At 59.2% G+C, this 115,343-nt stretch carries 102 protein-coding genes, 2 other RNA genes, 3 pseudogenes and 1 other annotated feature (2 of these 108 only partly in view); of the genes and pseudogenes, 73 read left to right on the top strand and 34 right to left on the bottom strand.

The features are described from left to right. The 3 genes in view from fdhF to PQR27_RS16110 are tightly spaced (at most 14 nt apart) and all read right to left on the bottom strand, a layout consistent with a single transcriptional unit that may run on beyond the window. A protein-coding gene (fdhF, locus tag PQR27_RS16120; RefSeq protein WP_408524581.1) for a formate dehydrogenase subunit alpha crosses the window boundary here: on the bottom strand, positions 1 to 1,922 show its 5' portion. 1,087 nt of this gene lie to the left of the window's left edge; 1,922 of the gene's 3,009 nt are visible here — the first part of the coding sequence; the start codon lies at positions 1,920 to 1,922; its stop codon lies off the left edge, out of view. Positions 1,923 to 1,936: 14 nt separating this feature from the next. Further along, positions 1,937 to 3,508, bottom strand: coding sequence for a formate dehydrogenase beta subunit (locus PQR27_RS16115; RefSeq protein ID WP_408524580.1), 1,572 nt, complete (start codon positions 3,506 to 3,508; stop codon positions 1,937 to 1,939). Beyond that, the gene (locus PQR27_RS16110) at positions 3,505 to 3,990 is read right to left on the bottom strand and encodes an NAD(P)H-dependent oxidoreductase subunit E (RefSeq protein WP_408524579.1); all 486 of its coding nucleotides are present in this window, start codon (positions 3,988 to 3,990) and stop codon (positions 3,505 to 3,507) included. Before PQR27_RS16110 ends, PQR27_RS16115 begins: the two co-directional genes overlap by 4 nt. Positions 3,991 to 4,123: 133 nt before the next feature. On the opposite strand from PQR27_RS16110, the gene PQR27_RS16105 reads away from it, so the two are divergent. Beyond that, on the top strand, positions 4,124 to 5,203 hold the full coding sequence (locus tag PQR27_RS16105; protein WP_408524578.1) for a substrate-binding domain-containing protein: 1,080 nt from the start codon (positions 4,124 to 4,126) through the stop codon (positions 5,201 to 5,203). Positions 5,204 to 5,312: 109 nt separating this feature from the next. Further along, entirely contained in the window at positions 5,313 to 5,579 is a 267-nt protein-coding gene (locus PQR27_RS16100) for a hypothetical protein (protein ID WP_408524577.1), read from the top strand. A 72-nt stretch (positions 5,580 to 5,651) separates the two neighbouring features. On the opposite strand, the gene PQR27_RS16095 is transcribed toward PQR27_RS16100, so the two are convergent. Next, complete coding sequence (locus PQR27_RS16095) at positions 5,652 to 6,032, bottom strand: COG4315 family predicted lipoprotein (protein ID WP_408524576.1); 381 nt, start codon at positions 6,030 to 6,032, stop codon at positions 5,652 to 5,654. A gap of 836 nt (positions 6,033 to 6,868) precedes the next feature. On the opposite strand from PQR27_RS16095, the gene PQR27_RS16090 reads away from it, so the two are divergent. From PQR27_RS16090 to PQR27_RS16075, 4 genes and pseudogenes are all read left to right on the top strand, one after another. After that, positions 6,869 to 7,822 (top strand): lysophospholipid acyltransferase family protein, encoded by a 954-nt coding sequence (locus PQR27_RS16090; protein ID WP_408524575.1) that lies wholly within the window; start codon positions 6,869 to 6,871, stop codon positions 7,820 to 7,822. A 111-nt stretch (positions 7,823 to 7,933) separates the two neighbouring features. Beyond that, complete coding sequence (locus PQR27_RS16085; RefSeq protein ID WP_408524574.1) at positions 7,934 to 9,127, top strand: HlyD family secretion protein; 1,194 nt, start codon at positions 7,934 to 7,936, stop codon at positions 9,125 to 9,127. 2 nt (positions 9,128 to 9,129) lie between these two features. Then, positions 9,130 to 11,233, top strand: a pseudogene (locus PQR27_RS16080) (peptidase domain-containing ABC transporter). Further along, entirely contained in the window at positions 11,226 to 12,590 is a 1,365-nt protein-coding gene (locus PQR27_RS16075; protein WP_408524573.1) for a TolC family outer membrane protein, read from the top strand. The pseudogene PQR27_RS16080 and the gene PQR27_RS16075 overlap by 8 nt, the downstream one beginning before the upstream one ends. A gap of 245 nt (positions 12,591 to 12,835) precedes the next feature. Here PQR27_RS16075 and ssrA (PQR27_RS16070) read toward each other — a convergent pair. Together ssrA (PQR27_RS16070) and relB are read right to left on the bottom strand one after the other, a co-directional pair. Next, positions 12,836 to 13,125: a transfer-messenger RNA gene (gene ssrA, locus PQR27_RS16070) on the bottom strand. Positions 13,126 to 13,479: 354 nt separating this feature from the next. Then, positions 13,480 to 13,830 (bottom strand): type II toxin-antitoxin system RelB family anti-toxin, encoded by a 351-nt coding sequence (gene relB / locus PQR27_RS16065; RefSeq protein ID WP_408524572.1) that lies wholly within the window; start codon positions 13,828 to 13,830, stop codon positions 13,480 to 13,482. A 238-nt stretch (positions 13,831 to 14,068) separates the two neighbouring features. Here relB and PQR27_RS16060 point away from each other — a divergent pair, with 238 nt between their 5' ends. The 7 genes and pseudogenes from PQR27_RS16060 to PQR27_RS16030 all read left to right on the top strand — a co-directional run. Then, positions 14,069 to 14,410 carry a hypothetical protein gene (locus PQR27_RS16060; RefSeq protein ID WP_408524571.1) on the top strand — a complete coding sequence of 114 codons (342 nt, stop codon included), beginning with the start codon at positions 14,069 to 14,071 and terminating at the stop codon, positions 14,408 to 14,410. A gap of 52 nt (positions 14,411 to 14,462) precedes the next feature. Continuing rightward, a complete protein-coding gene (locus PQR27_RS16055) occupies positions 14,463 to 14,969 on the top strand; it encodes a hypothetical protein (protein WP_408524570.1) in 507 nt (168 codons plus the stop codon). A 70-nt stretch (positions 14,970 to 15,039) separates the two neighbouring features. Further along, on the top strand, positions 15,040 to 15,735 hold the full coding sequence (locus PQR27_RS16050) for a hypothetical protein (protein ID WP_408524569.1): 696 nt from the start codon (positions 15,040 to 15,042) through the stop codon (positions 15,733 to 15,735). 19 nt (positions 15,736 to 15,754) lie between these two features. Further along, complete coding sequence (locus PQR27_RS16045) at positions 15,755 to 16,144, top strand: hypothetical protein (RefSeq protein WP_408524568.1); 390 nt, start codon at positions 15,755 to 15,757, stop codon at positions 16,142 to 16,144. Positions 16,145 to 16,200: 56 nt separating this feature from the next. Further along, on the top strand, positions 16,201 to 16,464 hold the full coding sequence (locus PQR27_RS16040; protein WP_408524567.1) for a helix-turn-helix domain-containing protein: 264 nt from the start codon (positions 16,201 to 16,203) through the stop codon (positions 16,462 to 16,464). Between the two features lie 266 nt (positions 16,465 to 16,730). Further along, a complete protein-coding gene (locus tag PQR27_RS16035) occupies positions 16,731 to 17,156 on the top strand; it encodes a putative phosphothreonine lyase domain-containing protein (RefSeq protein ID WP_408524566.1) in 426 nt (141 codons plus the stop codon). 55 nt (positions 17,157 to 17,211) lie between these two features. After that, positions 17,212 to 17,625: pseudogene (locus PQR27_RS16030) on the top strand (SIR2 family NAD-dependent protein deacylase); the annotation flags it as partial. Between the two features lie 92 nt (positions 17,626 to 17,717). On the opposite strand, the gene PQR27_RS16025 reads toward PQR27_RS16030, so the two are convergent. Continuing rightward, positions 17,718 to 19,067 (bottom strand): hypothetical protein, encoded by a 1,350-nt coding sequence (locus tag PQR27_RS16025; RefSeq protein WP_408524565.1) that lies wholly within the window; start codon positions 19,065 to 19,067, stop codon positions 17,718 to 17,720. Positions 19,068 to 19,094: 27 nt separating this feature from the next. Further along, on the bottom strand, positions 19,095 to 19,829 hold the full coding sequence (locus PQR27_RS16020) for a TetR/AcrR family transcriptional regulator (protein ID WP_408524564.1): 735 nt from the start codon (positions 19,827 to 19,829) through the stop codon (positions 19,095 to 19,097). A gap of 417 nt (positions 19,830 to 20,246) precedes the next feature. Between PQR27_RS16020 and PQR27_RS16015 the strand changes: the two genes are divergently transcribed. The 5 genes from PQR27_RS16015 to PQR27_RS15995 all read left to right on the top strand — a co-directional run bounded on the left by PQR27_RS16015 (position 20,247) and on the right by PQR27_RS15995 (position 26,912). Beyond that, a complete protein-coding gene (locus tag PQR27_RS16015) occupies positions 20,247 to 21,062 on the top strand; it encodes a hypothetical protein (RefSeq protein WP_408524563.1) in 816 nt (271 codons plus the stop codon). Between the two features lie 61 nt (positions 21,063 to 21,123). Further along, entirely contained in the window at positions 21,124 to 22,098 is a 975-nt protein-coding gene (locus PQR27_RS16010; protein ID WP_408524562.1) for a SphA family protein, read from the top strand. Between the two features lie 153 nt (positions 22,099 to 22,251). Beyond that, the gene (locus PQR27_RS16005; protein ID WP_408524561.1) at positions 22,252 to 23,709 is read left to right on the top strand and encodes a DUF1254 domain-containing protein; all 1,458 of its coding nucleotides are present in this window, start codon (positions 22,252 to 22,254) and stop codon (positions 23,707 to 23,709) included. Positions 23,710 to 23,807: 98 nt separating this feature from the next. Then, a complete protein-coding gene (locus PQR27_RS16000; protein ID WP_408524560.1) occupies positions 23,808 to 25,322 on the top strand; it encodes a DUF1254 domain-containing protein in 1,515 nt (504 codons plus the stop codon). Positions 25,323 to 26,171: 849 nt separating this feature from the next. After that, entirely contained in the window at positions 26,172 to 26,912 is a 741-nt protein-coding gene (locus PQR27_RS15995) for an SIR2 family NAD-dependent protein deacylase (RefSeq protein WP_408525505.1), read from the top strand. Positions 26,913 to 26,993: 81 nt separating this feature from the next. Here the strand turns inward: PQR27_RS15995 and PQR27_RS15990 are convergent, their stop codons facing one another. From PQR27_RS15990 to PQR27_RS15980, 3 genes are read right to left on the bottom strand one after another with little or no spacing between them, the layout of a single operon-like run. Continuing rightward, positions 26,994 to 28,841 carry a hypothetical protein gene (locus PQR27_RS15990; protein WP_408524559.1) on the bottom strand — a complete coding sequence of 616 codons (1,848 nt, stop codon included), beginning with the start codon at positions 28,839 to 28,841 and terminating at the stop codon, positions 26,994 to 26,996. Between the two features lie 2 nt (positions 28,842 to 28,843). After that, positions 28,844 to 29,359: an ABC-three component system middle component 2 gene (locus PQR27_RS15985; protein WP_165987959.1), complete on the bottom strand. Its 516-nt coding sequence runs from the start codon at positions 29,357 to 29,359 to the stop codon at positions 28,844 to 28,846. Next, positions 29,356 to 30,222 carry an ABC-three component system protein gene (locus PQR27_RS15980; RefSeq protein ID WP_408524558.1) on the bottom strand — a complete coding sequence of 289 codons (867 nt, stop codon included), beginning with the start codon at positions 30,220 to 30,222 and terminating at the stop codon, positions 29,356 to 29,358. The genes PQR27_RS15985 and PQR27_RS15980 overlap by 4 nt, the downstream gene beginning before the upstream one ends. A 632-nt stretch (positions 30,223 to 30,854) precedes the next feature. Between PQR27_RS15980 and chrA the strand changes: the two genes are divergently transcribed. Further along, on the top strand, positions 30,855 to 32,198 hold the full coding sequence (gene chrA, locus PQR27_RS15975) for a chromate efflux transporter (RefSeq protein WP_408525504.1): 1,344 nt from the start codon (positions 30,855 to 30,857) through the stop codon (positions 32,196 to 32,198). 83 nt (positions 32,199 to 32,281) lie between these two features. Here the strand turns inward: chrA and PQR27_RS15970 are convergent, their stop codons facing one another. After that, the gene (locus PQR27_RS15970) at positions 32,282 to 32,770 is read right to left on the bottom strand and encodes a DMT family transporter (protein ID WP_459251657.1); all 489 of its coding nucleotides are present in this window, start codon (positions 32,768 to 32,770) and stop codon (positions 32,282 to 32,284) included. Between the two features lie 27 nt (positions 32,771 to 32,797). On the opposite strand from PQR27_RS15970, the gene PQR27_RS15965 reads away from it, so the two are divergent. Genes PQR27_RS15965 through arsN2 form a run of 7 tightly spaced genes read left to right on the top strand, consistent with a single transcriptional unit; the run spans position 32,798 to position 37,620 of the window. Beyond that, positions 32,798 to 33,130, top strand: a complete 333-nt coding sequence (locus PQR27_RS15965; protein WP_408524557.1) for an ArsR/SmtB family transcription factor — start codon at positions 32,798 to 32,800, stop codon at positions 33,128 to 33,130. After that, positions 33,127 to 33,636 carry an ArsI/CadI family heavy metal resistance metalloenzyme gene (locus PQR27_RS15960; protein ID WP_408524556.1) on the top strand — a complete coding sequence of 170 codons (510 nt, stop codon included), beginning with the start codon at positions 33,127 to 33,129 and terminating at the stop codon, positions 33,634 to 33,636. Before PQR27_RS15965 ends, PQR27_RS15960 begins: the two co-directional genes overlap by 4 nt. Beyond that, complete coding sequence (gene arsB, locus PQR27_RS15955; protein WP_408524555.1) at positions 33,623 to 34,693, top strand: ACR3 family arsenite efflux transporter; 1,071 nt, start codon at positions 33,623 to 33,625, stop codon at positions 34,691 to 34,693. Before PQR27_RS15960 ends, arsB begins: the two co-directional genes overlap by 14 nt. A gap of 12 nt (positions 34,694 to 34,705) precedes the next feature. Beyond that, positions 34,706 to 35,128, top strand: coding sequence for an arsenate reductase (glutaredoxin) (gene arsC, locus PQR27_RS15950; RefSeq protein ID WP_408524554.1), 423 nt, complete (start codon positions 34,706 to 34,708; stop codon positions 35,126 to 35,128). Beyond that, positions 35,128 to 35,892 carry an arsenical resistance protein ArsH gene (gene arsH, locus PQR27_RS15945; protein ID WP_408524553.1) on the top strand — a complete coding sequence of 255 codons (765 nt, stop codon included), beginning with the start codon at positions 35,128 to 35,130 and terminating at the stop codon, positions 35,890 to 35,892. Before arsC ends, arsH begins: the two co-directional genes overlap by 1 nt. Further along, a complete protein-coding gene (locus tag PQR27_RS15940) occupies positions 35,843 to 37,135 on the top strand; it encodes an MFS transporter (RefSeq protein ID WP_408524552.1) in 1,293 nt (430 codons plus the stop codon). The genes arsH and PQR27_RS15940 overlap by 50 nt, the downstream gene beginning before the upstream one ends. Positions 37,136 to 37,137: 2 nt before the next feature. Next, positions 37,138 to 37,620: an arsenic resistance N-acetyltransferase ArsN2 gene (gene arsN2, locus PQR27_RS15935; RefSeq protein WP_408524551.1), complete on the top strand. Its 483-nt coding sequence runs from the start codon at positions 37,138 to 37,140 to the stop codon at positions 37,618 to 37,620. Here the strand turns inward: arsN2 and PQR27_RS15930 are convergent. Beyond that, positions 37,617 to 37,835 (bottom strand): hypothetical protein, encoded by a 219-nt coding sequence (locus PQR27_RS15930; RefSeq protein ID WP_408524550.1) that lies wholly within the window; start codon positions 37,833 to 37,835, stop codon positions 37,617 to 37,619. The two genes, arsN2 and PQR27_RS15930, sit on opposite strands and share 4 nt — an antisense overlap. Positions 37,836 to 38,286: 451 nt before the next feature. Between PQR27_RS15930 and PQR27_RS15925 the strand changes: the two genes are divergently transcribed. Continuing rightward, positions 38,287 to 40,044 (top strand): retron Ec67 family RNA-directed DNA polymerase/endonuclease, encoded by a 1,758-nt coding sequence (locus tag PQR27_RS15925; RefSeq protein ID WP_408524549.1) that lies wholly within the window; start codon positions 38,287 to 38,289, stop codon positions 40,042 to 40,044. Between the two features lie 466 nt (positions 40,045 to 40,510). Here PQR27_RS15925 and PQR27_RS15920 read toward each other — a convergent pair whose 3' ends face one another. The 3 genes from PQR27_RS15920 to PQR27_RS15910 all read right to left on the bottom strand — a co-directional run bounded on the left by PQR27_RS15920 (position 40,511) and on the right by PQR27_RS15910 (position 43,982). Further along, on the bottom strand, positions 40,511 to 40,960 hold the full coding sequence (locus tag PQR27_RS15920) for a hypothetical protein (RefSeq protein WP_408524548.1): 450 nt from the start codon (positions 40,958 to 40,960) through the stop codon (positions 40,511 to 40,513). A gap of 2 nt (positions 40,961 to 40,962) precedes the next feature. Beyond that, positions 40,963 to 41,778, bottom strand: coding sequence for a hypothetical protein (locus PQR27_RS15915; protein WP_408524547.1), 816 nt, complete (start codon positions 41,776 to 41,778; stop codon positions 40,963 to 40,965). 653 nt (positions 41,779 to 42,431) lie between these two features. Continuing rightward, the gene (locus tag PQR27_RS15910) at positions 42,432 to 43,982 is read right to left on the bottom strand and encodes a hypothetical protein (protein WP_408524546.1); all 1,551 of its coding nucleotides are present in this window, start codon (positions 43,980 to 43,982) and stop codon (positions 42,432 to 42,434) included. Between the two features lie 263 nt (positions 43,983 to 44,245). Here PQR27_RS15910 and PQR27_RS15905 point away from each other — a divergent pair, with 263 nt between their 5' ends. Next, the gene (locus tag PQR27_RS15905) at positions 44,246 to 45,829 is read left to right on the top strand and encodes a hypothetical protein (RefSeq protein ID WP_408524545.1); all 1,584 of its coding nucleotides are present in this window, start codon (positions 44,246 to 44,248) and stop codon (positions 45,827 to 45,829) included. Positions 45,830 to 45,863: 34 nt separating this feature from the next. Here PQR27_RS15905 and PQR27_RS15900 read toward each other — a convergent pair. After that, a pseudogene (locus PQR27_RS15900) lies at positions 45,864 to 46,763 on the bottom strand (OB-fold nucleic acid binding domain-containing protein); the annotation flags it as partial. Between the two features lie 396 nt (positions 46,764 to 47,159). On the opposite strand from PQR27_RS15900, the gene PQR27_RS15895 reads away from it, so the two are divergent. Together PQR27_RS15895 and PQR27_RS15890 are read left to right on the top strand one after the other, a co-directional pair. Beyond that, positions 47,160 to 47,768: a hypothetical protein gene (locus PQR27_RS15895; RefSeq protein ID WP_408524544.1), complete on the top strand. Its 609-nt coding sequence runs from the start codon at positions 47,160 to 47,162 to the stop codon at positions 47,766 to 47,768. Between the two features lie 461 nt (positions 47,769 to 48,229). Further along, positions 48,230 to 49,672 carry an SAVED domain-containing protein gene (locus tag PQR27_RS15890; protein WP_408524543.1) on the top strand — a complete coding sequence of 481 codons (1,443 nt, stop codon included), beginning with the start codon at positions 48,230 to 48,232 and terminating at the stop codon, positions 49,670 to 49,672. A 55-nt stretch (positions 49,673 to 49,727) separates the two neighbouring features. Here the strand turns inward: PQR27_RS15890 and PQR27_RS15885 are convergent. Further along, a protein-coding gene (locus PQR27_RS15885) for an IS3 family transposase (protein ID WP_408242455.1) occupies positions 49,728 to 50,962 on the bottom strand; the annotation gives its coding sequence in 2 pieces (ribosomal slippage) (positions 49,728 to 50,674 and positions 50,674 to 50,962; 1,236 coding nt in all). Continuing rightward, positions 50,568 to 50,684 (bottom strand) — a sequence feature (AL1L pseudoknot). It overlaps the preceding gene by 117 nt. A gap of 110 nt (positions 50,963 to 51,072) precedes the next feature. Between PQR27_RS15885 and PQR27_RS15880 the strand changes: the two genes are divergently transcribed. The 5 genes from PQR27_RS15880 (at position 51,073) to PQR27_RS15860 (ending at position 55,770) form a co-directional block, all read left to right on the top strand. Beyond that, the gene (locus tag PQR27_RS15880; protein WP_408524542.1) at positions 51,073 to 52,341 is read left to right on the top strand and encodes a nucleotidyltransferase domain-containing protein; all 1,269 of its coding nucleotides are present in this window, start codon (positions 51,073 to 51,075) and stop codon (positions 52,339 to 52,341) included. A gap of 11 nt (positions 52,342 to 52,352) precedes the next feature. Next, entirely contained in the window at positions 52,353 to 54,044 is a 1,692-nt protein-coding gene (locus tag PQR27_RS15875) for a HesA/MoeB/ThiF family protein (RefSeq protein WP_408524541.1), read from the top strand. Further along, the gene (locus PQR27_RS15870; protein ID WP_408524540.1) at positions 54,041 to 54,565 is read left to right on the top strand and encodes a Mov34/MPN/PAD-1 family protein; all 525 of its coding nucleotides are present in this window, start codon (positions 54,041 to 54,043) and stop codon (positions 54,563 to 54,565) included. The genes PQR27_RS15875 and PQR27_RS15870 overlap by 4 nt, the downstream gene beginning before the upstream one ends. Positions 54,566 to 54,579: 14 nt before the next feature. Continuing rightward, the gene (locus tag PQR27_RS15865; RefSeq protein WP_408524539.1) at positions 54,580 to 55,137 is read left to right on the top strand and encodes a 3'-5' exonuclease; all 558 of its coding nucleotides are present in this window, start codon (positions 54,580 to 54,582) and stop codon (positions 55,135 to 55,137) included. Positions 55,138 to 55,233: 96 nt separating this feature from the next. Beyond that, entirely contained in the window at positions 55,234 to 55,770 is a 537-nt protein-coding gene (locus PQR27_RS15860; RefSeq protein WP_408524538.1) for a hypothetical protein, read from the top strand. 28 nt (positions 55,771 to 55,798) lie between these two features. On the opposite strand, the gene PQR27_RS15855 is transcribed toward PQR27_RS15860, so the two are convergent. The 4 genes from PQR27_RS15855 to PQR27_RS15840 all read right to left on the bottom strand — a co-directional run bounded on the left by PQR27_RS15855 (position 55,799) and on the right by PQR27_RS15840 (position 59,149). Beyond that, positions 55,799 to 56,167 (bottom strand): helix-turn-helix domain-containing protein, encoded by a 369-nt coding sequence (locus PQR27_RS15855; RefSeq protein WP_408524537.1) that lies wholly within the window; start codon positions 56,165 to 56,167, stop codon positions 55,799 to 55,801. Between the two features lie 137 nt (positions 56,168 to 56,304). Beyond that, positions 56,305 to 57,153, bottom strand: coding sequence for a hypothetical protein (locus tag PQR27_RS15850; protein WP_408524536.1), 849 nt, complete (start codon positions 57,151 to 57,153; stop codon positions 56,305 to 56,307). A gap of 201 nt (positions 57,154 to 57,354) precedes the next feature. Continuing rightward, the gene (locus PQR27_RS15845; RefSeq protein WP_408524535.1) at positions 57,355 to 58,335 is read right to left on the bottom strand and encodes a toll/interleukin-1 receptor domain-containing protein; all 981 of its coding nucleotides are present in this window, start codon (positions 58,333 to 58,335) and stop codon (positions 57,355 to 57,357) included. A 127-nt stretch (positions 58,336 to 58,462) separates the two neighbouring features. Then, positions 58,463 to 59,149 carry an ImmA/IrrE family metallo-endopeptidase gene (locus PQR27_RS15840; RefSeq protein ID WP_408524534.1) on the bottom strand — a complete coding sequence of 229 codons (687 nt, stop codon included), beginning with the start codon at positions 59,147 to 59,149 and terminating at the stop codon, positions 58,463 to 58,465. Positions 59,150 to 59,620: 471 nt separating this feature from the next. On the opposite strand from PQR27_RS15840, the gene PQR27_RS15835 reads away from it, so the two are divergent. From PQR27_RS15835 to gmtX, 5 genes are all read left to right on the top strand, one after another. Then, entirely contained in the window at positions 59,621 to 62,914 is a 3,294-nt protein-coding gene (locus PQR27_RS15835) for a DEAD/DEAH box helicase (RefSeq protein ID WP_408524533.1), read from the top strand. Positions 62,915 to 63,486: 572 nt separating this feature from the next. After that, positions 63,487 to 63,783, top strand: coding sequence for a hypothetical protein (locus PQR27_RS15830; RefSeq protein ID WP_408524532.1), 297 nt, complete (start codon positions 63,487 to 63,489; stop codon positions 63,781 to 63,783). 680 nt (positions 63,784 to 64,463) lie between these two features. Next, positions 64,464 to 65,930, top strand: a complete 1,467-nt coding sequence (gene gmtY / locus PQR27_RS15825) for a gamma-mobile-trio recombinase GmtY (protein WP_408524531.1) — start codon at positions 64,464 to 64,466, stop codon at positions 65,928 to 65,930. Between the two features lie 6 nt (positions 65,931 to 65,936). Then, the gene (gene gmtZ / locus PQR27_RS15820) at positions 65,937 to 68,828 is read left to right on the top strand and encodes a gamma-mobile-trio integrase GmtZ (RefSeq protein WP_408524530.1); all 2,892 of its coding nucleotides are present in this window, start codon (positions 65,937 to 65,939) and stop codon (positions 68,826 to 68,828) included. After that, positions 68,825 to 69,520 carry a gamma-mobile-trio protein GmtX gene (gmtX, locus tag PQR27_RS15815; RefSeq protein WP_408524529.1) on the top strand — a complete coding sequence of 232 codons (696 nt, stop codon included), beginning with the start codon at positions 68,825 to 68,827 and terminating at the stop codon, positions 69,518 to 69,520. Before gmtZ ends, gmtX begins: the two co-directional genes overlap by 4 nt. Positions 69,521 to 69,584: 64 nt before the next feature. Here the strand turns inward: gmtX and ssrA (PQR27_RS15810) are convergent. The 4 genes from ssrA (PQR27_RS15810) to ompA form a co-directional block, all read right to left on the bottom strand. Next, positions 69,585 to 69,959: a transfer-messenger RNA gene (ssrA, locus tag PQR27_RS15810) on the bottom strand. 381 nt (positions 69,960 to 70,340) lie between these two features. Next, positions 70,341 to 71,054, bottom strand: coding sequence for an HAD family hydrolase (locus PQR27_RS15805; RefSeq protein ID WP_408524528.1), 714 nt, complete (start codon positions 71,052 to 71,054; stop codon positions 70,341 to 70,343). A 35-nt stretch (positions 71,055 to 71,089) separates the two neighbouring features. Beyond that, a complete protein-coding gene (gene ubiG / locus PQR27_RS15800; RefSeq protein ID WP_408524527.1) occupies positions 71,090 to 71,788 on the bottom strand; it encodes a bifunctional 2-polyprenyl-6-hydroxyphenol methylase/3-demethylubiquinol 3-O-methyltransferase UbiG in 699 nt (232 codons plus the stop codon). Positions 71,789 to 72,026: 238 nt separating this feature from the next. Further along, a complete protein-coding gene (gene ompA, locus PQR27_RS15795; RefSeq protein WP_408524526.1) occupies positions 72,027 to 72,674 on the bottom strand; it encodes an outer membrane protein OmpA in 648 nt (215 codons plus the stop codon). A 498-nt stretch (positions 72,675 to 73,172) separates the two neighbouring features. Here ompA and gyrA point away from each other — a divergent pair, with 498 nt between their 5' ends. From gyrA to cysM, 17 genes are all read left to right on the top strand, one after another. Then, positions 73,173 to 75,809: a DNA gyrase subunit A gene (gene gyrA / locus PQR27_RS15790; RefSeq protein WP_408524525.1), complete on the top strand. Its 2,637-nt coding sequence runs from the start codon at positions 73,173 to 73,175 to the stop codon at positions 75,807 to 75,809. 123 nt (positions 75,810 to 75,932) lie between these two features. Then, complete coding sequence (locus PQR27_RS15785; RefSeq protein ID WP_063496923.1) at positions 75,933 to 76,535, top strand: DUF2059 domain-containing protein; 603 nt, start codon at positions 75,933 to 75,935, stop codon at positions 76,533 to 76,535. Between the two features lie 261 nt (positions 76,536 to 76,796). Beyond that, complete coding sequence (gene serC / locus PQR27_RS15780; protein WP_408524524.1) at positions 76,797 to 77,879, top strand: 3-phosphoserine/phosphohydroxythreonine transaminase; 1,083 nt, start codon at positions 76,797 to 76,799, stop codon at positions 77,877 to 77,879. Between the two features lie 70 nt (positions 77,880 to 77,949). Next, on the top strand, positions 77,950 to 79,032 hold the full coding sequence (gene pheA / locus PQR27_RS15775; RefSeq protein ID WP_408524523.1) for a prephenate dehydratase: 1,083 nt from the start codon (positions 77,950 to 77,952) through the stop codon (positions 79,030 to 79,032). A gap of 99 nt (positions 79,033 to 79,131) precedes the next feature. Then, entirely contained in the window at positions 79,132 to 80,244 is a 1,113-nt protein-coding gene (gene hisC / locus PQR27_RS15770; RefSeq protein WP_408524522.1) for a histidinol-phosphate transaminase, read from the top strand. A 48-nt stretch (positions 80,245 to 80,292) separates the two neighbouring features. Next, positions 80,293 to 81,234 carry a prephenate dehydrogenase gene (locus PQR27_RS15765; protein ID WP_408524521.1) on the top strand — a complete coding sequence of 314 codons (942 nt, stop codon included), beginning with the start codon at positions 80,293 to 80,295 and terminating at the stop codon, positions 81,232 to 81,234. A 19-nt stretch (positions 81,235 to 81,253) separates the two neighbouring features. Further along, positions 81,254 to 82,558, top strand: a complete 1,305-nt coding sequence (gene aroA / locus PQR27_RS15760) for a 3-phosphoshikimate 1-carboxyvinyltransferase (protein ID WP_408524520.1) — start codon at positions 81,254 to 81,256, stop codon at positions 82,556 to 82,558. Positions 82,559 to 82,593: 35 nt separating this feature from the next. After that, the gene (gene cmk, locus PQR27_RS15755) at positions 82,594 to 83,280 is read left to right on the top strand and encodes a (d)CMP kinase (RefSeq protein ID WP_408524519.1); all 687 of its coding nucleotides are present in this window, start codon (positions 82,594 to 82,596) and stop codon (positions 83,278 to 83,280) included. 174 nt (positions 83,281 to 83,454) lie between these two features. Then, positions 83,455 to 85,188, top strand: a complete 1,734-nt coding sequence (gene rpsA / locus PQR27_RS15750) for a 30S ribosomal protein S1 (RefSeq protein ID WP_106283263.1) — start codon at positions 83,455 to 83,457, stop codon at positions 85,186 to 85,188. A 103-nt stretch (positions 85,189 to 85,291) separates the two neighbouring features. Further along, a complete protein-coding gene (locus tag PQR27_RS15745) occupies positions 85,292 to 85,618 on the top strand; it encodes an integration host factor subunit beta (protein ID WP_074300394.1) in 327 nt (108 codons plus the stop codon). Positions 85,619 to 85,933: 315 nt separating this feature from the next. Continuing rightward, positions 85,934 to 86,227, top strand: a complete 294-nt coding sequence (locus PQR27_RS15740; RefSeq protein WP_179733568.1) for a LapA family protein — start codon at positions 85,934 to 85,936, stop codon at positions 86,225 to 86,227. 71 nt (positions 86,228 to 86,298) lie between these two features. Continuing rightward, positions 86,299 to 87,474 carry a lipopolysaccharide assembly protein LapB gene (lapB, locus tag PQR27_RS15735; RefSeq protein ID WP_408524518.1) on the top strand — a complete coding sequence of 392 codons (1,176 nt, stop codon included), beginning with the start codon at positions 86,299 to 86,301 and terminating at the stop codon, positions 87,472 to 87,474. 144 nt (positions 87,475 to 87,618) lie between these two features. Then, the gene (locus PQR27_RS15730) at positions 87,619 to 89,034 is read left to right on the top strand and encodes a UDP-glucose dehydrogenase family protein (RefSeq protein ID WP_408524517.1); all 1,416 of its coding nucleotides are present in this window, start codon (positions 87,619 to 87,621) and stop codon (positions 89,032 to 89,034) included. After that, positions 88,988 to 89,995, top strand: a complete 1,008-nt coding sequence (gene rfaE1 / locus PQR27_RS15725; protein WP_408524516.1) for a D-glycero-beta-D-manno-heptose-7-phosphate kinase — start codon at positions 88,988 to 88,990, stop codon at positions 89,993 to 89,995. Before PQR27_RS15730 ends, rfaE1 begins: the two co-directional genes overlap by 47 nt. A 93-nt stretch (positions 89,996 to 90,088) precedes the next feature. Continuing rightward, complete coding sequence (gene rfaD / locus PQR27_RS15720) at positions 90,089 to 91,081, top strand: ADP-glyceromanno-heptose 6-epimerase (RefSeq protein WP_408524515.1); 993 nt, start codon at positions 90,089 to 90,091, stop codon at positions 91,079 to 91,081. A 77-nt stretch (positions 91,082 to 91,158) separates the two neighbouring features. Further along, a complete protein-coding gene (locus tag PQR27_RS15715) occupies positions 91,159 to 91,542 on the top strand; it encodes a ComEA family DNA-binding protein (RefSeq protein WP_408524514.1) in 384 nt (127 codons plus the stop codon). Positions 91,543 to 91,850: 308 nt separating this feature from the next. Then, the gene (gene cysM / locus PQR27_RS15710) at positions 91,851 to 92,753 is read left to right on the top strand and encodes a cysteine synthase CysM (protein WP_408524513.1); all 903 of its coding nucleotides are present in this window, start codon (positions 91,851 to 91,853) and stop codon (positions 92,751 to 92,753) included. Positions 92,754 to 92,850: 97 nt separating this feature from the next. Here the strand turns inward: cysM and mltB are convergent, their stop codons facing one another. Continuing rightward, a complete protein-coding gene (gene mltB / locus PQR27_RS15705) occupies positions 92,851 to 93,999 on the bottom strand; it encodes a lytic murein transglycosylase B (protein ID WP_408525503.1) in 1,149 nt (382 codons plus the stop codon). Between the two features lie 279 nt (positions 94,000 to 94,278). Here mltB and PQR27_RS15700 point away from each other — a divergent pair, with 279 nt between their 5' ends. Both PQR27_RS15700 and PQR27_RS15695 read left to right on the top strand, forming a co-directional pair. Further along, on the top strand, positions 94,279 to 95,202 hold the full coding sequence (locus PQR27_RS15700) for a histone deacetylase family protein (RefSeq protein ID WP_408524512.1): 924 nt from the start codon (positions 94,279 to 94,281) through the stop codon (positions 95,200 to 95,202). 42 nt (positions 95,203 to 95,244) lie between these two features. Continuing rightward, on the top strand, positions 95,245 to 96,045 hold the full coding sequence (locus PQR27_RS15695) for an enoyl-CoA hydratase (protein WP_408524511.1): 801 nt from the start codon (positions 95,245 to 95,247) through the stop codon (positions 96,043 to 96,045). Positions 96,046 to 96,166: 121 nt separating this feature from the next. Here PQR27_RS15695 and PQR27_RS15690 read toward each other — a convergent pair whose 3' ends face one another. After that, entirely contained in the window at positions 96,167 to 97,069 is a 903-nt protein-coding gene (locus tag PQR27_RS15690; protein ID WP_408524510.1) for an alpha/beta hydrolase, read from the bottom strand. 239 nt (positions 97,070 to 97,308) lie between these two features. Here PQR27_RS15690 and PQR27_RS15685 point away from each other — a divergent pair, with 239 nt between their 5' ends. The 6 genes from PQR27_RS15685 (at position 97,309) to PQR27_RS15660 (ending at position 103,661) form a co-directional block, all read left to right on the top strand. Then, the gene (locus tag PQR27_RS15685; protein WP_408524509.1) at positions 97,309 to 98,343 is read left to right on the top strand and encodes a methionine ABC transporter ATP-binding protein; all 1,035 of its coding nucleotides are present in this window, start codon (positions 97,309 to 97,311) and stop codon (positions 98,341 to 98,343) included. Continuing rightward, positions 98,333 to 98,986 carry a methionine ABC transporter permease gene (locus PQR27_RS15680; RefSeq protein WP_408524508.1) on the top strand — a complete coding sequence of 218 codons (654 nt, stop codon included), beginning with the start codon at positions 98,333 to 98,335 and terminating at the stop codon, positions 98,984 to 98,986. The genes PQR27_RS15685 and PQR27_RS15680 overlap by 11 nt, the downstream gene beginning before the upstream one ends. A 47-nt stretch (positions 98,987 to 99,033) precedes the next feature. Further along, positions 99,034 to 99,834: a MetQ/NlpA family ABC transporter substrate-binding protein gene (locus PQR27_RS15675; protein WP_408524507.1), complete on the top strand. Its 801-nt coding sequence runs from the start codon at positions 99,034 to 99,036 to the stop codon at positions 99,832 to 99,834. A gap of 238 nt (positions 99,835 to 100,072) precedes the next feature. After that, the gene (locus tag PQR27_RS15670) at positions 100,073 to 100,822 is read left to right on the top strand and encodes an electron transfer flavoprotein subunit beta/FixA family protein (protein WP_408524506.1); all 750 of its coding nucleotides are present in this window, start codon (positions 100,073 to 100,075) and stop codon (positions 100,820 to 100,822) included. A gap of 13 nt (positions 100,823 to 100,835) precedes the next feature. Continuing rightward, positions 100,836 to 101,771, top strand: a complete 936-nt coding sequence (locus tag PQR27_RS15665; RefSeq protein WP_408524505.1) for an electron transfer flavoprotein subunit alpha/FixB family protein — start codon at positions 100,836 to 100,838, stop codon at positions 101,769 to 101,771. 102 nt (positions 101,772 to 101,873) lie between these two features. Continuing rightward, the gene (locus PQR27_RS15660; RefSeq protein ID WP_408524504.1) at positions 101,874 to 103,661 is read left to right on the top strand and encodes an acyl-CoA dehydrogenase; all 1,788 of its coding nucleotides are present in this window, start codon (positions 101,874 to 101,876) and stop codon (positions 103,659 to 103,661) included. Positions 103,662 to 103,775: 114 nt separating this feature from the next. On the opposite strand, the gene PQR27_RS15655 is transcribed toward PQR27_RS15660, so the two are convergent. Continuing rightward, a complete protein-coding gene (locus tag PQR27_RS15655; RefSeq protein WP_408524503.1) occupies positions 103,776 to 105,062 on the bottom strand; it encodes a D-amino acid dehydrogenase in 1,287 nt (428 codons plus the stop codon). 159 nt (positions 105,063 to 105,221) lie between these two features. Between PQR27_RS15655 and PQR27_RS15650 the strand changes: the two genes are divergently transcribed. After that, positions 105,222 to 105,710: an Lrp/AsnC ligand binding domain-containing protein gene (locus tag PQR27_RS15650; RefSeq protein WP_408524502.1), complete on the top strand. Its 489-nt coding sequence runs from the start codon at positions 105,222 to 105,224 to the stop codon at positions 105,708 to 105,710. A 107-nt stretch (positions 105,711 to 105,817) separates the two neighbouring features. Next, complete coding sequence (locus PQR27_RS15645) at positions 105,818 to 106,951, top strand: PA0069 family radical SAM protein (protein WP_408524501.1); 1,134 nt, start codon at positions 105,818 to 105,820, stop codon at positions 106,949 to 106,951. Positions 106,952 to 106,966: 15 nt separating this feature from the next. Here the strand turns inward: PQR27_RS15645 and PQR27_RS15640 are convergent, their stop codons facing one another. Further along, positions 106,967 to 107,434 (bottom strand): TM2 domain-containing protein, encoded by a 468-nt coding sequence (locus PQR27_RS15640; protein ID WP_408524500.1) that lies wholly within the window; start codon positions 107,432 to 107,434, stop codon positions 106,967 to 106,969. A gap of 146 nt (positions 107,435 to 107,580) precedes the next feature. Next, positions 107,581 to 108,714: a PQQ-dependent sugar dehydrogenase gene (locus tag PQR27_RS15635; protein ID WP_408525502.1), complete on the bottom strand. Its 1,134-nt coding sequence runs from the start codon at positions 108,712 to 108,714 to the stop codon at positions 107,581 to 107,583. Positions 108,715 to 108,943: 229 nt separating this feature from the next. Here PQR27_RS15635 and rpsP point away from each other — a divergent pair, with 229 nt between their 5' ends. From rpsP to PQR27_RS15605, 6 genes are all read left to right on the top strand, one after another. Then, positions 108,944 to 109,198, top strand: coding sequence for a 30S ribosomal protein S16 (gene rpsP / locus PQR27_RS15630; RefSeq protein WP_006050280.1), 255 nt, complete (start codon positions 108,944 to 108,946; stop codon positions 109,196 to 109,198). 126 nt (positions 109,199 to 109,324) lie between these two features. Further along, positions 109,325 to 110,059, top strand: coding sequence for a ribosome maturation factor RimM (rimM, locus tag PQR27_RS15625; protein ID WP_408524499.1), 735 nt, complete (start codon positions 109,325 to 109,327; stop codon positions 110,057 to 110,059). A gap of 24 nt (positions 110,060 to 110,083) precedes the next feature. Then, positions 110,084 to 110,851: a tRNA (guanosine(37)-N1)-methyltransferase TrmD gene (gene trmD / locus PQR27_RS15620; RefSeq protein WP_408524498.1), complete on the top strand. Its 768-nt coding sequence runs from the start codon at positions 110,084 to 110,086 to the stop codon at positions 110,849 to 110,851. A 155-nt stretch (positions 110,852 to 111,006) separates the two neighbouring features. Next, a complete protein-coding gene (gene rplS / locus PQR27_RS15615; RefSeq protein ID WP_408356434.1) occupies positions 111,007 to 111,396 on the top strand; it encodes a 50S ribosomal protein L19 in 390 nt (129 codons plus the stop codon). 93 nt (positions 111,397 to 111,489) lie between these two features. Next, the gene (locus PQR27_RS15610; protein ID WP_408524497.1) at positions 111,490 to 112,212 is read left to right on the top strand and encodes a CoA pyrophosphatase; all 723 of its coding nucleotides are present in this window, start codon (positions 111,490 to 111,492) and stop codon (positions 112,210 to 112,212) included. Between the two features lie 114 nt (positions 112,213 to 112,326). Continuing rightward, a complete protein-coding gene (locus PQR27_RS15605) occupies positions 112,327 to 113,265 on the top strand; it encodes a CobD/CbiB family protein (protein ID WP_408524496.1) in 939 nt (312 codons plus the stop codon). Positions 113,266 to 113,351: 86 nt separating this feature from the next. Here the strand turns inward: PQR27_RS15605 and PQR27_RS15600 are convergent, their stop codons facing one another. The 3 genes in view from PQR27_RS15600 to PQR27_RS15590 are tightly spaced (at most 1 nt apart) and all read right to left on the bottom strand, a layout consistent with a single transcriptional unit that may run on beyond the window. Continuing rightward, positions 113,352 to 113,672 (bottom strand): putative signal transducing protein, encoded by a 321-nt coding sequence (locus PQR27_RS15600; protein WP_408524495.1) that lies wholly within the window; start codon positions 113,670 to 113,672, stop codon positions 113,352 to 113,354. Position 113,673: 1 nt separating this feature from the next. Beyond that, entirely contained in the window at positions 113,674 to 114,615 is a 942-nt protein-coding gene (gene rsgA / locus PQR27_RS15595) for a ribosome small subunit-dependent GTPase A (RefSeq protein ID WP_408524494.1), read from the bottom strand. Further along, positions 114,612 to 115,343: the 3' portion of a M48 family metallopeptidase gene (locus tag PQR27_RS15590; protein ID WP_408524493.1), read on the bottom strand. Its footprint extends 528 nt past the window's final position; 732 of the gene's 1,260 nt are visible here — the last part of the coding sequence; the start codon falls outside the window, past its right edge; it ends in the stop codon at positions 114,612 to 114,614. The genes rsgA and PQR27_RS15590 overlap by 4 nt, the downstream gene beginning before the upstream one ends.

The following is a 115,343-nucleotide window of genomic DNA, read 5'->3' as shown; positions in this document are numbered from 1 at the left end:
GGCAGTTCGTGCGGGAACGAGCCCATATCGCACGAACCCTGCACGTTGTTCTGGCCGCGCAGCGGATTCACGCCGACGCCTTCGCGACCGATGTTGCCGGTAGCCATGGCGAGGTTGGCGATGCCCATTACCATCGTCGAGCCCTGGGCGTGTTCCGTGACGCCGAGGCCGTAATAGATCGCGGCGTTGCCGCCGGTGGCATAGATGCGCGCGGCTTCGCGAACGGCTTGCGCCGGTACGCCGGTCACTTCAGCGGTGGCTTCCGGCGCATTCTCGGGCAGCGCGACGAAATCGCGCCATTGCTCGAATGCGCGCGTTTCGCAGCGCTGCGCGACGAACGCTTCGTTCAGCAGGCCTTCGGTCACGATCACATGCGCCAGCGCGTTCACGACCGCCACATTGGTGCCGGGGCGCAATTGCAGATGGTGCGACGCCTTCACGTGCGGCGTATCGACGATATCGATGCGGCGCGGGTCGACGACGATCAGCTTCGCGCCCTCGCGCACGCGACGCTTCAAACGCGAGCCGAACACCGGATGGCCGTCGGTCGGATTCGCGCCGATCACCATGATCACGTCCGCCTTGTCGACCGAGGCGAAGGTCTGCGTACCGGCCGATTCGCCGAGCGTCGCCTTCAAACCGTAACCGGTCGGCGAGTGGCACACGCGTGCGCAGGTGTCGACGTTGTTGTTGCCGAACGCCGCGCGCACGAGCTTCTGAACCAGATACGTTTCTTCGTTCGTGCAACGCGAAGAGGTAATGCCGCCGATCGAATCGCGGCCGTGCTTCGCCTGAATACGACGGAACTCCGACGCCGCGTAGTTGAGCGCTTCTTCCCAGCTTACTTCGCGCCACGGGTCGGTGATCTTCGCGCGGATCATCGGCTTGGTGATGCGGTCCTTGTGCGTGGCGTAGCCCCATGCGAAGCGGCCCTTCACGCAGGCGTGGCCTTCATTCGCCTGGCCGTTCTTGTGCGGCACCATGCGCACGACCTCGTTGCCCTTCATCTCGGCCTTGAACGAGCAGCCCACGCCGCAATAGGCGCAGGTCGTCACGACCGAATGTTCGGCCTGGCCGAGCATGATCACGGTCTTTTCCTGCAAAGTCGCGGTCGGGCAGGCCGCGACGCATGCACCGCACGACACGCATTCCGATTCCATGAACGGCTTGTTTTCGCTAGCCGCGACGCGCGATTCGAAACCGCGCCCGGCGATGGTCAGCGCGAATGTGCCCTGGGTTTCCTCGCACGCGCGCACGCAGCGATTGCAGACGATGCACTTCGACGGGTCGTACGTGAAATACGGATTCGATTCGTCTTTCTTGTCCTTCAGGTGGTTCGCGCCGTCAAACCCGTAGCGCACTTCGCGCAGGCCGGTGACGCCCGCCATGTCCTGCAATTCGCAGTCGCCATTGGCGGGACAGGTGAGACAGTCGAGCGGGTGATCGGAGATGTACAGCTCCATCACGTTGCGGCGCAGTGACTGCAGACGCTCGGTTTGCGTGCGCACTTTCATGCCGGCTTCGACCGGTGTGGTGCACGAAGCCGGATAGCCGCGTTTGCCTTCGATTTCCACGAGACACAGGCGGCACGAGCCGAACGGTTCGAGCGAATCGGTCGCGCAGAGCTTCGGCACATTCACGCCGGCTTCGGCGGCGGCGCGCATCACTGACGTGCCGGCCGGCACCGTGACCGGCTGGCCATCGATTTCGAGCGTGACGTCCACGTCTGAATGGCGTTGCGGCGTGCCGTAGTCGGTGTCGTCGAAGAACGAGCCGGTGGCGCGTTGTTGCGGCTGCAGCGCTTGCGATTTGCACGCGCAGTTGCCGGAACCACAGCCGCCCCCTAATCCCCCAAGGGGACTTCCTTCGGGGCGGGGGGCTGCCTGCGGGGCGCCGGCAGGGGAGTTGAGCATGTCGGACATGTGAGGCTCCTGGGTCAGGCCGCGGCCGCTTTGGGCGCGATATTGGGCACGTTGCCGAGACCGAAGTCTTCGGGGAAATGATCGAGCGCGGACAGCACCGGGAACGGCGTCATGCCGCCCATCGCGCACAGCGATCCGGACACCATCGTGTCGCACAGGTCGCGCAGCAACTGCACTTGCCGCACAGAGGTATCGCCGTTGCGAATCCGCCCGATCACTTCGACACCGCGCGTCGAGCCGATCCGGCACGGCGTGCATTTGCCGCACGATTCGAGCGCGCAGAAGTGCATCGCGTACTGCGCGAGTTCAGCCAGATTCGAGGTGTCGTCATGTACGACGATGCCGCCGTGGCCAACCACCGCACCGACCGCCGCGTACGCTTCGTAATCCATTGGAATGTCCCACTGGCTTTCCGGCAGATACGTGCCAAGCGGGCCGCCCACCTGCACCGCGCGCGCCGGGCGGCCACTTGCCGTGCCGTCGCCGTAGTCGTAAAGCAGTTCGCGTAGCGTGACGCCAAACGCGAGTTCGACCAGGCCACCTTGCTTGACATTGCCCGCGAGCTGGAACGGCAGCGTGCCGCGCGAGCGGCCCATGCCGAAATCTTTATAGAACGCCGCGCCGCGCGCAAAAATGATTGGGACCGTGGCCAGGGTGATGACGTTGTTGATGACGGTCGGCTGACCATACAGACCGACCAGCGCCGGCACGGGTGGCTTCGCGCGCACGATGCCGCGCTTGCCTTCCAGCGATTCGAGCAGCGCGGTTTCCTCGCCGCAGACGTAGGCGCCAGCGCCCTTCGCGACGAACAGTTCGAAGCGATGCGCGGCCGAGCCGAGCACGCTGTCGCCCAGCCAGCCGGCGGCGCGCGCGTTGGCGATCGCCGCTTCGAGCGTCGCGATCGAATGCGGATACTCGCTGCGCACGTAGATATAGCCAACCGTTGCGCCAGTCACGATGCCCGCGATAATCATCCCTTCGATCAGCACGTACGGATCGCTTTCCATCACGAGACGGTCGGAGAAGGTGCCGGAATCGCCTTCATCCGCATTACAGACGATGTATTTCTGCGCCGCTTGCGCGCCGCGCACTGTGCGCCATTTGATGCCGGCGGGAAACGCCGCGCCACCGCGGCCGCGCAGGCCCGATTCGATCAGTGCTTCACAGGCGGCGTCGCCGTCGGCTTGCAACGCATTGCGCAGGCCCTCGAGGCCGCCATGGGCGAGGTAGTCGTCGATCGACAGCGGATCGGTGATGCCAATGCGCGCGAACGTCAGACGCTGCTGCTTCTTCAGATACGGAATCTCATCGACCACGCCGACACGGCGCTCATGCTCGCCACCATCGACCAGGCCGGCATCGAACAGCGCGGCAACGTCGGCCACTTCGACGTTCGCATAACCGACCCGGCCCGCCGCCGTGACGACTTCAACCAGCGGTTCGAGCCACAGCAGCCCGCGTGAACCGTTGCGAACCAGTTCGACGGCGATGCCGCGGCGCGCGGCTTCGGTTTCGATCGCCTGTGCCACTGCATCGGCGCCGAGCGCCAGTGCCGACGAATCGCGGGGAACGTAGATGCGCGTCATGCCGTGACCTCCACGCATTTGCTGGCAGCGGCAAACAGGGCATCGAACTTCTGCGGCGTGACTTTCGCGTGCAGCGTGCCATTGAGCATCAGTGCCGGCGAGAGCGCGCATTGACCGAGGCAATACACCGATTCGAGCTCCACCGCCGCGCCATGCCGATGGTCGGCGTCAAAGCGGCAACCTGTGTGCGTCTCGATGTGTTGGGCGAGCGACTCGGTGCCCATACTGCGGCACGCCTCCGCGCGGCACAACTGCACCGTGACGGGTGCTGCCGGCTGCGTGCGGAAGTGGTGGTAGTAGGTGATGACGCCGTGGACCTCCGCACGCGACAGGTTGGTCGCGCGCGCGAGCGGCGCAACCGCGTCGGGCGGCACGTAGCCGAGTTCGTCCTGAATCGCGTGCAGGATCGCTAACAACGACATACCCGGCTGCGCGTGACGTTGCACGAGCAGGTCCGGCGCGACGGCGAGGGAATCGTCCAAGCGGGGCTCCTCCAAAGTCATATATGCACTTGTTATTCATAATACGTGCACTTATGCTTCGTTTATTCGATATGGGATAGCCGAACGATAGGCGGGTGAAACGCCTCGCGCAATAGGAAAGAATTGAACATATATGATCAGGATTGAGTGTCAGGCGCAGCTGGTTGTAAGGGGGGCGGACGGCCGCGAGGCCAGCCTGTCGGACGTCGTGCCGCTGCTTGCGCTGGTTGATGAATCCGGCAGCATCGCGCAGGCGGCGACGCTTAAGGGTTTGTCCTACCGCCACGCGTGGGGATTGCTGCGCAGCATCGAGGAGCGATTGGGTGGTCCGCTGATCGCGAAGGAGCGGGGGCGCGGTTCCGTGCTGTCCGAACTCGGGCAAGCGGTGCTGCGCGCGCAGCGGCTGTGCGGCGAGCGGCTCGACGGCAACATGCAGGCACTGGCCAGCGAGGTCGCCAGCGATCTGAACCGCTGGCTTGCGCCCGCAGCAGACGACGTGCGGATCCACGCGTCGCACGGCTATGCGGTAGCCGCGCTGGTGACGGCGCTGGTCGCGAACGAACTGCCCGTCGACATCAAGTACCGCGATAGCGCAGATGCGGTCAGCGCGCTCGCCCGCGGTGAATGCGATCTGGCTGGTTTCCATTTGCCGCTCGGCGAGTTTCGCGCGGCATGCGCGAACACGTATCGGCGCTGGCTCGATCCGCAGCGTCATGTGCTGGTGCATCTGACGCGGCGCAAGCAGGGTCTCTTTCTCGGTAAAGGCAATCCCAAGCGGATTAGCGGTCTCAGCGATCTCGCGCGCGACGACATCCGCTTCGTCAATCGTCAGCCCGGCTCGGGCACGCGCATGCTGCTCGATCTTGCGCTACGGAAAGTCGGTGTCGACCCGGATCGGGTGAACGGCTATGCATCGACGGAGCTGACACATTCGGCGATCGCGGCCTTCGTGGCGAGCGGCATGGCGGACGTGGGTTTCGGCGTCGAACCGGCGGCGCATCACTTTGGGCTCGACTTCATTCCGGTCGTCGACGAAGACTATTACTTCGCTTGCGACCGCGCGCGACTGGAGCGCATGCCGCTTGCAACGGTGATCGAATTGCTTCGCGGCGAGGCATTTCGTCACCGCGTCGAACAACTCGACGGCTACGATCCGCGCGACTGCGGCAAGCTGCTCGATCTGGATACGGGACTGGGCGATAGTGCGGCGTAAGCGGCCGTAAACATAAACGCGCCGTCGCCACTGCGGGCGGCTCCTATTTGAGCTAATCTCTAGACTTCCGCTTCCGCCTTAACCGCGCGCTGTACCGCGCTGACTCCATATGAAAGTTCTTCTTCACGCATGCATGGCCGCCGCAACGGCCGGCGCACTTCTCGCCACTGTTCCGGTTGCGTTCGCACAGAATTCGCCGGGCGTGCCGGGCGGTATTTTGCAGGATGAGTTCCGTCTTGCCGAACACCCGCAAATGCCCTTTGCCGCGTCGGCGCCCTCAGACAAGTATCAGTCCAACAAGAAATCCGCTATGCGCAAACGGGGCGACAACGGCGATCCGAACGGCTGCAATCTGCAGTGTCCTAAAGACGAGTAACGTTCCGCACGAGGGGCGCCGGCGTTGCACCGGCGCCCCCGTTTCACGGCCGAGGTTCAATCGGCCGGCGCTTCAGGGCTTGGCCGTGTGCCACATGTCCTTGAATCCGTCTCCCTTCGCATCCCCCGCCTGCTTGTCCGCTGCGTAGCGATACAGCGGATGGCCTTTGTACGCCCATTGCTGTTTGCCGTCGGCGCTGGGGATCAGCGACCAGTCGCCTGACGGTTTGTCGGTTGGGCCGGCCATGTCCGCCGGCCAGTTGCTCATGCAGCCCCCGGTGCAGGCGCTGACGCCGGGTGTGGTGTCCTTGTCGAAGGTGTAGAGCGTCATGCCGTCCGCGCTGACGAAGTGGCCGTTGTTCAGCTTGGGCGGATCGGCGAACGCGCTTTGTTGCAGCGCGGCCAGTGCGAGCGGGGCGAGGAAAAGAATCGTCTTGCGAGTCGTCTTGCGCATGATGTGGGCTCCTATGGTGACAGCGTGTTTGACAACATGTGGTTCGAGTATAGGCAGCGGCGGAAGCCGGCGCGCTACCGGTGTGCTTCCCGGCAATAAACGGATGAGCGCGGTCGAATATTCCGTGTGCGCATGGATTCTTGAGGCGGATTCGCGGGGCTTTTTTCAGATATCAGGTCTTATTTTTCTGTATGGGTGCGGCTGCGGTGATGGGGCTTATCCGGTCTCATTAAATGATTGAGAGTTTTCAGCATTGAATTCGGAAATTTCTTTTTTGGTTTGGTGAAGGAATAACGTTTTTATAATCTTCATTATCATATCGAAGCAGCTGTTGGTTGTTACTTAAAGAATTTATTAATTATCTTGCTTGGGTGAAGTTATAAATAGAATTGGCAGTTGAATGATTGAGCCGATGTGGGCGCTGGGCGGGCGCGGTAGGGATTTCGGCGAGATGCAGGAGAAAGGCGGGTGCCGATATACGCCCAATCAAAATCGGGGAATCGCGAGCAATGTTTTCTGATATAAAAGAAAATGTAAAAAAACGCAAATATGCGTATATCAATAATCTTCGATGCTATTATTTGATCACTCGATGAGTCGGGGTATCGTTCACGAGTCAATTTGTTAATCACTAAATAGGGATTTGAAATGCAAAAGATCAATCGCAATGACCTCGCTAAATCCGCAGTTGCCGGCGGCTGCTGCAAGGGTACAAGCGGCGCAGCCGCCAATACTGCGGCGCCTGTCAAGGCAGTCGCCGCGCGGGGGTAATAGCCTGCTCACCGGGGCGCGCCGTCATAGCCGCCCCGGCCTTCAACATCCACGTGGAGTGAAGCATGAGGTGGTGGGCCGCTGTATCAGTCATGCTGGCTTCGCTGCGCAATAGATTCGCGCTGGCCAGGCACAGACTGCAAGGCGGATTGATCGCCCGCATGCCGGCTTCGGTAATCGAATCATTTGCCGCCGTCGTATGGAAAGTCCACAGTCTCGTCGACGCACGTACGCGGTGGAACGGCATCTCGCGCTGCGAGATCGGCCGCGATGTGCTGAGGCTTGCGCCATTCAGCGCCATCCAGGTGTCGTCCGGCAGTTTGCGTGAAAGCCTGATCGACAAGCGGATCTATTACGGCCGTGTGTCGCGCGGACGCGAAGACTGGCCGGATCTGCAACGCGTGGCGGCAACGCTTGCCGCGAGAATCCGGCAACTGCAGGCCGCGGTGCCGGGGCGCCCCGTCATCGTGTCGCCGTTTCACTACGTGTCGCAATACGCGAACATTTATGTGGTCGACGCATTGCGGGAAATACTCGGGCTCGAATCGATCTCCGTAGTGTCCGGCGTTCCGCGCGATATGTACGGCGACGACCAGACGCTCATCCCCCGGGTGACCGTGCTCTATACCTATGGCGACGATGACCGCAACGGACTTGGACTGCGCGTCGCGAGAACGTTGAGGCGCAACGGCGTTGCGGTGTTGTTCGCCGACGTGCCGCCGTTCACGCTGCACCGCTATCCGATGGAAACGGTCGGCGTGTCGATCTTCGGACGCAATGCGCGCATTCACAACGGTGTGTTCCGGCTGGGCGCGTCGTTCAATGCGATGCTGCTGCCGTTCTATCTGCGTTTCAGGCAAGGCCGATTCAGTGCCGAACTGTTCGAGCCCTTGCCGCTCGCCGATCCCGACGCCCCGCAGCGGCTCGCCGGTTATATCGAAACAGCGGCGGTTGACAACTATCCGGACTGGCTCGTTTCAGGACACCCGTCAATGTACGCGTTCGCGCCGGTCCGCTAGACATTCTTCGCCAGCGCGGCCTGGTAGCCGTGCGGTACGACGTCGGCCCAGACGGACTGGTGCAGCGGGACTCAGACTCATACAACACCGGCACCGGGCAGCAATCACGCTATGGAACCAATCAATCTCCCCCAATTCAGGGACGTCTCATGGCGCTGGATCGCGTACGCGACTTCCGCGCTCGTGAGCGTCGCGATCGTGTTCGCGTTCGTCCATGACGTCGAACTGAAGCAGGACGTGCGCGCGGAAATCGTGTCGCCATCTGAAATCAAGATTCAGGGGCTGAGCGGCCTCGTGTCGGACATCTATGTGAACCGCTCGACGCGTGTGGCGCAAGGCGCGCCGCTGTTCCGCCTCGACCGCGACCTATCGCTGGCGAGCAACGGCCTGCAACGTAAAGCGTTCGATGAGCATGACCGCGACGAACAGATCCGCACAAGCGACGCGCAATACCTTCAGCGCCAAGCCGACCTGGCCGCGCAACTGAATGTCGCGCGGCTCGCCGCGCAAAGCCGCCGCGCGGAAATCTCCGCGCTCGACGAGCAACTGGCGCAGAACCGCGCGCTGTCCGACGAAGCCGGCCGCAAGCTCGCGCGGTTGAAGTCGGTGGCCGACTACGTCACCGCCGACCGGATCGAGCAGGCGAGCGCCGACACCCATCAGACGAAAGTCGCGCTCGCGCAAAGCGCGGCGCGCCGTCAGCAGCTCGGCGCGGATCTGGGCGCGGCGGTCGGTACGCAAACTGGCCTCGCCGCGCAGCTCAACGAACTGGACGCGCGCCACGCGCGCGAGTTGCTGGACATTCGCATGCGCTTCGAACAGACCCGCCAGGACGCGACGATCTCCGCGCCGAAGGCCGGCGTGGTGACCTATTCCGGCCTCGTGGCCGGACGCACGCTCGCGCCCAACGACGTCGCGCTCGTGATTTCGACCGGCGAGAAGGGCGTGTTGCGCGCCGCGCTGCGCATTCCGTCGCGCCGGCGCGGTTTCGTGCGCGAAGGGCAGATCGTGCGACTCAAGTTCGATGCGTTCCCGTACGCGAAATTTGGCAGCTACCCCGCGCGGATCGATTCGATTTCGCGCACCACCGTGCGCTCGGCGATGTCGCCGGCGGGCGCGTCCGAGCCGTCCCGTCCCGATGGCGATTACATGGCGTGGGCCACGCTCAGCGGCGACACGTTCAGCTTCGAGCGGCAACGCTTCGACATTCTGCCGGGCATGGCGGCGACGGCGAGCATCGTGATCGAGCGGCGCACCATCGCCGAATGGGTGCTCGCGCCGCTGTTCCGTGTGCTGCGAGGTTGACGATGCGCGCGATCTATCAGAACGAAGTCGCCGAATGCGGCTACGCCTGTCTGGCAATGGTGCTGTCGCACTTCGGCCGCGCGACCGAAGTGCGCGAGTTGCAGGCGTTCAGACCGATCTCGGCCAATGGTTTGACTTTGATGGACCTGTACGACGTCGCCGTCGAATACGGGCTGGCCGTGCAGGCCTACCGCTTCGGCCACGGCGACCTGCCGAGCGTGAAGCGCGGTTCGATCCTGCATTTCGGGGGGCGCCCATTTCGTCGTGTTCGAAAAATGCGGACGCGGCTACGTGCAGGTGATCGATCCGGCCACCGGCCGGCGCCGCATCTCGATGGACACGTTCGTCGCCAATGTGTCGGGCTACCTGCTCGAATGCGCGCCGACGCCGGCCATGCCGCGCATCCTCAACAAGTCGCGGGTGCCGGCGGCGCTCGCGCGGGTGCGCGCGCTGAATCCGCAACTGAGCGCGCAGATCGTCAAGGTGATGTTCATTGCGCTCGGCAGCCAGTTCGCGATTCTCGCGATGCCGTACCTCGGCAATCTGGTGCTCGACGACGTGGTCGCCGCCGACAATCTGAATCTGCTCAACGTGCTGGTGCTGACGTTCTCGGGCATTTTCATCGTCGGCGCGCTGAGCCATTACATCGAAACCTACCTCGTCGAACTGCTGCACGGCCTCGTGCAGATGAACATGACCGGGGGCTTGCTCGCGAAGCTGTTGAGCAACCCGATTCCGTACTTCGAGAAGCGCCACGTCGGCGATCTGTTCACGCGCGTGAAGGCGCAGGACGAGATCAGCGTGTACGCGACGCGCACCGCGATTTCGCTGGGCATCGATCTCGTCGTCGGCTTGCTCGCGCTTGCGCTGATGCTGGTGCAAAGCCCGCAACTGACCGCGATCGCGCTGCTGGTTTTCGTGCTCTACGTAGCGGTCTCGTTTGCGCTGTTCACGCGGATGCGCGACACGCACGCGCTCGTGCTCGAAGAGTCGGCGCGCTGCGACGACATGCTGATCGAGACAATTCGCGGCGCATCACTGATCAAGCTGTCGCAGGGCGAGACTCGGCGCACCGCGATCTTCATGGCGAAGTACCGCGCCTATTTCGCGGCGGTCGTGCAGAACAGCCGGCTCGGCAGCGCACGCGATGCGATCCTGAAGCTCGTCAACTACGCGGACATGATCGCGATCACGTGGTTCGCCGCGCGCCTGATGCTCGGTGGCGCAATCTCGGTCGGCGTGTTCTATTCGTTTCTGATCTACAAGTCGCTACTGTCGGAGCGCTTTGCGCGCTCGATCAATGCGGCCTTCGAGTACTTCATGCTGAGCGTGCCGGTCGCGCGGGTCGGCGACATCGTCGACGGCGAGGCGGAACGCTACACGTCGCCGGGCGATGTGCACAAGACCGTCGAAGTGCGCAACTTCGAGCGTATCGACGTGCGCGACGTCACGTTCCGCTATGGCGTGTCGGATCAGCCAGTGCTGAAGAGCGCGAACCTCGTGATCCGTAAGGGCGACAAGATCGTGATCACCGGCGCGTCGGGCAGCGGCAAGTCCACACTGTTCAAACTGCTCGCGGCGGCTGAACCGCTTCAGGAAGGCGAGATCATGCTGAACGGCATCGCGTGGCCGAACCTCACCGTCGACGAAATCCGCCGTCACGCCGTGCATATGCGGCAGGGCGACCTGATCCTGCATGGCTCGATTGCGGAGAACGTGTCGCTGTTCGCCGGCAGTGCGGACGAAGCGCGCATTCACGCATTGCTCGACGACGTCGGCCTGCTGCCCGATGTGATGCGCTTGCCGATGCGCACGCGTACGGTGATCAGCGACACGATCGCGAATATCTCCGCGGGGCAGCGGCAGCGGCTGCTGCTCGCGCGGGCGCTGTACCAGCAGCGCGAACTGTTGTTGCTCGATGAGCCGACGTCGAATCTCGATCCCGCGTCGGTGCGGCAGATCGTTGCGTTGCTGCAGCGGATCGAGCGCACTATCGTCGTGATTACGCACGACATGTCGCTCGCGGCGGCGTTCGACACGCGCTACCGGCTGGTCGACGGCGAGCTGTTGTGCGAGGCGCGCGAGGAGGCGGTCGTCGATGAATAAGCGCACCGTAGCGGGCCTGCTGATCGCGTTCGCCTGCGCCGCGCAGGCGAACAGCGCGGCGGCCGTCGACCTGCTTACCGTCGCGGAGCAGGCCACCGACCACGACGCGGACCTGGCCGCATCGCGCGCGGGCTCCCGGGCCGCGTGGCAGGCGGTACCCAAAGCCCGCGCGGCACTGTTGCCGCAGCTGTCGGGCGGCTGGGGGCGCGCGTACAACAACCTGGTGATGGAGGGCTTTCCACGCGACATCTACTGGCAGAACGGCTGGACCGTCGAACTGTTGCAACCGGTCTTCGACTGGAGCCGCTGGACGGCTTACCGACAGGCCGACCTGGTCGGCGTGCGTGGGGCGGTCGACGCGGCGCGCGCGCAGCAAGCGGCCATTTTGCAGGCGGTGCGCGCGTACTTCGACGAACTTGCCGCCGAAGACGAGCTGGCGCGTGCCAACGACTACACGGCTGCGCTCGAACAGCACATGGTGCAACTGCATCGCCGGCAGGCGGCGGGCGAGGCGACCGTGATCGACCTGCGGGAGGCCGAAGCGGCGTGCGAACAGGCGCAGTTGCAGCAGCTGGATGCACGCAGCGATTTGCAGTTGCGGCGGTTGTCGCTTGAGCAGATTACGGGGCAGCCGTTTGTGGGTCTGTCGCGGCTGTCGGAGACCGCGTCGATGCCGCGCGTGAGTCCCGACGATCCGGAAAGCTGGGTCGCGCAGGCGGAAGCCCACGATTATGTGGTGCAGTTGAAGCAGATCGACCGGCGCATTGCGCAATTCGAAGTCGAGAAGGCGCGGGCGAGGAATCTGCCGGTCGTGAATCTGACCGCGAGCCGTACGCCGGCAGGCGCCGCCTCCGGCTACTCCCGTCCGACGACGACCACGACGGCGATGCTCTCGGTGACGATTCCGATTTTCGAGGGCGGCAAGACGGACGCGATCATCGACGAAGCGCTTGCGCTTCAGGACAAGGCGCAGAACGAACTGCTCAGCGCGAACCGGCTCGCGGGCGCGACCGCGAGAGAAAGCTGGTCGCGTTTTCATGATGGCGTCACGCGCGTCGAAGCGCTGACGCGTCTCGCGCAGACTTCGCATGCCGCGCTGCTCGCGACGAAGGTGGGCTACAAGGTGGGCAGCCGGATGAGCACCGACGTGTTGCGCGCGGCGGATGCGTTTTACGCGAATCGTCGCGATCTGATCCGGGCGCGCTATACGGCGATTGTCGCGTTGCTGCAGCTCAAGGCCGCGACGGCGACGCTGGATCTCGACGAGGTCGCGCGAGTGAACGGTTTGCTGGCGGGCGCGAAAGAGGGTGGGGCTGGCGTGGCGGATCGCGAGGCCGTTGCGGTAAAAACGGATTGAAGTGTTGCGCCCGAAAGCATGCCGCCGACAAAAACCGAACGACGGTCCGCCGGTGATGACGCTTTTCAAAGCCTCGCGTCTGGTGCAGCAGGAGGCGGCGCTGGCGGCAACTCGTTGAAGCGTGCGGCTGAAGCGGGAAATCGTGGAGAATGCGCCGGTGAATGCCGGCGCTGCTGGAAACAAAAAACCCCGTTGGCCTGAAGCTAACGGGGTTTTTTATACTGCTGTCTTGCTTGCGCGGTGTTTGGTGGAGGCGGCGGGAATCGAACCCGCGTCCAGAAGCACTCTACGACCAGTTCTACATGTTTAGTTCTGTCATTTGATTTAACCATAGTGACGCGGACGAACACGCTGCACTACGGCGATTCACTAGATTTTCGACCCGGATGTCGTGACACCACCAAGGCTTAACTGACGTATATGACCTCTGTCGGTATTGCTACCGGTCTTGCGACTCTAGCCCGTCAGTGAACTAGGCAGAGGACGGCGGCCCTTAGGCTGCCAGTGCGAACGTATCGTCGTTTGAACCACCCCCATAAATAACATCCACACTTTCTGATGCCTTTGAGGTTTTGGTGTTGGTTTTTGAAGAAACTGACGTCGACATTGGCCGCGGGAGCGACGGTTTTGTAAGTTTTATATATTTATGTTTGGGCAAGCCGGCAAAGCCGGCGCGTCAGGCTCAAGTGTGTGCAACTTCGGAACCGCCCTCCGGGCGGCTGTCCACGCCCTTGTGGTGTGGTCAGCGAAGTTGTGCACACGGGGACATGACAGCACGTTTGGAGTGACCGACCTGCACCGACACGAGCAGTGACGCTCGGGCACCGCGGCTTGGGAATCGCGTGGCTGCTGTCAATCGCTTGCGAATATGTTTTCGCGAGAGCTGCTCTCACTTCTTCTGTGCACGGGCGATGGTTTCTTCAAAGCTATCAGTCAGCTCGTTCAACGTTATTCCGAGAGCGGCGCACCACTCGCGAACTTCAATTAAGTCGAGCCGACGCTGCCCGCTTTCGCATTTACTGACGAATGGTTGGTCGACGTTAAGCCTCGCGGCAAGGTCGCTCTGCAAGAGACCTGCGGACTCCCTTGCTGCCCGAAGAGTGGCAAGAAAGAGGCCGTATTGTTGTGTGTATATGGATTTTTCCACGGTTGGACCGAGCTGGCACGAGATGAACAGCTTGCAGTCCCAATCCGTATATGCCAAAATCGCATATGCGATGTTCGCATATTTCAATTTCACGTGAACACGGCTGGTTGGCGAGGAGCCTGTATCTCGCGGCGCGATTTACCAGATATGCCAGTTTTTCAAAGACCCGTGCTGGCGAGCGATGAGCTGTTAACTAACACAAACGTGGATGTTGTCAGGACGGCCGTTTCGGCCTTCCTCGGCCAGCTTTGGCTGATGGAAGGATGGCCCGCAAAGCAGCCACGTCTCAGCGCTAGCAAAGTGGCGTGCGCAAGCAATCAAGGAAATTTTGATGCCCCGTCAGCCCATTCCTGTAACCGCGGTCGAGCCTGATGTCTATATCTCGCGCTGGAGAATCTTCGAAACCGATGACGGTTTGAAGCGTCTTGTCGGCTACGACTCCGTTGACAAGGGACGCGTGAGTTCTGCTCTCGTCACGTTCGACCCAAAAACGATGCACGTGCAGTCGAGCGATGGCCTTACCTACCGGCTCCTTGGCGAGCCCGGAAGCTTTTGGGATGTCATTGACACCTGGGACATCTGGTTTCACACCATCACCCGCGGACAGGGCGGCGCCGTTAGAGATGTCACAGAATTGATGCTAGCGAAATCTGTGGGTGACGACGAGGCTTAGCGCCCACTTATCGGTTCCGTACCTGATGCAGGCCATGAGGAGTGAGAGGAAGTTGTCGCAGCAATTACAGAATGTCATCTCAAGGCTGTACAAGCCGCCAATCGATGGAACTCGTCAAGTGTTCGCACTCTCGCGAGCCGATGCAGAACGCCTACCGCCGCTATCGTCTATTGCAGTGATTTCAATCACTGCACCCGAACGGCCTCGGGCTGAACTTGATGCTTCGATGACGGTATTGCGCTTGAGTTTCGCCGACGTCGATTTCATGAATCCGGCCCTATCGCGCAGGGCTCGAGAAAAGCTAGGCCAGGCGTTCACCGACGAGCATGCTGATGCCATTCGTTCGTTTGTCGCAGCGCTGCCTGCCGAAATTGCATCGGTTGTCGTTCATTGCGAAGGCGGGTACTCCCGTTCAAGCGCGGTCGCACTTGCATTACATCGACTGTATGGCTACAGCGCAGAACTGAAGCATCTCTCACAAGCAAACCAATCTATTGTTCGTGTGATGCTGGGAACAGATTCGTCGAGAGCGCCACGGAAGGTACCGAGCGAACGATAGTACGCCAAGAGGACAGCTCCATCGACTCTGCGCCAACCAAGTTTGAGCTAAGTTAAGTAAAGGAATGACCATGCCCCGGTCTACGCGTGATACGAAGAACGACACATCGCTTGATGACGAATGGGTGCAACATCTCATCCGTCGCGCCGTGGTTGCCGCCGTCCTGTTCGACCCGAAAGCCTTTGAGACGCTGCTGCAAATTCCCGATGCAGCGCTGGGCCGTCTCTTTAAAAATCATCTCTGCCAGGTCATCTGTTTCGCCACAGTGTCCGGAATCGACCTTGCTGAACTGGAAGAGGACGAAGAGAACCTGCGTAAGCGCGCCAGACGTGCGTCGAAGCGGACACCCGAACATGAGCCATTGCCGGGGGCCAATAAATCGAACGCTGAGCGTTACCCTCTCGTCCTTCAAGGGAAAGTGCTTCGAACCGAAGACTTCTGCAAAGCGGCTGGTATCACAGAAAAAAAGCTCGCTAAGTTCGTCGATTCCGGCCGAATGTTTCGCCTCTACTTCGGTCCCGAGCCCTACTATCCGGCGTTCTTCCTCTCGCCAATGATTTTCCGCGACGACTTTAAAAAGGTCATACGTCGTGTCGGCAAAATCGACTCATGGTCGATGTTCGACTTCTTCACGACACCAATTGAGGCGCTGGACGGCGCTACGCCGCTCCAACGGCTATCAGCCGAAGATGTCGAACCGGTAGTAAAGGAAGCTGCGAACTTCGCGGAACAGTACGCTCGACTTTTTCCAGGCACGAGACCTTAGGGTCTTAAGTCTACTGGCCATGAACGAACTCCTGACCTTCGCCCTTAATAACCCCGCGCTTCTGGTCGTGCCAGCCGTCGGGTTCGTGCTCAGCTTGGTCATGCTGCACATCAAAAAGAGGTACGTGAACGAAGGGATTTTGTTCAGACGCAAGCCAGCCACGGAGCGCGACCACTGCGCTTCAAAATCAGGGGAAGAAGAGATGAACGCGGGTAACGATATTGACCTTGAGATTGCGCTTCGCACATTTCACCAGTTAGGCTTGGAAGGTGGCGATTTAGGTTATGAATACTGGCATGCAGTCGGGCAGTTGCTGAGACGAGCCGCTGGCATGCAGGAGGAGATAGAAACACTCAACGGGGAACTCGAGCAGTGTCGCGCAATGCAACGCAAGAAGCATCGAGGCTGAAGCTCGCTCGTGCATAAGCCCAAGTCATGAATGTATGCGCTCGAGTCAAGTCTCGCATGTCTGAACGCATGAAAATGCGCGAGCTCAATCGTCCCGCCTTGCGGCCAGACATTGATGGGTACATGTCCACGGCCGATGCGGCAAAGTTCCTGTTCGTCTCCCGTCCGCATGTTGTCAAGCTCCTCGACCAGGGCAAGCTCAAGCTTCACCACATAACCGGAAATAACCGTTTTGTGCGAATGGACTCGGTGCTCGCCTACCAAGCCGCCCAGCAGGCCGCGATAACGACTTACCATGCATCGGCCGCGGAAGAGGAATGAGGCGAACGCGACCATTGCAATCGTTCCCGACGCCAACGCGCTCTAGGGCATTCGACCTCGCGATTGCCCTTCGCACGTTCGACCGGTTGGGCCTAGATGACGGGGGCCTGAGATATGCCTGCTGGAACGATGTGGGACAGCTACTGAAACGTGCGGCTGACATGCAAGCGCAAATAAGGGCGCTCAGCAAGGAGTTGGAACGATGTCGCACGAGGCTCAGCAAAGCGGATTGATACGAAAGCATTGCCAGGCGCGAGGAGGTTTCAATGAAGGCAGGAATTGGTGCGGAAGAGCGACTGTTTAGGAAATCGGACAAGCCTTCTGAGGACTTGAGTTGCAACTGGCACTACAAGAAATCTCCGACCTACGACGACTTTGCCTCCGTAGCTGCAGCAGGGAAATGGTGCATCTTTGTAAGCCCCAACAAAGTGGACGAGCAATGGAGCAAGATTAGAGACGCTATCGAGAATGACCAGCTAATGTGTGCAAAGGTGTCCACCGCCCTGCGCAGCATGAGCCGCGATGGGCATGTCATCTGCGTCTACACGCGTGACTGGGCCGATATTCAGGACCTCATGCGCGCCCGCGAAGTATTGCGGTCGCTGGGCTTCCTGGATGAACTCGGCTACAAGCGTGACCTTGATACCCGGAGCGGGAAATACGGCCTAAATGAGTGGCACTTGCGCGCGTAGCCAGCCGCCGCAATCTAATTGGAGAGCGGATGTGACCCATTCGCAAGACGAAAAGCTGGAAAAAGCTGCCAACTGGCTGCGAGAAGCCGACGGACTTCTCATCACTGCTGGTGCCGGCATGGGCGTCGACTCCGGCCTTCCTGACTTTCGCGGCCGAGACGGCTTCTGGCGCGCGTATCCCGCGCTTCGCCACCACGGCCTCTCGTTCGAAGACATGGCAAACCCGGCTAGGTTTGCGGAGCATCCGAAGCTCGCGTGAGGCTTCTACGGACACCGCCTGAAGCTTTACCGTGAGACTGTCCCGCACGATGGCTTCGCGATTCTGCGTAAATGGGCAGACCGCATGCCTCGTGGCGCTTTCGTGTTCACGAGCAATGTGGACGGACAGTTTCAGAAGGCGGGGTTCTCCGAGAGCCAGGTACACGAATGCCACGGGTCGATTAACACGACTGCCGGCAGAAATTGCTGTTAGCGAACGGCGCTTCACTATGTCTCCAACCAACTGACCTTTGAGCTGGCAGCCACAGTCGTTCTCTACCGTGGCCACCAAACCCCATCCTTTCACTTGCAACCAAGTGCCTCGTAAGCAGCTGTCGTCGTGTATGAAATAGTTGGTAGATACTGCCCAATTACGGTTGATTCGTCGCCTGGCGTTTTGGTGTTTTGGATGGCATTCGGGAAGTCCGCGCTTGCGAGCAAGTTTCGCATAATCAGAAATCCGTCGTCTGTGTGACTCGCCCCATCGCCGGCGTCTGACCAGGTGATGAACCCACGCCCACATTGAGTGGTCGCATTGGATGGCTTGTCTGCAGACCTGCTCACTACAATGGTGTAGTTCCCATTGGCGTCAATCGGCACCTGTTCGTCATAGAGGCACGACGTTCCTTTTTGCGAGTAGAACTCGTTGGTACAAATCGACCAATAGCGAACCTGACCTTTCGCTATCGTCGCAACGTTGTTGAACGTTTTCGGCGCTGTAGGTAGCCGTCCCTGTAAAACAACTACCGGCCCATCGGCACGACTGAGTAGCGCGGTGACATATGCGTTGTCAAGGTTCGCGAAGAAACCCACCTGGCGCACCGGCGCGCCACCGCATTTGCCAAGGAACATGCATTGCAGACCATACTGGGTGTTGTACTGTGCCATCCAGGCTCCGGGATTGACGGCCGGAAATCCGGCGGGCTTACCGGTCTGGTCCCGCAAAGCGGAATAGGTTGCGGCGGGTATCAACGGCGATGCGACCACAGTCTGCGCTGGTGCAAGGACATTGCACGCCTGCGCACCGGTCAGAACGGTGCCGTCGGCCTGTTGTATCTGCAGGTCGGGGAGACCGACCCCGCCGGTAGCGTCAGCGCCCTTGTCGGCTACGTAGACCCGATACCACAAGGTAACTGTTTGGCCGAAATCGCTTTCCGCATACAGGGTGTTAGGGGCCGCTGAACCGGATGGTGAGGTTGGGACGATTTCGACGGTGTAGTTCCGGTTGGCACCGTATCGCGCAGCTCCTGGCACAAATGGATTCGTCGAACCAGCGTCAGGCGTTATCTGATAGTCGGTCAACGCCACGGCCGGCGAGTTGTCGGTCCGGTAACTGTTAAATGAGATATAGCGCGAGTAGGCAAATTGCCCCTTGAGGAACACCCGAGTCCCGGTCGGGACCTTGAACTGAGAAACCCAATAGGTTGCTCCAGCGTCCGGATAGGCTTCGTTGACGTCGGCTGGCGCAGTGCCAACGGGTCCTTGCCAGAAGCAACTGCTCATCGGATGCGAAATCGCGAAGCTCGAGGGGAGTGTCTGCTCAGTATTGACACCATCCCCACCACAGCCTGACAACATCGCTGTGCCAAGAAGCACCGATGTGATTAGTACAACTGATTTTACTGAAGCTATTTTAATCATTGAGATTTTCATGTATTTTCCGTCTCCCAATTCGTTATATTAGATGCCGCCCGATTTTAGCTTGCTACTGAAGCGAATGCCCCCCTCGATATAGTCGAGGAGATACCGGTCGAGCCTGTCGACACTTTTCGTTTCTAACGGCCAGTAGGCCTCAAGGCCAACGTCCACCACGACATTGAGCGCCGTATTGAAGGCGAACAACGCTTTGGCGCCAGCGGCCTCGCGCCCGTTCTCAGGGACCGCGTTATACACAAGGTTATTAACCCGCTCAGCGACGCCACGCCACTCTCGCGCTATGACTTCCTTTCCACGTGGTCCGGAACCACCAATCATTCGCGCAAGGAATTGCAAACTCGCCATTCCCTCCGGCGAACGTGCGATTCGAACTATCGGACGAACCATCGCTTCCACAACCGTACCGAGGGGCAGAGGACCGGTTGCTTCAGCCTCGGCAGCGTCAAGCAGCGCGCTCACGCCACTGAGATAGCGTTGGAGCGAAACCTCAATGGCTGTTTCGACTAACCCCCATAGGTCGCCAAAGTAGTTGTACACCGCGTTCTGACTAGACACGCCGGCCGCCTTGTTCAGAGCTCGAATCGAGACCCCCTCAATGCCGTGCCGTGCAAATAGCTGGATGGATTCCTTCACGAGTCGAGCCTTCGGACTTTCGTCAGACTCGCTGCGTTTTCCCTGCTCGATAGGTTGCGGTACAGTCATCTCAAGTTCGGTACGTTTGTACCAGTACAATCGTACCCAGATGATGATTAATTGCAACCAGGTGATTTCCCTCAAACGCGGGAATGCTTAAGCGCGCAGGCATGGGACGCTTGGTGCCGAATGCATCGCGCCGTTGCCGGTCCAACTATCCCTCGGTCTGCCGAAGCCGGGTGAGTATTTGCGTCTGACCTGCCCTCCGACATACACCGCGCGCTTCATTCGCATGCAAGAAGCACGGGATGAGCAATATCCGAAAAATTCTCCAAATTGCCGGTCCGATTGCTACACTTTGTTAAGAATTCGTAGTCCGCTCCGGACATCGTTGTTTCGTACTGCGTTTTTGTCTTCCATTGAGACGGTCACGGTCGAGCAACCTCAATCGTCGCGAGGACAATCCGCTCCTGATTTTTCCCAGTTTCTTAAGCTTGATGTCCGTTACGAAGGGTGTCTTCTGCCCTAACAAAAGGCCAGGTTATGAAGCGAGAAAAAGCGCAGAAGGATGTAGCAACTCGTCGCAAGTTAGCCTTTGTGCTGCTCATATTTTTTTCGGCGGAAGCGGCCGCGCAAAGCTCGGCGGATGATGCAAATCGAAGCAATAACCCGCTTAACCTAGCGCCTTCGTTCAACGTCCAGAACTACTACGCTCCCAGCCTTTTTGGCATCAGCGGCCATACGAATGACCTTCTGTTGCGGCCGACTATTCCAGTCGGCCCTCTGGGACCCATCGGAGTGCCGGAAATATTCCGCGCAACCGTCCCTGTAAGTACGCGGCCCTACCCGACCGGCGGATATAACACCGGCCTGGGTGATGTCAATCTATTCGACATTTTTCTGCTATCGCAATCTGACATCCAGTTCGGCGTCGGTCCGTTAATCACAGCACCCACCGCGACCGACCCTAGTCTGGGGACAGGGAAGTGGCAGGCTGGACTGGCGGCAGTTGCGGTCAGCGCTACGAAGGCCCGCCTGCTCGGCGCGCTTGTTCAATGGCAGCACTCCTTCGCCGGCCAGAGCAGCCGACCGACGACACAGTCTCTCACTGTCGAGCCCTTCGGTATTTTCAATTTGCCGGAGGGTTGGTACATCCGGTCCACGGGTATCTGGACCTTCGATTTGCAGCACGGCAGCTACTACATCCCGGTCGGCCTTGGTGCAGGTAAGGCATGGAAGAGCGGTTCAACCATCTATAACGCGTTCCTCGAGCCACAGTACTCGGTCGCTCACTCCGGCTCAGGTGTGCCACAGTTCACCATCTTTGCTGGACTCAATATAACGTTCGGGAAGCAATGAACTTCGCCGAAAACGTCAGATACCCGGTGACTATCGAACTTTCGAGTTGCGAGGAAAGGCCATGGACTGCAATGACCGCCAGGCAAACCACTACTTCTTTCGCTCGCGAGTGCTCGTGACCCTGTGCGTCGTCTCCACGGTCGGTAGCATTCCGCTCGCCGCCTCTGCTACCGAAGGCGGCATCGGTCGCCCCATTACCGGCATGCAAATCGCTCCTTACGCTGGTATCGTGCCGCCGACGGATGACTGGATTGTCTCCATTACATCGATTTATTACGAGGGCTCGCTCGGAGCAAGTAAGTCAATTCCCATCGCGGGCACGGTCACAGCGGGCCTCGACTATCACGTCTCTTACAACCTCATCAACGCAATCAAGACCTGGGGTATCACCGCGGGCGGGTGGAATTTCGCCTCTTCGTTTGGCGTTCCAGTGCAGTACACAGATGTCTCATCATTTCATGGACGTTTGCCCGACGACCACGCGACGCAGTTTGCCGACATCTTCTTTACGCCGGTGGTGGCGGGCTACCACCTGACGAAGACCGACCATGTTGCGCTCAGCGTGCAGATTTACGCTCCGACAGGCGCGTACAACACAAACAATCTTGCGAATGCCGGCCAGAACACATGGACCTTCACACCCACAGTCGCGTACACCAAGATTCTTCCAAAAGAGAACGTCGAGTTGTCATTGAACTATGGCGTGGAGTTTTACACCCCAAATAACGACACCCACTATCACAACGCGCCTGTCAGCGTACTCGACCTGATGGCGCTCAAGCGCTTTACCGGCGGCTGGGGCGTGGGCGTCATCGGTGGCTGGATTCAGCAACTTGGCGGCGACTCCGGTGGGTTGGCCGCACTCGCGGATGGTGCAGGTGGCCATGCCATCGGTATTGGCCCCGTTGTGACCTGGTCCGGCAAGGTAAGTAAGACGCCCGTGTCTGCGTCTTTGCGGTGGGTAAATGAATTTGAAGTAAGCAATCGGCCTAAGGGCAATGCTGTCCAGCTCTCGGTGAGCGCCACGTTCCAATGAAACTCCGCAAGTTGGCTTCGCGCAACGTCAGCTGTCTGGCTAGGCGCAGTGAGTTGTTAAGAGGGGAACGCCAGTACGGAGTTGGGTGCGTGATAGCCCTCTGCTCCTCAGACTGAAACTGAAAGCGTCCGAACTATATGAAAGGAGTTATTGATGCCCCGATTACCGACGTTGCCGATGCTCGCGGCAGCAACTGCGGCGGTTTTGGCCTTGTGCGGAACTGCTTCGGCGCAAACGGTGGACACGCGAATCGGCAAAATCGAATTGTTCGAAGGTGTTCCCGCCAACGCGCAGACCATCCAAAAGCTCTTTGATGAGTCGGACTTCCAGCGAGCATCACAAGCCTACGTGTGGGCGTTGCCGCTCGTTGGCTTTGCTCAATGGCAAGCCGACGCGCGCAAGGTCTTCGGCGCCAAAGACACGGATATGGTGATTTACCAATCAGTGCAGGACAAGCTCGGCATTTTGACGGCGAATGCAACGACGCCATACATTATCGGATTGCCTGACCTGTCAAAAACGGGCCCGCTTGTGATTGACTACCCAGCCGGAAACTCTGCCGGGGGCGTGGGTGACTTCTGGCAGCGTCCGCTCACCGACATGGGCGAGACCGGGCCGGATGCAGGTAAAGGCGGGAAATATTTGATAGTAGGACCTGGCCAGGATGCCCCGCACGCGAGCGGATACCGCGTGATTCAGTCGCCGACAGTTAACGTCTTCGTCGCTTTCCGTGCGCTCGACGCCGACCCGGCGAAGGCAAATTCCTTGATTCAGAAATTCCGCTTGTACTCGTACGCGGACCGTGCCTCACCGGCGCCGACCCGCTTCCTGCGACCCGACGGCCGAAAGTGGTCTCAGGTTCCGCCGCGCGGCCTCGCTTATTGGGAGAGGCTTGCTGACATTATCCAGCGTGAGCCTGTCATGGAGCGCGACCGCGTCATGATGGGCATGCTTCAGCCACTGGGCATCGAGAAAGGCAAGCCATTTGCGCCGGACGAACGTCAACGCAAGATTCTCGAAGATGGCGCAAAGATAGGTGAGCTATTTGCGCAGGCCAATGCATTCGATGGCCGCGCACCGGGGGCGCAATACCGGCCCGGCGCGCAATGGCGTTACGTCATCGCTTTCGACCCATCGCAGGAGTCGAAGTACTACACGCAAGTGGATGGGCGGGCCGACTATTTCTATCAAGCGGTCACGACATCCAAAGGCATGGTCACCCGGACACCCGGCGTCGGGCAGGCCTATCTGGCCGAATACCGTGACAAGGACGACCAGGTGCTCGATGGCAGCAAAAACTACGTTCTCCACGTGCCTGCGAATCCGCCCGCAAAACTGTTCTGGTCGCTGACGGTGTATGACACTGACCAACGTGTCCTAATCGATAACGGAAAAGGCATTGCGGACAAATCCTCGCGACAGAATTTGTTGAAGAACGAGGACGGTTCGGTGGACATATATGTTGGACCGGACGCCCCTTTCGGCAAGGAAAAAAACTGGATTCCATCTGTTCCCGGGAAGGCCTGGTTTGCCATGTTCAGACTCTACGGGCCGCTTCAGCCTTATTTTGACGCTGCATTTGAATTGCCAGACTTCGAACAACGCAAGTAATCGCCAGCAGAGACATCAGAGACATCAGAGCATCCAAGCGAGGCGCCTGGATGGCAAGCGCCAAACGTCTCGCTCCACAAGTCACATCGGGAGCTGTTATGTACAAGTATCCGAAATGCGGACGTCGATACGCGGTTGTTCTCGCTGTGCTCGGCACGTCAGCCCTTGCTGCGCCCCCCACGTACAAGATGACGACTCCCATCCCGCAAGAAATCACAACCCCTGCCCAGGTTGATACGCGGATTGGTCAACTCAACTTTGTCGACGGTGTTCCAACAACGGAGACCGCACAGAAGGTCTATGACAATCTCGATTTCACTCGTGGAGTCGAAGCATTCCTGAACGGTATTCCGGGAGCGTCGCTCGTCGCTCTGCGTACCGGGCTGCGAGAGGTTGGCGCAGTCGGCAGTACGGTTGGCGTGTTCGAGTCCCTGATGGATTCCAAGTCTCTATTCCTGACTGCGAACACCGAGACCGTGTATTTCTGGAACTGGATGGACCTGAAGAGCGGTCCGGTAGTGGTTGAAACGCCGCCGAACATCCTCGGTGTGGTCGACGATTTCTGGTTCCGCTACGTGAGCGACCTTGGTAATGCCGGTCCTGACAAGGGTAAAGGCGGCAAATTTCTATTTGTGCCACCTGGATACAAGGGGCAGTTGCCGAAGAGCGGGTACTACATCGTGAAGTCCCCGACGTTCGGCAACCTCCTCTTCGGTCGGGCGTTCATGAAGAACGGCGACCCACGCCCCGGAGTCGCGAGCCTGAAGGAGCGCCTGCGCGTGTATCCACTCTCGCAAGCCAGTTCACCTCCGCCTACGAACTTCGTCAATTTGTCTGGACGCGTCATGAACACTATTCATGCGAACGACATCAAGTTTTACGACGAGGTCAATCGAATCATTCAGGAGGAGCCGGCGGGCGCGTACGGTCCTGATATGACCGGACTGTTTGCGTCCATTGGGATGGAGAAAGGGAAGCCTTTCGCACCTGACGCAAGGATGACGAAAATTCTCACCGACGCAGTCGCCGTCGGTAACGCGACCGCGCGTGCAATCGACTTCGCCAATCGCGACAAGGCAGTGCTGATTTATCCCGACCGACATTGGACCACGCCATTTGTTGGGGGCAGCTATGAGTGGCTGAACAACGGCGCGCGAAACTTTGACGCCCGAACGATGTTCTTCTATGCAGCTACTGTCGATACGCCGGCGATGGCGGTCGCCATGCCAGGAATCGGCTCGCAGTACGCAGCGGCGAATTATGATGCAGCCGGCAAGCCATTCGACGGTGCGAACGACTATACGTTGCATGTGCCGCCCAACGTTCCAGTGAACAACTTCTGGTCGGTCGTGCTGTACGACACCCAAACGCGCTCGATGCTTCAGACAGACCAGCAGTTTCCAAGCTTATCGAGTGAAAAGGGTCTTACGAAAAATTCCGATGGCTCAGTCGACCTGTACTTCGGTCCAAAGGCGCCAGCAGGCAAGGAGAGCAACTGGGTACAGACCATTCCTGGAAAGAGCTGGCTAACGATTTTCCGGCTATATGGTCCGCTCGCACCCTGGTTCGACAAGAGTTGGAAGCTTAATGACATTGTGGAGACGGCACCCTGAAGCGTAAGCCGGCGTCTCTTGAACGAGTGAATCCGGTAGCAAATCGCCTCGCAACGGTCTCGTTCCGACGGCCTAATCGGCCGTCGCTTCCTCCACGCCTAACGGATTATCACGGAAGCGACGACCGGAAGCTCCAATGCGCTCGACGCTAGTTGATTGCAGACATCCGCATTGCGCCTGGGCAACGCACCTTCTGGCTTGTCGACACTTTCGAAGACTTCGACACGAGGTCAATAGAGCGTCACACCGGCAGCATCTCATGCTCTTGGCGCTTGTGACTGAGCGGGTTCATATCAGTCACCTCATTGCTATTCGTTTCCCGTCCACATGTGGTGAAGCTGCTCGAGCAAGGAAAACTCAAGCTTCACCACAAAACGGGGAACAACCGATACGTAATGAAGGCGTCAGTGCTGGACTATCAGGCCGACCAGCGCTGCGGCAAAAGCCTACCAAGCTTCAACCGATGACGAAGAATGAGCCGAATGCGACCAGCTCGGCCGAACGCCAGGTTAGACGGCAAACGCTCAAACGCGACTGTGCTCAAGGAGGCGTCTGCGTTTTTCAACGATGAGTGGTCGAGACACTACGGTATTCCCAGCGAACCACCGCTGGCGCCAAGGGAAACCAAGGCAACGCTATTCCCGATTCTGTTGCCTTAGGCTGTCCGTGCAGTGTGTCTTTCTCGTCGAATTTCGAGTTGTGTAATGCGCGACCAGCGCAATACACGTCAGCGCACAGGTCGCAATCTAATGGAGAGCAGCGGTGTCCGATTCGGAAGATGAAAAGCTTGAGAAAGCAGCTGGTTGGCTGCGAGAAGCCGACGGACTTCTCATCACCGCCGGCGCAGGAATGGGCGTCGACTCCGGCCTTCCTGACTTTCGCGGCCGAGACGGCTTCTGGCGCGCGTATCCCGCGCTTCGCCACCACGGCCTCTCGTTCGAAGACATGGCAAACCCTGCAAGGTTCGCGGAGCATCCGGAGCTCGCTTGGGGCTTCTACGGACACCGCCTGGAGCTCTACCGTGAGACTGTCCCGCACGACGGCTTCGCGATTCTGCGCCGGTGGGCGGACTGCATGTCTCGTGGCGCTTTCGTTTTCACAAGCAACGTGGACGGACAGTTCCAAAAAGCCGGGTTCTCCGAAGACCGAGTCCACGAATGCCATGGGTCCATTCACTCTCTTCAATGCATTGATGTCTGCGCGAACGACACGTGGTCGGCCAAGGAATTCCATCCGCTCGTGAATGGAGATACGTCCGAACTCGAAAGCCCAATGCCTCGTTGTCCGCACTGCGGCGCCTTCGCACGTCCAAATATTTTGATGTTTGCAGATTGGGCGTGGGTTGATGCGCCGTATGAGATGCAACAGAAGCGATTTGCAGCTTGGATTTGTTCCGTTTCTAGGCTGACTGTCGTTGAACTCGGCGCCGGAAAATCCCTACCCACAGTACGACGTTTCAGTGAACGATACGCATTGGGCAGGCTCATTCGGATTAATCTTAGGGAGCCCCATGTTAGCCCTTCGCATGGTGTTGGATTAGAAGGCGCGGCGGCCGCGACGCTTAAGCTGCTTGACCAAAGAGTTGGATGACGAGGGGCGCTTAAATGAAAGGCGCGTATTGGATAGCCGACCGCGCCAGCGTCAATGAGAGAGCACGGTAACTTGTTCACGTCAGGCTTTCGCCGGAACGAAACCAGCACGTTCGCCTTCAATCGCAGCCTCGCCTGCGAACCACTGATAGTGAACTTCCGCGGCGATTTCGCTTGGCGGCTCTTTGTTTTCTATCACAATGACCTGCACAGCTTTTGACGTGTTGGCAAGCGACGTCCAGAAAGCCGTCTCGATGCCCGCGTCAATTTGGCCATTTTCTCCTTTCACTGACTCTGCTTTTTTCTTTTTGTAGCTAGTCAGAGGTGAGTCGATAACAATTACGCCAGGATGCGGCCGGCCGTTGATAGCGGCGTATCTGAGCAGACCAATGGTGAAGGCCGCGTAGAGGATTGCCCGAACACCCTTGCCGTGAGACTGACGTGGCTTGCCATCCACGACGATGTCGAATGCCTTTTCATCGAATTCGACACGTGGAGTTCCTTTCCATGCCCACTCGACCAGGACAGCTTGAATCTCCGTGCAAAATTCCCCGAGCTCTTTCGGCGGGATGCCGGCCCAGGTTTGCTTCGGTGCGCCACTCTCGGCGAGGGCGGAATTAATGTCGTTTTGGAGTTTAACCAAACCTTGCCAACGTTCTCGTTCGACTCGCGTAGCCTCTCGTTCGGTGTGTCGACTTACGAGTTGCTCGAGGCGCTGCGTCGTGAACTCCAAACGTGGGGCTAAAGTGCGATTCAACTCTGTATTCAACGATTGGAGTACCGTGTCGATGGTGCTTTTTTCACCTTCGACCAAGCCTTGACGAACCTCAAGGTCGTGAATCGCCGCCGCTAAGTCGGTTCGATGCGCGTGGATTTTCGCGGCTTCGGCCACAGCTGACTCTCGGATTGGTCGAGCGGCGGAATCCGGACTGTGCGAGTGACCGGGTGCCATTATCTGGTCACAAACAGGGCAAGGGACTTCCTGAAGTGCGTCGAAATAGAAAGAGCTTTCGGAAATGAAGTCCAACCTGTCCAAATCGGAGGTGTATCGTTCGTCCAGCAGACGATACCGCGAAAGAAGTTCACGGATGCCGAGCAGCTGAGAATCAGCTTTCAGGATATTGCGAGTTGCTCCTTGCGACCGTTCCTGGAGTGCATCCCGAGAGGTAGCAAGATTCTCCAGCTCGCCGGTCAGGCTACCAAGCAACGTGTCTAGCTCTGTATCGTCGGTCGATACATTCAACTCAGCCGGCGACGCGAAGCGCTCGTTCAACGGCTGCAACATCTCGTTCACAAGTTCGAGCTTCGCCTTCAGGCGGGCTTTCACGATTTCGTTCTTTTCGCCGGCGGCCACACTTTCATCGTCAATCCCGGTCAGGATGTACGAAAGGGCGCGTTTCTGGGCTGTGTCGCCAAAGGTAGCCTTTCCTGTTACCGGAGATTGCTGGTCGATGACCGCAACTTCATCAACGAGGAACAGTGGTTCAATCGTCCGGATAGTAAAGCGCTGCGTCTCACCCTCAACATTCCTTCGAAGACGGGCTTCTTTGATGCCTGCAAATGGCAGAAGGACCGACGTTACATCTGGGCCTTTGCTCTTACCTTTTCTAGTTGGTGCTATTGACTGTCCGGAACCTGAAATGTCTGCAATCGGTACATGATATGCCGTGAGTTTGCCGCCACTGGTTGGCCGTACCAATGTGATGATTTCATCGTTTGAGTTCACGAATTCGACGGCGAGGTGAGTGTACGGCTTCGCTTCGTCGACAAGCGTCAGCTTGTCCGCTCCGAGGATGAAGTTGATGCATTCGAGGAGAAAGCTTTTCCCAGTGTCAGACTCGCCCGCGAGAACGTTGGCGCCGCTGTAGAACTGGACGACGGCGTCTTCCAGCCCAGCTCCCCGGAGCAGAATCTTTCGGATTTGAAGCATAGTCAAAGTTCCAGTAAATCAACGGCGGTGAGGCGGTCGAATTCTGTGCCCCATCGTCCCACGTTTTGCGCCATGAAGGCCTCGAGCTCTTGGTCGGTGTAACGACCAAACCGGTCGACTATCCAGTTCGCTCTCGCGCCCAACTCGTGCGCGTAGGCAGATTTCAGTAGCTTGATGAACGCGGCAGTCATATCGGTAGCCCGGTACAAGAAGCCTTGAGGGGCAAAGACAATTTCAATCAATTCCTTCGCCAGCATCTGGGTCAGCCCAGCGTGGATGACGTTGCGCTTCACGAGCAGCTCCGTGCCTCGATGGGGCATCGCCGGATGCAAGCTGGCTGGGCCATCATCCACGTCACCGGAGTGGACGAGCAGGTAGTCGTAGGATACGAGTCGCTGGAGGTCCATTGCATGACCGTGTGCCGCCTTCAGGATGAACAGCGTCCGGAACCCGTACTCTAGGGCTGAATTAAACGGGCGAACTTGAGGCGTTCGGATTGGATTGTCCGCACTGTTCATGGATTGCACCAATCGAGGCGTTCTTCGTTTGCCATCTGATGGCACATGCCTTCACGGTCTTTGCTGCTGACATGCGGCTTGAGCGGGTGTGACCCAAGTTGGATGCTCTGCGCGGCGCTTACCGTCGCCTTCAGGCGCTCAATCGGAGTTCCATTGGGCTCGGTGTATTGGTAGTACAGCCCGTCGGAGAACTCGGTCAGCAAAGTATCGAAATATGCCTGGTCTGCCATCTGGTCTCGCGCCACCTCTTTCAGGCCCTCTGCGCTGTAGAAGGTTAACCGCGAACGCTCGAACATACGGGCGTGATACGGGCTGTGCTTGAAGTCTTCGGCGCTGCCAACTTCGGTGCGAATGTCATTGCCGATGACGCGATACAGTTGTCCAATGTACTTCGCCTCGATTGCTGCAACTGTCGATGGAGGAGGGGGCGGCGGCGGCCTATTCACCAATGGAGCGCCGAACACCGTCAGGTGATATTTGGTCTGCGCATGCTCCGCAAGCAAGTCATGTGGCTGCTTGGCGGCAAAGACGCTGAAATCGAAATTCAAGATATGCGCTTTGAGCTCAGCAGAAAGCGCAATGGTCTCCTTCGAGGTTATAGCCTTCGAGTAGGAATTCCAAGTAACAATCATTTCATTCTTAAGACTTTCTGGCGCGTCGAGCAAGTCTTGGAATGGCGAGGTGACGCCTTTGTGCGTCACAAAGTAATAGCTTTCAGGTGGGGTGTAGTCGCCGATGTGCGTGTAGTACAGAACTTTCGCTATTTCGATACCCGCTTTGGACAGGCCGAGCTTTGCATCGTAGTGCTTGCATTGATAAAGCTGCCAGCGCCGTGGAGTCTTAGTTGCGGAATCGAGCCACACGATAATGTCTCGACCTTTATCCCCAGAGCCTCCCCGCGCTTGAACCTCAAACACATTAGTTTGTTTCGCGAAGTAGTCCGTAGCCCACTCGAGCGTAAATCTTTCGAATTCTGCTGCGCTAAACTGAGCGAGGCGGCCCAACGGAGAAACAGGAAGTCCAACCCCTAGTCCCAAGAGCCGAGCATTGGCGCCTGGCCATGGTGTTGGAGCCGGCAGGGTTGTCGTTCCAGTGCTCCCGCTCGGTTTGACGGTCTTTGCCACACTCGCCCCCGAAATTAAACGCTTTTTTTTGATTGTAACAAAATCTTTCAAGTAGAACGCTTCAAGGGCGGTTTTGAGTCTATGCGAAATGCAGAGCAAATAAGTGCTATTTCGGCAGATGCTTTGACAACGGGGGCAGGCAAGCGACGGAGGTGAACGGGCCTCTCAATGGTTTCGCAGTAGCTTTTTTCATTCACAGTGTGCGTCGCCAATCGCCGTGGAAACCGGTGTCGCAGTCAGCGCTCACGCGATTTACAACACCCGTCTGGAGTGACGCCGCCGATGTACCGGCATACCGTTGAATATCAAATCGCAAGTTGAAGCATTCGGAGCTTCAAGTGCAACAAGGTCAACTGGCACCAGATAACGAAATGAGCAATCAGCGCATTGAGGCCGTCGAGTCGGTAACCTTCCGCCAGGCGTTTTGGTACTGGCTCAAGCTTGGCTTTATCAGCTTCGGGGGGCCAGCCGGTCAGATAGCCATCATGCATCAGGACCTGGTCGAGCGGAAACGCTGGATTTCCGAGAAGCGATTCCTGCATGCATTGAACTATTGCATGGTGCTTCCCGGACCTGAGGCGCAGCAGCTCGCTACCTACATCGGTTGGCTAATGCACCGGACCTGGGGTGGCGTAATCGCAGGCGGCCTCTTCGTCCTGCCGTCACTTTTCATATTGATAGGGCTGTCTTGGGTCTACATGGCGTTCGGCAGTGTTCCGGCCGTCGCAGGCGTGCTTTACGGCATTAAGCCGGCGGTCACGGCCATAGTTGTCTTCGCGGCGTACAGAATTGGCTCTCGCGCATTGAAGAACGCCTGGCTGTGGTCTATTGCAACTGCGGCATTCCTCGCTATCTTCGTAGCCAATGTCCCGTTCCCTCTCATCGTCCTGGTAGCCGGCATCATTGGTCACTTCGGAGGTAAATACGCTCCGTCCAGATTCGTCGTCGGGGGCGGACACAAGTCGGGCGACAAAGGGCTTGGACCCGCACTTCTTGACGACGACACCCCCACCCCGCGGCATGCGCTCTTTACATGGAAGCGGTTCACGGTCGTGCTTGCGGTCTTCATGCTGATTTGGCTCGCCGCCATCACGGTGCTTTCGCTTATGTATGGCTGGACCGGAACGCTTACTCAAATGGCATGGTTCTTCACGAAAGCCGCTTTACTCACTTTCGGGGGCGCGTATGCCGTGTTGCCGTATGTGTACCAAGGCGCCGTCGATAACTACCACTGGCTTACCGGGTCACAAATGATAGATGGCTTGGCGCTTGGAGAGACGACACCTGGACCACTCATCATGGTCGTTTCCTTCGTCGGGTTCGTGGGTGGCTGGACCAAGGCTGTGTTCGGACCGGACGCAATCTTCGCTTCCGCTGTCGCTGCATCCGTCGTGGTGACGTTCTTTACGTTCCTGCCGTCTTTCTTGTTCATTCTCCTCGGCGGACCCTTCATCGAGACGACTCACGGCAATCTCAAATTTACTGCGCCCTTGACAGCCATCACTTCCGCCGTGGTCGGCGTCATCGTGAACCTCGCCGTATTTTTCGCGCTTCACGTGTTGTGGCCACATGGCATCCAAGGCGGATTCGAATGGCCCTCGTTGCTAATCGGTGTGGTTGCCGGGATTGCGCTGTTCCGGTTCAAGGTCGGGGTGATACCGGTCGTGCTTGCTTCCGGTGTAGTCGGACTCGCACTTAAACTGTTTGTCTACTGAGATATTTCTCACCTGAATCAGTCACCGATGCTGCCTACGCTGCGACACGTCAGACGGCATCGTCCGTTCCTGTGTCCGGCGCGTCAATGGATATGGCGGTGGTGAATATCAGGGAAATGCGCGTGCGTATGGGTAATAGGCGCGTGCTGATGCGGGTGTGTATGAGGTTCCTTCCCGTCCCACTCAAAATCGTGCGTGTATTGATGGTGCTCGTCGTGCCGGTGTCGATGGTTATGGTCCAGAACATCGTGAGTGCGGGGATGCTCATGCCGCTCACGGATATGAAGCCATATTCCTAAAGCCATGAGCACCGCAGCAATCCAGAACGACAGTGATGGCACCTCGGGCCAAAGGATTAGCGACAAGGCGACGCCGAATACCGGGGCGACAGAAAAATACGCGCCGGTTCGGGCGGTTCCGAGATTTCGCACGGCGACAACAAAGAGAACCAGGCTGACGCCGTAGCCAGCGAAGCCCATGACCATTGCAGTCGCTACCCTTACCGACCGGCACGCGTGACTACTCTCTTGAGGTCGCAGCTTTTCTCTACGTTTCGATAATACTTGAAATATGAAAATGATGCGACTATGATGTTTCTCATGGATACGAACCTCGTTGTACGCGCGCTAAGCGCCTTGGCTCATGAATCGCGGCTTGCGATTTTCCGTTCTCTTGTCGTGGCTGGTCCGGATGGACTTCCGGCCGGCGAAATCGCGCAGAAATTGGGGCTCTCGCCGTCCAGCCTGTCCTTCCACCTGAAGGACCTTTCGCACGCGGAGTTGGTTGCTGCCCGCCAAGATGGTCGTTTTATCTTTTACTCGGCCAATTTCGAGTCAATGAACGGGCTCATCGGCTTTCTTACTGAGAACTGCTGTGCTGGCGCTGACTGCTCAGTGCCGCCATCGCCGCAATGCTGTGGAGACAAACCATGAAGCGTATGCACATCCACGTTGCCGTTGAGAGCCTCGAAAAAAGCATTTCGTTCTACACCGCTATGTTCGGCGGAGCTGCACCAAACGTTCGAAAAGACGACTACTGCAAATGGGAACTAAGCGACCCAAAGGTCAACTTTGCTATCTCGCAGCGAGGAGCGAAGTTTGGCGTCGACCACCTCGGCATCCAGGTCGAGACCGACGAAGAACTTGTCGAGATGCGCGGCTCGTTCGCAAAGGCAGAATTGCCAGCATCCGACCAGGCTGCCACAACATGCTGCTACGCGAAGTCGGACAAGTCGTGGACCGTCGACCCGCAAGGCGTTGCCTGGGAAACGTTTCGCACGCTGGAAGCTGCGCCCACATATGGTCAGTCGCGAGATGACCCTGAACCTGCCGCGCAGGCTGCCTGTTGTGGCCCAGCAGGCTCAGCTGAGATGGATTCCGAAGCATGCGTGAGCGCGGTTGGCGACGGGCTGCCAAGGGAAGCAAATGAGCAGCGCTGAAAACGTTACGGCGGCCAGTCGACCTGCCGCTATTGGCTTCTTCGAACGCTACCTTACTGTGTGGGTAGCGTTGTGTATCGTCGGCGGCATAGTGCTCGGTCAGTGGTTGCCGACCGTGTTCGAATCCATGGGCCGCATGGAAGTTGCGCACGTCAACATTCCAGTTGGTGTGCTCATCTGGGTGATGATTATCCCGATGCTGGTCAAGATTGACTTCGGAGCGATGGCGCAGGTTAAAGGACACTGGCGCGGAATCGGAGTAACGCTGTTCGTGAACTGGCTTGTGAAGCCGTTTTCCATGGCACTGCTTGGTTGGATATTCGTGCGGCACGTGTTTGCGCCGTACCTACCGGCAGCGCAACTCGACAGCTACGTTGCCGGCCTGATTTTGCTGGCAGCCGCGCCGTGCACCGCAATGGTTTTCGTTTGGTCGCAGCTTTGCAAGGGTGACCCGTACTTCACGCTGTCTCAGGTCGCGCTTAACGACGCCATCATGATTGTCGCGTTCGCGCCAATCGTCGCGCTCTTGCTTGGTTTATCCGCTATCACCGTGCCTTGGGACACGCTGATTACGTCGGTCGGCCTGTACATCATCATTCCGGTCATCATTGCGCAGCTGATGCGCCGAGTATTGCTTGCCCGGGGTGAGGCTCACTTTCAGCGTGTCGTATCTGCGCTCGGCCCGTATTCAATCTGCGCTTTGCTTGGCACCTTGGTTTTGCTCTTCGCCTTTCAGGGACAGTCCATTGTCAAAGAACCGCTTGTTATCGTGATGCTCGCGGTGCCCATCCTAATCCAGGTATTTCTGAATTCTGGTCTGGCATACGTCCTGAATCGCCGGCTCGGCGTCGCTCACTGCGTGGCTGGTCCGTCGAGCCTGATTGGCGCAAGCAATTTCTTCGAACTGGCTGTCGCGACTGCCATTAGCCTGTTCGGATTCCAGTCTGGTGCCGCGCTGGCAACAGCCGTTGGCGTGCTGATTGAAGTACCAGTGATGCTGCTCGTAGTGGGCATCGTCAACCGGTCCCAGGACTGGTATGAAGCGCGCACAAACTGAGGAGGCAAAAAAATGAGCGTCACTATCTATCACAACCCTGCATGCGGCACGTCGCGCAATACGCTGGCGATGATTCGAAATGCCGGCGTTGAGCCGGAAGTCATCGAGTATCTCGAACATCCTCCGACCCGCGAACAGCTCCAGAGCTTGATTTCGTCGGCCGGATTGACGGTTCGTGAAGCCATTCGTGAGAAGGGTACGCCCTACGCAGAGCTTGGTCTGTCAGACGTAGCACTGACAGACGGCCAGTTGCTGGACGCGATGCTCGCGCACCCGATTCTAATCAATCGGCCCTTTGTGGTCACGCCACTCGGCGTTCGGATGTGCAGGCCATCCGAAGTGGTTCTCAACATTCTTCCGAGTCCGCAACAGGGCGAATTCACGAAGGAAGACGGCGAACGCGTGGCTAACGCCGACGGCCGAAGGATTCGCTGATGTCATCGAACATTCGTAACGTCACCCTGCCATTGCTAGACCCGCCGGACACAGAGAAGCTGGAGCCGCGTGCCGTCTCAACCCACGCACCTAGAATCCTGCTGCTGTATGGCTCACTGCGACCGACTTCTTACAGCCGCCTGCTGACGCTGGAGGCTGAGCGAATTCTGCAGCACCTTGGTGCTGAGACGAAAGTCTTCGACCCACGCGTCCTCCCTATCGCGGATAGTGTCCCAGCTGACCATCCGAAGGTTGTCGAGCTTCGGAAGCTGTCGGAGTGGTCCGAAGGTCAGGTGTGGTGCAGCCCCGAGCGCCACGGGACGTTGACGGCTGTATTCAAGAACCAGATTGACTGGCTGCCATTGGAAATCGGCGGCATCCGTCCGACCCAAGGCCGCACGCTCGCGGTGATGCAGGTTTGCGGCGGCTCACAATCTTTCAACGCTGTCAACGCGCTGCGCCTCCTTGGCCGGTGGATGCGTATGGTGACCATCCCGAATCAGTCGTCGGTAGCGAAGGCATATCAGGAATTTGAAGCAGATGGGCGCATGAAGCCATCGTCCTACTACGACCGCGTCGTCGACGTTATGGAGGAACTGTACAAGTTCACGTTACTCGTACGGGACCGCTCTGACTACCTGACGGACCGATACAGCGAGCGAAAAGAAAGGGCACCCGCTTTAGCGGCCGCTCTGACCAGCGCGGCAATGACCCATGAGCACGATGCAGACACCGCAGACAGCGACGACGGCGAAGTCGAATAAGCCGGCAGACACGTCGGCGACGCTCACCACTTGGGCATTGGCGCTCGCGCAGCTCGTGTCGTGGGGCTCCGTCTACTACTCATTCTCCTTGCTTGTCGTGCCCATGGAGCAGACCATGGGCTGGAGCCGGACGGCGATGAACGCCGCGCTCTCGGTAGGGTTACTGGTTTCAGGGTTCGCTGCCTATCCCATCGGGCGCTGGATTGACCATGGATTGGGGCGTCGCATCATGGCCATCGGGTCGTTCATCGCCGCGGCCATGCTATTGCTCTGGGCAGGCGCGCATTCGCTGATGGTCCTCTTCGTTGTATGGATAGGCCTCGGGATTTCGATGGCTGCCACCTTCTATGACCCTGTCTTCGCAGTTGTAACGCACCGTTATCCACGAAGCTTCCGTAACAAAATCACGCTGATTACGTTGGTAGCCGGGTTCGCCAGCACGGTCTTTATTCCGTTGACCCAATTCCTGGTTGGCTCGGCCGGTTGGCGCACGTCGCTTGTTGTCCTGGCCGCACTGAACCTCCTCGTCTGCCTTCCTATTCACTTGCTGGCAATCCGTTCGTCGAAGGCTGACGCGGGATTACGGCCGACCAGTGGCGAGGTCAAACTGGCGAACGATGCAGCTACGCGCCGCGCGCTTCGTTCGCCAACTTTCTGGGCGCTCGCCGTCTGCTTCACCGCCTACTACGCGACGTTTGCGGCGCTCACATTTCATCTGGTGCCGCTCATGGTCGAGCGCGGCGTGTCAAACGCTGTGCTGGTAGCGACCATGGCGCTCATCGGTCCGGCTCAGGTAGCCGCACGGGCCGTCTGGTTCGCCTTCGGTCGAACGGCGCATGTTAGTACTGTCGGTATCATCATCGTGACGCTTTTCCCGCTCTCGACCATAGTCTTGATAAGTGCTGGTCACTCGGCAACGTTGCTATGGCTATTCGCGCTCTGCTACGGCGCTGCGAATGGCATGATGACAATTCTCCGCGGCACCATCGTTCAAGACCTGATGTGGACCGAAGGCTACGGCGCAGTTAGCGGCATGCTTTCGTTCCCGTCGAACGTCGCCAAGGGAATTGCGCCGATTGCCGCGGCCAGTATCTGGAGCTTCACTCGCGGCTACGTAGCTGTTGAGTGGACCGTGCTTCTTGTTTCGATACTGTCAGCAATCGCGTTCTTTGTGGCAGTTCGCCTCAGCCGTCACGGCAACAAGAGCTACCTGATGTCGCTTCCAAATCGCGAAAGACAATGACTATGAAGATACGTCCCGCGCGAAGCGACGACCTCGATGCCATTGCGGCTTTGCTCGCAGAGAATGAGTTGCCCACTTCCGACGCAACACGCGACCTGTTGCGCGATTTCGTCGTCGCAGAAGACGCCCACGGGTCAGTGGTTGGCAGCGTTGGCCTAGAGAGGTTTGGACCTGACGCGCTGCTGCGGTCGCTGGCGGTTGCGGGGCGTGAGCGCAAGGCTGGACTGGGAAGCACTCTGCTCGCACATGCGGAAGACATGGCGCTCGCCACCGGCATATTGGAGTTATGGCTGCTCACGACGACGGCGGCTGAATTTTTTCGGCGGGCTGGCTATGCACTCGACGCCCGCCCCAGTGCGCCAACGGGAATTCGGACCAGCACGCAGTTCGCGCAGCTTTGTCCAAGTACTGCGGTCTGCATGAGAAAGCGGCTGTATCCACCAGCACCTGGTACCCCCGCCGTAGACAAGACGGCGAAGCGCTAGCCGTGGTTATCGACCCACGCGCGACACCAAGAAAGGCCGGCCGATTCTGCCTCTTCGTCAGTGTTGAACACGCCAAGCACTCCAGACGCCACTACAACCTTCGAGTCGCGCATGATTGTGCCGCTTCCGGAGAATCGTTCCTGGCGCACGACGTCTTCCTGCTGCAGGATGGCATGGCCCCACAACATGTATCCGCGGTATTGGTCAGTTTGCATCGGTCTACCTTTGAGGCCCTGTATCGCTTCTATTGTTGCCCGGCTCAACTGGGCCGACCCGACACGTGCCTACTGCTGACTCGCGCGGTGTCGACACCGCCCATCTTCAACGTAGCGTAAATCATCCGCAGCTCCTGACCGAAATCAAGGGCCCATTCCTCGCCGTCGCTACGTACGGTCATGCCGTCGTGCGTAGAAATCAGCTTACGGTCCTTGCGCAAGGCATTGACTAGCTCTAATTCCCGTCCGCCTTGCTCATTTTTATTCGACGCTGACTTTCGCTTGGGCCTGGAACATGATATGTTTCTCGGCGTCTGCGGATAGATTTATTATCGCGCTTCGCGATAAATGGAAGTAATGCGCAGAGGCGCTGCCCTCGCATTTCGTAGCGACCGTTTCGCGGATGATACGTTGCCAAAGAGTGTCCGCAGACACTCATCTCTTATGCCGAATGACAAAGCCTACTCATATCGCGCAGCTGCGCTCACAGAAGTCGCTTCACGGACTTGCAAGGTTGTTGGGATATGAGCCAAAAGGCCTTGCATATGTTGTGTACGGAATAGCCGACGGGTCTAAGTACATAGATTTTCCGATTGCTAAACGAAGCGGTGGAACTCGGACTATTAGCGCGCCGGTCAAGGAGTTGAAACTTCTCCAGGCCCGCGTTTCTGAGTTGCTGGCCAACTGTGCCGAGGAAATTGAGACCGAGCGGGGGAAAAGGAATAAATTTTCCCATGGTTTTCGGAAAAATCATTCAATCTTGACAAACGCCACAGTGCACCGTGGGAAGAGATACGTATTCAACGTCGACCTGAGTAATTTTTTTGGTACGATTCATTTCGGTCGAATCATAGGTTTTTTTGCGAAAAATCGATACTTCACGCTGGACCCGGTTATCGCGAGGATATTGGCGCAGATAGCTTGTCACAACAAGGTTTTGCCGCAAGGCAGCCCTTGTTCACCCGCAATTTCTAATCTTGTCGCTCATATTCTTGATGTGCGGATGGCGGAATTGGCCGCGCGCCACGATTGTTACTACTCGCGATATGCGGATGACCTAACATTTTCGACAAACCGAAAGGAGTTTCCGACGTCGATTGCTTCGCGAATCGGCGACTCTAACGAATGGGCTCCAGGAAAATCACTCTTGAAAATCGTGAAGGACTCTCGTTTCGAGTTGAATCATAGTAAAACGAGAATGCAATTTCACAGGTTCCGACAGGACGTGACCGGAGTAATCGTTAACAGGAAGCTGAACGTCCCGAGCGAGTATGTAAGAAGCATTCGGGCAATGGTGAATACATTCGTCAAGACGGAAAAGTTTCGGGTGAAGAAGTTGTACCGAAATGATACCGGTGCTTGGGAATACAAAGAGGAAGCTGGAACAAAAGAGCAGCTCCGCGGGATGCTGAGTTACATCGATAGTGTGCGTGTCTTTCCGCAAAAGAAGCTCGCGATGGAAAAGAAGGATAAGCGAGAACAACGCATTCCCCGGGTAGACCTGAAGGATATGGACGGAGCTTCTCGCACATATCGCCGGTATTTGCAATACACGCAATTCTTTAATCCAGAGCTCCCTTTCGTTATCTGCGAAGGCAAGACGGACAATGTCTATATCAAATGCGCGCTCCGACAACTCGCAGATTCGTATCCGCAGCTCGTTTCAAAGACAGCGTCAGGGAAAAAGCTCCTGCTCAATTTCTTTAACTACACGAAGGTGGCAGACAGGACTCTGCACCTGGGGGGCGGGACCGGAGATTTCCGAAGTTTTATCGGAACGTATGGTAGCGAATTCAAAGGGTTTGTCAGCGCATCGAAGCGAAATCCAGTAATCCTGTTGATTGATAACGATGACGGGACGAAGCCTATATTTTCCTCCGTGAAGGAAGCGACTAAAAGCAAAAGTTCTATCGACGGCAGTGAGATGTTTTATCATATCGCCGACAATTTCTACGTTGTAGCGATTCCCCGCCTAGGCGGAAAGTCGACGACTATCGAGGACTTCTTTGAGCCAGCAGTTTTGCAGACGAAACTTGGCACCAAAGTTTTTAGTGGAAAGGATGGTTTCGACCCCGCGACACAATATGGTAAGCATTATTTCGCGGAATATATCGTTAAGAAAGGTCAGGCCGGCATAAATTTCAAGGGATTTCATCCCATCTTGGAACGCTTGGTCGCAGTGCTGACGGCACATGCTGCCAAACCGTAGGCAACGCGCTCGCACAAGAGTTTCGAGACCGTCGCCAGGATAGTAGACGCAACTAATTCGATTACATCAAACTGCGACCTATTAGGCATGGCTATGAGGCTCACTAGCCTCGCATTTCAAGACGGCAGGTGCGGACCCAGAAGTCACAGCGGTTGGTGGACGCTGGATAATGGGGAGCGTCGGCAGATGAGCCGCCGCAATCGGACTCGACCAAATTTATGGACGGCCCGCACGATTTGAATTGCACTGACCACGAGCGGAGTCGATTTGGCAAAGTGTGGCTATGGGAGGTACGGTCGCCTGAGGGCGCACCACGCCGGCGAATCCCTCTTCATGCCTTTGTGCGGCATGTCTTCAGGTTTCTCGACCGGGCGGTGGTTTTCCATCCGAATGAACGGCTTGTAGTAGCGGCACGCCAAAGGTGCACCCGACTAGGATGCGAACTGACCCGCAGTATGTTGCCCTGTCATCCGCCAGAATAACCGGATTGCAGTGTCCACTGCGGGACTTCCTTTCGAGCCCATGCGAGGACTTTCGTCCGCCAGGCTTCTACAGTCTTGACGTCGTCCAAGACGAAAAACGAGTCCGGCCTTTCGAAATTGCGACGCACTATTCCATTTGTGACCAGAAGAAATCCAATTCCACGTTCCGCATTCGCGTCACGTAGCGACTCAAAGCGTGCAAATTGTGTAAGGACAGTTGAGTCAGGGAGTGTGGGCGAAGATGTGTATTTGAATTCGAAAATGTAAATTTTGCCACCAGACCATTCGGGCTCGAAAACATAGTCGAGCTCCCACACTGACGCAGCACCGCCAATGCGTTTATTGCGGCTGGTGACCGCGTTTTTTCCTACGGTCTTTTCTGCCGCGTCGATGAGGACGTTTTCGAACTGGAGCGGGTTAGAGAAGGATTGCATGTTTAGTCGGCGAATTGAGCAACGCCCCACGAATAGGGTGATGTCGCGAACACGTGTTGAAGGTAGAGTATGAAAAGTGTCGCCGAAACTATCGCGACCGCACCGGCGGCGTAAAAAGCAATCATTGTTGCTAGCCCGGACTTCAGTAGCGCAGCCTTGACCATCGCCAATGTAACAGGAGCCGCTACACCTATCGTCGTCGATTTGCCTCTCGTGAGAATATAGTCCTTGAACGAAAGGCGTTGCCGAATTGCTATTCCTGTGTTCAGGCCAGCAAGTACGGCTTCTCCGGCCAAAGCTGGCTTTCCGCGGTAGAAGCGCCACCAATGCTTTGCCTTATTTGATAGATGCTTCAGCCAGTTGTTGGTGTCTGCCAACAACTCAAGGTGCGTATGCTTGCCGGGCAAATTCACAAACCCGAAATGCAAGTGAACGTCCCACTCGCTGTTCCATGTTGCGGTAACCCATCGCTTAGTTCCGCGATACCACACCGTGGGTTCGGTAAGGGTATAGCCGGCAACTATCAAATGGTTGTTCTGCGCGAATTGATTCCAGTCGCTCAGTTTCCCCTCCTGAACGTCCTTCGAGCCGACTATGACTTTCAGATACGCGTGCAAGCGGTCTTTATCCAGCGACCACCTTGTATCCCCGGTGATGGTAATCAGCAGGTATGGCGCCAAGGCTAAGACTGGACCACCGCCAGCGTTGAGTCCCGTTCGATTGGAAGCCTTATGGCCCCCAAGCCATGTGTTGCCCGGACTGAACGTCCCCGTTGCACCGGAGCTGGGTCCGATTTCAGCGACGTTGTCGTTCGTCATTCTTTCTTCTCATAGTCTAACTCTTGGTCTGTAAGGCAGAGTCTGCAGGCTATTGCGATTACGGCAACAAGATTGAAAACTTGAGCGCTTAACGTCGCCTGTGGAAGCTGCACGACGAACGGAACCCCGGTTCAACTAAGGCTTGAGATGTCGAGTATCTTCCGGCCTTCTTCAAAGCTGCGTCAATCACGGTCAATTCTTTGCCGAAATCAAGCGCTCATTCCTCGCCATCGCACCGCACGGTCATGCCGTCATGCAATGAGATGAGATAGCGCGCCTTATACAAAGCGTCGTGGACCTCGCATCATTCGACGCCATTCTGGACGACCGCCCCGGCCCAACTGCAGGCGTCGTCTCTCGGGGCGAGCGCACCAACCCCGTAACCCCTTGTTTCATCCTCTAGCGTGTGGGCATTCTCTCTGGCGTACATCTCTTGTTTTTGTGAATGCCCCTTGGTGAAGTTGAACCCCGCCTTATCCGAAGCGAGGCCTTCAGACACGTTCCCAGCATCATGAGATGCCCCTCGGAGCCAGCGTCGCCCGTCACCCGTTCGCCTCAGGGCGCTATACTCCCTCGAATTTCATGGGTCCCAATGGCAAGTTGCAGGGATATGAAGTCGACCTGGCCCACGAGCTCTGGCGTATGTTGTCGACTTAGAGGCTCATGGAGAGGACGCGGGAGATTGCCTTGCACATTTCCTCGACGCCCTTGTTGCTTTGCGTGAGAACAAACGACACGTCCTTGTTAGGTGCAACACACTTGAGTGTGATTTTTTTGTTCATGAGCCCGCTAATGTCAGCAGACTTAATATTCACCCATGGGACATCGAAGACATCGCCAAACGACATGCTGACATGTACACCGCGTCTCGAAACAGCGACACCGGCATCGCCGCTTCCAAATAGAGTTTCATCGAAGTAGAAAATGACTTCATCGCTACGCAAAGGATGCTGGTACTTCGCGACGAACTTTTCCAGCTTTTTCGCGGGAATTTGCGGGAAGACGTAAAACTTCTTATCTGAGTCGGAGACGAATCCCTTTGCTGCATCTTCCGCACGGAAGGCGTATTCCACACCGCTGGCGGCTTCCGGGACCGCTGTATTCGCCGAGACCGGTTCAGGCGAGACCTGATTGACTCGATTCGAGCTTGCCTGGGTGTTGGCTCCGCGTAGCTTGTATTCGAGCAACGTGTTGAGTTCGGAGAGTGCCGAATCGTTGTTCAATCCGAAAGCTGCGCTGCGAACGGTCAACTTCTCCGTAGAGGCGATAGCGCCCGATGAGCACTCGTTCCGCAAAATCTGTACCTTCTGTAGGCGCAGACTTACCAAGGAGAAGGCTTCGCAAATCCCTTGCAGCGCGTTATCGGGGTCACCGAACTTCTGCAGCCACACGTCGTAAGGACGCGGGTTGTAGGGATAGAACTCGATTGCCTTCACCAACGCCTTCTGGAGTTCAGCCCCATCGAGACCAATCTTCTCGATGTTGGCAATCATGTTCTCCGATTTCTCGCGCTTCTCACGGTTCTCAAAAATCTCAATGCGCACCCCGTTAGCCTGGGAGGCAAGCGCTATTTCGACGAGATGGACGTCAGCGGCGAGTTCGAAAAAGAGCGAGGCAACGCCACGTCGATACCGCTCGGAACGAACGTAATTTGTTCTGAAATCATCGAATTCGCTCTGCTGCAGAGCATTGGCGGCCGCATTAAATGCACTGTGGAGCAGCCCTGATGCCATATTGAGTGCCCCCGCTTTCGCCGCACCACTCAGCGCGCCACTTATACCAAAGCCGCCCCCACTCCACCGTGACCGACTGTCCTTGCGTGCATCCCGATATTCTTTCTCACCCTCAATCGCCGCGCGTCGTTCGAGATAGGTGCTGAAGAGCGCGTCATAGCTCTCCTCCATCCAAGTAGACGACGAAATCAGATGCTCAAACACCTGTTCCTGTGAATACTCGAAGACGGAGTGCTCCGTGCCGAGACGATAGATGCAGCTATCGAGCACAGGTGAGAGCCGGTTGTACAAGCTATCGAGAACGTTTTCAGAAAAGTTGTCGATGTCTTCAAATTCGCCAAAATGCTGCTCAACACTCTGCCGGATGTCCTCAGCCCCCTTGAGGTAAACCAAACGAATTTGTGAGTAAGCGAGGAATGCTTGATTCCCCTCGAAGTTGGGGTAGCTCGGACGAGTCGTCAGCGTCTGCATAGCGGATTGGTCTCAGATACGTGCTGATATGGACAATTCGCAGATAATTCTCTGCATTTTCAGTACAAACATTATCTACGTGAGGCTTGGAACTAGAAACGGCGGCTAATTGGATTGTTAACGACGCTATGACCCGAATCTTTAGAACTTTGTACGACCGGCCCCTTCAGGACTTAAGCAAATCAGCCGTCAATAAAAGAAGAAAACAACGAGGTGGAACAATGGGGATATTCGGGAACAAGCTCTCCTCGCTTGGCGGGGGCTTGAAGGATTCGTTCGCAGAAGCCAAGAGCAAGGTTGTCTCAGCAGTTGAGCGGGTGGAGATGCCCACGGCGGTGTTCAAACTAGCCGACAAGGTAGCGAACGGTGCGTCGGAGCTGTACATCAGTGGCAAAGAGCACACGTCCCGATTAACGGACATGGCGAGTGAGAAGCTGGCCCAAATTGACTACGATGCGCTTAAGCGTCGAGACACCTACGTTACCAAGTTCCACGAGTACAAGGACTTGGGCGCCGAGAAAGTCAGTGCATACTATCGGTCGACCTTTGAGGTCGACAAGACCACGTCTCAGATTATTTCTGACCTGCGAGGCCGTATGCCGGCGCGCGCCAAGGACGTGGATGAAATATTCGAGCGCATCAAGCGCGAGGCACTACAGCGTGCTATTTCGGCGTTTTGTCTTGCACCCATCATGCAGGAGCTCGACAACAAGCTCGGGGGGCGCTACGACAACCTATCGGTGACCTACCGCGATTACCGCGACTCTACGCGGCTCGACAACCACCCGAGCTACGCCGCCTTTCAGAACGAGCGCTCAGATTCACTGCCGCTGCAGGCTGTTGAGAATGGTTACAACAGCGGGGAAGTTCTGTACCCGGCCGACGCAGAAATCGACCACATCGTGTCCAAGAAGGAATACTACGAAGACATGCTGATTCGGTTGTCAACGAACGATGCAGAATTCGTGGACGTAATTAACGCCGAGGACAACCTAACGTTCGCCAACGGCTCGTTCAACGCGGGGAAGAGCAGCGGAGACCTGATGGCCTACATCGAGGCCAACGGCAGGCCCGACCCACTCGACCCAAACATCATCCACTTCGAGTACGACAAGGGTGGCGAGGTCACCATCAACAAGGCCGAGGCGCTTGAGAAGTATGAGAAGGCACAGGAACGTCTGCGGCAGGCCCGCGCTGACGCAGCGAAAGAGATTGGGTTGACGGTGGCCAGCGCCGGTGCGCGTATGGCGGCTCAACAGGTAGTCGGTCTTATCGTCGTCGAGACCATCGACATCTTTGTCGATGAAATCAAAGACATCGCGGTCAACGGCAAGTTCTTTGACGAGAACGGACTACTGGCCAACATCAACCTGCGACGCCAGAACATTTCCGATAAGCTAACGAAGCGCTTCGAGGAGCGTCAGATTTGGGCGCGCGCACGCGCAGCCGGTATCGAAGGTGGCGTGGCTGGCGCACTGGCGGCAATTCCACAGATTCTCATCTCGCTTATCGTCAAAATGCCAGCATTCATGTTGTCCATCATCCGTGAATGCACGCTGTCCGTAGTGCGCAGTGTGCGCGTGCTGATTAGCGAAGATGAAAACAAGTTTGACGGCATCAAGGTCGTGATGCTCGGCACCGCCTCGGCAGTCATGGGCGTGTACGTGGCGAACGTCATCTCGAAGGCCATCGCGCCGGTGCCGATGCTCAATGTATTCAACCGGCAGGTCACAGATGTGCTGAGCGGGGTGGTGGTAACGGCAGTGCCACTATCGGCTGTCTATGGTTTCGACAAATACAAGACCAAATTCGTATTTGCGGCGTTGAGCGGTAACAGTACAGCCTGAGTCGCCGGGTGCGAAGGATGTTTCAGTGGCCCGTTCAGCAGAAGTTGCGACTGGTGGCGGTCAAGCCACCGAGCAGGTGCGACATATCGACAAGTCGCTGGGCGACCAGGTGGCGGACCTCGCCCTCGCATTGCCACGTTCCGTATACCGCAAGCAGCGACGCGCCCAACGCTTCTTGCCGGAACTTCTCCTGCAGTGACGGCCAGATGATGACGTTCACGTTGCCCGTTTCATCCTCGATGGTCACAAACATCACGCCCTTCGCTGTTCCCGGTCGCTGACGTACCGTGACCAGCCCGCAACTGCGAGCGAGTCTGCCATTGCGGTAGGTCATTAGCGTCGCGGCCGGCACAAGACGTTGTTCCAGAAGCACCGGACGGAGCAGCGACAGCGGATGCCGGCCGAGCGTGAGGCTCATCCAGTTATAGTCGGCGACGATGTCTTCGCCTTCGGACGGCGCGCCGAGTATGGGTGTTTCATCATCCAAGCGGGCGTCGGCAAGGAGGTCGCGGTCGGGCACCGCGGCGACCGACGCCCAAAGCGCTTCGCGCCGATTGCCGGCGAGCGATGACAGCGAGTTCGCTGCCGCGAGCACCTGAAGGTCTTTCCGGTCGAGCTGCGCACGTTTGGCGAGGTCACTGACGCTAGCGAACTGCCTCACGGCTCTCGCGGCTTCAAAGTCCTTCGTGTAACCGCGCTCCGTCATGCCGTTGACGATGCGGTCGTAGTATTTGTCGAGGCCACCCTTACGCTTCCATGCGGCCATCGCGCGGCGCAGTTGGTCCGCTTCGCCCGGCGTAAAGCCGGCAGCCAGGATGGCAACCTGCATCACCTGCTCCTGGAAGATGGGCACGCCGAGCGTCCGGCCGAGCGCGACTTCCAGCGCCTCGCTCGGATATGTCATGGGTTCCAGTCCCTGAAGCCGCCGCAGGTATATCACTCGTAAATGCGTGTACGGCCTTCGTCTTAAATAGAAATGCGGGACGCGACGGGACACTCAATGTTCAACGGTCTGTGAATTGACTTCGCAAAGTCTGCCCCGTTGCCGCAAAAGTTTAGAAAGCCCCCTAAGCCGGGAGCTGCTTTCACCTACGGGAGACGACTCCTTCGTGCTAAGAGGGGCGCATGGAGCGATTGGCGTTAACGTTCATCGCACTTGAGCGGCTCTGTTTTCCGCAATGCCTCAGGCTGAAGTAGCGAATGAGCCATGCGGTATTGACCGCGTGTGGAGTTGGCGCTACCTGCGCGCTCGCCGCAACGAGGACGGTTCCGACGCCGCATAAGGTAAACATATCTGACATTAAATAACCTGCTCGCGACGGATTCGAAGATGATGATTTGTTTGGACTGTGTTACCCCTGAAGCTTTAAAACGGCTTGTCAACGAACACGGGCGCGCGAACACATGTCACTACTGCGGCACGACCAACACGGCGGTAACGGCAAGCCTCGTCTTCAACTACATTTTCGAGCGGGTCAAAGAGAACTTCGCCGGTGAAGATGACCTCTCGCAATTCGAGCATGGCATTCTCTATGAAGGTGGTGCCGATGACATTCCGCTCGGCGAAATCGAAGTCGTTCTAAGCGAATGGCTTGGCCTCGGAGACGATGATGTGCTCCCTCGAGAGGTCGCTGCGGTCGTCAGCATATCCGGCCGCGCGGTTGGGCCGGGACACATAAAAACGGTCGAATTCAGCGCGGTTAAACCCAACCGAGCGATTATCCGCACCGAGGCGCACCTGCTGCACTTCAGACAGCAGTTCAATGCTTTCTTGATAAAACTGACGCAGGCCGGCGTTCGCGTGCTTCATCTGCATTCAGCGACCCCGCTTAGCGCGAGCGTGGAGATTGGTAGAACGCTGCTGCCAAAGATTTTCGAAGAAGTGCACGCATGGGAGTGGAAAGCACCAGCTTGGCAGCCTGCAGTTCGCTTGAAGTAGAGGCCGTACTCGACATCCTATTTGTGCGTCATTAGTTCATTCACCCACCATGAAGAACGCCCAGCACGCCAAGCCGACCTCAAGGCCAGCTTTGATGACGAGTCTCAATCGATGCATAAAAATTCAAAATTCAATTGGTGCGTCACATTAAGCAAACGTTTGCGGATTGCTGTTCGAAGATTTCGAGAATTGATACGGTCTCGACCAGTCGAAACTGTTCGTAATATTCGTATGATGATGGCTTGAATAGGCTTCGGAGCGTGCATATGTAGTATTTGCCCGCTACCACAAACTCTCTGCCTATGACTGCTGCTGCGCCCGCACTTCTAGCTTCATCCGTTGCCGGCTCAACCTCGGCTGCACTCGCTGGGCTTGATGACAGCGCACTTTCCGAGTGGCTGAAACAACAAAGAACCGATAGGAGGGAGGTCGTTCTCGTCTACGCTGGAACTACTTGCAAGGTGTACGAGATTGCCAGTACTCGCGGTGTCCTACAGTCGGCGGACCCGGAAGGCAAGTCGAAGTCGGCTTTCAAGGCTCTGGCGAAGCAGGGGCGTCTCTACACCGTCGAGATTCCGTCCGCAGAAATGGCTGCGGTGACGACCGTGAACGTAGCGTGGGTCCCGCAAGCGATATCCGAGCAAGACATCGGCGACTTCGTTGAGCGACGCAAGGTGCACTTGGGACGCGTGGAAGGGCGCGGGGATGCAATCACCCAGGACACTGCTAATCAGGTGTGGGCTGATGCAGGTGGATGTTGTATGTTCCAGGGTTGCGGACATGATTTGAGCGTCGTGCCGCTGTACAACAGGGGTGCACGGATTGCCTATCTGGCACACATCATCGCCTCTGACCCGTGCGGTCCACGAGGAACCGACGAGGATTCCCACAGACTATCCAACGTAGCCGAAAACATTATGCTGATGTGCGATGCACATCACCGGTTGATTGACAGCTTTGCGCCCGACCGTTTCGACGCTGAACGATTGCGCGACATGCGGCGGTACCACACCGCGAAGGTCCGAAGCTACCGTGCCGCCATGCGACACCGCGTAGCGCACGTGGTCACCATTTTCGGTGACATCGGCGCTACGCCCACGCACTTCCCCGACAGCGAGTTTATGGAGGCACTCTTGTCCGAGGAGCTTTCCATGCACCCAGAAGTGAAACGGCATCTGGTTTATCAAAGCCGGGACGACCGGACGGCTCCTGGTTTCTGGGGAAACTATCTGCGGGAAATGCAGCTACAAATCGGGCTGATGGTGCAATCGCTCAGTCGACCCAGCCCGTCCTCGCCGGACGAACTCGCGGTGTTTCCGCTGCATCACTCGGCAACGCTCGTGCTCGCCGGTCGCATCGTTGGCGAAGCACGCCGGGTCAGGGTGTTTCAGCCTTCGCGCGGACGCAGGTCATGGTTGTGGAACCGAGATGTTGAGGCACATCCGGTAGGGACCTTCAAGATTACCGGGGACACGGACTCGCCGGCCGATGAAGTGCTTCTTACGGTCGAGCTGACTGCACATCTCGATGAGAGCGCCATACCGCAGAACCTTGCCGCGGCGGTCGCCATCGGTGCTATTCCACGGGTTCGACTCACGACTGACGCGCCGAATGGTGAGTGTCTCCAACGGAAAGAGGACCTCGACCAGGTCATGCGTGTTGCTCGAAGTACCATCAACGACATCCAAGACAAAATGCAGGCTCGACGTGTGCACCTGATTGTTGTCGCTCCGGCAAGCGCTGCGTTCACCATCGGGCAACTCCTGCAGGCAGGGCATCACACCGAGTTCACCCTGTATGACCGCGCGAACTGGGAGCAGCCGTTCCGAGAAGCTTTCACCATCAATGGCCACAGCGTCGTTCCGCCCGCTGGGTCTGACCAAACCCCTATAACGATTCGCTGAAGGAGACCTCGGGTGGCACTGTGAACCGCCCCGGGAATCGTGGAGGCTGGTTGGTTTAAGTTGATGCCGGCACAGCGATGGTATTGCTGAATTGCCGGTAGTAGTTTGCCTCAGCTTCAGCGGGCGGGATATAGCCGAGAGGTTCCATCAGCCGATGGTGGTTGAACCACGCGACCCATTCCAGCGTCGCCAGCTCGACAGACTCACGCGTTTTCCACGGCGCACGACGATGAATCAGTTCGGCCTTGTACAGGCCGTTGATCGTTTCAGCCAGCGCGTTATCGTAGCTGTCGCCTCGGCTGCCAACCGACGGCTCGATGCCTGCTTCGGTCAGCCGTTCGCTGTAGCGAATGCTGACGTATTGCGAACCTCTATCGGAGTGATGGATCAGTGTTCCGTCATTGTCCGGCCGTCGAGCGTACAGCGCCTGTTCAAGTGCATCCAGAACGAAGTCCGTGGTCATCGACGAGCTGACGCGCCAGCCGACAATGCGCCGAGCGAACACGTCGATCACAAATGCGACATAGAGCCAGCCCTGCCACGTCGAGACGTACGTGAAATCCGACACCCAGAGCTGGTTCGGCCGGTCAGCCTTGAACTGACGGTTGACCCGGTCGAGCGGGCGTGGAGCCGATACATCGGGGATAGTCGTGCGAACTCGCTTTCCACGCCTCACACCGCGCAAACCCTGTTGCTTCATCAGCCGCTCGACGCTGCAACGTGCCACCGCAATACCCTCCCGGTTCAACTGCTTCCAGACTTTATCCGCGCCGTAGACCTGCATGTTGGCCTGCCAGACTCGCTTGATTTCTGGACTCAGAAACTCATCGCGTTTCGCTCGGGCACAGCGCCGCGACGGATCGCGAAGCTGTGCGGCATGACGCCGATAGCCCGACGGGGCAATCCGCAAGACCTTGCAGATCGACTCGACCCCGAAGGTGTCGCGATGCTGGTCGATAAAGGCCTTCAGGACTTCAGGCGGCGGTCGAGTTCCGCCTGGGCGAAAAATGCGCTCGCCAGCTTCAGAATCTCATTGGCACGGCGCAGTTCCTTAACCTCACGCTCCAGTGCCTTGAGGCGTTCACGTTCCGACGTGGTGACACCCTCACGCTCACCGCTATCAACTTCTTCTCGCTTGACCCATCCCAGCAGCGTCTGGCTCGTACAGCCGATCTTGGGGGCGATGGATTCAATCGCTGCCCACTGTGAGGCATACTCGCCCCGATGCTCTTGCACCATGCGCACAGCACGTTCGCGGACTTCAGCAGAAAACTTGTTCGACTTGTTCATAGCTCCATTCTCTCAAGAGTTGGAGCCTCCACCAAATCCGGGGCGGTTCACTGACCAAAAACGCAATGCTCGTTGAGCAAGCTATCAAACGACGTAGTGGCGTAGCAGAGTTGACGAAGTCCATGGTTTTTGCAATGGATGAAATGTCGGGTGGTTTCTTTGATAGCGTTAGCCGCGCAGACTCAGTAACGAAAGTCAGGCGCACGTGGGAACCTTTCGCGCATGCTCTTAGCATCATCAATGACCACATTACTGTCCGCGAGGATGAAATCCATGCGGCTTCCGCTGCATATGACGAAATTGCCAATCGTTTGGTGAACGAGCTCGACTGGCCAAGAGATGCCATTAGCGTTCATGTGCAAGGCTCGGCAAGCACCAAAACGCTGATTCGCTCGCCAGACCGCTCGAAGTTCGACATTGACGCCATTTGCGAAGTCGACATCTCGAAGGTCCAGGCACGAGACCCTATGGCTTTCTTTGAGGCTATTGGCGCCGCGTTGGACGGGTTGGATGCAGAGCCCAAGAAGCGCTGCTGGAAAATTAACTTCAACGGCAAGCCTTTCTATGTCGAGTGCACGCCGTCCGTGCCGTTGGAGACAATTCCGCCTTCGCAACAAGCAACGTCGCACCTGAAGCTCGCAGAACCGGAATTTGCAAACACGGCACTGGCGGTCGTCGACACGCCGACGAAGAAGTGGAAGACCTCGAATCCGGCAGGAATTCGAAATTGGTTCGACCGTGTCGCCGCCCGAACCATCGTCAAGCGACTGATACTGGATTCGGTAACGAAGTCTGCGAGCGCGAACATCCAGCCCGTGGCCACCCAGAGCGTTGAGGTGGAGGAGACCCTCCGGGTCGCCATTCGTCTCTTCAAGCGTCATCGGGATATGCGCGTTTACCGGAACGAAATTGACGGGGAATTTCAGCCGATTTCCATCATCCTTGTGACACTGGTTACCACCTGCTTCGACGGTCTTGCAGACCTGATTGATGATGGGTCGCTACAAGCGTTTGCTCACCCGGTCGACGCGCTCATCGCAATAGCGGACCTTTTGCCCTTGATGATTCTCCACGACCCGGTTTTGGGTTATTACCTGCAGAATCCCACGGTGGTCGGCGAGAACTTTGCCGAACGCTGGAACGAGGATGACGGTGACCGCGCTCAGACCTTCGACGCTTGGTGTGGGCTTTTGCGCGCGGACTTGGAAAGAATCGCCGCTCTGACAGACCCGAAGGAGATTGAAACGGAAACCCGTGAAGTCTTCGGCTGCCATGCGGGTAATGGCCCCACCGGCACCAATGGTTCGGGCGGTTCCGGGCCTTTTATCTCAATTCCGCGCCCGCCCAAGCCTGCTCCCAGCACCCCGGGCCTGGCATAACGGCGTAATGCATGAGCGTCGAACTCGCGTCTATTTGTGATGAACTCGCGGAGGTTCTTCTTGAACCTCCAACTCGAGGCAATGACGGCTCAACCGCGTACCGGCTCGCGCTGTCGAATGTTCCAGCTTGGGGGCCAATTTCGACCGCCGAAGTGGTCTTTCAGAAAGGGTTTCCGGACCACGGCATCGCGCGCATTCGCCTTTCTTCAGATGCGGTGTTCCACGTCGCGCATGTTGAAGAGGGTGGATTCGTTTGCATCGACGGTGAGCCTGGTCCCGGGCGAGGGCTGACCTCACTTGAGCGTGTGCAAAGCCTTCTTATCAGTTTCCATGAGCAGTTCCTTGTCCCATGGGCAAACGGAGACCTCGACAACGACTTTGCGAAAGAGCCGCAGAACTATTGGCAAATGTATGTCGCTCGGAACGCGACAAAGGACGACGTAGCTCGAGAGCTCTGGACCGTCGACCCTGTCCCTCGGCGGGCGCAAGTTCGTGAAGGCATGCTCCTGGAGGGGGCTGGGCTTATCTTGGCGGGAATGGACGACAATCCATTCGTGCAACGGCTGATTAAATCGCTCGGGCGCAATGCGTCTCCGCACCGTCGCGTTCTTATCGCCGACATTCCCATCTCCCATTCTTTTGTGCCGGCGACGTGGCCGCGTACTATGGAAGCCTTGCGTCGCATATTGAAAGCAAGACTGAAGGTGCCAGACTTCCATCGATTTCACAACCAAAGCATTCGTCGAGAACGGACGCGAGAGCATCGAATAGCTCTATTTCGCTCTCACGACGGCGCGTTTGCCTTTGCGCTGCCTGGAGGCCCACCAACGTTACATCCAGCGGCTCGTCCGCATCGCGGACGCCGCACTCGGTCGCGCTTGGGAATCCAGCCGATGTTGGTCGAACGAGTTGACCCGGATTGGACCGTAGGACGTGACCAGTTTCCGCAGGTGCGCTCTCGACAAACCAGCCGTGTGGTTGTATTCGGTGCGGGAGCCCTCGGTAGCCCCGTTGTCGAGCAACTTGCAAAGGCGGGTATTGGCCGTATCACACTCGTCGATTACGACATCATGGAACCCGCAAACATTGGCCGCCATTTGCTTGGCTTCCAACACGTTAACCATCGAAAAGTCGCAGCCGTTGCCGACATCATCAACAAAAATCACCCTTCCTGTGTCGTCACTCCATTTCCCGGGACAGCTCAGAAATGGCTCCAGGCAAATTCACTGCATGACTATGACTTGGCTGTCGATTTGACCGGCGAGCCCACGGTGCAATGGTATCTGAACGAGGCCCGTCGCCAGTCGTCGTGCCCGCTCGTCGTCGGCTGGATGGAACCGTTCGTCGCCGCAGCGCACGTCTGCATGCTGACGTCCGATACGCTCTGGTTCCCGAACGCTACGCGGACGGACCGGCTCAAGTTGCTCGAAGCCATCGATTGGCCTAGTGATGTCATCCGACAGGTTCCTGGCTGCAGTAGTCGATTTCAAGCATACACGTCCGCTAATGCCGCATATGCGGTGGCTTTGGTGTCGGAGAATATTCTGCAGGTCATCGACGACGACGTGGAGAGCTCCAAAATTCTCAGCTGGGTGCGGGGGCGGCAGTTCCTGGATAGGCAGTGGCAAGGTTTGACGTATCGAGACTGGGCAGCGGACGCTGCAGAACATGTCGGAATTACGAAGGAGCGGCCGTTCGTATGAGTTGCCGCACCTTTTTTTCGCCAGACAAAGCGCGCTACGTGTTGTTCACCGAGAGCGTGCTTCAAAACATGTACAGCTACGCTCAGCGCCGGTGGAATCAGACGGAAGCAGGAGGCGAAATCTACTCGCCGAAGCCGTACTCCCCAAGTCTTCTGGCTGATGCCGTCACAGGCCCTCACCCGAAGGACCGGCGCGGCAGGCATGCTTACAATCCGGATGTCGCATCCGCAACGCGCGCGCGGAACGCGGTGTACGAGCGCGGCCGACATGCCATCGGTTTGTGGCATACACATCCAGAGCCGCAGCCCAGCCCATCAGGGCGTGATAGAGCTACAACGGAAGATTACCTTGATGCCTTTGGCGATGACCGCGAGCGATACCTGATGGTCATCGTCGGGAATCATGGGGAGACACCGGCCATGACGGTCTGGTCGGCGGAGAAAGGTGGGGGTTGGCAGTGCTGGTTCGAATTCCGCGGGCAGCCGAGTGATTTGCCCGTTACAACCATCCCAATGCGATAAAGGCGGAGATTTCGATGGAAGTCCGGAACGAGGTTTTTGTATCGGTCGACGTTGAAACGTCTGGCCCTATCCCCGGCGAATACAGCATGCTCTCCATCGGCGCGTGCTTGGTCGATGCACCGGAGACGAGTTTCGAGTGCACATTGAAGCCGTTGAATCGGAACGCTGACCCCGATGCGCTGGCAGTGACCGGGTTTTCGCTCCAGCAGCTTGAGCAGAGTGGAACGGACCCTCGCCAAGCCATGACCGATTTCGATGCTTGGGTCAAAGCCGCCTGTAGCGAAGGAGACGTGCCAGTGTTCATCGGGTTGAACGCTCCGTTCGATTGGTCCTTCGTCAATTACTACTTCCACCGATTCAACGGCGAGAACCCATTCGGTTTCACGGCACTGGACATCAAGGCTTATTACATGGGAGTGATGGGCTGCTCCTGGAGGAACACGCGCTCGAGTGCGATGACAGGCCGGCTGCATCCGACGCAGAAAGGAAATCACACGGCGGTCCAAGATGCCGTGTACCAGGCCGAGCTGTTCCGTTTGACCCGAGAATACCGACAGAACCGCGATAGATGATTCGCCTGTAGTGCGACGGTGATTGGCGCCGCGCTGTGTTATCGATGGCTTTCCAGGCTATACGCTAGGGTCACCGAACGAACACGCGCAACGAACATGATTGAACTCAACGAAGAACTTATAGCTGCTCGCGAGCTCCGCACCGCCGGATACCACGAAGCGGCTCATAAGACGGTCTACGAGCGCTTTGGCGGCGCCGGTGACGCGGTAGTCTGGAAGAACAATAGCGGGAACCCGGAGGAGCGCGCCTGGTTGGGGCAATTTCGTCCTCGGACCTGTCCAGAGGCCATGCGCCGGGCCGCGGTGACGGCCGGAATTACCTTTCCGGACTTGCCGGCAAACTGGAGCTTCCTCTATGGCATGGCTGGCCTGGCAGCCGAGGAAATTTTGAATAGCGAGACGGACGAGCCCGGCGTGATTGCCGACGCGGTGCGATACAGAATCTCCAGCGACGAGGCGTCCGCAACCGACTTGGCTGCGATGGGTATTACTGCCATCGACGACTACCAACTAAGTGACGAAGACGTCGAAGAGTCAGTGTGGATATTGCAGGAGGGCTGGCCGGCCGTGAAGCAGGAGGCCGAGCATCTCATTGAGGTCGCCGTTAGCGGACTGGTAAGCGATGAACGGTGAATAAACTCAACCCGCGCTGCGTGCGCCTTCAGTGCCAGAGAGCAAGCACTAACTGGGAACTGCCCGACTTGGTCAGGGGGGGCACTTTCGCGCCCATGATGATGTCGGTTGCAACGCCGGCAAGCGTGTACAGCCCGACGTTGTGGAGGCGGCCGCATTCTGACGGCTGGCATACCCACGAGGTGACGATGCGATAACCTTCTTTGCGCAGTTCGACCACTCGCGCCCGAGGGTCAATGACGTCGAGGTAACGCGTTGCCTCCAGTGTCGTAATCCCCGCGCACAGCCGCATGGCATCGAGCAAGCGCGCACACTGATGCTCGGCGGTGTTGTCCGGCCAGTTGGCGATGATGCGGTCGAAGGACTGGAAATTCTGCGGTTTGATGTGTTTTTGCATTCGATGCAGTGGGAGTTGTGACAGGACGTATTGTTCACCTGTCGGCTCGAAACACTGCTACCAAAATATCAAGCCAATTCAACCGCAAAAAATCCGGAGGAAATATGCCGGGAAAGGGGCCCAATTTGCGCAGTTTTTCACTGCTCGGTTGAATCTAGCTCTAACCCAAGTTCGGCGCCGGCGGCGCTGAGCGCGTCGTAAAGCACGATTGCCGCAGTCTCATCCGCGCACCCGCCCACGATTTCGAGAGCCTGAGCTAGCCGCTGAGCGTCGGTTCGCGTGTCCGCCGTCGGCGCCGCACGGTTACGCGGAACACTTGCGCGGCTCAGTGCCAGATGTGCTGTGTTCTCAACGTCGGCTTGGTTCCTGCGCTTCGCTTCGACGAGCGCTTGAATACTTACGCGTTCGACAGCGGTCAGCACATCGTAGACTTGGCGTTCCAGGGTTTCTTCCCAAGCGCGTGCGACGACCGCCGTAATGACCCGGATGGGAATTTCGTCACAAGCCTCGCAGATGGCGTGGGCGAGCCGGATAATCAGCGTTCGACGCTGCGTCATCGGCAAGCGGCCTGCAGTTCGGGGCGGCACAATCGACGGCATCGTCTGGAGCGTCCGCAGCGGCTCCTGGAAACCGTGCGTCCGGGCACCCGGAGCAAGCCAGGAAGGGCGCGCCGCAGTCAGCTTGGTTGCCAGGTCTGTGGCGCTCTTCATGATGCCGTTGACTTCAGACCCGGTAGGTGCCAAGTCCGGTTCGCCTTCCTCGATGCAGTCGACAATCGCGCGGGCAATCTGGGAAATCACCGTGACCTGCAAACTCGTGCCCTTCGCGAGCACCTTTTTCTTTTTGAAGAAGCCGCGGAAGTCCTTGTCGTCACGAAAGCTTCTGAACCAGTCCGACTGCGCGCGAGCCGCTTGGTCAAGGTTCAGGAAAGCGCTTGCCTGTTCATACATCAGGGCAAGATGCGAATTCGTGGTCAGAGTGGTCATGGGCAATGACAAGGGTAATTCACGCAAGTTGTAGGCATATTGTAGCTGCAGGCTATACGCCGCCCGAGCACGTAAAGGGATATTTCCGGGCGTGCAGGCGCGTTGTTGTTATCACGCGCGTGGCACTTCATCCGGCGCATCTCGCGAAGCGCTAGAATAAGCGGCGGCCGGAGCGCTATTGTCGCGGTCGGCCGCGGCGAATCACCGTTGTATCGGCTCGATAAGCATCGACCACAGATACTCAGCCGCCCCAGTGTCAGACAGCTTCTCGGAAACGCCCCTTGCCATGCTCATCATCGGCTTCAGATAAAGCGTCTGACTATCTTCGGTGAGCGTGAGCGCTTCGTTGTAGCTGTTCGCGTGCGAGGAAATCTGGTTCGAGTAGGTTATCTCGCGATTGCTGTGTCCGCCGAAAGCCCCGCCGTGCGTGACGCTACACTGCGACACGCCTTTCCCGTCCTTATAGATGCTCGCGGTGAACCGGCGCGCGTCGATGCGCGAAAAGCGGCCCTGGAACTGACCGTGCCGTTTCTCGAGCTCCTGGAGTGAACCTTCGAAAAAGCGGGCGATGAAGTCGAACGTCTCCGAGACGAACGTGTCCTTGTCGAGGTCGGAAAACTCCTGCTTGACGCGAAGATTGCTCGACCGCGGCAATTGCGTGGCCGCGGTAGGTGCGACGGCCGCGGGCCGAGGCACTGAGCTACTCGCTGACGATGTCGCGTCCACCTTCGGTGCTGCCGCCGAGGCTGTCGCAGCAACGGCCTTACGAATCGACTTCGCAATGTCGGCGAAAGCCTCGTCCTGGTTGGCCCAAGAGGTGACCGGCCGACCGTCCGTCGGGACTGCATTCAGTTTGCCGAACGGAGCACTGTGCCAGTCACATGCTCGCAGGATGACGGGGATGACGCGCGCCTCGCCGGCCTTGTGCCGCTCCAAGGCACGCGTCATTTCGGTCGCAAAGCAGTATTCGGACGCGATGAAGTTCGCGCTGACCAGAAGCAAGATGATGTCGGCCTTCTCGAGCTGCGCATCGATACTGTCGTCGAGGTCGTCCCCCGCGACGATGCGCCTGTCGTGCCATGCCGAAATCAGGCCCTCGCGCTTCATCAGCGACAGGTGGATTTCGAGCTGGTCGCGCAGCGACTCGTCGATGTGCGTGTACGAAAAGAAAACCGATGCCATGCAGTAGTCCAGCAAGAAATTCAGGTGGGTGTTGCAGGCGGCTATGCCGTTGTCACCATAGCATGGCGACTTGGCTTGAGTTAACGCGTGAAGGCGAACGGCCTACGTGTTGTTAGGCCGCACGTCATCAGTAGCTGACCAGGTCGAGCTCGTGGATGCGAATCGCCATTGCGGTCGGTGACATGCCGAACTCCTCAGCGAGCGACTTGAAGTGATTGCCGATACCAAATTTCCGCGCAGTCGCTACTGCGCGCGGAAACTCAAGCGACCCAGTTTTCGACCTTAGAAGGTCCTGCGAGCCGTTGCCGGCGATGGCGAATGCTACGCGGTCATCGAGGTGGAGCATGTCGGTGCTAAATCGCTGCTTGAACGCGCGGCGCAGTAGCCTCTCCGGCGCAAGCAAGCACGCGGCAAAGTAATTGGCCTCCCGTTCGCGGCGGTCGAGGACCGGCGCGTCACCGAGAAGGGGGCGGTCGCGATGAAGCGAGAGCCCAGGATGCAACACAATATGGCCGAGTTCGTGCGCTCCGGTAAAGCGCTGAACTTCGTAGGGCAGGTTTCCCGCAATACGAATCGTTGAGCGCGGAACGTCGACTAGGCCGGCTACTTGATATTGGGCGTTGCCGACACCGTGCACGCCGAGCGAGCCCGCGGTCACTTCGTACTCGATGTTATGCACCGAGGCCGCGTGGTCAGGACGGAAGAGCTGAAGCAGATGCGGAATGGTGCTGTGCGTGGTCCCCGCGCGCTGCCAGATTTCAAACTGGAAGCGTCGCACTTCAGCCGCAATGGAAAGCTTGTCGATGACGTGCATGTGGGAACCCCGAAAACGCATTTCGTTGTATAGCACCAGATGTGGTGCCTCACATGCAAATATATACAACTAATAGTGTATTTTGCAAGTTTTTAAGTGGAATCGCGCCCTAAATATTGGAACCACTTCTTCTCTTGCTTGCGCAAGCTGGAGTTGCTCATGAAGCGCTGGAAGGAAAATTATGTGCTCGGTTAGCCTTTGGCATGATACCGACCGTCAGCAGGAGACGACGAGCGCAAGGACAGGCGCTTTTACACGGCGGGAACCGGACGGCGTCAGATTCATTTTCCGCGTTCTCCCTGCAGCGAGTCGAGGTGGTTTGAAAAAAGGTAAATATAATGAGCCTCGAAAAATACTGTGAACTCGTATCTGCTGGTGAGAGTCGACTTGCACCCAGTACAGGGTGCAGTGCGGGGAGACGTTGATTTTTGGGTTTGACCGTCCGCTAAAAATATTCGAAAGGCATAGAAAATGAAGGTGCGGCTTCCGGGGGTTTTTGCGCTTCAAGAAAAAGTCGAGAAGAATTGGATTCGCCAGTTGGCGTGGCGGAGCGAGGAGGTAGAAGCAGAAGCAGTTCGCTTTGTCACGGACGGTGCCGAAGGATTTGAGGTTTCGTCCAGCGCGCTTCCGATACCCATTCGAATCCTTAAAAGCACGCCTCGCCAGCTACCAGCACAGGACGAAGCGGCAGTCCTCAGGTATCCACCAGTCGCTATTGAGCATGACGGACTGAACGCGACAGCAGGAACCTGGCTGCAACATCCCTCGTTACCTGCGGCGGGTGTGGCAGTGACCGACTCGAACGCGAGAGCTGCGACTGATTCCTGGCGTGGTGGATTCGCATTCGTGCAGGAGAACCGCTCAACGGGGACCATCGGCTTGCGTCCACCACAGGCGGGAGCACTTCATGCGATACACGCTCACTGGTCGGTGAGTAGCGATGTCGCATCGGTCGTCCTTCCCACCGGAACAGGAAAGACTGAGACCATGCTTGGTGTTTTGACGTCGGCCTGCTGTGAACGGGTCATTGTCGTCGTCCCGACAGATGCGCTACGCACTCAAATCGCGGACAAGTTCATGACGCTGGGCCTGTTGAAAGCGCCCGGCAGTTCCATCCTTTCGATGGCTGCTCATTATCCGGTCGTCGGCGTACTTGAGCACAACATTGCTAGCCTTGAGGTACTTTCGACGTTTTTCGAGGTATGCAATGTAATCGTTACGACTAGCCACATCGCAGGCAGCCTCGCGCCAGAGTTCCAGGCGCGTATCGCCGAATTGTGTACGCACCTGTTCATTGACGAAGCGCACCATGCCGAAGCTCCCACGTGGAAGCGGTTCAAAGCACAGTTCGCTGAACGTCGAGTGCTTCAGTTTACTGCGACACCGTTCCGTGATGATGACAAGCCCATTGACGGAACCATAATCTATCGCTATCCGCTCAGGCAAGCCCAACTTGACGGTTACTTCCGACCTATCATCTTCCGGTCGATTTTTGAGTTTAACGAGAGCAAAGCCGATAAGGCTATCGCTAAGGCGACTATAAAAGAGCTGGACAACGATACAACCGGGCTTCATGTCGCCATGGCGCGTGCACTGGACATTCCGCGCGCGAAGCAGGTCTTCGAGATTTACGAGTCCATCGGCCGGTACAACCCGCTTTTGCTTCACAGCAAACTCAAGCCAACCGAACGGCGCGATACTCTGAAAAAGTTGATGGCCGGTCAATCAAGGCTGGTGGTCTGTGTCGACATGCTCGGGGAGGGCTTCGACATGCCGGAGTTGAAGATTGCGGCGTTTCATGACACGCGAAAAAGCCTTCCGGTCACGCTCCAGCTCGCCGGCCGGTTCACTCGCGCCCGCGAAGATTTGGGGAACGCCACGTTCATAGCAAACGTCGCGAATCCAGGTGTACGCGAAGAGCTCGAAAAACTGTATAGCCAAGACCCTGACTGGAACGAATTGCTCCCGGATTTGAGTGACGCAGCGATAGACAAAGAAGTCGACGCACGGACCTTTCTCGCAGGGTTCGAACCGTTTGCTGGCGAAATTCCCCTTCAGGAAATCAGGCCGGCTACCAGCATGGTGATTTATCGAACGCGTTGCAGCGTCTGGACACCGAAAAATTTCCGAAAGGGTATCTCGGGTGTCACAGCCTCTGACAGGGTCCGACACACGGTCAACCGGAAAGAGAACATGCTGGTGGTTGTAGTGGGGACGGCCAAGCAGGTGCCTTGGACTGGTATTGAAGCAGTGCAGGATTGGGAGTGGGAGCTACTCGTTGCGATTTGGGACAAGGAAAAGGAGCTTCTATACATTCATGGTTCGTCCAAAAGCGGCGAATACCGGTCGATGGCCAAAGCGCTATGTGGCGAGGACGTGCAACTCATCCAAGACCCGGAACTATATCGCTGCTTTCACGGCGTCAAGCGTTTGCTGCTTACTAATCTAGGTATGACCGAACAATTCGGGCGTCAGGTTCGGTACATAGCACGCATGGGCGCAGATGTTGCGGCTCGCCTATCCGAATCATCCAAGAAAACTGCCCGGCAGGCGGTAGTGTCTGGAATAGGTTTCGAGGGTGGTGCTACGGCGACTATCGGAGCAACGAAACGTGGTCGGGTTTGGTCCTTCCAACGACTGCGGCTCGAGACTTTCGCGAAATGGTGCAAACACGTTGGAGCAAAGGTTGTTGACGAGACCATCGACCCCGAAGGTGTTCTCAAAGGAACACTTATCCCAAAGCTGGTAAAAGTGCGACCGGAGGTGATGCCCATTGCTGTCGAGTGGCCAGAATGCGTCTATCAAGAGCACGAGAGCGTATTTTCGGTCCAACTGGCAGGCGGCACGGCGACCGAATTCTGGTACCTCGGAATCGAGCTGGTAAGTCCGGCGGAGACCGGTGACATAGTGTTTCGAGTATTCGACGATTCATCAGAATTGGCCCTCCGTCTTGAGTTATTGCCGCTTAATGACGATGCCGTTTCGACCTATCGGTTCGTTCCGGTGTCCGGGCTCGATGGCACGCTAACAAAGCGCCAGAAAGCATGGGAGTTGTCCGAATTTTTCTTCGAAAATCCACCCTTGATTACGTTTGCAGACGGGTCCTATCTTGAAGGCAACATGCTTGTCGCGTTGCCGGACATCTACGCGCCGTATGACCGTGAGCGGATTGCCGCGTGGGACTGGTCTGCCGTCGACATAAAAAAGGAGGCTCAGGGTGCTACACGCGAGCCGGACTCCATACAGTTCAAAGTCATCGAGGACCTCAAGAAAGCCGGGGGTTATGACATCATCTATGACGACGACGGTTCGGGAGAGTCGGCAGACGTTGTTACCATTAAGGTTGCTGAAGATGATGCTCGGACAACCATCAACGTCGACTTTTACCACTGCAAGTATTCGCAAGAAGGTTCATCAGGAAGCCGGGTTGGTGACTTGTATGAGGTGTGCGGGCAAGCTCAGAAAAGCATAAGCTGGCTCCAAAATCAACTCCGTCGTACCGAGCTTTTCGTCCATTTGCTTCGGCGTGACCCGAAGGTCCGAAAGGGTGTAGAACTCTCGAGATACCAGCATGGTGACCGCGATACGCTCGCGGCTATCAGGAATCGGAGCCGAATGGCGGCATTGAAACTGCGAATTTTTATCGTGCAGCCCGGGCTGTCCCGCTCTAAAGCGACACCTGACCAGCTATCCCTCTTGAGCGTCACGGAAAACTTCTTGCTCGAGACCTACGGCGTCCCGTTCGGTGTCATCGGAAGCGCTTAGCGACTCTTTGCCGTATCGTCGTCTCGAGGACGAAGCGTACGGGCTGTCTGCTGTTATGGCCGCGGAAAGTAAAACAACATATACGGACCAGTCGCAAGTGAATTACGAGCTTTTTGAGAAGTATGAATCCGCAATCCGGGGCTACCAAGGGCCCTAAGGTGACCCGCAATCTCCATCTCTGCGAATGCATCAAAATGGCGACTTGGTGGTTTATTACGCGCCGTTCGAGTGGGTGAACCCGGCGGCGAAGCTGGTGCTCGTGGACGCTACTCCCTGGAAGGCGCAGGCTGACATTGCGTTGACCGAGGCAAACCGCGCACTGCTTGAGGGTGCTCCCGCCTTCGAGGTGCTACGCCGCGCCAATCTCGCGGCCGCCTTTGCCGGGGTGACGCGCCAACGCGTCGTTGCGCTCCTCGACCATATTGGCGTGCATCAGTGGTTGAGTCTGAGCTCCAGTGCAGACTTGTTCGGCGAAGCGGGCGACTTGTTGCAGGTGTCGTCGGTGCTTCAGTTTCCCGTGTTCAAAAACGGGGAGAACTTCAGGGGCCGGGTGGCATCCCGAAAGAGACCCGATGCTGCGCCTGCAAATGCGAAGCCACTTCGGCAAGCTGGCCAAAGCTATGCCAGACGCGGTCTTCAACCCGGTGGGAGCGGCCGCATCGAGAGGCGTCGAGTGGCTGACCAAGGAAGGATTCTTGAACAAGGAACGCGTGTTTCATGGTCTCCCGCATCCACGGAAAGAGGAACCGGACCGCACGGCGTATTTCCTGGGCGAGAAGGACCGCGTCGACCTAAACGAGAAAACGCACCCCGACAACATTGACGCGGCGCGTGACCACCTGCGAAACGCGGTGGCGGCGCTGAAATGATTTTGCGTCGCCGCCCCGCGGAGCGCCTGCGGTCGGTGCGGTGATGCCCAGAAAATTTTAAAGCCTGGCCGTGCGTATATCTGTAAAAAGCGCGTATGCAAATTACACATATATCACTAAAAATATATTGAGTAAATAATTGCTCTTTGTTCACTCATGAAAACGTTGGCTGAAAGCCGCAATCGCCCTGCTAGAAAGGGATTTCGGGTGCTGCTATTTAGATTGTGAATAACTACAGACTTGTGTTTGTGTTAACTATGAGACGCTAATTTTTTAACAGTATACCGTTAAATGCGATGCTGATTCGGCTTTGAAAAAGTTTGATAAATTTTTGTTTATCTGCTAATTTATTTCCAGGCGCAATGCCGAATTGAAACTGTTCTTGACCTGACCGTCGTCTCTTCGCTCCAACCGCGAGCAAACCTCTCTATATATGAGTAGATAGCGTTGAGAGGTTCGCGAAATGGGATTTAGCAAGATTTGTGGCGGCGAACAGAGGTCAGCGGCCCCTGGACGCGCTGTGTCACGGGCCTTCTGGCGCATCCTGAGGCGTTCCTGGTCGCTGCGCGAGACGACAGGCCGCCGTGAGAAGCTCAACTGTGCCACCGCTTTCGGCGGGCCAGCGGTCCTACTGGCCAGCCGCGTGACCCCCTTGCAAGCTGGCCCGTGCGGTGACGTCCGTGTTTGAGTCAACGGTCGCCCGAGGGCGCGTATTCACCGACGAGACTGGTATCTCGTACGTGATTCCAATCCTCCTGACCATGAACGGCCCGGTCGAGGTGCTAGTCGACTACCTGCTTGAACACTGGGATTCTCGCAGTCCGGCCTGGATGCTGAAGGTAATCCGCGCGGTCCGGTTGTTCTTGGATTACGTAGACGCCCACCCCGGCTACGGCGATGAGCAAGCCGTATTTGTAAACTTCCGGCAGCGTCTGCTCACAGGGTCTATCAGCGTCACGGGAGAGGACCCTAGCGGCCTATGGTGGACCGCCCGACGATTCGGCGAATCGGGTCGCATCATCAGCAACCTCACAGACTTCTTCACCTGGTGGGCAAACAAGTATCCCGGTAAGCGCAATCCAGCGGAAACTTGGAAGGGAAGTCGATACGACCGGCGATTGGCCGAAGCGGCTTACATATATCGGCGGAACTCTGCTTTCCTTGGGCACACCTGGTCCACAGTTCAGGAAACGAGTCGTGCTCCTGGTCAGAATAGCGGGACAGGATACCGGCACAGGACTCCGCGGGTGGAGCAGGAGGCGCCTCGCTCATTTCCTGAGAACCGGATTCTGGACCTTATCCTGAAAGGGTTCAAAGTCGGGCGGAGGTACAACTACCGCGACATGCTCATCACACTCCTGCTCAACGGAGCGGGCTTTCGTATGTCCGAACCGTTCCATCTCTATCTCTGGGACGTGATGGAGGACCCGAGCCACAAGGGTCAAGCGCTGGTACTCATCCACCACCCCACGTGGAGTGCGGCGCCTGTCGACCCAAGGTGGGTCGATGCAGCAGGTAGCCAGCGGAGAGGTAATCGCGCTGAGTACCTAGCTGAGCGGTTCGGACTTACACCGCGTGACTGGGACTTGTCCACCACGGCGGCTGGCTGGAAAGGAGGCATGCACGAAACGCAGTTTGGTGGCTACTACAAACAGGCGTACTGGTTTGTGCCTGAGTTTGGGGAACTCTTCTGGGATATCTGGCACCTGTACATCGAACAGGTCCAGCGTATTGCCCCGGCCTTGCGTAACCATCCTTATGCATTTATGAACACGGGCCGTGAGCCGAAGGGCGCCCCCTACAAAATTGGGAAGTTCGAAGAGTCTCACGCGGATGCGGTGCGTCGTATCGGGCTAATCCCGGCGATGCACTTAGGTACGCATGCTCACGGTCATCGCCATGCCTATGGAACACGACTTCGTAAGGCCGGAGTCAGCGAGGAGATGATTCGACGGTTCATGCACCACGTCGACCCCAGCAGTCAGAAGGTATACACCGCCGCTGACCGTGCAGAGTGCATTGAGCATCTGGCCAAAGCGGTTGACCGACTGAACACAATGAGTGCAGAACTCCGCAATCAAATCGTCAAAGTAAACCAAACGCTCTCCGGAAACCTGTCATCTCCTTCAACAATTCAGTATAACTAAGCGGATATGAGAAAAAAAAAGAAGCTTCCCTCATGGAACGCCGAGGCTAAGCAGGCTGCTGCATTGTTCGATGGTAACAAAGAAGCGCTGGCTGCCGAGTGTCAGAAAGACCGTGATTCTGGCATGTCGTATTCGCAAATTGCTGACAAGCTTAACCGTCAGGAAATCCGCACAAAGACTGGTCGCGAATGGGGTCAAGCTAACGTTAGCCTGTTGCTCAAAAATCCTAAGCCTCCTGCAGAGAAGCCGAAAGCCCAACCACCCGTGATGCGGAGAAGGCATCCCACGACGGGGAAAGGGCGACGGGCTGATAAGCAGTTAGGATGGGTTGCTGCGGAACATCCCGAACTTGAGAAGTGGCGTGTACTCGCCGTTGGGTGGCTCAAGGCGAAGGACCTCGGGCTCGGAAACGCACTGCAAGGAATAATCGCGTTCGTCGAATTCTTGGTCAAGTTCAAGCTGCCAGTAGAACCAGCTGAATTTTTCCTTTCGCGAACGAAAGTGCCCAGTCTGTTCGAGACAGCCCAGGGAAAAAAGCCCTCTCGAAACTCAGTGGCGCTTAACAACATGGTTCATTCCTTTCTGGAATGGGTATTAGTTCAGCCTGACTTTTGCGAGGAGAACGATTTCGGGCGCCTTGAGACTTCACCTGCATTTCGAAATCCGGTTTCCCGTCTGTCCGCAAGTGGACTGCTGAATCATGCCGAGAGCGTTCGCGCAACGTTGCCCTACGGCTATATCGAAGAACTTCGAGAGATGATTGCAGAGGGGCCGAACTTCTGTGACTGGATTTGGGCCCAAGGCGCCTTGGGTGTACCCTCCACGGATATGGTCAAAGGCTTGCATACCCATGTGGCTTCGGCTAAGAGAGACGGGGACGAATTCGAAAAAATTGGAACCACATGGTTTGAGGTCGATAAGAAGTTGATAGATGATTCCGACCCAGATTGCGTGTGGCGCAGTAGAGAGCGCTTTATCCAAGGGGGCAACTATAAGACAGAGACCATCTATGAGATGTGGAGCCCTGTGCGATGGGTCGCTCTATTGGTCAAGCTGCAACTTCCGTTGCGTACCTTTCAGGTGCGGATGCTGGACTCGGGTGAGGCAGACACCTGGCGTTGGCAAGGCGGTGAGTGGAAGCTGAACCAAGGTAGCCTCGCGCTCGGGTCTGAGTCACAGCCCTACGCAAATGGTGTCTTTTTGAGGCCGACCGCAATCGCGGATGGGGTTGCGAAGTTGCTGCTGCACGTCAACACGAACAAGACGGCAGACATTGGCAAGGAAGGCAATCAGAAGGGATACGACGTTCCCTGGATGGTGGATGGGCCGCGTCATCAGAACCCTTTCTATTGGTTCGAGAAGCTGCGCCGGTGGCAAGAAAAGTACAACCCGCTGAGCAAGCTGACCCGATGGAAGGACTTGGACAACCGTCACGTTGCTGTCAAATCTGAGGTGCAGCTAGCGGCCTACCCGGACACAGCATTTCTCTTCCGGACGCCAGAGACGACAGACCATCCGGATTTTCCTTTGACCGTTCAGGTTTTGGACCGTCCTTGGTTCTTGTGTTTGCAGCGGCTTGAGCAACGCCTTGAAGCTCGTGGAGAAACTCTACCAGGCGGAAAGCCTATACGCCTATTGCCTGCGCTCACGGTGCGCAAGCCGAATAACATAAGAACCTTGTTTCCTTTGCACAGTCTGCGAGTGTCCCTTATCACCGCTTTGGCAATTGACGGCGAGGTACCGCTTGCAATCTTGCAGAAGATTGCTGGTCATAGCCGTTTGGTCATGACGCTGTACTACACGAAACCCGGGGTGCAACAGGCGATGCGAGCCATTCAGGCAGGGGTCGAGCGCCTTAATGAGCTTGCAGGCGACACCATCGTCGATTGGCTTGCAAACGCCGAGTATGCCCAAATCGTTAGAAGCATCATCGCGAACAGTCCAACAAGCCTTGCCGCCGCAATTCCGGCAGAGGTTGAATTGCGTACACCCGCCGGTTGGATGGTGATGGTTGACGGATTGTGCCTTGTGGGAGGAAACACTTCAGAGGCGGAGGCGTCAGGTTGTCACAACGGCGGAGCGAACATTGGTTCCCCCACCGCTCCTCGGTATGCACCAACGCCGGGCGGTCCTCGCAACTGTCCGCGCTGCCGGTGGTTCATCACAATGCCGGCGTTCCTGCCGCAGCTTGCAGCTCGTTGGAACAACGTGATGTATCACTGCACTGAAGCGAAGCTGCAGGTGGTGATTGCCGAAAAGCGGTTCCGGGAACTGGATGACTACCGTGCCGAGTTGTTGCTCGACGACAAACCTTTCGACCAGCAGAAGCAACACATAGAGGCCCAACGACAACGCGAGCAAGCCATCACCAAGTTCGACAACCTTACGATGACTGTTGCGGCGGTCACGAAGTTGATTACACAGTGCCGTCTCGCGCTGAAAAACGGAGACGAAACTGCGCTTGTCGCCAACGGAGGCATCGCAGAATTCGAGTTTGCAATCGAGGAAGCTGACTCGGAGCTGCTGCAACTCTCTGGCGTCTGCGAAGGGTCCATTCTTTACCCTGACCTCGACCCAGGGAAGGCTGTGCTCCGCCAGAGCCAAATTCTGGATGCAGCACTCATGCGGGATGACATGAAACCGGCCTTCCTCCTGCTCACAGAAGAGGAGCAGAAGCTCGCCGGCAGTGCCGCGATGCGACATCTGGCCCAGCAAATGAATCCCGACAATCCTGGTCTGGGACGCTACGAGGTCATCTCTCTCATCGATGCAGGAGGCTCTTTGAGGGACCGATTGGGTTCGGCAGTGGACGAAGCGTTGAGATTCGTGAAGGGAGAAGAGTCGCCGCGACACGTCATTTCTTTTAAAGGTCGGCCCGAGACGGTGGTCGCCCCATGAAAGAGACTACCCACACGCATCCCAACACTGTTCTCGAAGCGATGTTGGCTTTAGGTGCGCACCCGACAAAGCGTCGCAATCTGAACCTGATTCATCAGGTTTGCGAGGAGCGGCACAAACTAGGCAACCGAGACTTCACGCTTCGGTCCATAGGAGAGTTCGTCGAAGCCCGTGGTGGCTTGAAGGTCAAAGCGCTTTGGAACGAGACCTCTGAGGATTATCGAAAGCTCATTGAGGCTTGGGAGGCGTTCGCGGGCGACCCGCCAACATTTCGAAGGGTGGAGAAGCCTAATCCGGCAGACGCGCTGACGCGAACGATTGCTGACCCTGCCACGCGCATCATTGTGGAGAAGCTCGTCCGGGACAATAAAGCTCTGCGTGCTGAGGTGAATATTCTGAAGTCTCGAACCACCTTGACCATCGACCGGCGGCCCATTGCAGCCACGAAAACGGCACATGAGACGACGGCGAACGGGGTCACGGTAGAAATCCATACCGGCCCGTCGTTGAGCTTACTGGAGCGTGAAGCGCTTGAACACGCCGTGTCGAAGACGTTCTGGGATGACGAAGGGTGGGTAGAAGAAAAGCACGGCCGAATCGTGCGCTCGGCGGGCCCGAACGGGTTGTCACGCACCATCTTCAAGCCGGGTTTCGTGACAGCGATTCGTCGGATACTCGACGCCAAAAAATGAATATGAAGGCGCCTGCGGTCGAAAGTGAAAAGGCCCTGATGCGTTAGCAGCCAGGGCCTTAGATTGGTGGAGCTGGGGGGAATCGAACCCCCGTCCGTAAGACTTTGCCAACAAGTTCTACATGCGTAGCTGACTGATTTGAGTCTCGCCATTACCGTCGCCCAGCAGCAGGCTACGGTAACCGCCAGTCACTAAGTCTCATCCAGAACCGAGTGACCCAGTCCTGAACCAGCCAATGTAAATGACCGCTCTGTCTCTAGCCTTTCAGCCTTTAACCCGGACCATCGGCCTGCCGGTGAGCGGCTCGCCGCGATTAAGCAGCGAGAGCGTACGAGTTATCGTTTGCGCTTAAGTGTTTTCCAGACAGATTAACGAGCGAACTGGAGTGCTCGGCATGCCCTTCCTGACGCCATACCCACGTCGAAACCAGGTCAGCCCCGGAAACTTTAGTCTACCAGCATTCGCAGACCCGCTGGTCACTCGGCAGTGGTGCTGTAACGCGTCCGCTGCCTTTGATACATCTATGGATGTCCATGGAAACATCCATACTTCAGAATCGGCCCGAAACCCAGAGCGGGCGGCGTTGCTCTCTCAAGTATGGACATTTAGGGGGGCGGTCCATATGCAGTTACGTTTTTCCCATTGATTAACGAGGTGACGGGTCCTCGACATGCCCTAGCCGCTTCGCAACCCCTGTCGAAACCAGGTCGCCCCCGCGGTTCGTTGCCCAAAATGTCTGGGCCAACGGAGATTTTACAATAGTTTGACGGCCAAGTCTTTGCTGATTGCCTTGCGACGATCGGGGCGGCGCCTAGCGCACCTAGCCGACGTCGCGCAGCAGATTCTGCAGTTCAGCCGGCGACTGCACCACATGCTGGGCGTGCCATTGGGTCGGCGGGATATCGTTGCCGCAGTAGCCGTAGGCGGCGGCCACGGTCTTCATGCCGGCCGCGAAGCCTGCCTGAATGTCGCGCAGATCGTCGCCTACATAGATGATCCGTTCCGGCGGCAGATTCAGCTCGCGTGCCGCGTGCAGCAAGGGCGCGGGATGAGGCTTCGAATGCGGAGTCGTGTCGCCGCTCACCACGCAGCCGGCCCGCTCTTCGAGACCGAGTTGCGCGACCAGTGGCTCGGTCAGCCGGGCGACCTTATTGGTCACGATGCCCCAGCGCACGCCGCGCGCGTCGAGATCGTCGAGCAATTCGGGAATGCCGGGAAACAGGGTGGTTTCAATGCACAGATCCGCCTCGTAATTGGCGAGAAACTCCTCGCGCATCGACGTGAACTCGTGATTGTCGGGGCCGATGCCGAATGCCCCGCCGATCAGCCCGCGTGCGCCCGCGGATGCAAGCGGACGGAGGTCTTCGAGCGGCACCATCTCGAGGCCGCGATCGTGGCGCATTTTGTTGACGGCGGCGGCGAGGTCGGGCGCGGTGTCGGCCAGTGTGCCGTCGAGGTCGAACAGGACAGCCTGGCAAAGACTGAGCGAAGTGTCTTCGTCTTCGCGTTGGGGCAGGGGCGTGGGATCGCTCATTGATTGGAAAGGGAGTCGGGGCGGGTCGGTGCGAATCAGGCGTCGCGGCGGCAAGCGAGCATGTAGTTCACGCTGGTGTCGGCGGACAGTGTGAAATGCTTGCTGAGCGGGTTGTACACGATGCCTTTGATGTCGGCGGTGCGCAGGTCGGCGGCGCGCACGAAGCCCGCCAGTTCCGACGGACGAATGAAGCGGGCGTAGTCGTGCGTGCCCTTGGGCAGCATGCGCGCGATATATTCGGCGCCGATCACCGCGAACAGATACGACTTCACGTTGCGGTTCAGCGTGGAGAAGAACACCCAGCCGCCGGGCTTCACCAGCGTCTTGCACGCCTCGACGATAGCGGCCGGTTGCGGCACGTGCTCGAGCATCTCCATGCAGGTGACGATGTCGTACGTACCCGGTTCGCGGGCGGCGAGCGCCTCAGCCGCGATTTCTTCGTAATTAACGGTTACACCGCTTTCAAGACTGTGAAGATCGGCCACGCCGAGCGCCTGGCTCGAGAGGTCGATACCCTTCACATGCGCGCCCAATCCGGCCATCGACTCCGACAGAATGCCGCCGCCGCAACCGATATCCAGTACCTTTTTGCCGGCCAGACGCGCGTGCGAGTCGATCCAGCCAAGGCGAATCGGATTGAGTTCGTGCAGCGGTTTGAATTCGGCATTGGGGTCCCACCAACGATGCGCGAGGTCGCTAAATTTCTGCAGTTCGTGGGGATCGGCGTTGGTCATGGCGAAAGCTGCCTCGATGAGAGCGTTGAGCGGGCGCTCGAGGATAAACCCTGAGTATATAGGCCGAGGGACAGGTCGGCAAAAATGCCGGGTCGCAGTCAGGCCTCGTGCGCGTGCGCAATTGCCGATGCGTTACGCCGCGCACCCGAGAGGAGCGGTCTGCCGTGCGCGGCGCCAGGTTGACCGGCAAAAAAAAGCCCCGCCGAAGCGGGGCTTTGATACTGCGGTAACTTGTTGCTTACTGCTTCGAAGTACCGACAACTTCGACTTCCACGCGACGATCCGGTGCGAGGCAGGCGATGAGTTGCTTGCGGTTCTTCTGGTTGCAACCAGTCGTGACCGGGTTGCGCTTGCCTTTGCCTTCCGTATAGATACGGTTGGATTCGATGCCCTTGCTGACCAGGTATGCCTTCACAGCTTGAGCACGGCGCAGCGACAGGCGGTCGTTGTACTTGTCCGAACCGATACGGTCCGTATAACCCGTTGCGACGACGACTTCCAGGTTCAGCGCGCCGATCTTCGATGCCAGATCGTCCAGCTTTTCCTTGCCAGCCGGCTTCAGGATAGCCTTGTCAAAGTCGAACAGGGTGTCAGCTTGATACGTAATCTTTTGGCTCGTGATAACCGGTGCAGGTGCAACCGGAGCCGGCGGGGTCGGAGCCTGGGCAACCAGGGCGCCATCGCACTTAGCGTTGGCCGTTGCCGGCGTCCAGAATGCATCGCGCCAGCACAGCTCGTTCGTGCCGTTCATCCACACGTATTCGCCCGTACCATTCACCCAGTTGTCGTTCGTAGCTTGTCGCGACGCCGGCACCGACTGTGCCATGGCGGATGCAGCCATAACTGCGGTAGCTGCAATGAACGCGAGCTTTGAAAGTTTATTCATATTTCTCCTCTCGAAATTGAGATTACCGCAGGTTTACTGCGAGCCTGTTGACGAAGACAAGTCATACATTGCTCGAAGTATAACATCGGTGCAAACCAAAAAACGTGCTGTGTAGACTTCGAGCAGTGTCTAACTCTTTGTGCGTTGGCATTTTGCCATATCGTTCCCTTCCAACGATAAAAAAATCTGCCCCCGATCAAATCGCCCTCCAATTGTGGTGCATGCGCAACAGAAGCAATCCGCTGGAGGCTCCGCCAGTCATGGCTGAGCGGCGAATTGTCCCACGCACGAATCGAGCCTGCCCCCAGTTCGATCGTGGGGCACTCAGGGGCGCTCAAGGGGCGTTCGTGGGCACCCTCTAATAGGTATACGTACCCTCGCCGGGGCCGGATGCGCGGCATGTTAGAATCGCGTGATGTATTGCGCCTGCAATGCTTACGCGAAGGTGCGGCGAAGTGAGATTAACGCCGTCGCCTTGGCACGTAAAAGATACGGATAATGGATCAATTCGCCAAAGAGACTCTGCCAATCTCCCTAGAGGAGGAAATGCGCCGTTCGTATCTCGATTACGCGATGAGCGTGATCGTAGGGCGTGCGCTTCCCGATGTTCGCGATGGCCTGAAGCCGGTGCACCGGCGCGTGCTGTACGCGATGCACGAACTGAATAACGACTGGAACCGGGCTTACAAGAAGTCGGCGCGTATTGTCGGCGACGTCATCGGTAAATATCACCCGCACGGCGACACGGCTGTTTACGACACCATCGTCCGGATGGCGCAGAACTTCTCGCTGCGCTACATGCTGGTAGACGGTCAGGGCAACTTCGGTTCGGTCGACGGCGACAATGCCGCGGCCATGCGTTACACCGAAATCCGCATGGCGAAGATTGGCCACGAACTGCTGGCCGACATCGACAAGGAAACGGTCGACTTCACGGCGAACTACGACGGCAGCGAAAACGAACCGGCCATCCTGCCGGCGCGCATTCCCAATCTGCTGATCAATGGTTCGTCGGGCATTGCGGTTGGCATGGCCACCAATATTCCGCCGCACAACCTCAATGAAGTTGTCGACGCGTGCCAGCATCTGCTGAAAAACCCGGAAGCCACGATCGACGAACTGATCGAGATCATCCCGGCGCCTGACTTCCCGACCGCCGGCATCATCTACGGCGTGGCCGGCGTGCGCGACGGCTACCGCACCGGCCGCGGCCGCGTGGTGATGCGTGCGCTCACGCACTTCGAGGAAATCGACCGCGGCCAGCGTATGTCGATCATTGTCGACGAACTGCCGTACCAGGTGAACAAGCGCTCACTTCTGGAGCGGATCGCAGAACTGGTCAACGAGAAGAAGCTCGAAGGCATTTCGGATATCCGCGACGAGTCCGACAAGAGCGGCATGCGCGTCGTGATCGAACTGAAACGCGGCGAAGTGCCCGAAGTCGTGCTCAACAATCTGTATAAGGCGACCCAGCTTCAGGACACCTTCGGCATGAACATGGTCGCGCTGGTCGACGGCCAGCCGAAGCTGCTGAACCTGAAGGAAATGCTGTCGTGCTTCCTGTCGCATCGCCGGGAAGTGCTGACGCGGCGCACTGTATACGAACTGCGTAAGGCCCGCGAGCGCGGTCACGTGCTCGAAGGTCTGGCGGTTGCGCTCGCCAATATCGACGAATTCATCGCGATCATCAAGGCCGCGCCTACCCCGCCGATCGCCAAGCAGGAATTGATGGCGCGTCCGTGGGATTCGTCGCTGGTGCGCGAAATGTTGTCGCGCGCCGAGGCGGAAAACGCGGCGGCAGGCGGTCGCGAAGCGTATCGTCCGGACGGCCTGAACCCGGCGTTCGGCATGCAGACCGACGGTCTCTACCGCTTGTCCGACACCCAGGCTCAGGAAATCTTGCAGATGCGTCTGCAACGCCTGACGGGTCTGGAGCAGGACAAGATCATCGGCGAGTACCGCGAAGTGATGGCGCAGATCGCCGACCTGCTGGACATTCTGGCTCGCCCGGAACGCATTACGGCGATCATCGTCGACGAACTGACGTCGATCAAAGCCGAATTCGGCGACGCACGCCGCTCGAAGATCGAGCTGAACGCGACCGAACTGAACACCGAAGACCTGATCACGCCGCAGGAAATGGTCGTGACCATGTCGCACGCGGGCTATGTGAAATCGCAGCCGTTGTCCGAATATAGCGCGCAGAAGCGGGGTGGTCGTGGCAAACAGGCCACCGCGATGAAAGAAGACGACTGGATCGACACGCTGTTCATCGCGAACACGCACGATCACATTCTGTGCTTTTCGAACCGTGGCCGCGTCTACAGCGTGAAGGTCTATGAAGTGCCGCAAGGTTCGCGGAACTCGCGCGGCCGCCCCATCGTCAATATCTTCCCGCTTCAGGAAGGCGAGAAGATCACGGTTGTCTTGCCGGTCAAGGAATTCTCGGCTGACAAATTCGTCTTTATGGGCACTGCGTTAGGAACCGTAAAAAAGACGCCGTTGGAAGCCTTCGGTCGCGTGTTGCGCAAAGGTATTATTGCGGTCGGTCTGGATGACGGCGACTACCTGATTGGCGCCGCCATTACAGATGGGCAGCACGATGTGATGTTGTTCTCGGATTCAGGCAAAGCGGTGCGCTTCGACGAAAACGATGTGCGTCCGATGGGTCGCGAGGCGCGCGGTGTGCGCGGCATGCAGCTTGAAGACGGCCAGAGCGTCATCGCGTTGCTGGTGGCCGGCGACGAGCAGCAGTCGGTGCTCACCGCAACTGAAAACGGCTACGGCAAGCGCACGCCGATCATCGAGTACACGCGTCACGGGCGCGGCACGAAGGGCATGATCGCGATCCAGACCTCGGAGCGTAACGGCAAGGTCGTCGCCGCCACGCTGGTGGATCAGGAAGCGCAGATCATGCTGATCACCAATACGGGCGTGCTGATTCGCACCCGCGTCTCGGAAATTCGAGAAATGGGGCGCGCAACCCAAGGTGTTACACTCATCAGCCTTGACGAAGGGACCAAGCTTTCAGGTCTGCAACAGGTGGCTGAGGCGGAAGCGGATGTCGATGTGGAAGGCGACGCCGAAGGTCCCGCCGAGGGTGACAACGGCGGTGAAGACGGTGGCGCTGCCTGATCCGCGTCTGCGGTTCTCAGTCTCAGTGATTGATTGAAAGCTGCGCAGGGACAAGCGGCGTGTCGGGCCGACACGCATCCCGCGCGGCTTGCAGTTCAAATTAATTTCTCTTTGGGAGTAATGATGCAAAAACGATTCAAACAACTGATGTTGCTGGCTGCCCTCGTGCCGACCTTCGCCATGGCTCAAGCTCTGCAGAGCTCGGCACCGGCGGCTCCGGCTGCTGCCGCAGCACCGGTTGATCCGGCCAAGCAGGCTGCCATCAAGGACCTGCTGGACGCAATCGACGCGCAAAAGCTCGTCGGTGCAATCGGCAACAGCGCTCAAATGCAAGCCAAGCAACTTGTTCCGGCCATCCTGTCGGACGCCCTGAGCGAAAACAAGACGATGACGGACAAGCAGAAGCAGGCTTCCGTCCCCACGCTGCAAAAGAACGCTGTGCCGAAGCTGGTTGACGGCGCAGGCCAGGTGTTCGCCACGGACAGCTTCCGTCAGGACGCAATGCAAGCTCAGTACGACGCTTACGCGAAGTACTACAGCACGTCCGAAATCAAGGATCTGACGGCGTTCTACAAGAGCCCGACCGGCCGCAAGTTCATCCAGGTACAAGACCAGGTTGGCCGCGACGTCGTGAACGGCTTGATGCAAAAATACATGCCGCAATCGATCAAGGCAACGCGTGACCAGGCCGACAAGGAAGTCGCGTCGGTCAAGCCGGCTAAGTAAATCGAGGTCGAAAGGCTGCGCTGACATCGCGCGAGCCGCCGCTCAGGGCACGCTTTACGGCGGCCCGGGTTTGGCGGGTTTGCGGTGACAATGCGATAATGGCCGTTTGCGTACACGCGCGAACGGCCATTTTCTTTTGGGGCGCGGAAATCGTTATCAAATTCGCGTTGCTAATTTTGCGGTGCAGGGTCTTTCTGTTGTCAACTGTGCCGATGTTGACGCGATCCTTCCGTTTTTTGCCCCTGCTTTCAGGACCTCACGATGCGCGTCTTTAATTTCTCCGCCGGCCCCGCGGCCATGCCAGAAGAAGTGCTGCGCCAGGCAGCCGACGAAATGCTCGATTGGCAGGGCAGTGGCATGAGCGTGATGGAAATGAGCCACCGCGGCAAAGAGTTCATGTCGATTCACGAGGAAGCGCTCGTCGATCTGCGCGAGTTGCTCGAAGTGCCCGCCAGCCACCGTATCCTGTTCCTGCAAGGCGGAGGGCTCGGTGAAAACGCGATCGTGCCGATGAATCTGATGGGCGTGAAGGCGCGCGCGGATTTCGTCGTGACCGGTTCGTGGTCGCAGAAGTCGCTCAAGGAAGCGCAAAAGTACGGTGCGGTGCATCTGGCGGCGAGCGGCCAGACGGCCGACGGTTTTACCCGCGCGCCGTCACGCGCCGAGTGGCAATTGTCGGACGATCCGGCGTACGTGCATCTATGCACCAACGAGACCATTCACGGCGTCGAGACGTTCGAGATCCCCGATCTCGGCGATATTCCGCTGGTGGCCGACGCCTCGTCGCATATTCTGTCGCGCCCGATGGACATTGCCAAATACGGCGTGCTGTTCGGCGGCGCGCAGAAGAACATCGGCATGGCGGGCGTCACGGTCGTGGTCGTGCGCGAAGACATGATGGATCGCGCGCAGTCGATCTGCCCGTCGGCGTTTGAGTGGAAAACCGTCGCCGAGAACAATTCGATGTACAACACGCCGCCTACCTACGCGATCTATATCGCAGGGCTGGTGTTCAAGTGGTTGAAGAAGCAGGGCGGCCTTGCCGCAATGGAAGCGCGTAATCTCGAGAAGTCGAAGCTGCTGTACGACACCATCGATTCGAGCCGCTTCTATCTGAACAAGGTCGAGCATGGCTCGCGCTCGCGGATGAACATACCGTTTTTCCTCGCGGACGAGTCGCGCAATGAAGATTTCCTGGCCGGCGCGAAAGCGCGGGGAATGGTGCAGCTAAAGGGCCACAAGTCCGTCGGCGGCATGCGGGCGTCGATTTATAACGCCGTCCCGCTCGAGGGCGTCAAAGCGCTTGTCGAATACATGAAGGAATTCGAACAGCGTAGCGCCTGAGTAATCAGGGCGCGCGCATCCTTTCCAGCACGCATTTGTGCAGCAGCCACCGGCAGGGCCGTTTTCACGCATGGACGACGAACTCAATACCCGACTCAAACCCCTTCGCGAACGTATCGACGCGCTCGACGCACAGTTGATCGCGCTGCTCAATCAACGCGCCGCGGTGGCGCTCGAAGTGGGCGAGGTCAAGAAGCATTTCAACGCGCCGGTGTTCCGCCCGGAACGCGAACAGCAGGTCATCGCGCGCCTGCAGGGCATGAGCGATGGCCCGCTGGCCAGCGACCATATCAGCGCGATCTGGCGCGAGATCATGGCCGCGAGCCGCGCGCTCGAAAAAACCATCAAAGCCGCGTTTCTCGGGCCGGTCGGGACCTACAGCGAACAGGCGATGCACGAGTACTTCGGTCAGTCGATCGAAGGCCTGCCGTGTCCGTCGATCGATGAAGTGTTCCGTTCGGTCGAAGCAGGCGCTGCGGAATTCGGCGTCGTGCCGGTCGAGAATTCGACCGAAGGCGCTGTGTCGCGCACGCTGGATCTTCTGCTGCAAACGCAGCTTACGATCGGCGGCGAACTGGCTTTGCCGATTCACCACAATCTGTTGACGCTCAATGGCGGCCTTGCCGGCGTGACGCGCGTGTGCGCGCATGCGCAGGCGCTTGCCCAATGCCAGGGCTGGCTTTCCGCCAACGCGCCGCATCTGGAGCGCCAGGCGGTATCGAGCAATGCGGAAGCGGCGCGCATGGCGGCAGACGATCCGACCGTTGCCGCGATCGCGGGCGACCGGGCCGCGACGCACTACGGTTTGCAGGTCGCCTACGCACTGATTCAGGACGACCCGCATAATCGCACGCGCTTCGTGATGATCGGCAAGCAGCCGGCCGGCATCAGCGGCTACGACCAGACTTCGCTGATCGTGTCCGTGGTGAACGAACCGGGTGCGATGGTCAAACTGCTCGAACCGTTGGCCCGTCACAGTGTTTCGATGACGCGCTTCGAATCGCGTCCGGCGCGCGTCGGCACGTGGGAGTACTACTTCTATATCGACGTCGAAGGCCATCGCGACGACCCGGCGGTAGCCGCCGCACTCAGCGAACTCGGCAAGAAGGCCGCGTTCCTGAAGATCCTCGGCTCGTATCCGCGCGCCCGATAATGGTCCGCTAATCGGTCCGCTAATGATCCGCTCACGGCGCGCGAGTGACATACAGGCGCGCCGGCAGATATTCTTTACTAATAGTTGTTCGGAGATTTCATGACAACGTCATTCGGTCCTTCCTATGTGCGCGCGATTGCGCCCTACATCGCCGGCAAGCCGATTTCGGAAGTGGCCCGCGAGTTCGGCCTCGACGAAGCGAGCATCGTGAAACTTGCGTCGAATGAGAATCCGCTGGGCATGCCTGAGTCGGCGCAACGCGCGATCGCGCAAGCGGCCAGCGAACTCGGCCGTTACCCGGATGCGAATGCGTTCGAACTGAAAGCCGCGCTGAGCGAGCGCTACGGCGTGCCGGCCGACTGGGTCACGCTCGGCAATGGCAGCAACGACATCCTCGAAATCGCCGCCCATGCGGTTGTCGAAAAGGGCCAGTCGATCGTCTACGCGCAGTATTCGTTCGCGGTCTACGCACTGGCCACGCAAGGCCTGGGTGCGCGCGCGATCGTCGTGCCGGCCGTCAAGTACGGCCACGACCTCGACGCCATGCTCGCCGCGATCACGGATGACACGCGGTTGATCTTCGTCGCGAACCCGAACAACCCGACGGGCACGTTTATCGAAGGTGCGAAGCTCGAAGCATTTCTCGACAAGGTGCCGCGCAACGTGGTGGTCGTGCTCGACGAGGCGTACACGGAATATCTGTCCGAAGGGAAGCGCTACGACTCGATCGCGTGGGTGCGCCGCTATCCGAATCTGCTGGTTTCGCGCACGTTTTCGAAGGCCTTCGGTCTCGCGGGCTTGCGTGTCGGCTTCGCGATCGCGCAGCCTGAGTTGACCGATCTGCTGAACCGTCTGCGTCAGCCGTTCAATGTGAACACGCTGGCCCAAGCCGCGGCGATTGCGGCGCTGAACGACAAGGCGTTTCTGGAAAAGAGCGCGGCGTTGAATGCGCAAGGCTATCGCCGTCTTACTGAGGGGTTCGACAAGCTCGGTCTCGAGTACGTGCCGTCGGACGGCAACTTCGTGCTGGTGCGCGTCGGCAACGACGACGCGGCGGGCAACCGTGTCAATCTGGAACTGCTGAAGCAGGGCGTGATCGTGCGTCCGGTCGGCAACTACGGTTTGCCGCAATGGCTGCGTATCACGATCGGCCTGCCGGCGGAAAACGAAGCGTTCCTGACGGCACTCGAGAAGTCGCTCGCCACCGCGTGAGCGGTAGACCTTGACCCGCGCGCCTGATCTCCCGGGCGCGCCTTTTGTGTGACTGCCGTGGCCGCGTTCTCTTTTAACAAGCTGGTGATTTTCGGTGTCGGCCTGATCGGCGGATCGCTTGCGCGCGCATTGCGCGAGCGGGATGAGATTTCAGGCGCGCGCAAGGTGATCGGTGTCGGTCGTTCGCCCGCCTCGACGGCGCGCGCGCTGGAGCTGGGCGTGATCGACGCGGCCGCGGCGCTCACTGACGACGCCGCCTTGCGTGACGCCTTGTCAGGCGCGGATTTCGTGCTGCTCGCCGCACCCGTCGCGCAGACACAGCCATTGCTCGAGCGGATTGCACCGTTTCTCGGTGCGGATACGATCGTCACCGATGCCGGCAGCACCAAGTCCGATGTGGTCGCGGCTGCGCGCGCGGCGCTCGGCGCGCGCATCGGTCAGTTCGTGCCTGGGCATCCGATCGCCGGCCGTGAGTCGAGTGGTGTGGATGCCGCGCTGCCGGATCTGTACGTGAACCGCAACGTCGTCCTGTGCGCATTGCCGGAAAACGCACCTGAAGCGGTCGAGCGCGTCGCGGCCATGTGGCGCGCTACCGGCGCCCTCGTGCGGGACATGACGCCCGAGCAGCACGACCGGGTGCTCGCGTCGGTCAGCCATTTGCCGCACGTGCTGTCGTTCGCGCTGGTCGAGCAGATTCTCAATTCGCCGGATGCCGCGCTGAAATTTTCCTTTGCCGCCGGCGGCTTCCGCGACTTCACACGCATTGCCGCATCGAGCCCGGAAATGTGGCGTGACGTGTGCGTTGCGAACCGCGCCGCGCTGCTGGATGAACTCGACGCCTACACGGCGGTGCTCGCGCGTCTGCGCGCGGCCATCGACGCAGGCGACGGCGCCGCGCTCGAAGCCGTGTTCGCGCGCTCGCGTGTGGCGCGCAGCGAATGGCAGGAACAGCGCGCTGCCGGCGTTGCCCACGGCGACGCCTCGAAATAACCGGAAACTGGACTCAATCATGGAATTCCTCGATCTCGGACCGTTTTCCCGTGCGTCCGGCACGGTTCGTCTGCCAGGCTCGAAGAGCATTTCGAATCGCGTGTTGTTGCTCGCGGCGCTCGCTGAGGGCGACACGACGATCACGAACCTGCTCGACTCCGACGACACCCGCGTGATGCTCGACGCGCTCGAAAAGCTCGGCGTGCGCATCAAACGCGAAGGCGACACCTGTGTCGTGACCGGTACACGTGGCGCGTTCACGGCGCGCACGGCTGACCTGTTCCTCGGCAATGCCGGCACGGCAGTGCGTCCGCTGACTGCGGCGCTCGCGGTCAACGGCGGCGACTATCGCATCCATGGCGTGCCGCGCATGCACGAGCGGCCGATCGGCGATCTGGTCGACGGCTTGCGGCAGATCGGCGCGAGGATCGACTACGAAGAAAACGAAGGCTTTCCGCCGCTGCGGATTCGGCCCGCGCAAATCTCCGCTGACGCACCGATCCGTGTGCGCGGCGACGTCTCGAGCCAGTTTCTGACTTCGCTTCTGATGACGCTACCGTTGTTGCGCACCGACAGCGGCGTCACAACCGTGCAGGTGGACGGCGAACTGATCTCCAAGCCCTACATCGAGATCACCATCAAATTGATGGAACGCTTCGGCATCAAGGTCGAGCGCCACGAATGGCATCAGTTCGTGGTGCCGGCGGGGCAGCGCTATCAGTCGCCGGGCACCATCATGGTGGAAGGCGATGCGTCGTCGGCGTCGTATTTCCTCGCAGCCGGCGCGCTGGGTGGCGGGCCGCTGCGGGTGGAGGGTGTGGGCCGGGCCAGTATCCAGGGCGACGTCGGCTTTGCCGATGCGCTGATCAGGATGGGCGCAAACCTGCAGATGGGCGACGACTGGATCGAGGTGCGCGGCGTCGGTCACGACCACGGCAAGCTCGAGCCGATCGACATGGACTTCAACCTGATTCCCGACGCCGCGATGACGATCGCCGTCGCCGCGCTGTTCGCGGACGGCACGACCACGCTGCGTAATATCGCCAGTTGGCGCGTGAAGGAAACCGACCGCATCGCCGCGATGGCGACCGAGTTGCGCAAGGTCGGCGCGAAGGTGCAGGAAGGCGAGGATTTCCTCGTCGTCACGCCGCCTGAAAAACTGATTCCGAACGCCGCGATCGATACTTACGACGACCACCGCATGGCGATGTGCTTCTCGCTGGTGAGTCTCGGCGGCGTGCCGATCCGGATCAACGACCCGAAGTGCGTCGGCAAGACGTTCCCCGATTACTTTGAGCGCTTCACCGCGCTCGCTCAACCCTGATTCGTCCCCGAATCGACTGACGTGCGACTTTTTCGATGAAACCGACCCGTCCCTTTCACCAGACGCCCGTCATTACGATCGACGGCCCGAGTGCCTCCGGCAAAGGCACCGTGGCCGCGCTGGTTGCAGCGAGCCTTGGCTTCCACCTGCTGGATAGCGGCGCGCTGTACCGGCTCGCCGCGCTGGCGAGCCAGCGTTACCACATCCCGGCGGATGACGCCGATGCCCTTGCCAAACTGATCGGCGACCTGCACATCACCTTTCGCGAGGGGGTGGCGCTACTCGATGGGGTCGACGTTTCTGCCGACATCCGGGTCGAGGAAGTCGGCAAGTGCGCCTCGGCGATTGCCGTGCACGCACCCGTGCGAACCGCGCTGGTGGCGCGTCAGCGGGCCTTTCGTAAGGAACCGGGACTGGTTGCCGACGGCCGCGACATGGGCACGGTGATCTTCCAGGACGCCATGCTGAAGGTGTTCATGACGGCCAGTGTGGAGGCCCGCGCGGCGCGCCGCCATAAGCAATTGATCCAAAAAGGATTTTCTGCTAATATAGATGACTTGCTCCGGGATTTGCGTGAGCGCGATGAGCGTGACAGTCAGCGCGAAGCCGCGCCACTCAGGCCCGCAGCGGATGCAAAGCTGCTTGATACCTCGGCATTGTCGGTCGACCAGGCGGTCGAACAAGTGGTGCAGTGGTATGAAGCATGGGTTCCGCATGCTTGATGGTTTAGCTGGATATTCAAGCGACGTTTCAAGCGGCGGGCGCAGTAGAAGTCCTGTTGTCAGTAGGTGCTTCGCGAATGTCGCGAAGCGTTGTTTTAACCCTTTAACCCCGCGTGGCATTCGCATCTAGCCGAAATTGCTGACCGTCCCGGCCAGCCGGGCACCGCGAGAACCATGCAAATTTTGATTTTTATGTCCGACCTGCAAACCTCTACCCCGAATACCGAATCTTTTGCGGCTCTGTTCGAAGAGTCGCTGACCAAGCAAGACATGCGCGCTGGCGAAGTGATCTCCGCCGAAGTCGTGCGTGTTGACCACAACTTCGTGGTCGTCAACGCTGGTCTCAAGTCCGAAGCCTACATCCCGCTCGAAGAGTTCCTGAACGACGCGGGCGAGGTAGAAGTGCAGGCGGGCGACTTCGTTTCCGTCGCGATCGACGCGCTGGAAAACGGCTACGGCGACACCATCCTGTCGCGCGACAAGGCGAAGCGTCTGGCTTCGTGGCTGTCGCTGGAAAAAGCCCTCGACAACAACGAACTCGTGACCGGCACGATCACGGGCAAGGTCAAGGGCGGTATGACCGTCATGGTCAACGGCATCCGCGCATTCCTGCCGGGTTCGCTCGTCGACACGCGTCCGGTCAAGGACACGACCCCGTACGAAGGCAAGACGCTGGAATTCCGCGTCATCAAGCTCGACCGCAAGCGTAACAACGTCGTGCTGTCGCGCCGTGCCGTGATCGAAGCGACCCAGGGCGAAGAGCGCGCAAAGCTGCTCGAAACGCTGAAGGAAGGCGCGATCGTGGAAGGCGTGGTGAAGAACATCACCGATTACGGCGCATTCGTCGACCTCGGCGGTATCGACGGCCTGCTGCACATCACGGACATCGCATGGCGTCGTGTGCGCCACCCGAGCGAAGTGTTGTCGGTTGGCCAGGAAGTCACCGCGAAGATCCTCAAGTTCGATCAAGAGAAGAACCGCGTCTCGCTGGGCATCAAGCAACTGGGCGACGATCCGTGGGAAGGCATTTCCCGCCGTTACCCGTCGGGCACGCGCCTGTTCGGTAAGGTCACCAACATCACCGACTACGGCGCATTCGTCGAAGTGGAATCGGGCATCGAAGGCCTGGTTCACGTGTCGGAAATGGACTGGACGAACAAGAACGTTGCACCGTCGAAGGTTGTGCAACTGGGCGACGAAGTCGAAGTCATGGTTCTGGAAATCGACGAAGACCGCCGCCGTATCAGCCTCGGCATGAAGCAATGCAAGCCGAACCCGTGGGATGACTTCAGCCGCAACTTCAAGAAGGGCGACAAGCTGCAAGGCGCAATCAAGTCGATCACCGACTTCGGCGTCTTCATCGGTCTGCCGGGCGGCATCGACGGTCTGGTTCACCTGTCGGACCTGTCGTGGAGCGAAACGGGCGAAGAAGCAGTTCGCAAGTACAAGAAGGGCGACGAAGTGGAAGCGATCGTTCTCGGCATCGACGTCGAGAAGGAACGTATTTCGCTGGGTATCAAGCAGCTCGAAGGCGACCCGTTCAGCAACTTCGTTGCAATGAACGACAAGGGTTCGATCGTCGACGGCGTGGTCAAGACGGTAGACGCAAAGGGTGCAGTGGTTCAGCTGTCGACGGAAGTCGAAGGCTACCTGCGCGCTTCGGAAATCGCACAAGACCGCGTGGAAGATGCTCGCAACGTGCTGAAGGAAGGCGACAAGGTCAACGCGATGATCATCAACATCGATCGCAAGTCGCGTGGCATCAACCTGTCGATCAAGGCCAAGGATTCGGCTGAGCAACAGGAAGCGATCCGCGGCCTAGCTTCGTCGGATTCGAGTTCTGCTGCAACGGGCACGACGAACCTCGGCGCGCTGCTGAAGGCCAAGCTCGACGGCCAGAACCAGTAATTGAGGAGCGCCCCCAAACCTGTCGCTTCGCGCCAGGCCCCCCAAGGGGGACAAGAAAACTTGGGGGCGGCCCGGCGTTTTCTTGAGAGAGGTCTGCTGCAGTATGACCAAATCGGAATTGGTCGCCCAGCTGGCTACGCGATTTCCGCAGCTTGTACTTAAAGATGCGGACTTCGCGGTGAAGACGATGCTTGATGCGATGTCGGAGGCGCTTGCCAACGGTCATCGCATCGAAATTCGTGGCTTCGGCAGCTTCGGCCTCAACCGTCGTCCCTCCCGTGTCGGGCGTAATCCGAAGTCGGGCGAGAAGGTATTGGTACCCGAGAAGTACGTACCGCACTTCAAGCCGGGTAAGGAACTGCGTGAGCGGGTAGACCGACGTTCGGGCGAACCGCTGAAGGCCGAAGAGCCGGATGACGACGACCTGTAAATGCTCCGCTGTGCGGTTTGCAGCGTGGCATTGGTAGCGTCAGCGGCCAAAGCCAGACGACAAAAAGACCAGAAAAAGCGCCTTCGGGCGCTTTTTTTTCGTCCGCGGAATGCTCTGCATCATCCCGGGCCGGTTCTCTCGGGCGAGGCATTCGCTCGCGATGGGATAAACCTTGCGTCAGTCCGCAATCAGCCAGTTCCTGCCCAGCCACGAGGGCTTCCATTACAATACGGGTCACTTCGGCGCGGGCAACACCGTGGCGCGACGCGTCATCAAGCCGGCGTCACCCCGCAACTGCCGTCAAGAGACCTATTCATGAAATTTATCGTCTGGCTGATCCGTGTGCTGGTGTTCGTGCTGCTGCTGGTGCTCGCACTCTCCAATACGCAACCCGCTACGCTGAATTTCCTCGCCGGCTACGCGTGGTCGGCGCCGTTGATCCTGATTGGCCTCGCGTTCTTTGTGGTTGGATTGCTGGCCGGCCTCGTGTCGTCAGTGCCGGCAATGGTGCGCCTGCGGATGGAGAACGGCCGTCTCAAGCGCGAATTGCGCGTGGCGCGCGAGGCTCCGGTAGTGGTCGAACAACCGCCCATGCCGCCGCTGATCTGAATTTCCGTCTGCCGCGTGCGTAAAGCGCGCGGCTTTCCGTTGTTGCCTTCCGTTTCGTTTGCATTAATCGCATGGATCTAGACTTCTGGTGGCTGCTTGTCATACCCGTGGCCTTCGCGTTCGGCTGGATGGCCGCCCGCTACGACCTCAAGACGCTGCTGTCCGAAAGCGCCAATCTGCCGCGTTCGTATTTCCGCGGCCTGAATTTTCTGCTCAACGAACAACCGGATCAGGCAATCGACGCGTTCATCGAAGTGGTCAAGCTCGACCCGGAAACGGTCGAACTGCACTTCGCGCTGGGTAATCTGTTCCGGCGCCGCGGCGAGACGGACCGCGCGATTCGCGTGCATCAGAACCTGCTGAGCCGTGCCGATCTGCCCGTCACCGAACGCGATCACGCGCTTTACGAACTGGGGCAAGACTTCCTGAAGGCAGGCCTGCTCGACCGCGCGGAAGAAACCTTTCGTTTGCTCGAGACCGGCGACTATGCGCTGGGCGCGCAGCGCGCGCTTCTGACCATCTACGAAATCGAAAAGGACTGGGTCAAGTCGATCGACATTGCGCGACATCTGGAAACGATGGGTGCCGAATCGCTCGACAAGGAAATCGCGCAGTTCCATTGCGAACTCGCTCAGGAAGCACTGCAACAGAAGAACCCGGACGAGGCGCGCCGTCAGCTCGGTTTCGCGCTGAAGGCAAACCCGACCAATGTGCGCGCAACGATCCTGTTCGGCGAGGTCGACGCCGCCGGTGGTGCGCAGGAGGCGGCTGTTGCGCAATGGCTGCGCGTCGAAGAGCAGAATTCGGCCTATTTGCCGCTCGTCGCGGAAAAGCTGATGAAGGCCTACGAAGCGCTGGGTCGTCCGCAGGACGGCGCGGACCTGCTGACTACTTGGGTGGATCGCTATCCATCGAACGATCTGCTCGACGTCGCGTACCAGCATGTCGCGGCGCAGCGCGGCCCGGACGCGGCTCATGCGCTGGCGCGCTCGCAAATGCAGAAATCGCCGAATCTGGCAGGCATGACGCGCCTTCTGGAGGCACAGGAAGCGGTCGCGGAAGAGCCGCGGCGCAGCGAGTTAGAGTTGATGCGCACGCTGATCCGGCAGCGCACCAAAAATCTGCCACGCTATACGTGCCAGAATTGCGGTTTCAGGGCACGGCTTTTCTACTGGCAGTGCCCGGGTTGCAGCGGTTGGGAAACCTATGCGCCGCGCCGCGTCGAACCGATCACGGCGTCGAACTGACGTCAGGGCGAGCGCGCCGGCATCGGCCGGACGCTTGCTTTGCCAGGGGTATGGCTACGGCAAATCCGCGAGCGAACCTCGCAACGTGTTCATCACCGGCCTATTCACCGGGAATCATCACCGGAACCCTCTACCGGAAAGCGTATGAAAATCACCATTATCGGCACGGGCTATGTTGGTCTCGTCACTGGCGCGTGTCTCGCTGAAATCGGCAACGACGTCTTCTGTCTCGACGTCGATCCGCGCAAGATCGAAATCCTCAACAACGGGGGCGTGCCGATCCACGAGCCGGGTTTGCAGGAGATCATCGCCCGCAACCGCGCGGCTGGGCGCATCACGTTTTCGACCGATATCGAAGCGAGCGTGGCGCATGGCGACGTGCAATTCATTGCCGTCGGTACGCCGCCCGACGAGGACGGCTCGGCCGATCTGCAATACGTGCTCGAAGCGGCGCGCAACATCGGCCGCACGATGAATGGCTTCAAGGTGATCGTCGACAAATCGACGGTGCCGGTCGGCACGGCGCAACGCGTCCGCGCGGTCGTCGAAGAGGAACTCGCGAAGCGCGGGTTGGCCGATAGCGAGCGGCACCGGTTTTCGGTGGTCTCCAATCCCGAGTTTCTGAAGGAAGGGGCGGCAGTCGACGATTTCACGCGGCCCGATCGCATCGTGCTCGGCATCGACGAAGACGAAGCCGGCCAGCGCGCGCGTGAGCTGATCAAGCGCCTATACGCGCCGTATAACCGCAATCACGAACGCACGCTTTACATGGATGTGCGCTCTGCCGAATTTACGAAATACGCGGCTAACGCGATGCTCGCCACGCGCATTTCGTTCATGAACGAAATGTCGAATCTGGCCGACCGCGTTGGCGCGGATATCGAAGCGGTGCGCCGCGGCATCGGTTCCGACCCGCGAATCGGCTACCACTTTCTGTACGCCGGTTGCGGCTACGGCGGCTCATGCTTCCCGAAGGACGTGCAGGCGCTGATTCGCACGGCAAGCGAAAGCGGCCATAACCTGCGCATCCTCGAGGCGGTCGAGGAAGTGAACTACCAACAGAAAGACGTGCTGGTGCGCAAGATCACCGGCAAGCTCGGCGACGATCTGAGCGGTCGCACGTTCGCCGTGTGGGGCCTCGCCTTCAAGCCGAATACCGACGACATGCGCGAGGCGCCGAGCCGCCGCATCATCGCTGAGTTGCTCGCGCGTGGCGCCAACATCCGCGCGTACGACCCGGTTGCGGTGGCGGAGGCACGCCGCGTTTTCGCGATGGACCTGCACGACGCGCCGGACCAGCTCGCGCGTCTGCATTTCACGAGTACCCAGGACGAAACGCTCACCGGTGCGGATGCGCTGGTGATCGTCACCGAATGGAAGGAATTCAAGAGCCCGGATTTCGTGCACCTGAAATCGGTGCTGAAGTCGCCGCTGATTTTCGACGGCCGCAATCTCTACGAACCGGACGCAATGACCGAACTCGGCATCGACTATCATTCAATTGGACGCCCGTATGCCCAACCCTCTGAACTTCCTGCCGATCTCCCAAGCCATGCCTGAGGCCGCTCAATCCACACCCGCGCGCCAACTCACCGTGGTGCCACGCGAACAGCTCGGTGCGGCGCGCGTGCTGGTGGTCGGCGACGTGATGCTCGATCGCTACTGGTTCGGCGACGTGAACCGTATCTCGCCGGAAGCGCCGGTGCCGGTCGTCCATGTGCAGCGTCAGGAAGACCGGCTCGGCGGCGCGGCGAACGTCGCGCGCAACGCGGTTGCGCTCGGTGCGCAAGCGGGGCTGCTGTGCGTGGTCGGCCATGACGAACCGGGCGAGCGCATCGTGCAGTTGCTGAGCGAAAGCGGTGTGACGCCGCATCTCGAACGCGACCCGGCGCTGCTCACCACCATCAAGCTGCGTGTGTTGTCGCGCCAGCAACAACTGCTGCGCGTCGATTTCGAGAACTCGCCGACGCACGAAGTGCTGCTTGCAGGCCTCGCGCGCTTTGACGAGTTGCTACCGTCGCACGATGTGATTCTGATGTCCGATTACGCGAAGGGCGGCCTCACGCACGTCACGCAGATGATCGCGAAGGCGCACGCCGCAGGCAAGCCAGTGCTGGTCGATCCGAAGGGCGACGACTGGGAGCGCTATCGCGGCGCGACGCTGATCACGCCGAATCGCGCCGAGTTGCGCGAGGTGGTTGGCCAGTGGAAATCGGAAGACGATCTGATCGCGCGCGTGACCAGACTGCGCGCCGATCTCGAGTTCAAGGCGCTGCTGCTCACGCGCTCGGAAGAGGGCATGACGCTGTTCTCGGACGACGGCATCCTGCACACTTCGGCCGTTGCACGCGAAGTGTATGATGTATCGGGCGCCGGCGACACCGTGATCGCCACGCTCGCCGCCATGCTCGGCGCGGGCCTGACGCTGGTCGAGGCCGTTGGACTGGCGAATCGCGCGGCCGGCATCGTGGTCGGCAAACTGGGTACCGCCACTGTCGACTACGACGAACTCTTTCATTGATGCGGCCCGCCCAGCTCTGTGTTTCGCGCCCGGTTGCGGTTCGAAACGCGGAAGCGCCGGGCGGCAGCTGAAGCTCATTACCGCAGGACCACCATGACCCTCATCGTCACCGGCGCGGCCGGTTTTATCGGCAGCAATCTTGTGAAGGCGCTCAACGAGCGCGGGGAACAACGCATCATCGCGGTGGACAATCTCACGCGCGCGGACAAGTTCAAGAATCTCGTCGACTGCGAAATCGACGACTATCTGGACAAGACCGAATTCGTCGAACGCTTCAGGCGCGGCGACTTCGGCAAGGTGCGCGCGATTTTCCACGAAGGCGCCTGCTCGGACACAATGGAAACCGACGGCCGCTACATGATGGACAACAACTTCCGCTATAGCCGCGACGTGCTCGATGTCTGCCTCGCGCAGAACATCCAGTTTCTGTATGCGTCCTCGGCGGCAACCTATGGCGGTTCGAGCCGTTTTGTCGAAGAGCGCGAAGTCGAACAACCGCTGAACGTGTATGGCTATTCGAAGTTCCTGTTCGACCAGGTGATTCGCCGCGTGTTGCCCACCGCGAAGAGCCAGATTGCCGGCTTCCGCTACTTCAACGTGTACGGGCCGCGCGAAACGCATAAGGCGCGCATGGCCTCCGTGGCGTTTCATAACTTCAACCAGTTCCGCGCCGAGGGCAAGGTCAAGCTGTTCGCCGAATACAACGGTTATGCCGCAGGCGAACAGACGCGCGATTTCGTTTCGATCGAAGATGTGGTGAAGGTCAATCTGTTCTTCTTCGACCATCCTGACAAGTCGGGCATCTTCAATCTGGGCAGCGGCCGGGCCCAGCCGTTCAACGATATCGCCAGCACGGTGGTCAACACGCTGCGCGCATTGAACAACGAAGCACCGTTGTCGCTCGCGGACCAGGTGCAGCGCGGTCTGATCGAATACATTCCGTTCCCCGACACACTGCGTGGCAAGTATCAATGCTTCACGCAAGCGGATCAGTCGAAGCTGCGCGCAGCCGGTTACGAGGCGCCGTTTCTGAGCGTTCAGGAAGGCGTCGAGCGCTACGTACGTTGGCTATTCGGCCAGGTGTAAATCTTTCGGATACCTCTTTAAACTGGAATCTCCCGGTTGGTGATGGTCGCCAACCGGTTGTACGAGGGAGATTCCATATGTTTCGAAAAATTCTGGTTACCGCGGCCATGCTCGCCGCTTTCGGCCACGCCTATGCGGCGGTCGACGTCAACACGGCTAACGAGGATGCGCTGCGTGGCATCAAGGGCATCGGTCCTGCCAAAGCGAAAGCCATTCTCGAAGAGCGTTCAGCGCATGGTCCATTCAAGGACCCGGCCGATCTCGGCAAGCGCGTCAAAGGCATGGGCGGGCATACCGTCGAGCGCCTGCAGGCGGAGGGTCTCGCTGTCGGTCCGGCTGGCGCGGCTGCTGGCGCGCAGGCTGCGGCGCCTGCACAAACCAAAGGCGCGGCCGCTGCGGCCAACACCACGAGCGCCGGCAACGCGCAGAAGAGCAACGCCACAGTGGCGGTGAAGAAATAGCCTGGCGCGGGCCGTGCGTGGCGCGGGTCGCCCGTGCGCACGGTCCGTTGCCGTCGTTCCCCTTCACGGTCGGAGTGGGCAAGAACACTCCTTCAGCTGTCATGCAGATGACTGGCTCCCGCGGTGCTCGGCCGCGGGCTTTTTACGTGGATTTGGGAATGATTTTCCCCTGTGAACGCGCGTCGCGCAGCCGGCCGCTCGGCGGTACGTGCATCCATGCGCTCAGGAGGGCTGCACGGCAGCCGCGCGCACGGTGGTTTAGAATCGATGGATTGAAGACTCCGCGCATCGACAAGCACCAAAACGACATGGCTTACAAAACGATTGAAGACACGATCGGCAATACGCCGCTCGTACAACTCGTCCGGCTCCCCGACGACGAGATCCGCGCTCGCAACAATGTGATCCTTGCGAAGCTCGAGGGCAACAATCCCGCGGGTTCGGTGAAGGACCGCCCGGCACTGTCGATGATCAAGAAGGCCGAAGCTCGCGGCCGCATCAAGCCGGGCGACACGCTGATCGAATCCACCAGCGGCAATACGGGCATCGCGCTAGCGATGGCGGCGGCGGTCCGCGGCTACAAGATGGTGCTGGTCATGCCGGAAGACCTGTCGGTGGAGCGCCGCCAGAGCATGGCCGCATACGGCGCGCAGATCGTTCTCACGCCTGTTACCGGCGGCATGGAATACGCGCGCGACCTCGCCGAACAGATGCAGCGTGAAGGCAAGGGCATCATCCTCGACCAGTTCGCGAATCCGGACAATCCGGCGGCGCACGTCGAAGGCACTGGGCCGGAAATCTGGCGCGACACAGAAGGGCGCATCACGCACTTCGTATCGTCCATGGGCACGACCGGCACGATCATGGGCGTGTCGACCTATCTGAAGGAGCAGAGCCACGCTATCGAGATTATCGGTGCGCAACCGGAAGAGGGTTCGCGTATTCCCGGCATTCGTAAATGGCCCGAAGCGTATCTGCCGAAGATTTTCGATCGCAGCCGCGTCGATCGTGTCGAGAATGTGAGCCAGGCGGCAGCCGAGGCCATGGCGCGGCGTATGGCTTCGGTCGAGGGCATCTTCGCCGGCATTTCGTCGGGTGGCGCGTGCGAAGTGGCGTTGCGCATCGCGCGCCAGGTCGAGAACGCCACCATCGTGTTTATCGTCTGCGACCGCGGCGACCGGTATTTGTCGACGGGTGTGTTTCCGGCCTGATTGCAATTCGCTTCGTCGCCAATGAAAAAGCGCCGGTCACAGCCGGCGCTTTTTTTCTTGCGCGTGAAGCGGCGTGCCTCGTGGCCGCCATGTGAGCCTATTGCGAAGCCGCGTCTGGCTCTGCCGCGTTGCTGCTGGCGTTGGCTGCGTCGCTTGCCTCCATCTGCGCCTTGACCCGCTCTCCCAACTGGTAAACCGCGAGCGCGTAGAAGAAGCTGCGGTTATAGCGCGTCAGCACATAGAAATTCTTCAGTCCCAGCATGTACTCGGTGCCGCGCCCGGGCGACGGCAGATCGACCACCGTCACCGGCGTGCCGGCTTCCGACGCGATGTCGAGCCCCGGTTCGTTCATCAGCAACCCGGCGCGCAGCAGTTGCTGCAGCGGCCAGTGCGGCTCCGGCTGACCGTCGGCGGCGGCTTGCGCAACGCCCAGGCTGCCGGCGTCCGAGCCGATCTTCCACACCACCGGTCGGCCGTTTTCCCAACCGTTCTGGCGCAGATAATTCGCCACGCTGCCGATCGCATCGGCCTGGCTCGTGCGCAGATCGATCTGCTTGTTGCCGTCGTAGCTCACCGCGTATTGCACGATGCTGCTCGGCAGGAACTGCGGAATGCCGATCGCGCCGGTGTAGGAGCCGAGCACGGTGGTCGGATCGATCTGCGCATCACGCGTCCACACCAGGTAGTCTTCAAGATTCTTGCGGAAAGTTGCCTCGCGGTCGGCGCGATTGGCTGTGCTCGGATAGTCGAAGCTGAGCGTGGTCAGCGCGTCGAGCACACGGAAGTTGCCCATGAAGCGCCCATAAATCGTCTCTACGCCGATGATGCCGACGACCACTTCCGGCGGCACGCCGAATTCTTCGTAAGCGCGTTGCAGCGTGGCCTGGTTGGCGCGCCAGAAGCGCACGCCGGCGTTGATGCGAACCTGGTCGAGAAAGCGCGATTGATAGACGCGCCAGTTCTTGACCGACGGCGAAGGCGACGGCGTGACGAGCTTGACCGCTGTTGCCGAATAGCTCACGCGTGCGAACAGCGCATGAAGCGCGGCCTCGTCGAAGTCGTAGCGCGCCGACATGTCGCTGATGAATGCGTCGACATTCGGGTTATTCGCGTAGCGCTGCGGGATGATCTCTTCTTCGAAGGTTTGCCCTTGCGGCACGGCCTGTTGCGGTTGGCTTTGCGCGAGCAGTACCGCCGGCTTCTTCGCGGCGCTTTGCGCCATTGCAGGACTGGCTGCCATGAACACGCACCATGCTACCGACAGTGCGGCGGCCACGGTCGTTGTGCGTAGCCGGTTTCGTGCAGACAGAGCAAGCTTGACGGTCATAGTGAGCTAGGGGCGCAGTGCGAAAGAGAGGGGAAAAACGGATCGGGGCAGTATACCCGACGGCTTCCGCAAAACTGTGCCTGGCGCGTCGCAGCCGCATGGTGTGGTAACTTGACGAGTGTTGGCGCGCCCAGGGCGCGCGCCCTTGGACGGAGACACGCCGCGCGCCTCGCAGGGGCCGCGTCGCAGAAGAAAATCATGGCAACAGGCTTCTATTCCCACGCCGACTGTCTGCTGCACGATATGGGGCAATGGCATCCCGAATGTCCGGCGCGCCTGCAGGCAATCGAAGACCAGCTGATCGCGAGCCGCATCGACTCGCTGATCGAACGCGAGTCGCCGCCGCTCGCCGACGAAGCCGCGCTGTTGCGCGTGCATACGCAGGCGCACGTCGATTACATCCGCAGCCGCTCGCCCGCCGAGGGCCTCGCTGAAATCGACCCCGATACGTCGATGAACCCGTACACCTTGCAGGCCGCATTGCGCGCGGCCGGCGCCGCGGTGGCCGCGACCGACGCGGTGATCGAAGGCCGTTACGACAACGCGTTTTGCAGCGTGCGCCCGCCGGGCCACCATGCGGAGCCGGCGCGCGCGATGGGCTTCTGCTTCTTCAACAACGTGGCGATTGCCGCGCGCCATGCGCTTGAAGTGCACGGCATGCAGCGCGTCGCGATCATCGACTTCGACGTCCACCACGGCAACGGCACCGAAGCGGCATTCGCGGGCGACTCGCGTGTGCTGATGTGCAGCATCTTCCAGCATCCGTTCTATCCGTTCACGGGTGCCGACAATCAGGCGCCCAACATGGTCAATGTGCCGATGCCGGCGCGCTCGAAGGGCATGGAGGTGCGTGAGGTGGTCGACATGATGTGGCTGCCGCGTCTGCATGAATTCAAGCCGGAAATGATCTTCATCTCGGCCGGCTTCGACGCGCATCGCGAGGACGATCTCGGCAACATGGGCCTCGTCGAAGACGACTATGCGTGGATCACCGATCAGGTCCGCGAGATCGCCAACCGCTACGCGCGTGGGCGCATCGTGAGTTGTCTGGAAGGCGGATACAACCTGTCCGCGCTCGGACGCAGTGTCGTCGCGCATGTGCGCGCGCTGGCCGGGATCTGAGCGCAAGCGCCGCGCGAATGCGAAGTCAACGAGGAGCGAGCGATGAACGCCGATACGCGTAACGCTTCACTGGTCGAGATCGAATCCGACGCTTATGGTGTGCCGGGCGTCGTGCGCCTGACGATGAACCGGCCGGATGCATTCAACGCGCTCTCCGAAGCCTTGCTTGATGAGCTTCATGGCGCATTGGCGAAGATTGCGCAGTCGGATGCGCGGGTGGTCGTGATCGCCGGCGCGGGCCGCGCCTTCTGTGCCGGGCATGATCTGAAGGAAATGCGCGCGGCGCCGTCGCTCGCCTACTACCAGGCGTTGTTCGCGCGTTGCACGAAGCTGATGATGACGATCCAGCGCCTGCCGCAACCGGTGATCGCGCGCGTGCATGGCATCGCGACGGCGGCCGGCTGTCAGCTCGTGGCGATGTGCGATCTGGCGGTCGCTGCCGAGACCGCGCGGTTTGCGGTGTCGGGCGTCAACCTCGGTCTGTTCTGCGCGACGCCTTCGGTGCCGCTGTCGCGCAACCTGTCGCGTAAGGCCGCACTTGAAATGCTGCTAACCGGCGATTTCATCGACGCAGCCGAGGCGAAGCAGCAGGGCCTCGTGAATCGCGTCGTCCCGGCAGACGCGCTCGATGCGGAGGTCGCGCGGCTCGCCACGAGTATCTGCGCGAAGCCGGTTGAAGCCGTGAGCGCCGGCAAGGGACTGTTTTACCGTCAGCTCGAAATGGGCGTTGAGGCCGCTTACCAGCTTGCCGGTCAGACGATGGCCTGCAACATGATGCACGAATCGGCGCTCGAAGGCGTGCAGGCATTCATCGACAAACGGCCGCCGGACTGGAAGCGCTAGGTGGCGTCGGCTCTTTAAGGGCGACGTCTTCCGGCATGCCGGTTTGCGAAGGCCGCGCGTCGAAAAAACGCCGGCTCTTTTGCCGCTTCGGCGCTGCTGCCTTCGAAACGCTGTGCGGCGCTCAGGCTGGTGAAGCGTGCGCCTCGATCCATTCAATCAACGCGCCGATCACGCGCTCACGGTCGAGGTCGTTCATCGTCTCGTGATAGCTGTCTTCGTGCAATGTGAGGGTCTTGTCCGGCGAACCCGCGTGCTGGCCGAAGTCGCGGCTGCCGTCGGGTTCGGTGAGCTTATCCGCCATGCCGTGATAGACCAGCAGCGGCACACGCAATCCTCCACGGCCGCGCTCGATGCGCGCCATCGCCAGCAGAATTTCCGCGCCGGTGCGCGCGGGGATCGACCCGTGATGAACCAGCGGATCGCCGAGGTTGGCGTCGACCACCGATTGATCCCGCGATAGCAGGGCCGCGTCGATCTTCATCGCCGGAAAGGTCGGCCAGATGCGGCTGATCACCTGACTGAGCGTGAGCATCCAGCGCGGCACGTCACGGCCGGGCGCGAGCGCGGGGCTCGACAGGATCAACCCTCTCAACGGCCGCCGGCTCGCATCGAGCCGTTCGATTGCGTACAGCGCGGCGATCGCCCCGCCCATGCTGTGGCCCATCAGGAAGAGCGGCGCCGGGCTGTCCGCCGCAGCGTCCAGCAAGGCCTGGGCGTCCAGCAGATACTCGTCGAAGCGATTCACCCACGCGCGTTTGCCAGGCGCCTGCCCATGGCCGCGCAAATCGACGGCGACCAGTTCAATGCCGGCCGCATTCAGCCGTGCGGCCAGTGCGGCATAGCGTCCGGCGTGTTCCGCCAGTCCGTGCAGCAGTGCCACCGTGGCGCGCAGCGGCGCTTTCGCGGACCAGCGATACAGCGGCAATTCGACGCCGTCGCTCGTGGTGACGGTCGCGCGCCGACCGGCACCTTCGGTCCTCGCGCTTGCGCTGGGACATGCGTTGATGTTCCGGGTTGTCTCCATGGCCGCCGTTTGTCGTGATTTTGATTCGCCCGATCATAGTCGCAGCGCTTGTAAGCACGCGAGAATCGGGCACAAGGGACCCCTCTAATGCCTTGTAGTTATGAAAAGATCGCAATTGATTATTAAAAAGAATGTCGACGCTGCGGTAGAATTGCGCGCTCAAATCCTAATAAAAGCAACGGCGGCCGCTTGCCGGGAGCTACAACGCTCGCGGGCAAACTCCGCCGTTTCGTTTTTCCATGATCGAAATACGCAATATTTCTCAGCGATTCGCCGGGCCCCGGGGCTGGGTCGAGGCGCTGCACAACGTCAATCTGTCGATTCCGGCGGGCGAGGTGTTCGGCATCATCGGCCGCAGCGGCGCGGGCAAGAGCACGCTCGTGCGTACCCTCAATCTGCTGACGCGCCCGACCGAAGGCAACATTGTCGTCAACGGCCGCGATCTGACAACGCTGCCCCCCGCGCAACTGCGCGAGGCGCGTCGTGAAATCGGCATGATCTTCCAGCACTTCAACCTGCTGTCGTCGCGCACGGTGTACGAGAACGTGGCGCTGCCGCTCGAACTGGCCGGCATGAAGCGCGACGAGATCGAGGCGAACGTGCTGCCGCTGCTGGAACTGGTGGGCTTGTCGGCACAGAAAGATCGCTATCCGGCGCAGATCAGCGGCGGACAGAAGCAACGCGTCGGTATTGCGCGCGCTTTGGCGAGCAAGCCGAAGGTGCTGCTCTCGGACGAGGCGACCTCCGCGCTCGACCCCGAAACGACTCGCGCGATTCTCGATCTGCTCAAGCGGATCAATCGTGAACTGAACCTGACTATCGTGCTGATCACGCACCAGATGGACGTGATCAAGCAGGTCTGCGACCGCGTCGCGGTGCTGGACGCCGGCCGTCTGGTAGAGCAGGGCAAGGTGATCGACGTGTTCCTGCAACCGCATCACGAAGTCACGCGTGCGCTGATCGGCGATGTGATCGCGCAGGAGCTGCCGCCCGCCATGAAGGCGCGCGTCGCGGAGCGCCTGAAGACCGGCAGCGGTCACTTACTGCGTTTAGCGTTCACGGGCTCGGGTGTCGATCAGCCGATCCTGTCGGAAACGATCCGCCGCTACGAACTCGACTTCAACATCCTGCACGGCCAGATCGACGAGATCCAGGGGCAGGCGTTCGGCTCGCTCGCGGTGCTCGCGGGCGGCGAACCGACGAAGGTGGCGCAGGCGCTGACGTATCTGCGCGAACAGGGTGTGGTGGTGGAGGAGCTCTCGTATGTTGAGTGAAATGTTCGATATGTTCGTCCAGTCGTTCTGGGAAACGCTCGTGATGGTGGGCATTTCCGGACTGGTCGGCGCGGCGGTCGGGTTGCCGCTCGGCGTGCTGCTGTATCTGACCGATCGTCAGGGCGTATTGCAGAACGTCGCGGTGAATCGTGTGATGGGCGTGATCGTCAATGCCGTGCGTTCAACGCCGTTCATCATCCTGCTGGTTGCGGTCATTCCGTTCACGCGGCTAGTGGTGGGTTCGTCGATCGGTACGGCCGCGGCCGTGGTGCCGTTGACAATCGCCGCCGCGCCGTTCATCGCGCGCCTGGTCGAGACGGCGTTGCGTGAAGTCGATCGCGGCCTGATCGAAGCGGCCCAGGCAATGGGCGCAACCACCAGCCAGATCGTCTTCAAGGTGCTGTTGCCGGAATCGCTGCCGGGGGTGGTCGCCGGATTGACGATCACGTTCGTCTCGCTGGTCGGCTATTCGGCGATGGCCGGCGCGATCGGCGGTGGCGGCCTCGGCGATCTGGGTATCCGTTACGGGTATCAGCGCTTTCTGCCGGAAGTGATGCTCACGGTCGTGGTGATTCTGATCGTGTTCGTGCAACTGGTGCAGTCGTTCGGGGATTGGCTCGTGCGTCGTTTGAGCCATAAATAACAAGGGTCATCGGAACCCGCTAAATTCACCGGTTGAAAAGGTCATCCATGCAACGTCGCTTCATTCTCAAGCTGGCCGCCACGCTCGGCGCGGCTTCGCTGTTCGCCGCCGCTGCGGCCGCCCAAGCTGACGAGTCGATCAAGGTCGGCGTCACCGGCGGTCCGCACGCTCAGATCATGGAAGTCGTGAAGACGGTCGCGGCGAAGAACGGTTTGAACATCAAGATCGTCGAATTCTCTGATTACGTGCAGCCGAACGCGGCGCTCGCCGGCGGCGACCTCGACGCGAACAGCTTCCAGCACGCCCCGTATTTGCAGGCGCAGGTGAAGGACCGCGGCTACAAGCTGATCCGTATAGCCGACACCGTCACGTACCCGATGGGCATCTATTCGAAGAAGATCAAGACGCTGGCCGAATTGCAGCCGGGCGCGAAAATCGCGGTGCCGAACGATCCGACCAATGGCGGCCGGGCACTCCTGCTGCTGCAAAAGCAGGGGTTGCTCAAGCTACGCGCCGACGCCGGCCTGAAGGCGACGCCGCTCGACATCGTCGACAATCCGAAGAAGCTGAAAATTGTCGAACTCGACGCCGCGCAAATCCCGCGCGCGCTGAACGACGTGGACGCGGCAGCGATCAACACCAACTTTGCGATGGAAGCCGGCTTGAAGCCGAAGCAGGACGCGATCGCGATCGAAGACCCGAAGGGTCCGTACGTGAACATCATTGCCATCCGCGAGGCTGACCGGAACAAGCCGTGGGTCGCCAAGCTGGTCGCGGCGTATCATTCGCCGGAAGTGAAGCAGTTTGTCGACAGCAAATTCGGCGGGTCGGTGATCACCGCCTGGTGATTCGGCGGCCGTTCGACACAGCAATTCATGACGACAATGCCAAAATTAGAGTCGTAGGTCTTAACCCGGGGTTGCCGCCCGGGTTTTTTCGAGATTAAAATAGAACGACCGTTCGATATTGCCGTCACGCCGCTGAGGAGCGATATCCTCCTGCTAGAGCGCCCGCGACACGGTTGCCGGAAGGGCAGTCGTTATAATGTTCGTTGGGTTGACGTATTCGTAACTTTGGAGCGTGTGCATGAAAATCCTGGTGCCAGTCAAGAGAGTGGTCGATTACAACGTGAAAGTCCGGGTCAAATCGGACGGCACGGGCGTCGACATCGCGAACGTGAAGATGTCGATGAATCCGTTCGACGAAATCGCGGTTGAAGAAGCCGTGCGCCTGCGTGAAGCGGGCGTGGCGACCGAAGTGATCGCGGTTTCTTGCGGCGTGACTCAGTCGCAGGAAACGCTGCGTACGGCGCTGGCGATCGGCGCGGATCGCGCGATTCTGATCGAGTCGTCTGAAGAACTGCAGCCGCTGGCTGTCGCCAAGCTGCTGAAGGCGCTGGTCGACAAGGAACAGCCTGGTCTCGTCATCCTCGGCAAGCAGGCGATCGACGACGATTCGAACCAGACCGGTCAGATGCTGGCTGCTTTGGCGAATCTGCCGCAGGCGACGTTTGCATCGAAGGTTGTCGTCGCTGACGGTAAGGCAACGGTGTCGCGCGAAGTGGACGGCGGTGCTGAAACACTAGCTTTGAAGCTCCCCGCAGTTATCACCACCGACCTGCGCCTGAACGAGCCGCGCTACGTGACGCTGCCGAACATCATGAAGGCGAAGAAAAAGCCGCTGGAAGTCGTCAAGCCGGAAGATCTGGGTGTTGACGTCACGCCGCGCCTGAAGACGCTGAAGGTTGTCGAGCCGCCGAAGCGCTCCGCCGGTGTGAAGGTGCCGGATGTGAAGACGCTGGTCGAGAAGCTGAAGACCGAAGCCAAGGTGCTGTAAGGAGACGGACGAAATGACGAATCTGGTAATTGCAGAACACGATAACGCGTCGATCAAGGCCGCGACGCTGAACACGATCGCAGCGGCGCAAAAGATTGGCGGCGACATTCACGTGCTGGTGGCCGGCCACAACGCGCAAGCCGCAGCGGATGCAGCAGCAAAGATTGCAGGCGTAAGCAAAGTGCTGTTGGCCGACGCGCCGCAACTCGAAGCGGGCCTGGCAGAAAACGTCGAAGCGACCGTGCTGAACATCGCGAAGGACTACACGCACATCCTCGCGCCGGCTACCGCCTACGGCAAGAACATTGCACCGCGTATCGCCGCGAAGCTCGACGTCGCACAGATCAGCGACATCACCGCAGTGGACGCGCCCGATACGTTTGAGCGCCCAATCTACGCAGGCAACGCGATCGCTACAGTTCAATCTCAAGACCCGATCAAGGTCATCACGGTCCGTTCGACCGGTTTCGACCCAGTGTCGGCCGAAGGCGGCAGCGCAACGGTCGAGAAGATCGAAGCGGCAGCTGACACCGGCCTGTCGCAATTCGTGAGCCGCGAAGTGACGAAGCTGGATCGTCCGGAACTGACCTCGGCGAAGATCATCGTTTCGGGTGGCCGTGGTCTGGGCAACGGCGAGAACTACACCAAGGTTCTGGAACCGCTGGCCGACAAGCTGAACGCAGCGCTGGGCGCATCGCGCGCAGCCGTCGATGCGGGTTTCGTGCCGAACGACTATCAGGTCGGACAAACCGGCAAGATCGTCGCGCCGCAACTGTACGTGGCAGTCGGCATCTCTGGCGCGATCCAGCATCTGGCCGGGATGAAAGACTCGAAGGTGATCGTGGCCATCAACAAGGACCCGGAAGCGCCGATTTTCAGCGTCGCCGATTATGGTCTGGTGGGTGATCTGTTCACGCTCGTGCCCGAGCTCGTCAGCGAACTGGGCTAAGCCTCACAGCGCCCTGTAAGAGGCGTCTGGCAGCACACGAAGGGCGCGGGACCTCGCAAAGTCCGGCGCCCTTTTTTTATCAATGGCAGGAGGAGAACTGACATGTATAACGCGCCAATCCGGGACATGCTGTTCGTGATGAAAGAGCTGGCCGGTCTCGAAGACATCGCGACCCTGCCGGGCTTCGAAGAGGCGAACCTCGACACGGCTCAGGCCGTACTCGAAGAGTCGGCGAAACTGTGCGGCGAAGTGCTGGCACCGCTGAACGTGGAGGGCGATCGCAATCCGAGCAGCTGGAAGGATGGCGTGGTCACGGCGACACCCGGTTTCAAGGAAGCGTTCCGTCAGTTCGTGGAAGGCGGCTGGCAAGGCGTGCAACATCCTGTCGACTACGAAGGCCAAGGCCTGCCCAAGCTGATCGCGACGCCGTGCATCGAAATGCTCAACGCGTCGAACCTGTCGTTCGCGCTATGTCCTTTGTTGACCGACGGCGCAATCGAAGCGTTGCTGACCGCCGGCACCGAAGCGCAAAAACAAACCTACGTGCCCAAGCTGATTTCCGGCGAGTGGACCGGCACGATGAACCTGAGCGAGCCGCAAGCCGGCTCCGACCTCGCGTCGGTGCGCACGCGCGCCGAACCGCAAGGCGATGGTTCGTTCAAGCTGTTCGGTACCAAGATTTTCATCACGTGGGGCGAGCACGACATGGCGAAGAACATCGCCCACCTCGTGCTGGCGCGCACCCCGAATGCACCGGAAGGCGTGAAGGGCATTTCGCTGTTTATCGTGCCGAAGTTTCTCGTCAACGAAGACGGCTCGCTCGGCGAGCGTAACGACGTGCATTGCGTGTCAATCGAACACAAGCTCGGCATCAAGGCGAGCCCGACCGCGGTGCTGCAATTCGGCGACCACGGCGCCGCGGTCGGTCATCTGATCGGCGAAGAAAATCGCGGCCTCGAATACATGTTCATCATGATGAACGCGGCGCGTTTCGCCGTCGGCATGCAGGGCGTGGGCGTCTCGGACCGGGCGTACCAGAAGGCCGTTGCGTACGCGAAGGACCGCGTGCAAAGCCGCCCCGTGGACGGATCGGCGAAACAATCGGTGGCGATCATCGAGCACCCGGACGTGCGCCGCATGCTGTCGACGATGCGTGGCCTGACCGAGGCTTCGCGTGCCCTGGCCTACGTTGCCGCCGCTCATTGCGACATCGCGCATCGTCATCCGGACGAAGCGACACGCGCCGGGCATCAGGCGATCTACGAATACCTCGTGCCGATCGTGAAGGGCTGGAGCACGGAGTTGTCGATCGACGTGACGAGCCTTGGCGTGCAGGTGCACGGCGGCATGGGCTTTATCGAAGAAACCGGCGCCGCACAGTATTACCGCGACGCGCGCATCCTGCCGATCTACGAGGGCACGACCGCGATCCAGGCCAACGACCTGATCGGCCGCAAGACCGTGCGCGATGGCGGCAAGGTGGCGAAAGCGCTGCTGGCCGGCGTGGCTGAAACGATCGAGGCACTCGGCGCGCAACAGGGCGCGGCGTTCGACTCGATGAAGACGTATCTGGCGCAGGGGCATCGCTCATTGAGCGCGGCGGTTGATTTCGTCGTCACCAACACGAAGAGCGATCCGAATGCGGTGTTCGCCGGCAGCGTGCCGTATCTGAAGCTCGCGGGCATTGTGCTGGGCGGCTGGCAGATGGCGCGCGCGTTGCTCGTGGCTGCTAAAAAACGCGACGAAGATCCGTCGTTCTATGGCGCCAAGATCGCGACGGCGCAGTTTTATGCCGAGCATGTGCTGCCGCAGGCGTCGGCGCTTGAAGCGTCGATCGTTACCGCGAAGGGCGGGGAGAGCGTGCTCGCGTTGTCGGAAGATCAGTTCTGACGTTGAACGCCTGCTCATAAAAAGCAAACGGCGCCCTGTGAGGCGCCGTTTGCTTTTGTCAGGCCGGTTTGTGGAGGCAACCCGGCGCAACAACCGCTCGCGAAGCGTTAAACCTTAAGCGTACGCCGGACGATGTGCGGTGCCGGTCTCGCCGAGATAGCGATGCACCGACAGGTCGTCTGCCTTGATGACCGGCTGCTTGCCGGACATCACATCGGCCAGCAACTGACCCGAACCGCACGACATCGTCCATCCTAGCGTGCCGTGGCCCGTGTTCAGGTACAGGTTCGGCACGGGGGTGCGGCCGACGATCGGCGTGCCGTCTGGCGTCATCGGGCGCAGGCCGGTCCAGAACGTGGCCTTCGACGTATCGCCGCCGCCCGGGAACAGATCGTTGACGCACAGTTCGAGCGTTTCACGACGCGCCTGGCGCAACGACTTGTCGAAGCCGACGATCTCCGCCATGCCGCCGACACGAATCCGGTCGTCGAAGCGCGTGATCGCGATCTTGTAGGTTTCGTCGAGCACCGTCGACACCGGCGCAGCCGCTTCATTCACGATCGGCGCGGTAATCGAATAACCCTTGAGCGGGTAGACCGGAATCTTGACGAGGCCGGACAGGAATTTCGTCGAGAACGAACCGAGCGCGACGACAAACGAATCCGCGCGCACCAGTTCATTGCCACACTGCACGCCGGCAATGCGGTCGCCGGCCATGGCCAGCGAATCGATCGGCGTGTTGTAGCGGAATTTGACACCTAATTGCTCGGCCATCGCCGCGAGGCGCGTGGTGAACATCTGGCAGTCGCCGGTTTCGTCGCCCGGCAGGCGCAGACCGCCCGTCAGCTTGTGCGAGACCGCGGCGAGCGCCGGTTCCGCTTGCGCCAGTTCGGCCGGCGACAGCAGTTCATACGGCACGTTGGCGTCTTTCAGCACGGCGATGTCTTTGGCGGCGCCTTCAAATTGCTGCTGCGTACGGAATACCTGCAGCGTGCCGCCGGTACGGCCTTCGTACTGGATGCCGGTTTCGGCGCGAAGTGCCTGCAGGCAGTCGCGGCTGTATTCGGCGAGGCGGACCATACGGCCCTTGTTTACTGCATAACGCGACGCGGTGCAGTTCTGCAGCATCTGCCACATCCATTGCAGCTGGAACTGCGTGCCGTCGAGGCGAATCGCCAGCGGCGCGTGCTTCTGGAACATCCACTTGACGGCCTTCAGCGGCACACCCGGGGCTGCCCACGGCGACGCGTAGCCCGGCGAGATCTGGCCGGCATTGGCAAAGCTGGTTTCGAGCGCCGGGCCAGCCTCGCGATCGATCACGGTCACTTCATGACCGGCACGCGCCAGGTAATAAGCACTCGTTATCCCGACGACGCCACTGCCCAAAACGACGACTCGCATAGCTGCTCCAGAAAAGGTCTGAGGGCGGTGCGCTCGTCGAATCGGCTGAATTCATTCGATTCACGAGGTGTAATGCGGTTCGCCCAGTGTTAGCCGCTATACTATTGAGAGTCAGGTAGGTTTTGTTATTGTATTTTCAGGATTTTCAGCAAAAACACTATGCGTACACAGCGCCAACCTGTCCGCACCCTCGACAAACTCGATCACAAGATCCTGCGGCTCCTGCAACAGGACGGCCGGATGGCGATGAAGGAGCTTGCCGAGCAGGTCGGGCTGTCGGTCACGCCCTGCATCGAACGCGTCAAGCGGATGGAGCGCGACGGTGTGATCACCGGCTACCACGCGCGGGTCAACCCGGCTGAGCTGGGCGCGGCGCTGCTGGTGTTCGTCGAGATCACGCTCGATCACAAAAGCGGCAACATGTTCGACCAGTTCCGGCGCGAAGTGCAGAAGATTCCCGAGGTGCTGGAATGCCATCTCGTGTCGGGCGATTTCGACTATCTGATCAAGGCGCGCATCGGCGAAATGGCGGACTATCGCAAACTGCTCGGCGACATCCTGCTGCAACTGCCAGGCGCGGTGCAGTCGAAAAGCTACGTGGTAATGGAAGAGATCAAGGAAACACTGATGATCGCGGTGGGCGACTAACACGTTGAAAGTGGCGGGTCGGGCTCGACAAACGGCGTAAACACTGTATATTTATACAGGTGTTCTGCGCCGTTTTTTGTTTGCCGTCCCGTTCGTCGTCATCCGCCGTGACCGATTCCAATACTGAATTTCCGATCGCTCCACCCGCGCCCCGCAAAGGGCGTGGCGCGGTGACGAACCTGCAAGGCCGCTACGAAGTCGACCAGCGCGAAGCAGTGGATGACGGCTGGCTGGCGCAATCCGAAGAGGCTGACGGCGAACCCAAGGTCTTGCGTACGCAGGTATTCGAAGAACGGGCCAAGAGCATTCTCACGCGCAACGCGTCGCCGGATATTCCGTTTAGCGTGTCGCTCAATCCTTATCGCGGCTGCGAGCACGGCTGTATTTATTGTTTCGCCCGGCCTACGCATAGCTATCTGGGGCTGTCTCCTGGGCTCGACTTCGAAAGCCGCATCTACGCGAAGATCAACGCACCGGAATTGCTCGAGCACGAATTGTCGAAGAAATCCTACGTGCCGGAGCCGATCGCTCTCGGTGTGAGTACCGACGCGTGGCAACCGGCCGAGCGGGATTTGCGCCTTACACGGCGGGTAATCGAAGTACTCGCCGAGCGCGGCCAGCCGTTTGCGGCGATCACCAAATCCTCGCTGATCGAGCGCGATCTCGATCTGCTCGCGCCGATGGCGGCGCGTGGCCAATTCATGGCTGCGATCACGATCACCACGCTCGACGCGGACATCGCGCGCACGCTCGAACCGCGTGCGGCCACGCCGTCGCGCCGGTTGCGCACGATCCGTACGTTGAGCGAGGCGGGCATTCCGGTGGGCGTCAGCATCGCGCCGGTGATCCCGTTTGTCACCGAGCCCGATATGGAGCGTGTGCTGGAGGCCTGCGCGGAAGCAGGGGCAAGCAACGCGAGCTATATCGTGCTGCGTTTGCCGTGGGAAGTGGCGCCGCTATTCAAAGATTGGCTCGCGGCGCATTTTCCCGATCGTGCCGACCGGGTGATGAGCCGCGTGCGTGATATGCGAGGCGGGAAGGACTACGACTCCAGCTTCTCCACGCGAATGAAGGGAGAAGGTTTGTGGGCGGATCTGCTCAAGCAGCGGTTCCACAATGCCGTGCGTCGCCTGGGGCTGAACCGGCGCGATCGCGGAATTCTGGATATGTCGCACTTTCGCCGCGTCGAGCCGGTGCGGGCAACGCAGCCGCCGGCCAATCCGCAGTTGGATCTTTTCTAGCGCAACGGCCGCCGGTTACTGCGAGAGCGCCTTGGCGGCTTGCACCTGGCCTTCGAAGTAGGTTTGGAACGAGATCGCAAGGCCGGTCATCAGCAGGAACGCGCCGATCAGCAGGGAAAAGATGACGACGAAAATGACCGTCCAGCCGGAGCGGCTTTTACGCTGGGTTTGCGCGTTGAACTGCGCGTCCCATTTTTCGTCCGGGCGCAGGCCGTAGACAATCGCGGCGAGGAACGCGGCGAGCAGCGAGACGGCGCCAGGAAAGGCCAGCACCCAGCCGAGCATCGAAGTGCGCTCGCTTGCCGCTACCAGCATGGCGCCCGGAACGCCGATCAGGATGCCGATCAGATGCGCCCAGCCGTAAATGTCGCGCATGCCGTAGAGATAGAAGCGGTGTGCGCCGAGGCTGCCGAAGAAAAACGCCAGCGCGGCGGTAATCGTCTTGGATCTGAAACGCGGGGAATTCGAAACAAGGGTGGACATGTAGGCGAGAGCAGTGTGACAGGCGGTCGAAAGGAGCGGCGCGCTGTTGAGCGCGGACCGACGCGCATTCTACGCCCGCCGCGCCTCGCGCGCGACGTACAACCGCATCGGCAGCACGGGCGATCCGCGTGCTTCAAACGGCGCTGTTACGGCGCAGGCGTCGTATACGTGACGCGATAGACCGCGCCTGCGAAGTCATCGCTGATCAGCAGCGAGCCGTCTGGCATCGGCAGCACGTCAGCCGGCCGGCCCCATGCCGTTTCGCCCGGCTGAAGCCAGCCTTCGGCGAAGACCTCCTGATGCGCATCGCTGCCGTCCGGGTCGGTGATCACGTGCACAACCCGGTAGCCGACCTTCTTGCTGCGATTCCACGACCCGTGTTCGGCGATGAAGATGGTGTTTCGATAGCTGGGAGGGAACATTGGGCCGCTGTAAAACCGCATGCCGAGCGAAGCGACATGGGCGCCAAGCTTTACCACCGGCGGCGTAAATGCGCTGCACGGGTGGTCTCGGCCGAATTCGGGGTCGGACGTGTCGCCGCCGTGGCAGTAGGGAAAGCCGAAGTCCATGCCGTCGCGCGAGGCGCGGTTGAGCTTGTCGTCCGGTATGTCGTCGCCCATCAGGTCGCGGCCGTTGTCGGTGAACCACAACTCGTGCGTCACCGGATGCCACGCAAAGCCAACCGAGTTGCGGATGCCGCGCGCCACAACTTCATAATGGCTGCCGTCCGGATCCATGCGGCCGATCAGCCCGAAGCGGTCGCGATCTTTCAGGCACACGTTGCAGGGCACGCCTTGCGGTACATACAGCTTACCGTCCGGTCCGAAAGCGATGAATTTCCAGCCGTGATGCGTCTCCGTGGGCAGTTTGTCCGTGATGACGACGGGCTTCGGTGGATCATTCAGGTGGGCGTCGATCGCATCAAAGCGTAGAATTTTCGACACTGCGGACACATAGAGGGCTCCATCCCGCCAGGCAACGCCGGCCGGCGTCTCCAGCCCGGAGGCGATCACATGGCGCGCGGTCACTCGCCCGTTTTGCAACTCGAGTGCGTAGATGTGGCCGTCGAGGCTGCCTATGTAAAGTATGCCTTTCGGTGAGAGCGTCATCGCCCGCGCACTCGGCACCGCATCGGACAGAACCTCGATATGGAAGCCCGGCGGCAGCTTGATGCGCTCGACCGGAAGGGCGGCCAGCGACGGCAGGGCAACAACGGCTAGCAGCAGCGCCGCCAAGGTGCGTAGGGTCCGAACGCGGCAGGTGCGCACAACCTTCGCAATGCGGGCAACGAGATCGAACGAAGCGGACCAGAACGCAGGCAGCGGCAGAAGTTTCACAGGCGCTCCGTCAGGTAATTCGGGCGTTTCGGCGATGTCTGGGGCCCCTTCCTGGGCGGCCGGCGCAACCCCGTCGCTCAGTTTATCCCGGTAAGTGTTTGTTATGGCGTCGGTTTCCCGCTATAATCGCGTGTTTCAGTCGTTCCGCACCCCGGTTTTCAAGGATTTTAATATGGTCATCATCCGCTTGGCTCGTGGCGGCTCCAAGAAGCGCCCGTTCTACAACATCGTCGCAACCGATTCGCGTAACCGTCGTGACGGCCGCTTCATCGAGCGCGTTGGCTTCTACAACCCGGTCGCTACGAAGGGTGAGTCGCTGCGTATCGCTCAAGACCGCCTGACGTACTGGCAAGGCGTTGGCGCACAACTGTCGCCGACCGTCGAGCGTCTCGTGAAAGAAGCGCAAAAGGCGCAGCCGGCTGCTTAATGGCTAGCATGCGTATCGTCGTCGGTTCGGCCGGCGGCTCGCGCAGCTTGCGTGGGCAGTCCGATGCGCGAGTTTTGCTGAAGCAGGCGTCGAAGTTGGCAGCGAGGTTTTCGTCGAGGTTTTCGTATGTCTGAGCGTGATTCCGGCAGTCCAGGTCGCGTGAAGGCAAAAGCGGCGGCCCCGAGCGCCAGGACGTCTGGTCAGGCGCCGTTCGGTGCATTCGTCCGCAAGCCGGTCGAACGAGCCGAGGGCAAAGCGAAAGGCGACGCCGGCAGTGCCGCTTCCAACGCTGCGGAAATGCGCGTGGAGACGGCAGAAAGCTGGCCGGCCGATGCGGTTGAAGTCGGCGCCATTGTCGACGCGTACGGCCTCAAAGGCTGGGTCAAGGTAGCCGCGCACGCGGAAGCCGGGCACGGCGGCGACGCCTTGTTGAGCGCGAAACGCTGGTGGCTGCTGAAAGGCGAGGAGCGCAAATCGGCGCCATCATTGCAGGCCAAAACGCATAGCGACACCGTCGTTGCCCATCTGGGCGGCGTGGCTGATCGCGATGCGGCGCTGGCATTGCGCGGCGCTCGCGTGTATATCAGCCGCAGCGAATTTCCGGCGCTCGAGGCCGACGAATTCTACTGGGTCGACCTGCTTGGCCTGGACGTGGTGAATATAGCCGGGGTAGCCCTCGGTAAAGTTGCAGACATGATCGACAACGGTGCGCATTCGGTGATGCGTATCGAATACCCGGCCGTCGACAAAAACGGCAGGCCGGTGACTGGCGAACGTTTGATCCCGTTCGTCGGTGTCTTTGTCAAAACGGTGGATCAGGCGGCGAAGCAGGTCATCGTCGACTGGGAAGCCGATTACTAAATGACTCGCTGAACGGAGAGAGCGATGCAGTTCGATGTCGTTACGCTCTTTCCAGACATGTTTCGTGCGCTGACCGACTGGGGTATCACCAGCCGCGCGGCGAAGCAGGAGCGCTACGGGTTGCGTACGTGGAATCCACGCGATTTCACGACAGATAACTACCGCACAATCGACGATCGCCCGTACGGCGGCGGCCCCGGCATGGTGATGCTGGCGAAGCCGCTGGAAGACGCGATCGGCGCTGCGAAAGCGGCGCAGGCGGAGCAAGGCATCGGCGCGTCGCGTGTCGTAATGATGTCGCCACAAGGCGCTACGCTCAATCACGACCGCGTCATGCAGTTCGCGGCCGAGCCTGGTCTGATTCTGTTGTGCGGGCGCTATGAAGCGATCGATCAGCGTTTGCTCGATCGTGTTGTCGACGAAGAAGTCAGCCTCGGCGACTTCGTGCTGTCAGGCGGCGAACTGCCGGCCATGGCGTTGATGGATGCCGTGGTGCGTCAGTTGCCCGGTGTGCTGAACGACTCGCAATCGGCGGTGCAGGACAGTTTTGTCGACGTGTTGCTGGATTGCCCGCATTACACGCGGCCCGAAGACTATGACGGCGTGCGTGTGCCCGATGTGCTGCTCGGCGGCCATCATGCGGAAATCGAGGCATGGCGTCGGCGGGAAGCCCTGCGCAACACGTTGAACAAGCGGCCCGATCTGATCGTGAAGGCCAGAAAGAACAAGATGTTGAGCCGTGCCGACGAGGCATGGCTTACGAGTCTCGCGAAGGAAGCGTCAAAGGCGTAACGCCCTCGTCTTTCGAGCGGACATAGGCGGTGCCGCACATGCGTGTACGGCGCCAGATGTGAACCCATCCTCTATCGGGGCCGTAGCCGGGCGCAACAGGTCAAACCAGCGCGAGGCAGGTACGAACGTCGACAAGATGGACTTAGGAGTCAGTGATGAATCTGATTGCAATACTCGAGCAGGAAGAAATCGGCCGTGCCCTCGGCGAGAAGACCATCCCCGAATTCGCCCCCGGCGATACGGTGATCGTCAGCGTGAACGTGGTTGAAGGTACGCGTAAGCGTGTTCAGGCTTACGAAGGCGTGGTGATCGCCAAGCGTAACCGTGGTCTGAATTCGTCGTTCATCGTCCGTAAGATTTCGTCGGGCGAAGGCGTCGAGCGTACGTTCCAGACGTACTCGCCGCTGCTGGCAAGCATCGTCGTGAAGCGTCGTGGCGATGTGCGTCGTGCGAAGCTGTACTACCTGCGCGATCGTTCGGGCAAGTCGGCCCGGATCAAGGAAAAGCTGGTCGCAAAGAAAGACCGCGCTACTCCGGAAGCGTAAAAGCTGTAAGAAAAAGCACCCCTCGCGGGTGCTTTTTTGTTTGTTGGGTCAAAATAGCGGCATGTCCCCTATCCGCGCATTCCGAGAGACCCGTTGATCCGTCCAGCCTTTGAGCCCGAAACACTGCCTGTCGAAGCGACGGGCGCCAATCTGCCTCCACTTGCTGCCGGGCGTCTGACGCCCGATAGTCTGCGTGCGCGCTTCGAACAGCGTCTGTCCTGGACGCCTGAACCGATCATCGAAGCGCCCTGGCGCGATACTCAAGCCGACCCGCGCGTGGCCGCCGTTCTGGTGCCGCTGGTGGTTCGCGATGACGGCCTGACCGTGCTGCTGACCACGCGTGCCGACCATCTGAACGACCACGCTGGTCAAGTGAGCTTTCCGGGCGGCCGTCACGAACCATTCGACGCTGACGCGACCGCTACGGCGCTGCGCGAAGCGCAAGAAGAGGTCGGCCTCGATCCGTCGCACGTCGAAATTCTCGGTGCGCTGCCCGACTATCTGACGGGCACCGGCTTTCGCGTAACGCCGGTCATCGGCCTCGTGCATCCGCCGTTCACATTGAAAGCGGATGCACTCGAAGTGGCTGAGGTCTTCGAAGTCCCGCTCAGTTTTCTGATGAACCCCGTGCATCACGAAGTGCGCGTGTTTCGCTGGGATTGCGGCGAGCGCCGCTTCTTCGCGATGCCTTATCCGCGTGCGGCATCAGCGGACCGCGAGGAGGGTGCGGACGAGAATGAGCCAGGCGGCCACCACTTCATCTGGGGCGCGACTGCGGCGATGCTGCGCAACTTCTATCGTTTCCTGGCGGCGTAAGCCGCATCGAACTGTGCGGTTGTTGGGTGTTTGTCACCATCGCCCGTCAGCCGCATCCGACCCTGTGCTATCGTTATAAAATAATCGTAAAACTCGAAAAGCACGGCGCATCGCATGACTTTTTTCTCCGTATTGCTGGCTCTGATCATTGAACAGGTGCGCGCGCTGTCGCCGAACAATCCGGTGTCAGCGTTGCTTCAATACCATGCGGAGTCGGCGGCGCACGGATTCGATGCCGGCAAGCCCAAGCATGGCCTGCTCGCGTGGCTGGTGGTGGTGGTGCCGTGGACGCTGGCCGTCGCGCTTGTCTACTACGTGCTGTATCACATTCACTTTGCGCTGGCGTTCCTGTGGAACGTCGCGGTGCTGTACTTCACGCTCGGTTTCCGCCAGTTCAGCCATTACTTCACCGACATCCACCTCGCGTTGAATAACGACGATGTGCCGCGCGCGCGCGAAATCCTCAACGAATGGACCGGCCTCGATACCGTCGACATGCCGGTCAGCGAGATCGTGCGTCACACGCTGATTCACGCGGTGGTGGCTTCGCATCGGCATGTGTTCGGCGTGTTCTTCTGGTTCCTGATTCCGGTCGGGCCCGCGGGCGCGGTGCTGTATCGGATTGCCGAATATCTGGCACGCACGTGGGCACGCCCGGTGGACGACCGTACCGTTGCGTTTTCGAGCTTCGCTCAGCAGGCCTTCTTCGTTATCGACTGGGTGCCGTCGCGTCTCACCTCGCTGGGCTTTGCGATCGTCGGTAATTTTGAAGACGCGATTTATGCGTGGCGCAATCATGCGCGTCAGTGGCCCGACGCGAATGACGGCGTCCTGCTGGCCGCGGGCAGCGGCGCATTGGGCGCGCGGCTGAGCGGCCCGTTGGCCGAGCCGTCGAGCCTCGACGCGCTGACCACCGGAGACGGCGGCCCGATGCAGGTCGGCGACGACTGCACGCCGCGCACGCTGCAATCGGCGGTGGGTCTGGTGTGGCGAGCCGTGGTGCTGTGGATGATCCTGCTTTTGATGCTGACTATCGCGGTGTGGCTCGCCTGAAGTTCTGCTTGAAGCGACGCGTACACAGCAGCAAAAAAAGAGGCCGGGCGAAACCCCGGCCTCTTTTCATTAGTGCCTTAGCCGCTTCACCCGTCCCGTGGATCACGTGCTGTCCCGCACTGCCAGCACACGGTGAACTGCGCTTCGAGCGTCTCGCCGCACTGGGCGCAGCGCCACGAAGGCGAGCCCGCTGCGGGTCCATGCGAGGCCGCGTCGATCAGGCGTCGCGCCATCGCCTCATCGCGTTCATCGACGAGCCATAGTTCAGGCGCGCACTGATCTGCCGGAATATCGCCGAGCGCGCCGTTCAGGTAACGGTTGTGCAACTCACAGGGGATACCCGCGGTCGCCAGCACATTGACCCAATGCTGTCCGATGATCAGATTCGGCGCGCGCATCAGTCTCATGTCAGCGCACGATCTGGCTGGCTTCGTGCACGAGCTGCGCATACAGCGCATGCCGCTCGCGCCGGATGCGTCCATCGGCGACCGCTTCGAGGATCGCGCAGCCCGGCTCGTGCAAGTGATGGCAGTTGTAGAAGCGGCAATTCGGCAACAGCGGCCGGAACTCGGGAAACGCGCGCTCGAGGCGGCCTTCGGTCAAGTGATGCAGGCCAAATTCCTGGAAGCCCGGCGAGTCGATCAACGCACCGCCGCCGCCGTTCGGCAGCGGATAAAGACGCGTGAAGGTCGTGGTATGCCGGCCGCTGTTCAAAGCGGTCGAGATTTCGCGCGTGGCGACTTCGGCATCGGGAATCAGCAGATTCACCAGCGTCGATTTGCCCATGCCGGACTGGCCGAGCAGGAGCGTCGAGTGGCCGTGCAGATGCTCGGTCAACGCGGCGCGTGCGGCCTCCGGTTGCATCTTGATCGACACTTCCACCACGGTATAACCGAGCGCGCGATAGCGCTCGAGCCGCGCGCGCGCACCTTCCAGTTCGGCGACCACGTCGGTCTTGTTGAGCACGATCAGCGGCTTGAGTTCGTTCGCCTCGGCAGCGACTAACGCGCGGCCGAGCAGATCCTCGCTGAAATGCGGTTCGGTAGCGAGCACGACCAGCAACTGATCGAGGTTGGCGGCGAAGAGTTTCGACTTGTATTGATCGGAGCGATACAGCAGATTGCGCCGCTCGCCGATCTCGACGATCACGCCTTGGTCGGCCGAAGTGGGCTCGTAAATCACACGATCGCCGACCGCTACTTCGCTGCGCTTGCCACGCGGGAAGCACTGGAGCATCGCGCCACCGTCTTCGGGCGCGACCAGATAGTGGCGCCCATGGGCGGCCACCACGAGGCCGCCTACGCGCGTGCTGGACGGCGCGCGCGGCGCTTTCGGAGAGCGGCCGCTCATGCGTGCCGCAGCAGGCGGTCGATCCGCTGCGACGCTGGCGGATGCGAGTAATAGAACGCGGTGTAGAGCGGATCAGGCGTCAGCGTCGACGCATTGTCTTCGTACAGTTTGACGAGTGCGCTGACGAGGTCTTGCGCATCGGTTTGCGTCGCGGCGAAAGCGTCGGCTTCGAACTCGTGCTTGCGGGAACTGAGGCTGCCAAGCGGCGTGACGAAGAACAGGAACACCGGCAGCGCGAGGAAGAACAGCACCAGCGCGAGCCCGCTATTGCCGCCGATCAGCGACGGCCGCACGCCGAGCCCTTCGTAGAACCACACGCACTGCGTGAGCCAGCCGAGCAGGGCGAGCATCACGAGGCTGAGCGCGAAGGTAACGAGCATCCGTTTGATCACGTGACGGCGCTTGAAGTGGCCGAGTTCGTGCGCAAGCACCGCTTCGATCTCGCGACCCGACAGGCGCGCAAGCAGCGTGTCGAAGAACACGATGCGCTTGGCGGCGCCGAAGCCGGTGAAATACGCGTTGCCGTGCGCGGAACGGCGGCTGCCGTCCATTACGAAGAGACCCTTGGCGGCGAAACCGCAGCGCTGCATCAGCGCTTCGATGCGGCTTTTCAGCGCCTCGTCCTTCAGCGGTTCGAACTTGTTGAAAAGCGGCGCGATAAACGACGGATACAGCACCAGCACGAGCATCTGGAACGCCACCCACACGATCCACGTCCACAGCCACCA

This window comes from Paraburkholderia fungorum, assembly GCF_046027215.1.
In the GTDB taxonomy this organism is placed as follows: domain Bacteria; phylum Pseudomonadota; class Gammaproteobacteria; order Burkholderiales; family Burkholderiaceae; genus Paraburkholderia; species Paraburkholderia fungorum_D.
Note: the sequence above shows the minus strand (reverse complement) of the source record. Positions and strands in the feature narration are given on the sequence as shown.

Coding starts and splice junctions, on each gene's coding strand:
- PQR27_RS15675 (WP_408524507.1), top strand. CDS start 99,034: ATGCAACGTCGCTTCATTCTCAAGCTGGCCGCCACGCTCGGCGCGGCT.
- PQR27_RS15660 (WP_408524504.1), top strand. CDS start 101,874: ATGTATAACGCGCCAATCCGGGACATGCTGTTCGTGATGAAAGAGCTG.
- PQR27_RS15785 (WP_063496923.1), top strand. CDS start 75,933: ATGCAAAAACGATTCAAACAACTGATGTTGCTGGCTGCCCTCGTGCCG.
- PQR27_RS16045 (WP_408524568.1), top strand. CDS start 15,755: ATGAACGAACTCCTGACCTTCGCCCTTAATAACCCCGCGCTTCTGGTC.
- trmD (WP_408524498.1), top strand. CDS start 110,084: ATGCAGTTCGATGTCGTTACGCTCTTTCCAGACATGTTTCGTGCGCTG.
- PQR27_RS15690 (WP_408524510.1), bottom strand. CDS start 97,069: ATGGAGACAACCCGGAACATCAACGCATGTCCCAGCGCAAGCGCGAGG.
- cysM (WP_408524513.1), top strand. CDS start 91,851: ATGGCTTACAAAACGATTGAAGACACGATCGGCAATACGCCGCTCGTA.
- PQR27_RS16025 (WP_408524565.1), bottom strand. CDS start 19,067: ATGAAAATCTCAATGATTAAAATAGCTTCAGTAAAATCAGTTGTACTA.
- PQR27_RS15875 (WP_408524541.1), top strand. CDS start 52,353: ATGAGCGTCGAACTCGCGTCTATTTGTGATGAACTCGCGGAGGTTCTT.
- PQR27_RS15965 (WP_408524557.1), top strand. CDS start 32,798: ATGGATACGAACCTCGTTGTACGCGCGCTAAGCGCCTTGGCTCATGAA.
- PQR27_RS15640 (WP_408524500.1), bottom strand. CDS start 107,434: ATGTCCACCCTTGTTTCGAATTCCCCGCGTTTCAGATCCAAGACGATT.
- PQR27_RS15850 (WP_408524536.1), bottom strand. CDS start 57,153: ATGACCACTCTGACCACGAATTCGCATCTTGCCCTGATGTATGAACAG.
- PQR27_RS16105 (WP_408524578.1), top strand. CDS start 4,124: ATGATCAGGATTGAGTGTCAGGCGCAGCTGGTTGTAAGGGGGGCGGAC.
- PQR27_RS15915 (WP_408524547.1), bottom strand. CDS start 41,778: ATGACGAACGACAACGTCGCTGAAATCGGACCCAGCTCCGGTGCAACG.
- rfaD (WP_408524515.1), top strand. CDS start 90,089: ATGACCCTCATCGTCACCGGCGCGGCCGGTTTTATCGGCAGCAATCTT.
- serC (WP_408524524.1), top strand. CDS start 76,797: ATGCGCGTCTTTAATTTCTCCGCCGGCCCCGCGGCCATGCCAGAAGAA.
- PQR27_RS15740 (WP_179733568.1), top strand. CDS start 85,934: ATGAAATTTATCGTCTGGCTGATCCGTGTGCTGGTGTTCGTGCTGCTG.
- PQR27_RS15715 (WP_408524514.1), top strand. CDS start 91,159: ATGTTTCGAAAAATTCTGGTTACCGCGGCCATGCTCGCCGCTTTCGGC.
- PQR27_RS15895 (WP_408524544.1), top strand. CDS start 47,160: ATGATGATTTGTTTGGACTGTGTTACCCCTGAAGCTTTAAAACGGCTT.
- PQR27_RS15700 (WP_408524512.1), top strand. CDS start 94,279: ATGGCAACAGGCTTCTATTCCCACGCCGACTGTCTGCTGCACGATATG.
- PQR27_RS16115 (WP_408524580.1), bottom strand. CDS start 3,508: ATGACGCGCATCTACGTTCCCCGCGATTCGTCGGCACTGGCGCTCGGC.
- PQR27_RS15600 (WP_408524495.1), bottom strand. CDS start 113,672: ATGAGACTGATGCGCGCGCCGAATCTGATCATCGGACAGCATTGGGTC.
- arsB (WP_408524555.1), top strand. CDS start 33,623: ATGAGCAGCGCTGAAAACGTTACGGCGGCCAGTCGACCTGCCGCTATT.
- PQR27_RS16015 (WP_408524563.1), top strand. CDS start 20,247: ATGAAGCGAGAAAAAGCGCAGAAGGATGTAGCAACTCGTCGCAAGTTA.
- PQR27_RS15930 (WP_408524550.1), bottom strand. CDS start 37,835: ATGCAAACTGACCAATACCGCGGATACATGTTGTGGGGCCATGCCATC.
- cmk (WP_408524519.1), top strand. CDS start 82,594: ATGAAACCGACCCGTCCCTTTCACCAGACGCCCGTCATTACGATCGAC.
- PQR27_RS15865 (WP_408524539.1), top strand. CDS start 54,580: ATGGAAGTCCGGAACGAGGTTTTTGTATCGGTCGACGTTGAAACGTCT.
- PQR27_RS15840 (WP_408524534.1), bottom strand. CDS start 59,149: ATGCACGTCATCGACAAGCTTTCCATTGCGGCTGAAGTGCGACGCTTC.
- aroA (WP_408524520.1), top strand. CDS start 81,254: ATGGAATTCCTCGATCTCGGACCGTTTTCCCGTGCGTCCGGCACGGTT.
- PQR27_RS15920 (WP_408524548.1), bottom strand. CDS start 40,960: ATGCAATCCTTCTCTAACCCGCTCCAGTTCGAAAACGTCCTCATCGAC.
- PQR27_RS15730 (WP_408524517.1), top strand. CDS start 87,619: ATGAAAATCACCATTATCGGCACGGGCTATGTTGGTCTCGTCACTGGC.
- gyrA (WP_408524525.1), top strand. CDS start 73,173: ATGGATCAATTCGCCAAAGAGACTCTGCCAATCTCCCTAGAGGAGGAA.
- PQR27_RS16005 (WP_408524561.1), top strand. CDS start 22,252: ATGCCCCGATTACCGACGTTGCCGATGCTCGCGGCAGCAACTGCGGCG.
- hisC (WP_408524522.1), top strand. CDS start 79,132: ATGACAACGTCATTCGGTCCTTCCTATGTGCGCGCGATTGCGCCCTAC.
- PQR27_RS15835 (WP_408524533.1), top strand. CDS start 59,621: ATGAAGGTGCGGCTTCCGGGGGTTTTTGCGCTTCAAGAAAAAGTCGAG.
- arsH (WP_408524553.1), top strand. CDS start 35,128: ATGTCATCGAACATTCGTAACGTCACCCTGCCATTGCTAGACCCGCCG.
- PQR27_RS15910 (WP_408524546.1), bottom strand. CDS start 43,982: ATGCAGACGCTGACGACTCGTCCGAGCTACCCCAACTTCGAGGGGAAT.
- PQR27_RS16095 (WP_408524576.1), bottom strand. CDS start 6,032: ATGCGCAAGACGACTCGCAAGACGATTCTTTTCCTCGCCCCGCTCGCA.
- PQR27_RS15995 (WP_408525505.1), top strand. CDS start 26,172: ATGGGCGTCGACTCCGGCCTTCCTGACTTTCGCGGCCGAGACGGCTTC.
- ubiG (WP_408524527.1), bottom strand. CDS start 71,788: ATGACCAACGCCGATCCCCACGAACTGCAGAAATTTAGCGACCTCGCG.
- PQR27_RS16040 (WP_408524567.1), top strand. CDS start 16,201: ATGTCTGAACGCATGAAAATGCGCGAGCTCAATCGTCCCGCCTTGCGG.
- PQR27_RS15960 (WP_408524556.1), top strand. CDS start 33,127: ATGAAGCGTATGCACATCCACGTTGCCGTTGAGAGCCTCGAAAAAAGC.
- arsN2 (WP_408524551.1), top strand. CDS start 37,138: ATGAAGATACGTCCCGCGCGAAGCGACGACCTCGATGCCATTGCGGCT.
- PQR27_RS16000 (WP_408524560.1), top strand. CDS start 23,808: ATGTACAAGTATCCGAAATGCGGACGTCGATACGCGGTTGTTCTCGCT.
- rfaE1 (WP_408524516.1), top strand. CDS start 88,988: ATGCCCAACCCTCTGAACTTCCTGCCGATCTCCCAAGCCATGCCTGAG.
- PQR27_RS16090 (WP_408524575.1), top strand. CDS start 6,869: ATGAGGTGGTGGGCCGCTGTATCAGTCATGCTGGCTTCGCTGCGCAAT.
- PQR27_RS15940 (WP_408524552.1), top strand. CDS start 35,843: ATGAGCACGATGCAGACACCGCAGACAGCGACGACGGCGAAGTCGAAT.
- PQR27_RS15925 (WP_408524549.1), top strand. CDS start 38,287: ATGACAAAGCCTACTCATATCGCGCAGCTGCGCTCACAGAAGTCGCTT.
- rsgA (WP_408524494.1), bottom strand. CDS start 114,615: ATGAGCGGCCGCTCTCCGAAAGCGCCGCGCGCGCCGTCCAGCACGCGC.
- chrA (WP_408525504.1), top strand. CDS start 30,855: ATGAGCAATCAGCGCATTGAGGCCGTCGAGTCGGTAACCTTCCGCCAG.
- PQR27_RS15860 (WP_408524538.1), top strand. CDS start 55,234: ATGATTGAACTCAACGAAGAACTTATAGCTGCTCGCGAGCTCCGCACC.
- PQR27_RS16100 (WP_408524577.1), top strand. CDS start 5,313: ATGAAAGTTCTTCTTCACGCATGCATGGCCGCCGCAACGGCCGGCGCA.
- PQR27_RS15985 (WP_165987959.1), bottom strand. CDS start 29,359: ATGAACAGTGCGGACAATCCAATCCGAACGCCTCAAGTTCGCCCGTTT.
- gmtZ (WP_408524530.1), top strand. CDS start 65,937: ATGAGAAAAAAAAAGAAGCTTCCCTCATGGAACGCCGAGGCTAAGCAG.
- PQR27_RS15845 (WP_408524535.1), bottom strand. CDS start 58,335: ATGGCATCGGTTTTCTTTTCGTACACGCACATCGACGAGTCGCTGCGC.
- PQR27_RS15745 (WP_074300394.1), top strand. CDS start 85,292: ATGACCAAATCGGAATTGGTCGCCCAGCTGGCTACGCGATTTCCGCAG.
- arsC (WP_408524554.1), top strand. CDS start 34,706: ATGAGCGTCACTATCTATCACAACCCTGCATGCGGCACGTCGCGCAAT.
- rplS (WP_408356434.1), top strand. CDS start 111,007: ATGAATCTGATTGCAATACTCGAGCAGGAAGAAATCGGCCGTGCCCTC.
- PQR27_RS15655 (WP_408524503.1), bottom strand. CDS start 105,062: ATGCGAGTCGTCGTTTTGGGCAGTGGCGTCGTCGGGATAACGAGTGCT.
- PQR27_RS15990 (WP_408524559.1), bottom strand. CDS start 28,841: ATGCTTCAAATCCGAAAGATTCTGCTCCGGGGAGCTGGGCTGGAAGAC.
- PQR27_RS16075 (WP_408524573.1), top strand. CDS start 11,226: ATGAATAAGCGCACCGTAGCGGGCCTGCTGATCGCGTTCGCCTGCGCC.
- PQR27_RS15650 (WP_408524502.1), top strand. CDS start 105,222: ATGCGTACACAGCGCCAACCTGTCCGCACCCTCGACAAACTCGATCAC.
- PQR27_RS16010 (WP_408524562.1), top strand. CDS start 21,124: ATGGACTGCAATGACCGCCAGGCAAACCACTACTTCTTTCGCTCGCGA.
- PQR27_RS15680 (WP_408524508.1), top strand. CDS start 98,333: ATGTTGAGTGAAATGTTCGATATGTTCGTCCAGTCGTTCTGGGAAACG.
- rpsA (WP_106283263.1), top strand. CDS start 83,455: ATGCAAATTTTGATTTTTATGTCCGACCTGCAAACCTCTACCCCGAAT.
- PQR27_RS15855 (WP_408524537.1), bottom strand. CDS start 56,167: ATGCAAAAACACATCAAACCGCAGAATTTCCAGTCCTTCGACCGCATC.
- pheA (WP_408524523.1), top strand. CDS start 77,950: ATGGACGACGAACTCAATACCCGACTCAAACCCCTTCGCGAACGTATC.
- rimM (WP_408524499.1), top strand. CDS start 109,325: ATGTCTGAGCGTGATTCCGGCAGTCCAGGTCGCGTGAAGGCAAAAGCG.
- PQR27_RS16035 (WP_408524566.1), top strand. CDS start 16,731: ATGAAGGCAGGAATTGGTGCGGAAGAGCGACTGTTTAGGAAATCGGAC.
- PQR27_RS16060 (WP_408524571.1), top strand. CDS start 14,069: ATGCCCCGTCAGCCCATTCCTGTAACCGCGGTCGAGCCTGATGTCTAT.
- PQR27_RS15605 (WP_408524496.1), top strand. CDS start 112,327: ATGACTTTTTTCTCCGTATTGCTGGCTCTGATCATTGAACAGGTGCGC.
- PQR27_RS15805 (WP_408524528.1), bottom strand. CDS start 71,054: ATGAGCGATCCCACGCCCCTGCCCCAACGCGAAGACGAAGACACTTCG.
- PQR27_RS15670 (WP_408524506.1), top strand. CDS start 100,073: ATGAAAATCCTGGTGCCAGTCAAGAGAGTGGTCGATTACAACGTGAAA.
- lapB (WP_408524518.1), top strand. CDS start 86,299: ATGGATCTAGACTTCTGGTGGCTGCTTGTCATACCCGTGGCCTTCGCG.
- PQR27_RS16050 (WP_408524569.1), top strand. CDS start 15,040: ATGCCCCGGTCTACGCGTGATACGAAGAACGACACATCGCTTGATGAC.
- rpsP (WP_006050280.1), top strand. CDS start 108,944: ATGGTCATCATCCGCTTGGCTCGTGGCGGCTCCAAGAAGCGCCCGTTC.
- ompA (WP_408524526.1), bottom strand. CDS start 72,674: ATGAATAAACTTTCAAAGCTCGCGTTCATTGCAGCTACCGCAGTTATG.
- PQR27_RS15870 (WP_408524540.1), top strand. CDS start 54,041: ATGAGTTGCCGCACCTTTTTTTCGCCAGACAAAGCGCGCTACGTGTTG.
- PQR27_RS15665 (WP_408524505.1), top strand. CDS start 100,836: ATGACGAATCTGGTAATTGCAGAACACGATAACGCGTCGATCAAGGCC.
- PQR27_RS15695 (WP_408524511.1), top strand. CDS start 95,245: ATGAACGCCGATACGCGTAACGCTTCACTGGTCGAGATCGAATCCGAC.
- PQR27_RS15685 (WP_408524509.1), top strand. CDS start 97,309: ATGATCGAAATACGCAATATTTCTCAGCGATTCGCCGGGCCCCGGGGC.
- gmtX (WP_408524529.1), top strand. CDS start 68,825: ATGAAAGAGACTACCCACACGCATCCCAACACTGTTCTCGAAGCGATG.
- PQR27_RS15830 (WP_408524532.1), top strand. CDS start 63,487: ATGCTGCGCCTGCAAATGCGAAGCCACTTCGGCAAGCTGGCCAAAGCT.
- PQR27_RS16085 (WP_408524574.1), top strand. CDS start 7,934: ATGGAACCAATCAATCTCCCCCAATTCAGGGACGTCTCATGGCGCTGG.